Source organism: Tropicibacter oceani (assembly GCF_029958925.1).
Lineage (GTDB): Bacteria > Pseudomonadota > Alphaproteobacteria > Rhodobacterales > Rhodobacteraceae > Pacificoceanicola > Pacificoceanicola oceani.
The window spans coordinates 3,770,955-3,882,940 of sequence record NZ_CP124616.1 but is presented as its reverse complement, the minus strand read 5'-3'; the positions used below and the strand labels follow the sequence as shown (position 1 = coordinate 3,882,940).

Sequence of the window (111,986 nt, the reverse complement as noted above, 5' to 3'; positions counted from 1 at the left end):
GACGGCCCGCAGGTCGGCGATCTGAACCTGTGGCACGCGCAGGACCTGTCCGAACGCTTCTACTCGGGCAAGACCCGCGCCCTGCATGGCACCCACCTGACCACCGGCGAACGCCTGTGGTCGGCCTTTCCGCACCTGCGCCCCATGGCTACCATCGTCGAGGATACGCTGGACTGGTACGGCATCGACAAATTCGGCGGCGCGGTGCACGACGTGATCGGCACGCGCTGCGATCCCTATACCGGCAACCTGCTGCAGGGCACGCAATACCACCACTGCTGCCATTCCAACCTGACCCGCGCGCTGGCGCAGGCGACGGGGCTGCGCGCCGATCAGGCCGAACCGCATGTACACGACGTGCTCAATGTCTTCATGTGCACCGGCTTTACCCGCGACACCGGCCAATATTTCATGAAGGCCAGCCCGGTGCGCCCCGGCGATCACCTGACCTTTTTCGCGGAAATCGACCTGCTCGGCGCGCTCAGCGCCTGCCCGGGTGGTGATTGCAGCAGCGAACACAGTTCGGACAGCGCCGCCTGCCACCCGCTGCGGGTCGACATCCTGACACCGGACCCGGACAGCCTGACCGGCTGGCAAGAGCCCGCGAAAAACGGCTACGACCGCAGCCACGGCCTGTAGGGCGGGGTGTTGCCCGCGCCCCCGTCCGGCGCTAGCCGTGCACGAAATGCACCCGGTCAAACGAGCGCCGCCAATCAGCCACCTCGGACGCCAGCGCCTCGGGGTCGTTGCGGCGCAGCGCCTGCGCGATCAGCGCGCCAAGGCGCGGCATGTCCTGCACGCCCATGCCCCAGCGCACGATCTCGGGCGTGCCGATCCGCAACCCGTTCAAATCGCCCGGCACCTCGGGCAGGGGCAGTCCGATCCCGCAGGTCAGGAACCCGGCCTTGCGCAACCGCTGCGACGCGGCCTGACCGCCACCCAGCGGCGCGGCCTTCAGGGCGAACTGGTGCGACGCGGTAAAGCCCTTTTCGGCCCCGAACACCTCCAGCCCTTCCTGCGCCAGCGCCGCCGCCAGGGCCTGCGCCACCGCGATCATGGCGCGCGCATAATCCGGGCCGAAATCGCGCCAGTCCAGCAGGCTGACAGCCAGCGCCGCCGATTTCGCCGCGTCGAAATTCGCCGTCATGCCGGGAAAGGCGATGGCATCCAGCCGCTCGGCAACCGCCGCGTCATTGGTCACGATCAGCCCCGAGGGCGGGCCGCCAAGGCTTTTGTAGGTGCTCATGGTCATCACATGCGCGCCCGCTGCCAGCGGGTTGTCCCAGACGCGTCCGGCGATCAGCCCGCATTGGTGGGCGGCGTCGAACAGGACCGTCGCGCCGACGCTATCGGCAATCTCGCGGACCCCGGCCACGTCATGGGGCCACAGGTTCAGCGATCCGCCCACGGTGATCACCTTGGGCCGCGCTTCCTGCGCCTGTCGCCACAGCCCGTCCAGATCCAGCGTATAGCCATCCGCATCGACCGGGGCAGGGACGGTTTTCAGCCCGTACAGCCCGGCGCAGCCATCGCCATGATGGGTCACATGCCCGCCGATCGTAGCCGGGGGCGCGATGATGGTGTCGCCCGGACGCGCCAGCGCCATAAAGGCATAAAGGTTCGCCATCGCGCCCGAGCCGACGCGGATTTCCGCATAGCGCGCGCCGAAAACCTCCGCGGCCAGTTCGGCGGCAATCACCTCGACCTCTTCTATGGCTTCCAGCCCGGTTTCGTATTTGTCGCCGGGATAGCCCAGCGATGGCCGCACCCCCATCCCCGAGGCCAGCAGCGCCTCGGCCCGTGGATTCATCACGTTGGTGGCGGGGTTCAGGTTGAAACAGTCCCGTTCGTGGATTTCGCGCGACTGCGAGGCCAGCGCCTCGATCCGCGTGCTCAGCGTTTCGGCGTCCTGTTGCGCCACTTCGCCTGCGATCCTTTGCACCAAGGCTTCCGAGGCTTTTGGCACCCATGCGCGGGGTTTCAGCATGATCCGACTCTCCGTTCAGGTTGGCCTTGTGCCGCCCTTTGCAAACAGAAAAACCCGCCCGGCGCATTTGCGCAAGGCGGGTTTGAGGTCGCGATCCGGCGGGATCAGGAAAAGGCGGCTTCCAGCGCGATTTCCACCATGTCGCCAAAGGACCGCTCGCGCTCGGATGCGGGCAGGGCCTCGTGGGTGATGAGGTGGTCCGACACGGTCAGAACCGCCAGTGCACGCACGCCGTGACGGGCCGCCAGATTATACAGTTCGGCTGCCTCCATTTCGACGCCCAGAATGCCGTGGCGGGTCATCTGTTCGGTCAGGTCGGGGCGTTCGTCATAAAACACATCCGACGAATAAATGCCGCCCACGTGATGGGTCACACCGCGCCCGGCGGCCACATCGGCGGCGGCACGCAAAAGACCATAATCCGCGCAAGGGGCGAAATTCAATTCCTTGAATATCCCGCGCGATGGCGTGGACAGGGACGATGCCGTCATGGCAAGAATGACATCCCGAATGCCGACGCTTTCCTGCATTGCCCCGCAAGAGCCAATTCGGATAAGCGTCTTTGCCCCGTATTGCGTGATCAGCTCATTGGCATAAATCGACAGGCTGGGCATTCCCATGCCCGACCCGTGGATCGTGACCGGATGCCCCTTGTAGGTGCCAGTATAGCCCAGCATCCCGCGCACCCGGTTCACGCATTCAGGATTGTCCAGAAAAGTCTGGGCCGCCCATTCCGCGCGCAGCGGATCCCCGGGCATCAGGACAGTCGGCGCAATCTGCCCCGGCTGAGCCGCGATATGAGGGGTCATGGTCGCGCTCCGATCACAGGGTCAGATCTTCAAGCGACTTGCCGGCGGCCAGGGCGTCGATCACCCAGTTGGGTTTGCGGCCACGTCCTGTCCAGGTCTGGCTGGCATCGGCGGGGTTGGCGTATTTTGGTTCGCCCTTTGACCCCTTGGTGCCGGCGCCAATCACCTCGTCCAGCGAAAATCCGAATTCCTTCGCGGCCTTTTCGGCGGCGCGTTTTGCTTCGGCCTTGCGGCGGGCATCGACCGATTTCAACGCCTTTTGCGCGTCCTTGATCAAAGTCTGCAGCTCTTCTTGGGACAGGCTGTCCAGATCGATATTCATGTTCTTTCTCCTTGGCTTTCCCAGACCATTAAAATCTATTCGTATAAATACATAGTATCGTTTTGTGACAGTCATTCAATTAATCGGGATTAATCCGGGCAATTGACGCTGAATAGCGAAAGGCCGCCCCCATTTAAGAGAGCGGCCAATCGTTAATTCTTGTCTGGGTTGAGGCTGGTTATTCGGCAGCTACGGCCTGCGGATCGGCCAGCGTCACGACATCGCGCATGATCGCGTTCAGCTCGAAATCCTTGGGGGTATAGACCTTGGCCACACCCATCGCCCTCAGCCGCGCCGCGTCCTCGTCGGGGATGATCCCGCCGACCACCACCGGGGTGCCCAGACCGGCCTCGCGCATGCGGGACATGACCTCTTCGACCAGCGGGATATGGCTGCCCGACAGGATCGACAGACCGATCACATGGGCACCATTGCCCGCCGCCTCGACGATCTGTTCGGGCGTCAGGCGGATGCCCTCATAGTCGATGTCCATCCCGCAGTCGCGCGCGCGAAAGGCGATCTGCTCGGCGCCGTTCGAATGCCCGTCCAGCCCCGGCTTGCCCACCAGGAACTTCAACCGGCGGCCAAGGCGGTCAGATACCGCGTCGACCATGGCGCGCAGATCCTCCAGCCCTTCGGTCTTGTTCGACATGGCCTTGGACACACCTGTGGGCGCGCGGTATTCGCCATGCACGGCGCGCATTTCGCCCGCCCATTCGCCTGTGGTCACCCCGGCCTTGGCGCAGGCAATCGACGCCGGCATGACGTTCTGGCCCATTGCGGCCGCCTCGCGCAGCGCCGCCAGCGCGGATTTGACCGCCGCCGCGTCGCGCTCGGCCCGCCATGCATTCAGCCGCCCGATCTGTTCCTGTTCCACCGCCGGGTCGACCACCATGATGCCGCCGTCTTCCCCGACCAGGGGCGAGGCTTCGCCCTCGGTCCAGCGGTTCACGCCGACGACGACCGTTTCGTTGCGCTCGATCCGACCCAGCCGTTCGGCATTCGACTCGACCAACCGGCCCTTCATGTAGTCGATCGCGCCAATTGCGCCGCCCATGGATTCGATGTTTGCCAGTTCCGCCCGCGCGCCGTCTTTCAGCGCCTGCACCTTGCGTTCCACGGCCGGGTTGTTTTCGAACAGGTCGTCATATTCCAACAGGTCGGTTTCATAGGCCAGGATCTGCTGCATCCGCATCGACCACTGCTGATCCCAGGGGCGCGGCAGGCCCAGCGCCTCGTTCCAGGCAGGCAGCTGCACGGCGCGCGCCCGGGCCTTTTTCGACAGCGTCACCGCCAGCATTTCGATCAAAATCCGGTAGACGTTGTTTTCCGGCTGCTGTTCCGTCAGGCCAAGGCTGTTGACCTGCACGCCATAGCGGAACCTGCGGTACTTGGCCTCGTCCACGCCGTAACGCTCCAGCAGGATCTCGTCCCACAGATCGACAAAGGCGCGCATCTTGCACATCTCGGTGACAAAGCGGATGCCCGCGTTCACGAAAAACGAAATCCGCCCGCAAAGCGCCGGGAAATCCTCATCCGCGACGCGCGGTTTCAGCTCGTCCAGAACCGCGATGGCGGTGGCCAGCGCAAAGGACAGTTCCTGTTCCGGCGTCGCGCCCGCCTCTTGCAGGTGATAGGAACACACGTTCATCGGGTTCCATTTCGGCACATGCTGATAACAGTATTCCGCCACGTCGCCGATCATCTTCAGGCTGGGTTTCGGCGGACAGATATAGGTGCCGCGCGACAGGTATTCCTTGATCAGGTCATTTTGCACCGTGCCTTGCAGCTTGGTCACATCCGCGCCCTGTTCCTCGGCCACCGCGATATACAAAGACAGCAGCCAGGGCGCCGTCGCGTTGATCGTCATCGAGGTGTTCATCTGGTCCAGCGGGATATCCTGAAACAGGGTGCGCATGTCGCCCAGATGGCAGACCGGCACGCCGACCTTGCCGACCTCGCCCTTGCTCAGGATGTGATCGCTGTCATAGCCGGTCTGGGTCGGCAGATCGAAAGCGACCGACAGGCCGGTCTGGCCCTTGGCAAGGTTGGCGCGGTACAGCGCATTCGACTTTTCGGCGGTCGAGTGGCCCGCATAGGTGCGGATCAGCCAGGGGCGATCTTTGGTGGTCTCGGTCATCGGGGCCTCCGTCTGGGCGGTTCAATCCGGGCAATCTTGTTGCGTCGGGCGATTGATACGCGAAATAATATGTCGCTGTCAATTCGCCGCGATGCAGCGATCCGGCGCATTATATCGCAGTTGCAGCATCGAGGGGAGTCGCTGCATCGCGGCGCGACATGCGAATTTTGAAATCTGTACCAAAAGCCCCCCGGTTTCGTACCAAACCCCCGCCGCGCGGCGCATTATCCAGGCGCACCGGCCCCGACGCCATGTCATTTCGGGCGAAACGGCGAAAACCGGGGCAGTTTGGTGCGATTCGCGCGGGCTTTGGTACGGATCGACCCTCTTGCCCCGCGTTGCCGGCCCTGCGAGGGTAACTGACAATGACGCATCCCGTGACGCTCCCGCTCTGGCTTTTCGTTCTGATCCTGCTTTTTGCAGCGGTCACTTTCGCGTCCCACTTTCTGTTCCCGTCGGTGCGCTGGTTCTTTCGGCGGCGGATGGAGCGCGCGGTCGCCCGGTTGAACACCCGGCTGCAACGTCCGATCCAGCCGTTCAAGATGCTGCGGCGCTACGATCTGATCCAGCGCCTGTGCTATGATCCGGACGTCACCCAGGCGATTGTCGATTACGCCCGCGACACCGGCGTGCGCGAAGACGTGGCCTTTGAAAAGGCGCGCCGCTATGCGCGCGAAATCGTGCCGTCCTTTTCGGCCTTTGCCTATTTCGGCTGGGGGGTGCGGGCGGCGCGGCTTTTGTCGAATGCGCTGTACCGGGTCAGGCTGGGCCATCACGATCCGCGCGAACTGGCCGGGGTCGATCCTGACGCCACCGTGATCTTCATCATGAACCATCGTTCGAACATGGATTACGTGCTGGTCACGCATCTGGCCGCCGACCGCACGACGCTGTCCTATGCGGTGGGCGAATGGGCGCAGGTCTGGCCCTTGTCGCGGCTGATCCGGTCGTTGGGGGCCTATTTCATCCGGCGCAATTCGCGCGACGGGCTGTATCGCATGGTGCTGCGGCGTTATGTGCAGATGGCCGCCGCGGCCGGGGTCACGCAGGCAATCTTTCCCGAAGGCGGGCTGAGCCTGGACGGTGCCCTGCGCCAGCCCAAGCTGGGCCTGATCAGCTATATCCTCGAAGATCTGGACATGGAGGCGCGGGACGTGGTCTTTGTTCCGGTGGCGCTGAACTATGACCGCGTGCTCGAAGACAACGTTCTGATCGCCAAGCTCAGCTCTGGCGCCGATCGCTTTGGCGCCTCGATCACGCATATCCTGACGGCAGTTTTCAAACAGCTTTGGCTGCGTCTGACCGGGCGGTTTCACCGCTTTGGCTATGCTGCGGTCAGTTTCGGAAAACCCCTGTCGCTGCGCGAGAATTCCGGGATAGCGCGCGACCCCGAGGCCCTGTCGCACACCCTGATGGACCGCGTCGCCGAGATTGTTCCGGTCCTGCCGGTGCCTTTGGTGGCCCATGTCCTGATGCAGGGTCCGGCCAGCAAAGTGGTCTTGGCCGAAAGGTTCGAAGCGGCGCTTGGTACGCTCGCCCCCTCTCATGTGCACCTGCCGCGCAACGATCCTGCCTATGCGCTGGACTTCGGCCTGCGCGCCCTGATGCAGCGCGGCGCAGTGATCGACCAGACCGGCACCTACGTGATCCCGCACGAGACGCGCACCATCGTAACCTTCTACGCCAACTCGATCGCGCACCTGTTTCCGCCCAAAGGCTGAGTTTCTGCACACGCATCGGAAATTCTGCACTCGCTCGGTTATAAAATTTCAAAAAGTCATTTCTTGGAGTTGCATTGTTGCGCGACCCTGCGTATTCATTTCTGCAACGCCGCGAATCTGCGCTGCAATCGCGAAATAGTTAACAACTGGACAAAGACAGGAGGCCACCATGGCTCTGGACACGCAAACGGGGATCGCCCAGTACGACGCGCCGGAAAAAGACCTCTATGAGATCGGCGAAATGCCGCCCCTCGGCTATGTTCCCAAGAAAATGTATGCTTGGAACATCCGCCGCGAGCGTCACGGCGATCCGGACAAATCCTTTCAGGTCGAAGTGGTCGACACCTGGGACGTCGACAGCCACGAGGTGCTGGTCCTGGTGATGGCGGCGGGCGTCAACTATAATGGCGTCTGGGCCGGCAAGGGCGTTCCGATCAGCCCCTTTGACGTGCATGGTCAGGATTACCACATCGCCGGGTCCGATGCCTCGGGCATCGTCTGGAAAGTCGGCGACAAGGTGAAGAACTGGAAAGTGGGCGACGAGGTCGTGATCCACTGCAACCAGGACGACGGCGACGACGAAGAGTGCAACGGCGGCGATCCGATGTTCTCGCCCAGCCAGCGGATCTGGGGCTACGAGACGGGCGACGGCTCCTTTGCCCAGTTCACCCGTGTGCAGGCCCAGCAGCTGATGCCGCGCCCCAAGCACCTGACCTGGGAAGAGGCCGCTTGCTATACCCTGACGCTGGCCACCGCCTACCGGATGCTGTTCGGCCATCACCCGCACGAGCTCAAGCCCGGGCAGAACGTCCTGGTCTGGGGCGCCTCGGGCGGCCTGGGGTCCTATGCGATCCAGCTGGCCAACACGGCGGGCGCCAATGCGATCGGCGTGATTTCGGACGAAAGCAAACGCCAGTTCGTCATGGACCAAGGTGCCAAGGGCGTCATCAACCGCAAGGATTTCAACTGCTGGGGGCAGCTGCCCACGGTGAACACGCCCGAATACAACGAGTGGCTCAAAGAGGCGCGCAAGTTCGGCAAGGCGATCTGGGAGATCACCGGCAAGGGCGTCAGCGTCGACATGGTGTTCGAACACCCGGGCGAAGCGACATTCCCCGTCTCCACGCTGGTGGTGAAGAAAGGCGGGATCGTCGTGATCTGCGCCGGCACCTCGGGGTTCAACTGCACCTTTGACGTGCGCTACATGTGGATGCACCAGAAGCGTCTGCAGGGGTCGCACTTTGCCAACCTCAAGCAGGCTGCCTCGGCTAACCGTCTGATGATCGAGCGGCGCCTTGATCCCTGCATGTCCGAGGTCTTTCCCTGGGAGGACATCCCGGCGGCGCACATGAAGATGATGCGCAACGAGCACAAGCCCGGAAACATGGCGGTTCTGGTTCAGGCCCCCAAGACCGGACTGCGGACCTTTGAGGATGCGCTCGAAGCGCGCAAGTAAGCACCGCCCACAGCCTTTGCAAACGCCCGCGAATCGCCCCCCGGCATCGCGGGCGTTTCGCATTCCGGGGCCCCGTTTTTAGAAACAACGGCTTATTTTTCGCCCCCTCGCAGTTTTTGGGGAGGGGAATTCCGTGAATTTTGGCGTGAATCGGCACGTGCTATAGTTGTTTTAACGCTTCATTAACCACCTGAAAGAGAGACTCAACATGGGACATGATTGGATACTCGACGTTCTGACCGACCTGAAGACATTCGCAGGTGCGAACGGGCTGCCTACGCTCGCCGCACAGCTGGATGACGCGTCGCTTGTGGCGCAGGCCGAGATGGCGTCCCATGTTGAGGGGACGGGAATTGGTGTTTGCGGACGACACACCGCACTTGGAAGGACTGATCGAACGGTTGGAGCGCGCTGAAGGTCTGGATGACCTGCAGGGCGTTATCGAGGTCCTGCGTGATGCGTTCAAGGTTGACCACCTGATTTATCATTGGGTCAACAGTAACGGAGACCAGTATGGTTGCGGCACTTATGATATGGATTGGGTCAACAGGTATGTCGAAAAGGGCTATCTGCGCGTCGATCCCGTCATTGCCGGCTGTTACCAGCGCTTCCATCCCGTGGATTGGAAGCAGCTTGACTGGTCAAGCAAGGCGGCCCGCGCTTTCATGCAAGAGGCCATCACCTACGGCGTAGGAAACCAGGGATATTCGATCCCGATCCGCGGGCCGAATGGGCAGTTCGCCCATTTCACCCTTAGCCACAGTTGCAACGACGAAGAATGGGAGGCGTTCACAACCAGACACCGCCGGGATCTGATCCTGATCGCGCACTCATTCAATCAAAAGGCGCTTGAGTTCGAGCCTGGCCGCAAGCCGGAAAGCTCTCAGCCCCTGTCCCCCCGCGAGATCGAGGCAATGACCCTCCTGGCGACAGGCCATAACCGGGCACAGGCGGCCGACGCCCTGTCCATTTCGGAACATACATTGCGGGTTTACGTGGAAAGCGCGCGCCACAAGCTGGGCGCGATGAACACGACTCATGCGGTGGCACGGGCCCTCAGTAGAGGTTTGATCGTGGTGTAGGCGGGCAGAGCGTAAAGCTCTGCTTAGACCCGCGTGCGATCGGGTTAAGTGTCGTTAACCTGGCTCGATCAGATTTTCCCCATCAACGACTTTCGTTCAGGGGAAAAACACAATGATCCGTTACATCTATGGCGAAGACCTTCACAAGTTCCCGCGTCTGGCACGCACCATGTTCGAAGACCGCGCGGCGCAGTTCAAATCGCGCCACGACTGGGATGTGTCTGTCGACGAGGATGGGCTTGAGCGGGATGAATACGATCACGAAAACCCGCTGTACATCATTTATCAGAACCCCGACGGCACCCATGGCGGGTCGCTGCGGCTGATGCCGACCATGGGACCGACCATGGTGAACGATCACTTCACCCATCTGACGGACGGTGTGACGGTCAAAAGCCCGCTGATCTGGGAATGCACCCGGTTTTGTCTGGCCCGGGGCGCCAAGCCCGGCGTGGCGGCTGCGCTGATGCTGGCCGGTGGCCATGTCATGGAAGAATTCGGCGTCGAGCATTTCGTCGGGGTGATCTTTGCCCACATGGTCCGCGTCTTCCGCCGCATCGGATCGACCCCCGAGGTACTGGGCACCGTCGGCGAAGGCCGCGAGGCGATCAGCGTCGGCATCTGGGAATTCACCCCCGAAACCCAGGCCAAGGTCGCCAAAAGTGCTGGCGTCTCGATCGAGATGTCAAAGCGCTGGTTCGAAATGTCCTTTGGCCATGTCTTCCAGACCCGGGAACTTGCGGCCGCCTGATCCTGACGGCCGCCTTGGGGGGCAATGCCCCCCTTTTGGCTGCCAGGGCCATATCTGGGTCTGGCATGGGGCGAAAGGCGCAGGTAATGTGCCCGGATGAACGCCCCAGCCATCATCTTTTCCGACGATCAGGCCCTTGCCTTTGACAAGGTGTCCGAACTTTTGCGCGACGCCGGTGTCGATCTGCACAACGGTCTTTGCCTGCCCGCCGCCGAAGGGCGCAGCCGCGTCATGGCGCTGATGGGCAAGGCGGGCAGCGGCAAGACGCTGTTGCTGGCCGAACTGGTCAAGGCGCTCGAGGCGGCCGGGGTGGAAACCGTGTCGGGCGACTACGAAGGCAAGCCGCGCAAGGATCGCCGGACGCTGGCCATTCTGGCCCCCACGAACAAGGCCGCCAGCGTGCTGCGCATGCGCGGCGTACCCGCCACGACGATCCACCGCATCATCTATACCCCGGTCTACGATCCCGAATACGAAAAGCTGGCCGAGTGGCTGATGGGCGAGGGCGAGCGCCCCGACCTCGAAGAGCTGACCGACGAAGGTTTTGCCCGGGCGCAGGCCAGCTATGAGCAGCACAAGTCGATCCCTGCGGCACTGGCGGCGGCTGGCCTGCGCGGCAGCGATTTCATCACCGGCTGGAAACGGCGGGAAGAGCCCTTGGACATCGGGCTGGTGGACGAAGCCTCGATGCTCGATGATCGTCAGTTCGATGATCTCAAAGAGATTTTCCCAAACCTCGTGCTGTTCGGCGATCCCGCTCAGCTGGCGCCGGTGAACCAGTCGGGCAAGCTGGTCTTTGACGGGTTGAAGGACGAACAAAAGCTGGAATTGCACCGGGTGCACCGGCAGGCGGCCGACAACCCGATCCTGGATCTGGCCCATGCGCTGGCCGACCCGGCCTTGGGCTTTGAAGACTTTGAGCGCATGATCGAGGCGAAGGCCGCGCAGGATGATCGCGTGGTCTGGGCGCAGCGGGTCGAGGTCGACCTGATGGCGCGCAGCCCCGTGCTGGTCTGGCGCAATGCCACCCGCATCCGGCTGATCAACGCCTTTCGCTCGGTCCATGGCGCGCCAGAGACCGAGCTTTTGCCCGGAGAGCCGTTGATCTGCGACGGTATCGAACTGCCGCTGAAACACCGAAAGAAACGACTGGACCTTGAGGCGCGCGGCCTGATCAAGGGCGCGCAGGTGATCTATCTGGGGCCGGGGCGCAAGCCGGGGTTCTCGCGGTTGCATGTGGTGGGCGCGCCGGAACCGCAGGTTTCGGCCGCGTCGATCGTCAAGGTCGAAAAACCCGACGAGGAAGAACCCTTTATCCCCTATGCCGCGCGCATGGGGGCGACCTTTTTGCATGGGGCGGCGGTGACGATCCACAAGGCGCAGGGCAGCCAGTGGGACGATGTACAGGTCTTTGCGCCCGATCTTTATGCCGCCGCGCGCATGGGCCGGACCGAGGCGGGCCAGCCGCTTTGGAAACGGCTGGCCTATGTGGCGATCACCCGCGCCCAGACGCGGCTGCTGTGGGTGGTGCGCAATCGGTTGTCGCGGCCCACGGACGGGCTGCGCATCGACGATCTGGGGGGCACCCCGGCGCCGCTGACGCTGGAGGCCGAAAGCGAATCCCCCGGCTTTCTGTGATCCCTACACCTTGATGATCGTCTTGCCGGTATTGCCGCCCGTCAGCATCGCGATAAAGGTCTCGGGCGCGTTTTCCAGCCCTTCGGTGATGTCCTCGAGATAGGCGATTTCGCCCTTGGCGACCCTTGGGGTCATGTCTGTCAGGAACGCCGGAAAACCATCCCAATGGTCAAAGATGATGAAACCGTTGACCGACAGACGCTTGGTCAGGATCGTGCGCCAGATCTGCGGCAGCTTGTCCGAACTGCCGCCGCCATACCAGGCGATGGTGCCGCAGACCGGGACGCGCCCGCCGACATTCATCAGCGGCATCACCGCCTCTAGAACCTTGCCGCCGACGTTTTCCCAGTAGATGTCGACGCCGTCCGGGCAGGCCTGTGCCAGCGCTTTGCGCAGCGACCGGGCGTCGTCAAAGGCATGGTGATCTATCGCGGCGTCAAAGCCGAAACTGTCGCGCGCCAGGGTGCATTTCGCGGCGCCGCCGGCGATGGCGACGGTGCGCAGCCCGGCGGCCTTGGCCAATTGCCCGACGGTCGCGCCGACCGGCCCGGTGGCGGCGGCGATCACCAGCGTTTCGCCCGCCTTGGGGCGTCCATAGACCTCGAGCGCTTTCCAGGCGGTAAAGCCGGGCATCCCCAGCACACCCAGCGCGGTTGTGGCCGGCACGCTGTCATCCAGCACCCGCAGTTGATTGCCCGGAAGGACCGCGTGGCTGGCCCAGCCGGTCATGCCGGTGACCATGTCGCCCTCGGCGATGCCCTCGACATCCGAGGCCAGAACCCGGCCAACCCCCTGGCCGATCATGGTTTCCCCCAGCGCCAGCGAGGCGGCATAGCTGCCCGCGTCGTCCATGCGGCCGCGCATGTAGGGGTCCAGCGAATGATGCGTGACCTCGACCAGCACCTGATCGGCCTCGGGTTTTGGCACAGGGCCGGTTTCAAAGGCGAAATCCTCGGGGACGGGCAGCCCGGTGGGGCGGCGGGCAAGGGCGATACGGCGCATCTGGCTGGACATGAAGCTTCCTGACGTCATCTTTTGTGAAACGGGTTGCGCTATGGGCAACAACTTGGCCACTGTAGTGGCACGTCAGCAGACGGCAAGGGGAGGGCCAGATGCAAGGCATGATGATGACTATGCCGCTTTCGATCATCGAGATCTTGCGGTACGGCGCCGAGGCACATCCAGGCGCGGAAATCGTTTCGGTCCGGACCGAGGGCGATCTGCACCGCGAAACCTATGCCGAGGCGTTCCGGCGCACCGCGCAACTGGCGCATGGGCTGGCCGGGATCGGCATCGGGCAGGGGGACCGCGTCGCGACCCTGGCTTGGAACGGCTATCGCCACTTTGAACTTTATTACGCCAGCAGCGGCATGGGGGCGATCTGCCACACGATCAACCCGCGCCTGAGCGCCGAACAGATGCTGTATATCATCGCCCATGCCGAGGATAAGGTGCTCTGCGTCGATCTGACTTTTGTCCCGATGGTCGAGGCGCTGGCCGATCACCTTCCCAAGGGTCTGAAACTGGTGGCCCTGACCGACCGGGCGCATATGCCCGCCAGCCCCCTGGACTGGCTGTGTTACGAAGAGCTGCTGGAAGGCCAGCCCGACAGCCATGACTGGCCGGTCCTGCCCGAAGAAACCGCATCGGGGCTGTGCTATACCTCGGGGACGACGGGCCACCCTAAGGGCGCCTTGTACAGCCACCGCTCGACCGTGTTGCACGCCATGAACCTGGCGATTTCGGTGCCGCGCAGCCTGCACGAAGGCGCGCGCATCCTGCCAGTGGTTCCGATGTTCCACGTCAATTCCTGGGGTCTGCCCTATGCCGCGCCGATTGTCGGCGCCTCGCTGATCATGCCCGGCGGCAAGCTGGACGGCGCGTCGCTGTTCGACCTGATGCAGTCCGAGGCAGTCACCGCCAGCTGGGGTGTTCCGACGGTCTGGCTGGGTCTGCGCGGGGAAATCGACAAGCGCGACGCCATGCCTTCGGCGCTGGACCAGCTGGTGATCGGCGGCAGCGCCGCGCCGCGCGCCATGATCGAGTTCTTTGAAAAGCGCGGCGTCGATGTCTGCCACGCCTGGGGCATGACGGAAATGAGCCCGGTCGGCACCCACGGGCAGCTGTCGCATTCGATGCAGGATCTGCCCTTTGACCAACGCATGGCGATCAAGTCCAAGCAAGGCCGCCGGGTCTTTGGTGTCGATCTCAAGATCGTCGATGATCAGGGCCGGACCCTGCCGCAGGACGGCAAGGCGGTGGGCGAATTGTTCGTGCGCGGCAACACCATCGTGTCGGGTTATTTCAACAACCCCGAAGCCAGCCACGAAGCATTGGACAGCCAGGGCTGGTTCGGCACCGGCGACGTGGCCAGCATCGACCCCGACGGGTTCCTGTACATCCAAGACCGCGCCAAGGACCTGATCAAATCGGGCGGCGAATGGATTTCCTCGATCGACCTGGAAAACATCGCCATGGCCCACCCCAAGGTGGCCAATTGCGCGGTGATCGCCATTGCCCACCCCAAATGGGACGAACGCCCCCTGCTGATCGTCGTGCCCCGCGATCAGGACGATCCCCCCGATCTGTCCGAAATTCACCAGATGATGCTGGAACACGTGGCGAAATGGCAGTTGCCCGATGCGATGGAATGCGTCGAGGACCTGCCTCTGACCGCCACCGGCAAGGTGTCGAAACTGACGCTGCGCCAGCGCTTTGACGGCTACGAGCTGCCCGATGCTGGCTGACGATCTGCGGGGCAAGCCCCCGACCACAACCGATTGGTTCACCCTGGACGCCGCCCGCGTGCAGGCCTTTGCCGATGCCACCGAAGACTGGCAGATGATCCACCTGGATGATGCCCGCGCCGCCGCCGAAACCCCCTTTGGCGGGGCTGTGGCGCATGGGTTTTTGACCCTGTCGATGCTGTCGGCCATGTCCTATCAGGTCGTGGGCACGCTGCCCGGGGTCGCCAGCAGCGTGAACTATGGCTTTGACCGCATCCGCTTTATCAGCCCGGTGCGCGTGGGCAAACGCATTCGCGGCGTGTTCACCGTTGCCTCGGTCGATGAACCCGAAGGCGCGCTGGATGTGCATTGGGACGTGATCATCGAAATCGAAGACCAGGACCGCCCGGCGCTGGCCGCCAACTGGATCACACGCTTTTTTCTGGAGGACTGAATGGACCTTGGCATGACAGAGCGGGTCAAACCGCTGATCGAACAGGTTCGGCGCATGATCGAGGACGAGATCGCCCCGCTGGACGCCGAGTTCCACGCCGAAGTGGGCAAGCATCCGTCAGGCGACCGGTTCAAACACACCGACCGGCAGCTGGAAATCCTGGGTGGCCTCAAGGCCAGGGCGCGCGACCGCGGGCTGTGGAACTTCTGGCTGACCGGCAGCGACCGGGGCTATGGCCTCAGCACCGTGGAATACGCCTATCTCGCCGAGGAAATGGGCAAGGTCCACATCGCCGCCGAAGTGTTCAACTGCAACGCCCCCGACACCGGCAACATGGAGGTGCTGGAACGCTACGGCGAACAGTGGATGAAAGACCGCTGGCTCGCCCCCTTGCTGAACGGCGACATCCGTTCGGCCTATGTGATGACGGAGCCCGACGTCGCCTCCTCTGACGCCGCGCAACTGGCGTTTGAGGCGCGGCGCGACGGCGATGATTTCATCCTGAACGGCGAAAAATGGTGGATCAGCGGGGCGGGGGATCCGCGCTGCGGGCTTTACATCCTGATGGCCTGCACCGATCCGGATGCGGCCAAGCATTCGCGCCACACCATGTTCGTGCTTGACCCCGATCTGGAGGGGATCGAAGTGCTGCGCCCCATGCATGTCTTTGGCCAGGACGACGCACCGCACGGGCACATGCACATCCGGTTCACCAATGTCCGGGTGCCCACCGCCAATATCGTGCTGGGTGAAGGGCGCGGGTTCGAGGTGGCGCAGGGCCGGCTTGGACCGGGGCGCATCCACCACTGCATGCGTGCCATCGGGCAGGCCGAAAAGGCCCTGTCGATGATGTGCCAGCGCGGCCTTGCCCGCGAGGCATTCGGCAAACGGATCAGCGACCTTGGCGCCAATTACGACATCATCGCCAATGCCCGGATGGAGATAGAAATGGCCCGGCTGCTATGCCTGAAAGCGGCCTGGATGATGGACACCGCCGGGGTGCGCGCCGCCCAGCCGTGGATTTCCAAGATCAAGGTGATCGCCCCCCTGATGGCCGGCAAGGTCATCGACGAGGCGATGCAACTGCACGGCGCGGGCGGCATTTCGCAGGATTATGACCTTGCCCATATGTGGACCCACGTGCGCACCCTGCGCTTTGCCGATGGTCCCGACGCGGTGCACCGCCGCCAGGTGGCCCGGGCCGAACTGCGCAAACACGTGAACGAGAAGATCTGATGCAGTCCGCCCAGCTTGAGGCCGTGGCGGACTGGATGGCGCGCCACGTCGCGGGCTTTCAAGGCCCGCTTCGCGCCACGAAATTCGAGGTCGGCCAATCCAACCCGACCTTTCGGCTGGACAGCCCGTCGGGGACTTACGTTCTGCGCCGCAAACCGCCCGGTGTGCTGCTGAAATCGGCCCATGCGGTCGATCGCGAATACCGGGTGCAAAAGGCCTTGGCCGGCAGCGCCGTGCCCGTCGCCCGGATGCATGCGCTCTGCGAGGACGAGGCCGTGACCGGCTCGATGTTCTACATCATGGACCACGTCGAGGGGCGCAGCTTTGTCGATCCGTCCATGCCAGAGGAAACCCCGCAAACCCGCGCCGCCATCATTGCCGAAATGGCGCGCGTCCTCGCGGCGATCCATGACGTCGATCTGGACGCCACCGGCCTGACCGATTTTGGCCCACCGGGCAGCTATTACGAAAGGCAATTCGCCCGCTGGGTAAAACAATACCGGGCCAGCGAAACCGACCCGATCAAGGATATGGAGGCGCTGATCGACTGGCTGGGCGCCAACATGCCTGCTGACGACGGTCAACGCACCCTTGTCCACGGCGATTACCGCATCGACAACATGCTGTTTGCGCCCGGTGGCACCGGATGCCGTGCCGTGCTGGATTGGGAGCTGTCCACCCTTGGCCACCCCTACGCCGATCTCGCCGGGGTCATCATGCAATGGCAATTGCCTCCCGGCAGCGAAGGCCGCGGGCTGGCCGGCATCGACCGCGCCGGCGCGGGCCTGCCTTCGGATTCGGATTTCGTCGCGCAATACTGCGCCCTGCGCGGCCTGCCCGGGATCGACAATTTCGGCTACTACGTCGCCTTCGCCTTCTTCCGAATGGCCGCGATCCTGCAAGGCGTCAAGAAACGCGCCCTTGACGGCAATGCGGCCAACCCGGAAAAAGGCTTGAAACTCGGGGGCTTCGTCCCCCGCTTTGCCGAACTGGGGCTGGAGGCCCGCCACAGCCATGGATGATCGCTTCCGCGAAGCCCCCTACGCCTTTGCCGCCCATATCGGCATGGAAATGCTGGACTGGTCGCAGGGCTATTCCAAATTCCAACTGCCGCTGGTCGATCACACCATGAACCGCCACGGCAACCCGCACGGCGGTATCCACGCCTCGCTGCTCGATACGGTCATGGGCTATGCGGGCTGCTGGACGGGCGATCCGGACCGCCTGCAGATGTGCCTGACGCTCAGCCTGAACGTCCAATACCTGTCGCGCCCGCGCGGCACGCTGTTCCTTGCCGAGGGCCGCCAGACCGGCGGCGGCAAAAGCACCTTCTTCGCCGAGGGCGAGATCCGCGACGAAACCGGCGAACTCATCGCCAAGGGCACAGGCACCTTCCGCTACCGCAAAGGCGCCTGAGCGTCTCTTCTTCTTGGGTCAAATACTCCGGGGGTGTGGGGGCTGGCCCCCACGTACCGCCCTCAAACGCCCTGCGCTGCCGCCCGAATGGCCGCGATGTTCTGGCCGTAAACCTCGGGCTGCGAAACCGACCCGCCCCGGAAAACGGCCGATCCCGCCACCAGCACGTCTGCGCCCGCCGCCGCAACCAGGGGCGCGGTCACCGGATCCACGCCGCCGTCGATCTGGATATGCACCTCGCGGTCGCCGATCATCTGGCGGATCTTGCGAACCTTGGCCGTCATGTCGATGAACTTTTGCCCGCCGAACCCGGGGTTGACCGTCATCACCAGTACCATGTCGGCCATGTCGATCAGATCCGAAACCGCCTCGGCCGGGGTGCCGGGGTTCAGCGCCACGCCCGCCTTCATGCCCGCGCCGCGAATGGCCTGCAGCGTGCGGTGAATATGCGGCCCCGCCTCGATATGGGCGGTCAGCATGTCGGCGCCGGCATCGGCATAGGCGTCGATATAGGCATCGACCGGCGAGATCATAAGGTGCACGTCCATGAAGGTCTTCACATGCGGGCGAAAGGCCTTCACCGCAGGCGGGCCAAAGGTCAGGTTCGGCACGAAATGCCCATCCATGACATCGACATGCACCCAATCGGCGCCCTGTGCCTCGATGGCCTGGATCTCGCGGCCGAAGTCGGCGAAATCGGCGGACAGGATCGACGGGGCGATCTTGATGGAACGGTTGAAAGTCATTGCACGGCCTCCTTGACCACGGGACGCGCCCCGGACCTGATCCGGGGCCTCATGGTGGTGTTGCCCCGGCTTAATAGCCCGCGTCGCGATCGACAAGGTGCAGAAAACCCAGCCCCGCCTCGCCGCGGCGAATATTCTCGGCAATCACACGTGATGCCGACGGCGGCCGGGTTTCCGAGGCGATGTGCGGCGTCACGGTGACCTTGGGATGCGCCCAGAACGGATGGTCTTGCGGCAATGGCTCGACCCGGAAAACATCCAGCGTGGCATGGCCGACATGGCCGTCGTCCAGCGCCTGCAACAGGGCGTCGTCGTCGAGCAGCGGGCCGCGTCCCGGGTTGATCACCACCGCGCCGGGCGCCAGAAGGTTCAGGCTGGATGCGTTCAGGATACTGTCGGTTTGCGGCGTCGCAGGCAGCAACAGCACGACGATCTGCGCCCCGCGCAGCGCCTGTGCCAAACCTTCGTCACCATGCAGGCAGCGCACGTGCGCGACACGCTTTTCGGACCGGCTCCAACCGGTGACCGGAAAACCAAGGCCGCGCAGGGCCCGCGCGCAGGCGCGCCCCAGCGCCCCCATGCCCAGGATCGTCACGGGCCGCTCATGTGACAGCGGCGGCGCGACAGGGTCCCACCGGTGGTCGGGGTTCACGATATGCGCGTCCATGCCCAGATGGTGGCGCAGCACGTGCCCTGTCACCCATTCGACCATGCCCTGGGTCAGGCCCTCTTCGTCGACCATGCGGGCCAGCGGGACCCGCAGGGTCCGGTTGCCCACCACGCCTTCGACCCCGGCCCAAAGGTTCAGAACCGCCTTGAGCTGCGTAAAGGGGGTAAAGTCCTGCACATCCGAATTTGGCGCGTAAACGATGTAATCCACCTGTTCGGGCGGCATCTGTGTCGCCAGGACATAGTCGACCCCGGCCGCATCCAGCGCTTCTTTCAGGGGGGCTTCGTAAAGGTCCCAGCGCGAGGCATGGGCCGAAAAAAGGATATGTGCAGTCATCTATCGGGGCCTGTGGATATGGGCGCTTTGAACCAGGCCAAAGGCGATCATCAGCACCAGCATGGCCGATCCGCCATAACTCACCAATGGTAAAGGGACCCCTACCACCGGCGCCAGACCCATGACCATTGACATGTTCACGGCAAAGAACAGGAAAAAGGTCAGCCCGATGCCCAGCGTCATCAGCGACGAAAACCGGTCCTTGTTCTGGATCGCCGAAAAGATGCAGAACACCACCACCAGCACGTAAAGCGCCAGCAGCGATATGCCGCCGATGAACCCGAATTCCTCGGCAAGGGTGTTGAAGATGAAATCGGTGTGCTTTTCCGGCAGGAAGTTCAGGCGCGATTGCGTGCCCTGCATGAAACCGCGCCCGGTCCAGCCGCCCGATCCCATGGCGATCTTGGCCTGGGTGATGTGATAGCCCGATCCCAGCGGGTCCGAGGACGGGTCAAGAAAGGTGTCGATCCGGCGGAACTGATAGTCCTTGAGCAACTGCCATTCCGTGCCGCGGCTTTCGAAAACGGCCCAGATGCCCGCGACCCCGGCGGCAATGACCGTCGCGAAATAGGCCCAGTGCACACCCGCAAGGAACATCATCAGCCCGCCGCCCACGGCCAGCAAAAGCGCAGTGCCAAGGTCGGGCTGGGTCAGCGTCAGGAAGGTCGGCAAAAGGATGAAGATGATCGGCAGCAGCACCCACAGCGGGCGCGAGGTCTTGTTCAGGGGCAGCCAGTCGTAATAGGCGGCCAGGAACATGACCAGCGTGATCTTCATCAACTCTGAGGGTTGCAGGCGCATGAAGCCAAGGTCGATCCAGCGCTGGGCCCCCATGCCGATGGCGCCGAAGAATTCGACCAGCAGCAACAGGAACAGCGCCAGAAGATAGGCAACCAGCGCGATATTGCGCCAGAACCAGATCGGCACCATGGCGACGAAGAACATCGCCGCAAGCCCCAGCCCATAGCGTTTCATCTGCGGTTCGGCCCATGGCGTGAAGCTGCCCCCGGCAACGGAATACAGCATCAGGAACCCGACGCTGGCCACGGCGGTCAAAAGCACCACCAGCGGCCAGTTCAGGTGCAGGATCTTGCGCCAGCCGGTCGGGACCGTCTTGATGGAATACTCAAGATAGCTCATGCGCGGCTGTTCCGTTCGGCGATGCGGGCCTCGCGTTCGCGGGCCAGCCGTTCCTGCTGGGCCTCGATTTCGGCGCGCAGCCCGGTCGGATAGGCATCCAGCGGCGGATCGCCCCCATAAAGCGCCTGAAGCGTCACGTCGCGGCCAATCGGAGCCGCCGCGGTCGACCCGCCGCCGCCATGTTCGACCACCACCGACACCGCGATGGTCGGGTTCTCGTAGGGGGCGTAGTTGACGAAAAGCGCGTGGTCGCGTTCTTCCCAGGGCGCGTCGTTCTTGACGATCCGGTTCAGCACCTGCGCCGTGCCGGTCTTGCCCGCCATCCGGTATCCTTCGCCGATGATCCGCGACCGATAGGCGGTGCCGCGCCGGTCGTTGGTCACCGCGTACATGCCGCGCCGCACCTGCCGCAGGTGGTTTTCGTTCAGCCCGATGCTGGTGCCGCCGCGATGCGGGGTTTCGATGCCGTTGATGCTTTTGACCAGGCGGGGGGTGACGCTGCGCCCGGTGGCGATGCGCGCGCTCATCACCGCCAGTTGCAGCGGCGAGGTCAGCACAAAGCCCTGACCGATCGAGGCGTTGACGCTGTCGCCGATAACCCAGGCACTGCCGCGTTCGCGCAGTTTCCAGGCCTTGTCGGGCATCAAGCCGGCGGTGACGGCGGACATTTCCAGGTCATGCGCTTCGCCAAGGCCCAGCTTGCGGCCCATGGCGGCGATGTTTTCGATCCCGACCTTAAGGGCCAGGTCGTAGAAATAGACGTCACAGCTTTCGCGCAGGGCGGTTTCCAGGTTCATGTGGCCGTGGCCGCTGCGTTTCCAGCAATGAAAGCGCCGCGATCCGACCTCCATATGGCCGGGGCACCAGACGGTGTCCTCGGTGCCGACGACGCCCGCCTCCATCGCGGCCAGGGCGGTGACCATCTTGAAGGTCGAGCCGGGCGGATAGGCATCCTGCACCGTCTTCGAGGCCAGCGGGCGGTGGTTGTTGTCGCGCAATTCGCTGTAATCGGCGACCGAGATCCCGCGCACGAACTTGTTCGGATCGTAGGACGGCGCCGAGGCGATGGCCAGCAGATCGCCCTTTTCCAGGTCCATCACCACGACGCTGGCAGATTCCTCGCCCAGGCGCGCCTTGACGTATTCCTGCAACCCGCTGTCGACGGTCAGCTGGATGTCGGCGCCTGCCTCGCCCTCGCGGCGGTCGAGTTCGCGCATGACGCGGCCGACGGCGTTGACCTCGACCCGCTTGGCGCCGGCATTGCCGCGCAGCTCTTCCTCGAACTTGGATTCGACACCGACCTTGCCGATCTGGAACCGCGGGATGCGCAGCAGCGGCGGCGGGTCTTCGAACCGCGACAGGTCGCGGTCGGACACCGGGCCGACATAGCCGACCACATGGGCAAAGGTATCGCGCATCGGATAGACGCGGCTGTAGCCTTCTTCGGGGGTGACGCCGGGCAGGGCAGGGGCGTTCACGGCGACGCGGCTGATGTCCTCCCAGCTGACGCGGTCGGCGACGGTGACCGGAAAGAAGGGCGCGGTGCGTTTCATTTCCGCCTGGGCGCGGTTCAAGTCGTCCTCGTCCAGCTCGACCAGCATGGACAGGCGGGCGATCACCGCGTCGACGTCATCGGCATCTTCGCGCACCAAGGTGATGCGATAGGTCGGCTCGTTCTCGGCGATCACCAGCCCGTTGCGGTCAAAGATGCGGCCGCGCGCGGGGGGGATCAGGCGGATGTTGATGCGGTTTTCTTCGGCCAGCAGGCGGAATTCATCGGCCTGGTCGACCTGCATGTGCCGCATCCGCAGGGCCAGCACCCCGGCAAAGGCCAACTGTGTCCCGCCCAGGATCAGCCCGCGTCGGGAAATGCGCAGGGCGCTTTCGGCAGTTTCACGCGGTGTGCGTCTCATGTGCTGCGTCCCATTGGATCGATCTCACCGGGGGCCGACCGCCGCACCCGCAGCACCACATGCGAAATGGCGACGATCACGGGATAGGCAATCACCGTCATGGCGAATTGCATCACTGTCAAGAAAAGCGCTCCACCGGGCACAATCAAGAGGCCAAGCACCGTCCGGTACGCCAATGTGATCGCAAAAAGGATCATGGCGACGGTCAGCCATTCGGCAACAAAGGTCGTGTCGCGCATCCGCCGGTCCCGCCGTTTGAGCCATTCGGACGCCACCAGCACCAGCAGCGCCCAAAGCCCCGGAGGCCGCCCGAACAGCATGTCGGCCAGCAGCATGACCCCGGCGATCAGCAGCGCCGGCACATAGTCGGGCCGGCGCAGCGCCCAGGCAAAGGTCAGCGCGACCAGTAAGTCGGGTCCGGCAAAGTGGCGCGGCGTGGTTTGCAGCGGCAGCAGGTGCATGAACATCACCAGCAGCGCCAGCGCCAGGTAGGCGGCGCGCATGGCCCAGATATGTCCGGGGCCGCGTTCAACCATCGGGCTGGGTATCCGTTTCGGGCGTTGCTGCGGCATCATCCGCAGGATCGCCCGCATCGGGCAAGTCGCGCGGCAGGATCAGCGCGCTGGGGCTGGACACCCGGCGCGCGCCGTGATCGCGCAGCACCCGCAGGAATTCCAGGCGCTCGTAATCCGCCGCCAGCCGGGCGCGCAGGCGGCCGCCCGGGTCCTGCGCGACCTGGCCAACAACCAGTCCGGGCGGAAAGACCTCTCCGTCGCCGCTGGTCACGATGCGATCGCCCGGGCGCACCAGGTCGGGGTTTTCCAGAAAGTCGATGGGCGGCGCGGCGGTGTTGTCGCCGACCACCAGCGCGCGCTGTCCCGATGGCTGGATTTCCACCGGGATGCGGCTGGTCGTATCGGTCAGCAGGATCACGCGGCTGGTCTGCTTGCCGACGCCGGACACCCGGCCCACAAGGCCGATCCCGTCCATGGTGGCCCAGCCATCGACGATGCCGTCGCGGCTGCCGACGTTGATCAGCACCGATTGCCGGAACGGGCTGCCGCTGTCGGCCAGCACGACGCCGGTGATATAGGTCAGGCGCGGGTCCAGCTGCACGTTGTTCAGATCGCGCAGCCGGGCGTTTTCCTGCTCCAGCTGCAGGGCGGCCTCTTTCCAGGCGGTCATCTGGCGCAATTCGCGGCGCAGTTCCTGGTTTTGTTCGTGGATGCGCTGATAGCTTTGGAAATCGCGCAGGATGTTCACCGCGCCGGTCACCGGCGCCATGGCCCAATCCATGTTGGGAACCACGGCATCGACAACGCGCGCGCGAAACCGTTCGACGCGCGGGCTGTCGATTCGCCACAGCAGGAATGTGCCCAGCAGGCACAGCGCCAGGATCGCGAAAAGCAGGCGCTTTAGCGGCGTGGTGAAATCATCGCTGGATCGGTCGTAGGCCACGGAGCCTCCGAGGGATGGAAATGCCAGGAGTGTACTGGCCAAGAGTGTACTGGAACGGCGCACACATGTGCAAATTTCCGTGCGTCAGGGATCAGCTGTCGTAGTCGATCACGTGGCGCAGCTGCTTTTCGAATTCAAGCGCCTTGCCAGTGCCCATGGCCACGCAGTTCAGCGGTTCATCGGCGATCGACACGGCCAGGCCGGTCTGTTCGCGCAGGGCCAGGTCCAGATCGCCCAGCAGCGCGCCGCCGCCGGTCAGCATGACGCCGCGGTCGACGATGTCGGCGGCCAGGTCGGGCGGGGTGCTTTCCAGCGCCGTCATCACCGCTTCGCAGATCTGCTGGACGGGTTCGGACAGGGCCTCGGCCACCTGGGCCTGGCTGATCTCGGTTTCCTTGGGCACGCCGTTCAGCAGATCGCGGCCGCGGATCTGCATGGAGCTGCCGCGCCCGTCGTCGGGCATGCGGGCGGTGCCGATGCTGGTCTTGATCCGTTCGGCGGTGGATTCGCCGACCAAAAGGTTCTGCTGGCGGCGCAGGTAGTTGATGATCGCCTCGTCCATGCGGTCACCGCCCACGCGGACCGAGCGGGCATAGACGATGTCGCCCAGCGACAGCACGGCCACCTCGGTGGTGCCGCCGCCGATGTCGACGACCATGTTGCCGGTGGGATCGGTGATCGGCATCCCCGCGCCGATGGCTGCGGCGATGGGTTCAGAGATCAGGCCCGCCTTGCGCGCACCGGCGGACAGCACGGACTGGCGGATCGCGCGCTTTTCAACCGGGGTCGCGCCGTGCGGGACGCAGACGATGACCTTGGGCTTGGAAAAGGTGCTGCGCTTGTGAACCTTGCGGATGAACGCCTTGATCATCGCCTCGGCGGTGTCAAAGTCGGCGATCACGCCTTCGCGCATCGGGCGGATCGCCTCGATGCTGCCGGGGGTCCGTCCAAGCATCAGCTTGGCGTCCTCGCCCACGGCCAGGATTTTCTTGACGCCATCCTTGACGTGGTAGGCCACCACCGACGGCTCGGACAGGATGACACCGCGCCCTTTCACGTAGACCAGCGTGTTCGCCGTCCCGAGATCGATCGCCATATCCGCCGAAAACGCGCCGAGTAGTTTGTCCAGTCCGAACATCATAGACCTGCCTCAAATTGTAGAAAGGCCCGCGACCCCCCGGGTCCGGACCAGATGCCCTTATAGGACCGCTGGCATTGGGGGAAAAGGGCAAGAATCCCTGAAATCAGCGTGAAACCGCCGCAGCATGACGCTTTGCGCAACAAACAACCTTTGACAGGTCGGGGCAGGGGGAACAGACTTGGCCGCATTCCACAAATCCATTGAGAGAGGGTGACATGCACCGATTTTTCAAGACATTGCTGGCCACGCTTGTGGCCATTCCCGGGGCGGTTTTTGCCGATTCCTGCTGGGATCATAACGGGTCCGTGATGCGGCTGGCCGATGATGGTCCGAACCGCTGGTTCTATTACGAATCCCCCCGGCAGGCGCTGTGGTCGTCCGGGGTGCAGTCGGGGACGCTGTTGTTCAACGGCACCAAGAACGGCGATTGGTACGCCGGGACGGCGCGGGTCTTTTCATCGTCCTGCATGGGCAATCCGCTGGAATACTGGGTCGAAGGGCCGGTCTGGCACAATCCTCTCAGGGTTGTTCTGGAAGGCACGCGCGAGGTCTATTCCGGCTGCCAGCCGACAGGGCGGATGACCACGGACCGGTTGGTGTTCACCTATCTCTACGGTTGCTGAGCCGCGGATTGCGCAACAATCGCGTGGCATGGCGTGGTCCTCGTGCAGGGGGGCGGCGTTGGAATTGCTGAAAAAACGCCCAAAATTGTCGGGGCCTTGCCCTTCTGTTGCCCTGTTTGCCTGTTTCCTTTGGGGCAACAACGGCAATCAGGAGGGCGGCCATGTTTCGTCTTGTCATAGGGGCGGTCAGCGCGATCATCTTTGGGCTGTTTTCACTAGGGGCCACCGATTACATGCGCCAGGCGGTCTATGCCGGGGTCTCGCCCGGTGAATTCGGGCTCAGCGGCTGGACCCAAAGCTTTGTCGAACGCGGCAAGGCGGCGGCGCGGCGCGCGCGGCTCGAGGCGCGGCGCGACGGGCCCTTGCGCGATTATTTCCCCGATGCCCCCGCCGGGTGGGAGCGTGTGGAATGGACCCGCGCGCACGAAGAGTACCTGGACGGCCCCAAACGCGCGGTCAGCCAGACCGAACAGGACATGATGTCCGAGATCGAGGCCATCCCGTCCTACCAGGCGATGAAGGCCCTTGACACGGCGGTGGGCGCGGGGCGCGATCTGGCCCGCTCCAAACGCGCCTGGGTCTATACGCGCGGCGGCGACATGGTCATTCTGTCGGCGCGTTTCGTCGATCCCAAACCCGCCGGCCGATCCGGCATGTTCGCCAGCATTTCCCAAAACGTTGCAAGCGTCGATGGCGGGTCATACCGCGTTGTCAAAGCCTACAGCGGCGTGGCGTTCAGCGAGCGCCAAAGCTGGAGCAACTCGGAGAAAAAGGCGCGCCGGTTGCGCGCCAAAATCGGCGAGGAACTGGAAATCACCGTGCGCAGCAATGCCAGCCTGGCGGCGGTTGGCCGTGTCCTGAAGGGCATCCGCTATGATGATCTGCGCGCCCTGGTCGACGCCCCGACAGGTGACGCCCCGGCGCAACGGCAACAGGAACTCACCGCCGAGTTGAAACGGCAAGAGCAGGCCGCCAAGCGCCGCCACCAAGAGGAACTGCAGCGCATCGAACTCAAGCTGGACCGCATGAAGGGCGGAGCGCGTGCACGCGGCGAACAAGAGGTCTGCCTGACCCAAGACGACAAACGCTATTGCGCCTGGGTCGACTGACGGCGCGCCGCCCTGAATTGACCAGACGATGAAAGTCGCCTTTGCCATTGCGGGTGTGATCGCACTGGGCTTTGGCGCGGCGGCCCGCATACGTGGCCAGCGTGATCAACCGGCTGGACGTTGGCGGCATCGTCGGACTGATGTTTCGCAAATCGTTGATGATCCAGCCGACCCTGCACGATGCACCTGCCGGATGGGATTGCCACGTCTGATCGCAGGTCCCTGACGAATACTGATGTTCCGACGCCCAGAACAAACCGCAGAACACCATTTCCTTTCGGCCGAATCCCGCACCACGCCCTTTGGCGCTGCCGCGCCTCGCCTGCGCGCCGCTTTTCGCGCGCCAAGTCGGTTTTGAACCTGCAAATGTCGGCTGGGTGGTGCGAAAATCGCTGGGTCTTGTAAACGTCACTCAACCATCTGAGTGACCGGAGCGACACGCCCATGAAAACCCAAGTCAAAGCCCTAGTTGTCGGCGGCGGTGCCGTTGGCACGTCGATTGCCTATCACCTTGCGAAAGCGGGCTGGGACGACGTCATGCTGCTGGAACGGGACGAGCTGACATCCGGGTCAACCTGGCACGCGGCGGGGCTGCTGCCGCTGTTCAACATGTCCTTTGCCACGACGCATATCCACAAATACTCGGTCGATTTCTACAAGACGCTCGAGGCGGAAACCGGGCTGAACGCCGGCTTTGCCGTGGTCGGCAACCTGCGCATGGCGCAAACGCAGGAACGCATGGATGAATACATGCTCTACGCCTCGACCGCAGAAACCTGCGGCGTGCCCTACGAATGGCTGACCCCGGATGAAATCAAGGCCCGCTGGCCGCTGATCCGCACCGACGATCTGAAAGGCGCGCTGTACCACAACACCGATGGCTACATTAACCCCGCCGACGTGACGCAGGCGATGGCCAAGGGCGCCCGCCAGCGCGGGGTCGAGATTGTCCGCAAACTGCAGGCCGACGCCTATCACTGGACCGGCACCCATTGGGAGGTGACCTGTTCGAAGATGGTGGAAAAGGGCGGCAACCTTGTGGCGTCGGACGAACAGGTGGTCATCACCGCCGAACACGTGGTCACCGCCAGCGGCAACCACGCGCAGCGCACCGCCCGCCAGTTGGGCATCAAGATCCCGGCGATCCCGGTCGAACACCAGTTCATCGTCATGGATCAGGACCCCGCGCTGGTGAAATACCGCGCCGAGGGTGGCAAGGAACATCCCGTGGTGCGCGACGCAGATGCGCAAAGCTATGTGCGCGAGGAACGCGGTGGCTGGATCCTGGGCGTCTACGAGAAAAACGCCCCGGCGGTCTTTGAATATGGCGTGCCGGACAGCTTCCGCGCCGATCTTTTCCCGCTGGACCTTGAGCGGATCGAAAGCCAGTACATGGCGATGATCCACCGTATTCCGTCCTGCGAAGAAAGCGGCCTCAAGGACGATTTCAACGGTCCGATCTGCTATACCCCCGATGGTAACCCGCTGGTCGGCCCCGCGCCGGGCCTGCGCAACATGTGGCTGGCCGAGGGCTTCAGCTTTGGCATCACTGCCGCAGGCGGCACCGGCTATTATCTGGCCCAGATGATGGTGGACGGCGAGGCCGAGATCGACATGGCCTCGCTTGATCCCAAGCGCTATGGCCAGAACTGGATGACCACCGAATTCGCCGCACGCAAGAACGAAGAGTGCTACGATCACGTCTATATCCTGCACCACCCGGACGAAGAACGCCCGGCCTGCCGACCCCTGCGCACCGCGCCGGTCTATGACCGCCAAAAGGCGCTGGGCGCGCAGTTCGGTTTCGTCAACGGGTGGGAGCGCCCCAATTATTACGGCCCGCTCGATGCGCCCGAGAATTTCGACCACGATTCGCGCAGTTTCCGCCGCGGCGGCTGGTGGCAATACGCCGTGGACGAGGCAAAGGCCGTGCGCGAGGCCGCCGGCCTGATCGACGCCACCGCCTTTACCAAGCACGTGGTCAAGGGCCCCGGCGCGACCCAATTTCTGGATTGGTTCACCTGCAACAAGCTGCCCAGCATCGGCCGGATCAACCTGACCTACGCCCTGACATCCAAGGGCACCACGCGCACCGAATACACCATCGTGCGGCTGGCGCAGGACGAATACTACCTTGTCTCCGCAGGCGCCTGGACAGCCTATGACGCGGATTTCCTGCGCAAGGCGGCGCAGGACAAAGCCCCCGAATTCGGCTATATCGAAATTCAGGACGTCACGACCCAGTGGGGCGTTTTCGCCATCGCCGGTCCGAAATCGCGCGACGTGCTGAACGAACTGGTCAAGGATGCCGATCCCGCAACCGTCCTGTCGAACAAGCGGTTCCCCTGGCTGACCATGCGCAACATCGAATTGGGCATGTGCCCGGTGCGCGCCATCCGCGTCGCCTATACCGGCGAGCTGGGCTGGGAATTGCATCACCCGATCGAAATGCAGAATTACCTCTGGGATCAGCTGCTGAAAGCAGGCGAAAAGCACGGGCTGAAACTGGTCGGCGCACGGGCGCAGAACTGGCTGCGTCAGGAAAAATCCTATCGCGCCTTTGGCAACGAACTGGGCCGCGACGCGACCCCGCTCGAGGCGGACCTGCCGCGCTTTGTCGACCTGTCCAAGGAATTCCATGGCAAGGCCGAGCTGGAGGCCACCGGCATCCGGTCCAAGTGCTGCACCCTGCTGATCGACGGACCCGCCGACGCCGACCCCTGGGGCCGCGAGGCGCTTTATACCCCCGAAGGCACCCGCGTCGGGCGCCTCACCTCGGGCGGCTATTCCGTGGCTTTCGGCAAGTCGATCGGCATGGGGTACGTCAAACCCGAAATGGCCGTCGAAGGAACCAGGCTGAAGGTCAAGATGCTGGACCAGCTCTGGGATGCCACCGTCACCTGCGACAGCCCCTATGACCCCGGGAACGACGTTATCCGCAAGGACGGCTGACAAAGGGCTGCGGGTCAGGCCGGCTCTGGCCCGCAGACTGCACGACAAGCAGCGCCACAGACGGGGCGCTGCCGGATCAACTCAGCGGTGTCCGCCAGACGGACAGGGCCCGCCCTGCCAGGCTGCCGGACAACAGGCCGGCGATGGATCCGTAGCCGGCCGCGAACAGGATGCCGCCCGCCAGGTCCGGCGCGATCCCCTGCGTCATCCCGACAGCGAAATTGACCACGAACAGCGTCAGGATCGTGACCATGGTCACGGCTTCACCGCGCAGGACAACCCGCCTGGCGCTGCGCGACACCGTCCACTTGGGTTGCGCCGCATGGCCCAGCCCCGCACCCACCACCCAGGCCAGTGCCAGCGCCAGAACCGCAGCCCAACCCAATCGCGACGCGGTGTTCAGCGACAAAAGCCCCAGCAGCGGCAGCGCATAGATCACAAGCACCGGGCTGGACCGATCCCCAAGGGCACGCAGGCCCAGAACGATCAGGCCCAAAAGCAGCGGAAAGACCCAAAGCGGGATGGTGGAAAGGATGGACGACATGGCAGGCTCCTGCGGTTGATTTCCCCGCTTCCTGCGCCGCCTTGATCCATTGCAACAGCGGCAATACGCGAAAAACGCCCGGCTTTCGCCAGCCGCCACCATCCGCAATTCGCGCCGCGTCAATGACGGGTGGTTGTCATCCCGGGCAATGCCCATAGGTTATCGGCATCCCGGCCGCTAGCGGCCAACCACACCATAAAGGAGGCCACCATGGGCCTGAACGTCTACCTGTCCGGCGAAATCCACACCGACTGGCGCGAACAGATCATCAAGGGCGCGCAGGGGTTGGACATTACCTTTACCGCTCCGGTCACCGATCACGCCGCCAGCGACGATTGCGGCGTCGCCATCCTGGGCGCGGAACCCAACAAGTACTGGCACGACCACAAGGGCGCGATGATCAACGCCGTCAGAACCCGCAAAGGCCTGCAAGATGCCGACGTGGTCGTCGTGCGCTTTGGCGACAAGTACAAGCAATGGAACGCCGCCTTCGATGCGGGCTATGCCGCCGCGCTGGGCAAATCGCTGATCATCCTGCAACAACCCGATCACGACCACGCCCTCAAAGAGGTCGACGCCGCCGCCCTCGCCGTCACCCGCACGCCGCAGCAGGTCGTCGAAATCCTGCGCTACGTGCTGACGGGCGCGCTCCCGTCCTGATTTCTTTGTGCCGCAAATATCCCGGGGGGTCTGGGGGGCTGGCCCCCCATGTCCCGCCCTGTCAGCCCTCGCGCGGGGGCGTGTTCAGCCCGACCTGCACCGACGGGCGCGCCAGGAACCGCTCCAGGTAGCGGACGCAATTGGGGTGATCGGCCCAGCCCACCACCTCGCGCGCGCCGTAGATCTCCAGCGCCCGTAGCCAGGGCGCCAGCGCGATATCCGCGATCGAATAGTCCCCGGCGATCCAGTCACGCCCCTCCAGTGCCCCTTCGATCACCTTCAGCAGGCGCCGCGCCTCATTGATATAGCGGTCACGCGGGCGGGGATCCTCGATCTGCGTTCCGGCGAATTTGAAAAAATAGCCAAGCTGGCCGAACATCGGACCGACGCCGCCCATCTGGAACATCAGCCATTGCAGGATTTCCAGCCGCCGCGCCGGACTGTCCCCCAACAGCATCCCCGATCTCTCGGCCAGGTAGATCAGGATCGCCCCGCTTTCGAACAGCGCCAGGGGCTGCCCGCCGGGGCCGTTCGGGTCGATGATCGCCGGGATTTTGTTGTTGGGGTTCAGCGACAGGTATTCGGGGCTTTTGACATCCGTATCCGACAGGGTGACGCGATGCGCCTCATAGGGCAGGCCCGTTTCCTCAAGCGCGATGGACGCCTTGACACCATTCGGCGTCGGAAAGGAATAGAGCTGTATCCGGTCCGGGTGCCGGGCGGGCCAGCGCTGCGTCACCGGGAAATCGGCCAGGTCGGTCATCGAAGGCTCCTGTGTTTGGCGGGGAATGCCGGCAATTTATTCCCTCATGCGGGATGCATCTTTTTCGTGCAGTCAGACATCATAAACGTCTATTAGGAACCATGGGGCACGACAAGCGGCCCCTTGGACAGTGGGGAATACAATGCTTCAAGAATTCAAGGCCTTCATCGCCAAGGGCAATGTCATGGACATGGCCGTTGGTATCATCATCGGCGCCGCCTTCACCGCGATCGTGACATCGCTGGTCGGCGACATCATCAACCCGATCATCGCGCTGTTCACCGGCGGCATGGATTTCTCGGGCTGGTTCTATGCGCTGGATGGCAACGACTATGCCTCGATTACCGCCGCCGAAGAAGCCGGCGCACCGATCTTTGCAGTGGGCCGTTTCGTGATGGCCATCATCAACTTTCTGATCATCGCCTTCGTGGTGTTCATGCTGGTCAAGATGGTCAACCGCGTCAAGGACGCCGCCGCCAAGAAAGAAGAAACCGCAGCAGAAGAGGCGCCCGCAGGCCCGACCCAGCTGGACGTGCTTCTGGAAATCCGCGACGCCCTGAAGAAGTAAGCGCCGCAGCAGCATCCAAAGGCCCGCCCCACGTGGCGGGCCTTTTTCGTTGGTTGCGCACCGGGGGTGTCATTGGCTATGACGCAGGCGCGCCCGGAGCCATTCCATGACCCAGACCATCAAACTTGCCATTGGCAGCGTCGCTGTCGCCTTCGTCGTTCTGGCGATCAAGACCGTGGCCTGGCAGATGACCGGATCGGTCGCTCTGATGTCCGACGCGCTGGAAAGCATCGTGAACGTCGCCACCGCGCTGGCGGCGCTTTGGGCGGTGCGTGTCGCGGCAATCCCGGCGGATGAACGGCACCCCTTTGGCCACCACAAGGCCGAGTATTTCAGCGCCGTTCTCGAAGGCGTTCTGATCGTCATCGCCGCCGTGTTCATCCTGCGCGCCGCTTCGGTCGCGCTGTTCAACCCGCCGGTCCTGATGCGGCCCTGGCCGGGCCTTGCGGTGAACCTTCTGGCCTCGGTGATCAATGCCGCCTGGTGCTGGATCCTGTTGCGGCAGGGGCGGCGGCTACGCTCGCCTGCCTTGCTGGCGGACGGGAAGCACCTGTTGTCCGACGTGGTGTCCTCGGTCGGGGTGACGGCGGGGGTCCTGTTGGCCATCGTCACCGGCTGGTTCTGGCTGGACGCGGTTCTGGCCGCGGCGGTGGCGGTGAACATCCTGTGGTCGGGCTGGCAGGTGATCCGTGCCTCGGTCGGCGGGCTTATGGACGAATCCGTGCCGCTGGCCGATCTGGATGAAATGCGAGAGTTGATCGCCGCCAATGCCGACGGCGCGGTCGAGGCGCATGATCTGCGGGCGCGCCACGCCGGCAGCGCGACCTTTGTGGAATTTCACCTTGTCGTCCCCGGAGAGATGAGCGTGGACGCAGCCCATGACATCTGTGACCGGCTCGAGGCGGCCCTGAAGGCCGCCATCAGTCAGTGTACCGTCACCATCCACGTCGAGCCCGAGCACAAGGCAAAGCACTCGGGCATCGTGGTTCTGTAGCGCGGATTACGCGATCACCGATGCCGGGGCGACCACGTCGATCCCCAGCGCCTTGCCCACCGCGTCATAGGTCAGCTGTCCAGCGTGCACGTTCAACCCGTTCAGCAGGTGCGGATCGTCGGCGCAGGCCTTTTTCCAACCCTTGTCCGCCAGCGCCAGCATGAAGGGCATGGTGGCATTGCCAAGCGCGATGGTCGAGGTGCGCGCCACGGCGCCGGGCATGTTGGCGACGCAGTAATGCATGATCCCGTCGACCTCATAGACCGGATCGGCATGGGTGGTGGCGCGCGACGTCTCGAAACAGCCGCCCTGGTCGATGGCCACGTCCACCAGCGCCGCGCCCGGCTTCATCGAGGCGAAATCGGCGCGTTTGACCAGTTTGGGCGCGGCAGCGCCGGGCACCAGAACGGCGCCGATCACCATGTCGGCCTGCGCCAGGTGTTCGGCCAGAAGCCCCGCGCTGGAATAACCGGTGCGGAAGCTGCTGCCAAAGACGTCATCAAGATAGCGCAGGCGGTTGAGCGAGCGGTCCAGAACGGTAACCTCGGCGCCCATCCCGGCGGCGACGCGCGCCGCATGGGTGCCGACAACGCCGCCGCCGATGACCAGAACCCGCGCGGGGCCGACACCGGGCACGCCGCCCATCAGCACGCCGCGCCCGCCATTGGCCTTTTGCAGCGTCCATGCACCGACCTGCGGTGCCAGCCGCCCTGCAACCTCGGACATCGGGGCCAGCAGGGGCAGGCCGCCGCGATCGTCGGTCACGGTTTCATAGGCGATGGCAGTGCAGCCCGAGGCCAGCAGGTCATGGGTCTGCTCGGGGTCGGGGGCAAGATGCAGGTAGGTGAACAGCAACTGACCTTCGCGCAGCATCTTGCGCTCGGCGGGCTGGGGTTCCTTGACCTTGACGATCATGTCGGCGGCGGCAAAGATTTCCTGCGCGGTGCCGATGATGGTCGCGCCGGCGGCCTGGTAATCCTCGTCGGTGAACCCTGCGCCCAGTCCGGCGCCGGTTTCGACGATCACCTGATGGCCATGGCCAACCGCTTCCTGAGCGGCATTCGGGGTCAACCCGACGCGGAATTCCTGGGGTTTGATTTCTTTCGGGCAACCGATCTTCATGGGATCCTCCTGAGCGCTGTCGTCACAGCATGCCGGTTTTCGCTTGCAATTTCCGTGCAGACTTGGTGCGCTGGACAGCAGGTTATCGAAAAATTCTTCGAAGAATGCGGCCAAAATCAGAAGGAATCTGCGGCAATGGAGCTGGACGAGACGGATCGCCGGATACTGCGCGTGCTTCAGCGCGAAGGGCGCATTTCCAACGCCGATCTGTCCGAACGGGTCAACCTGTCGCCTTCGGCCTGTCACCGGCGCGTGCAACGGCTGGAAGCCGAAGGCATCCTGCGCGGCTATGTCGGGCTGCTGGACGCGCGCAAGATGGGGTTCCCGACCACCGTTTTCGTCGAAATCACCCTGCAGGCGCAGGCCGACGATGTGCTGGATGCTTTTGAAAAGGCGGTGGCGCGGGTGCCCGATGTTTTGGAATGCCACCTGATGGCAGGCACCGCCGACTATATCCTGAAGGTCGTCGCCGAAGGCACCGAAGATTTCGCCCGCATCCACCGCCAATACCTGACGCGGCTGCCCGGGGTTGCTCAAATGCAATCTTCTTTTGCGCTTCGAACCGTGTTCAAGACGACGGCCCTGCCGGTCTAGTTAACGACGACTTAGCCATTTTTTGCGAAAGTCTGGCCTCCAGCAGGAGGGCCGGATGGCTTTCAGTATCTACGCGATTGACAATGAATTTGCTGTTGCCACCGGCAGCAACATTGGCACGTCCGTGGGAAAGTCGCGCTTTGACAACCCGCCGAACGGGTCCAAGGATCTGGTGATCACCACGCATGACGGCGACGACGACCCGCGCCTGTTCGAACCCGGCGACGTCTATGACGTGTCCTGGGGCGGCGCTGGCGGCGGCAGCATCATGAATGCGGTCGTGATGCGCAGCGATCCGTCGCCCACCGTCAGTGGCGGGGTCATCGTGTTCAAGGGTACGGACGAAAACGGCGATCCGGCCGAGGTGGTCTGGACGCCGGGTGTGGACCTGGAAAACTGGTACTGGACCAACTACAATCCATCGGCCGAGCCGCAGTTCTACACGGCGGATCAAAACTCCGGCTACAGTCACGAATTCGTCTGTTTCGAAAAGACCGTGCGCCTTCACACGCCGCTGGGACTGCGCCGCGCCGGCAGTCTTGAGGTGGGCGACAAGGTCTGTACCTGGGCGGGGCCTGCGGCCACGGTGCAGTGGATCGGTCGCAGGACGGTCGAGGCCATGGGCAAATCCGCCCCCGTGCGGTTTTCACGCGGGGCGATCGGGAATTTCGCACCGATCAAGCTGTCTCCTCAGCACCGCGTTCTGATCACCAGCCCCAAGGCCGAGGACAAGCATGGCTCTCGCGAGGTGCTGGTGCCGGCCATCGCCCTTGTCGATGAGGCCAAGATCAGGCGGGTGCCACGAAAACAGGTGACTTATGTCCATATCCTGTTGGATCGGCACGATATCCTGATCGCGGCTGGCGCTCCGTGCGAAAGCCTGCTGCCTGGGCGCCGGGTGATGGAGTGCCTGCCGCCGGAGGATCGCGCGGCGGTCCGCAAGATCATCGGCGAAAAGGGCCTGACGCCGTGCCGCCCGGTGCTGAGCGTGCGCGAGGCCATGGAACTGATCTCTGGCCGGGGGCTGCCAAAGCGGGAAGCGGCCTTGATCTGACCCCTCGTGGCGGTCCATCGTGGCCCAGGGCTTTGGGGGATCGCATGGCGGACTGGGATCATATCATCGTGGGCGCGGGCAGCGCCGGTTGCGTTCTGGCCAAACGGCTGAGCGAGGCCGGGCGCCGTGTCCTGCTGCTCGAGGCGGGCGGCAAGGACAATTACCATTGGGTCCATATCCCCATGGGCTATCTGTACTGCATCAACAACCCGCGCACCGACTGGTGTTATCGCACGGCGCATGACCCCGGTCTGAACGGGCGGTCCCTGCTGTATCCGCGTGGCAAGGTGCTGGGCGGATGTTCGTCGATCAACGGCATGCTGTATCTGCGCGGGCAGGCGGCGGATTATGACGGCTGGCGGCAGATGGGGCTGACGGGCTGGGGCTGGGACGACGTGCTGCCCTATTTCAAGCGCTCCGAAGACTATGTCGAAGGCCCGTCCGAGATGCACGGCGCAGGCGGCGAATGGCGGGTCGAAAACCAGCGCCTGCACTGGGACGTGCTGGATGACTGGATGGAGGCCGCCCATGCCGAAGGGCTGCCCAAGGTCACAGATTTCAACACCGGCGACAACGAGGGGGTCGGCTATTTCCGGGTGAACCAGCGGGGCGGCTGGCGGATGAACACGGCCAAGGCCTTTTTGCGGACGGCGACGAACGACCGCCTCAAGGTCGAAACCCGGGCGCAGGCCAAACACCTGATCCTTGACGGCGGACAGGTGGTGGGCGTGGCCTATGACCGGAACGGCCAGCCGCAAGAGGCACGCTGCAGCGGCGAGGTGATCCTGTCGGCGGGGGCGGTGAATTCGCCGCAGATCCTGCAACTGTCCGGGATCGGACCCGCGGCGCAGCTGGCAGAGCTGGGGATTGCCGTTCACAAGGATGCGCCGGGGGTCGGCGCCAACCTGCAGGACCATCTGCAACTGCGCTGTTCGTGGCGGCTGGAGGGGGCGAAGACGCTGAACACCATAGCCAATTCGCTGTGGGGCAAGGCGATGATCGGGCTTGAATACGCGCTCAGGCGGTCCGGGCCGATGTCGATGTCGCCGTCGCAACTGGGTGCCTTTGCCAAATCGCGCGAGGATCTGGCGACGCCGGATCTGGAATACCATGTGCAGCCCCTGTCGCTGGGCGCCTTTGGCGAGCCGTTGCACGATTACCCGGCGATGACCGCCTCGGTCTGCAACCTGCGCCCCGAAAGCCGGGGCACGATCACGCTGGCCTCGGGAGATTATCGCGATGCGCCGGTGATCGCCCCGAATTACCTGTCAACCGAAGGCGACCGGCAGGTGGCGATCGCGGCGATCCGTCAGGCGCGCCGGATCATGGCGCAAGGCCCGATGCGGCGCTACAACCCGCAAGAGGTCAAGCCGGGGCCGTCGTTCGAAAGTGATGCGGATCTGGCAAGGGCGGCGGGTGATATCGGCACGACGATCTTTCACCCGGTCAGCACGGTGCGCATGGGACCCGAGCCCGCGGCGCCGCTGGATGCGCAGTTGCGGTTCAAGGGGCTTGGCGGGCTGCGGGTGGTCGATGCCAGCGTGATGCCGACGATCACCAGCGGCAACACCAATTCCCCGACGATCATGATCGCCGAAAAGGCGGCGGACATGATCCTTGGCCGGGCTCAGGGCTGAATGAAGTTTTCGGCGAAAATCTTGTTCAGCGTCAGGGTTTCGGGTGATCGTCGTATTCGCCCGACAGGATGCGCCGGGCGTCGCCTTCGGGGTCGTCATACTGGTTCGACCGGATGGTAAAGACGAAAAAGGCAAGGCCTGCTCCGCCAAGGACCAGCGAAATCGGGATCAGGTAGGTCAGGATGTTCACGGCATTTACCTCAGGCGCAGGGCGTTCAGGGACACCGTAATCGAACTGGCCGACATCGCCAAGGCGGCGATCAGGGGCGAGCACAGCCCGGCAACGGCCAGCGGAACGGCAATCACGTTGTACCAGCTGGCGATGGTAAAGTTTTCCCGGATGCGGCGCGTGGCGTTTTGCGCGGTGCGCGTGGCTTCGGGGATGGGGGCCAGCGAATTGCCCAGCAGCACGATGTCCGAGGCGACGCGCGCCGCGTCCAGCGCCGAGGCCGGAGAAATCGAGGCATGGGCCGCCGTCAGCGCGGCCGTGTCGTTCAGCCCGTCCCCGACCATCAGCACCTTGGCGCCATCGCGGGTCAGGGCGTCGATCCGGCCGGCCTTGTCCTGGGGCAGGGCTTCTGCCAGCCATTGCGCGATGCCAAGCCGCTTTGCCAGCGCCTCGACCGCGGCGGTGGTGTCGCCGGACATCAGGATCACCGTCTTGCCGGCCTCTTGCAGCCCGCGGACGGCCTCTTCAGCGCCATCGCGCAGGCGGTCGGTAAAGGTAAAGGCCTGCGCCGGGCCATCCCCGACACGCAGCCAGGCCGATGTCATCTCGCCGGCGCTGCCGCCAACCCAGCTTGCGCGGCCCAGGCGGACCATCTGGCCGTTCCAGTCGCCCTGAGCGCCATAGCCTGGCACCTCGGTGATCGCGGTCACCGGGGCGGGCGTGATGCCCGCCGCACGGGCCGCAGCACTCAGCGATTGCGACAAGGGGTGCGACGACCCCATCGCCAGCGCCATGGCGATTTCCAGGTCGCGGCGGGTGAAATCATCGAGGTTGGTCAGTTCCGGCGCGCCGGCGGTCAGGGTGCCGGTCTTGTCAAACACGACGGTATCGACCTGGGCCAGCCGCTCGAGCGCGGTGGCGTCCTTGATCAGCAGGCCGCGTTTGAACAGACGCCCCGAGGCGGCGGTGGTCACCGCCGGCACCGCAAGACCCAGCGCACATGGGCAGGTGATGATCAGCACGGCGGCGGCGATGTTCACCGCGACGCGCAGGTCGCCCGAATACATGTACCAGCCGATGAAGGCCAGGGCCGACAGGATGTGCACCCCCGGCGCATACAGCTTGGCCGCCTTGTCCGCCAGCGAGGTATAGCGCGACCGCCCGCTTTCCGCGACGGCGACCAGATCGGCCATGCGGTGCAACGAGGTGTCGCGGCCCACGGCCGTCGCGCGGATCAGCAGCGGGCCGGTCAGGTTGACCTCGCCTGCGCTGACCTCGCGGCCCGGTTCGGCAAAGATCGGCAGGGTTTCCCCGGTCAGCAGCGACCGGTCCAGTTCGGATGTGCCTTCGGTGATCACGCCGTCGACGGGCATCCGGCTGCCGGGCCGCACGCGCAACAGATCGCCAACCGCCAATTCGGAGACCGACACCTTTTCTTCGCCGTCGTCGGTCAGGCGCCAGGCGCGCGGCACTTCCAGCGCGGCCAGTTCTTCGGCCGCGCTGCGCGCAACCGAGCGGGTCCGGTGGTCCAGGTAACGGCCGGTCAGCAGGAAAAAGGTCAGGGCGATGGCGGCGTCGAAATAGGCATGTTCCCCCGACAGCGATGTTTCCCAAAGCGAGGTGGCAAGCGCCAGCAGGATGGCCAACGAAATCGGCACGTCCATGTTCAGCGCCCCGGCGCGCAGGGCGGTCCAGGCGTTGCGAAAGAAGGGCTGCGCCGAAAAGGCCACGGCCGGCAGCACGATGGCCGCCGAAATCCAGTGGAACAGATCGCGGGTTGCGCCCTCGGCGCCGGACCAGACCGCGATCGACAGCAGCATCACGTTCATCGACGCAAAGCCCGCGACCGCCAGCCGCATCAGCAATTCGCGCCCCGCGCGGTCGGTCTGGGTGGCGGCCAGCGCCGTGGTGTCCAGTTCGTGCGCCTCGTAACCGGCGCCGGTGACCAGCGGGATCACGTCTGCGGCGGTGACATCGGCGTCGGCCTCGATGCTGACGCGTTTCATCGTCAGGTTCACCCGGGCCGATCGCACCCCCGGCGCGGCGTTCAGCGCCCGTTCGACCGCGGCCATGCAGGCGGCGCAGTGGATCGTCGGCAAGGACAGCACGATATGCGCCTTGATCGGTTCCTGCGCGGCGGCCAGCGCCTCGGCTGAGGGGGCGGCAGAGCAGGCGGGGCAAGCCGAAACCGGGCTGCGCAGGGTGGCGGTCATGTCATCAGCCTCCGATCGACATTTCCAGACGCTGTTCGAATTCGGTGCCGTCCAGCGCCGTGGCCTTGAGCCAGACATCCCAGTTTCCGGGGTTCAGCTCGACATAGGCGACATAGGCCTGGCCGTTGTAGGCGAATTCGGGCACGCGGTCTTCGCTGACGTTGGTGGGGCGGCCCACCGTCGCGTCCAGCTTGCCGACCTGGACGGGGCGGCCGTCCTTGTCGGTGATCGACAGGATCAGCCGGTCGTCCTCCAGCTGCGCCTTGATCGACCAACCCAGCGATTCCTGCTGCGCCTTGCGCTGGTTGAAGGTTTGGCTGGCCACGTAGGAATTCTTGACCTCGAGCCCGGGGAAGGTTTTGACCGCGTTGTAGGCCAGCGCCAGGTTGACCCCGATGATCACGGCAAAGGCGCCGCCAAAGATGCCCAGCACATGCCAGCCCGTCAGTTTGCGTTCGCGCGCCATCAGTTGGCCCTTCCGTTGAAGATGGTGTCGTTATGTGCCCGGTCGCCGTTGGTCAGATCCTCGACCCAGAAGCGGAAGGGAATGCGTTCCGATTCAGCGGCTTCGGAGCCCTTGGGCGCGATCACATAGACCTTTTGCAGGAAAGTTTCGTTCGCGGGAACCTGCACGGTTTCATAAGGCGTGCCTTCCAGCTGGACGCGCAAGAATTCATTGCCCGTCACCGAGATGCGGAAGGGCCGCGATTCGCCATGCTTGTTCAGAAGGCGCACGTCATAGGTGTTGCGGATCGACCCGTCGGACAGGGTCACAAAGGTCGGATTGCGCACCGGGGCCACGGTCATCTCGATCTCGGGGCGGATGAACAGGGCAAAGACCAGCCCGATCCCGACCAGCGACCACAGCGTGGTGTACAGGATGACCCGCGGCCGGAAGATGTGTTTCCAGACCGAGCGCGGCGGCTCGCCCGCGCGTTCGCGGGTTTCGTCGGAAAAGGCCAGGTAGTCGATCAGCCCGCGCGGCTTGCCGACCTTGTCCATCATGTCGTCGCAGGCGTCGATGCACAGCGCGCAGGTGATGCAGGCCAGTTGCTGGCCGTCGCGGATGTCGATCCCCACCGGGCAGACGTTCACGCAGGCATTGCAGTCGATGCAATCGCCCAGGCCTTCGCGGGCCTTGCCCTTGCCGCGCGGCTCACCGCGCCATTCGCGGTAGCCCACGGTCAGGGTGTCTTCGTCCATCATGGCGGCCTGGATGCGCGGCCATGGGCAGGCATAGATGCAGATCTGTTCGCGGGCAAAGCCGCCAAAGAAGAAGGTGATCACGCCCATGACGATGATCGTGGTATAGGCGATCGGATGGGCCTGGCCGGTGAACAGATCGACCAGAAGCGTCGGCGCATCGGTGAAATAGAACACCCAGGCGCCGCCGGTGGCGATGCCGATGGCAAACCAGATCGTCCATTTCGTCAGGCGCAGACGGAATTTGCGGAAATCCATCTTTTGCTGGCGATGCAGGCGCAGGCGGGCGTTGCGGTCGCCTTCGATCCAGCGTTCGACCAGGATGAACAGGTCGGTCCAGACGGTCTGCGGGCAGGCATAGCCGCACCACACCCGGCCCAGGGCCGAGGTGAACAGGAACAGGCCAAGCCCCGCCATGACCAGAAGCCCGGCAACAAAGTAGAATTCGTGCGGCCAGATCTCGATCCAGAAAAAGAAGAAGCGGCGCCCGGCAAGATCAAGCAGCACCGCCTGATCCGGCAGTTCCGGACCGCGATCCCAGCGAATCCACGGGGTGATGTAATAGACACCCAGCATGAGCGTCAAAAGCACCCATTTCAGGCTGCGGAATTTGCCCGACACGCGGCGCGGAAAGATCGGTTCGCGCGATTTGTACAGGCTGGGGGCGGGTGTATTGCTGTCGGACACGGGGGAATCGCTCCGTTAAGGAATGAGGTTGCGGCCCTTTTCCCAAGTTGGGGGCGGCGGCTCTTTGATGTGCATCAAATTCTACATCTTCGATTTAGCTTTTTGCCCGCAAAGGTCAGGGGGCTTACGTGTCATCGCCTTGATTTTCCGCGGCTTCCCGCCGAAGCCAGCGGATGAAATCGCGCAGGGCGGGGCGGGTGACGCCGGGTGCGGTGACGATGTGATAGCCGGCATCGCCCGCGTCCTCGAACAGGGCCAGCAGACGTCCGGCCCTGAGGTCCTCGGCCACCGCGATGCGGGTCGCGATGGCGATGCCCTGACCGCTGCGCACCCCGTCGATCATCAGGTTGCCCGGAACATGGGTGACGCTGGCCAGCCTTTGGCCGACAATGCCGCGCGTCTCCAGCCAGCGGCTGGTTTCATTCTGCCCCAGTTCCTGAAGCCAGGGCACGGTCACAAGGTCGCGCGGGGTTTGCGGCAGGCCCGATTGAAACAGCGACGGCGCGCCGACGACCACAAGCGGCGCGCGCATCAGCAACCGGCTGTCCAGCCCTTTCCAGGGGCCGGTGCCATAGCGCAACGCTACATCGACGCCGCCGGGGGCAGGATCGGTCAACCGCGGGTCGGGGTTGATCATCAGTTCGACATCAGGGCACAGCGCCCGGAACCCTGCCAGCCGGGGCATCAGCCAGTTGGCGGCAAAGCTGGGCGTGCAGGCGACGTGCAAGGGGCGCCCGGCGTCGGCGCCGGTCAGGGCCTCGACGGTCTGGATCAGCTGGCCGAAACCGTCCAGCAGGGCGCGCGCCAGGATCTCTCCCTCGGGGGTCAGGGACAGGCTGCGGGCGCTGCGGTCCAGCAACGACAGGCCAAGATGGGTTTCCAGCGCGCGCATCTGTTGGCTGACGGCGGCATGGGTGACATTCAGCGCTGCCCCCGCCTGCGCGACCGAACCGGTCTGGGCATAGGCGGCAAAGGCGCGCAGGGCGCTGAGCGGGGGCAGGGATGACCAGTTCAAAAGTTAGCCCAGCTTACACATCAGATTTTTTCCTGAGTCGCTTTTGATCGACCCTATGCCGATGATGATTGCATGAAATGCTTGCCAAAAAGGATAATAGGATGTTGGGCGTCTTTGCAAAAACTTTCATGACAGCCACGGGCGCGCGGCCGGAAACCCGGTTGCGGCCCGATTTGCCAAAGCTGGGGCTGCGCGAAAAGGACCTGCCGTTTTATCGCGGTCCCCGGGATGGGGGGCACAAGGATGATTGATCCGGGTGTTCTGTTCCGCATTCCGCGCCGCGACCCTGCACAAACCGGGCAAAGGGGCGCAAGGCAGGTCCATGACCTGCCTCATCCGCTGCGATGGTGGTGAGTGAATGGACGCCGGCGCCTCAGGAAACGCGCGAACAGGACGAGGCACCGGCGTCATACCCCCCGACAGGGCGGGGTGTCTTTGGATCAGGGGGAGGGCCCCGACCTTATGGCCCAAGTTTTTTCAGAAACCGGGCCTGCGGGCTTTGACCCAAATCAAGATCGGCACCATCATACGCGGTTTTTTGAATATTATTCTGGATACATCTTTTACGCGATCCTGACCTGGGAGCTTCCCATCGCCCCGGGGTCGCCGCGCAACAAAAAACGGGCCAGGAAAATCCCGGCCCGTTTCGTTTTCAAAGTCGAAGGGACGACTTATTCAGAGGCTTCGCCGCCACCCAGTCCGTGCACATAGGTGGCAACGGCGCGGATCTCGGCCTCGGAGAGGCGTTCGTTCCAGTTGGGCATCACGCCATAGCGGGCGTTGTTCACCGTCTCCATCAGCGAGTCGTAGTCGCCGCCATACAGCCAGATCGCGTCGCTCAGGTTCGGAGCGCCCTGGATGCGGTCGCCCTTTGCGTCGTCGCCATGGCAGGACGCGCAGTTGTCCAGATAGACGGTTTCACCCTCGGCCACGGCTGCGGCATCCTGGGGTTCACCCGACAGGCTCATGACGTAGTTGACGACCTGGTTGATCTGCTCAGGTTCCAGCAGTTCGTCGCGTCCAAAGGCCGGCATTTCCGACTGACGGGCCCAATCCACGTCGATGTCGGGGTTGCGGATGCCGACGGTGATCGTGGTGTGGATGTCCTCGATCGAGCCGCCCCAAAGCCAGTCATCGTCCAGCAGGTTGGGATAACCCTTGGCCCCCGCCGCACCGGACCCGTGGCACTGGGCGCACCAGGTCTTGAACACGGCGCTGCCGGCGTTGATGGCATAGCCGTTCAGCTCGGGGTCGGTTGCGATCTCGGACAGCTCGACCGAGGCCAGCTTTTCGTTGATCGGACCGTTGCGGGCCTCGACGGCAGCGATTTCAGCCGCCACTTCGCCCCGGGTCGAGTACCCCAGAATGCCCGCGGTGGCCGAATTGATGCCCGGCCAGGCAGGGTAGGCGATGGTATAGCCGATGCCCCAGACGATACAGACATAGAAGGTATACAGCCACCACCGCGGAAGGGGTTTGTTGTATTCCTGGATGCCGTCCCAGCTGTGTCCCGTCGTCTCATAATCGAGATCGTCGTTCTTTTTCTTGTCACTCATGTCCCGGCCTCCTTATTCGGCGGGTTTGTCGGCCTGCACGGGGGCAGGTCGATCATCGTGGCGAAAGGGAATGTTCGCGGTGTCCTGGTGGATCGCCTTGGATCCGGGCCGCAAGGCCCAGAAGACGATCCCCATGAAGAAGGCGAACATCGCCAGCAGCGCCCAGCTGTCTGCCAGCTGCCGAAGGAAAGAATACTGTTCCATAATCCCCCCTTTAGCGGCTTGCGTCAGGCGTGAAGGTCGAGAAATCGACCAGCGTGCCCAGCATTTGCAGATAGGCGACCAGCGCATCGAGTTCCGAAACGCCCGGCTGGCTGTCAAAGTTGCGCACGTTGACGTTTTCGCCATAGCGCTCGAACAGGCCATCGGTATCGGCGTCGGGATCTGCCTGCGCGGCGAAATCCGCCTGGCCGGCTTCGACCATCTCGTCCGAATAGGGCACACCGACCAGGGCGTGGGTGGCCATCAGGTCACCGATGTATTTGCCGTCGATCAGCTTGGCTTCGAGAAAGCCATACTTGGGCATGACCGATTCCGGCACGACCGATTGCGGGTCGCGCAGGTGGTCAACGTGCCAGTCATCCGAATACCGGCCGCCGACGCGGGCAAGGTCGGGCCCCGTCCGCTTGGATCCCCACTGGAACGGGTGGTCGTACTGGCTTTCAGCCGCAAGGCTGTAGTGGCCATACCGTTCCACTTCGTCCCGCATCGGGCGGATCATCTGGCTGTGGCAGACATAGCATCCTTCGCGGATGTAGATGTCACGACCAGCCAGTTCCAGCGGCGTGTAGGGGCGCATGCCTTCGACGTCCTCGATGGTGTTGTCGAGGTAGAAGAGCGGCACAATCTGCACCAGGCCCCCGACCGTCACCGCGAGAAAGGCAAAGATTGCCAAAAGCGTGACGTTTTTCTCGAGGACTGCGTGTTTGTCTAGAATTGCCATTGTGTCCGGTCCTCCTTATTCGGCCGGCGTGGCATGGGCCGAGGCGGCGCTGGCTTCGACAGCCGGCGAACGCTTAACGGTCATCCACAGATTGTAGCACATGATCATGGCTCCGCCGAGGAACAGGCCTCCGCCAAGGGCACGCACCACATACATCGGGAACTTGGCGCTCACGGTGTCGGCGAAAGAGTTCACGAGGAAACCGTTGGCATCGACTTCACGCCACATCAGGCCTTCCATGATGCCGGTCACCCACATGGATGCCGCGTAAAGAACGATGCCGATCGTGGCCAGCCAGAAGTGCCAGGACACCAGCGACAGCGAATACAGACGTTCGCGGTTCCACAGTTTCGGCACCAGATAGTACAGCGCGCCAAAGGTGATCATGCCGTTCCAGCCAAGTGCGCCAGAGTGGACGTGACCGATGGTCCAGTCGGTGTAGTGCGACAGCGAGTTGACTGCGCGGATCGACATCATCGGACCTTCGAAGGTGGACATGCCGTAGAAACCGATCGAGATCACCATCATGCGGATCACCGGGTCGGTGCGCAGCTTGTCCCATGCGCCCGAAAGCGTCATCAGACCGTTGATCATGCCGCCCCAGGAGGGCATCCACAGAACGATCGAGAACACCATGCCAAGGGTCGAGGCCCAGTCAGGCAGCGCGGTATAGTGCAGGTGGTGCGGACCGGCCCAGATATAGATGAAGATCAGCGCCCAGAAGTGGATGATCGACAGCTTGTAGCTGAACACGGGGCGTTCGGCCTGCTTGGGAACAAAGTAGTACATCATGCCCAAAAAGCCCGCGGTCAGGAAAAAGCCCACGGCGTTGTGGCCATACCACCACTGCGTCATGGCATCCTGCACACCCGAGAAGACCTGGACCGATTTGGAACCCCAGATCGACACGGGGATCGACAGGTTGTTGAACACGTGCAGCATGGCGACGGTCAGGATGAACGACAGGTAGAACCAGTTGGCCACGTAGATGTGCGGCTCTTTGCGCTTGACGATTGTACCGACGAAGACAGCCAGATAGCACAGCCAGACGATGGTCAGCCAAAGGTCGACGTGCCACTCGGGCTCGGCGTATTCCTTGGACTGGGTCGAGCCCAGCAGATAGCCGGTTGCCGCCAGCACGATGAACAGCTGGTAGCCCCAGAAGACGAACCAGGCAAGGTTGCCGCCCCAAAGGCGGGCAGCACTGGTGCGCTGGACCACGTAGAACGAGGTCGCGATCAGGGCGTTACCGCCAAAGGCAAAAATCACGGCGCTGGTGTGCAGCGGACGCAGGCGCCCGAAGTTGGAGTAGCCCTGAGCCCAATCAAAGTTGAGCACCGGCCAAGCCAGCTGAGAGGCGATGAATGTCCCGACCAGAAAGCCGACGACGCCCCAAAAGGCGGTTGCGATCACGCCGGCGCGCACGACGCCGTCCATGTATTCGTTCGCGACGGGTGTCGCGGGCACGGGTTCATCCGTATGGCGCAGGGTCCACAGGAATAGTCCTGCTGCAACCAGCAGGATGATTATCGCGTGTACCTGGTAAGCCAAGTCGCGCGCGTAGCTGGCTGCGATCATCGCAAAGATCGCCACCAGACCAAGCACGATAAGCTTGATATAGTTCAACATTGTTCGTCCCTTCGTCTTTCCTGCACGATTCGGATTCCCGGCAGGCGGTTTTTAGACTGTGTGCGTTTTGCGCGGTTAGATCAAAGACGACCTTGATCTGCATCAATGGATGCTGCGATGCGGCTTGACGCGTATCAAGGTGCGGCGATCCGCGCGCCGCTAGTCTGGTATCAGAATGCAGCGTCTGACCGAGGAAACGCCATGAGCTATAAGTCTATCCTAACCGTTGTAACCGATCCGGGGCTGGCCGAAAGCACCGTTTCACATGCCGCCGCCGTTGCGATTGGGGCCGATGCGCATCTGGATGTGCTGTGCCTGGGCGTCGATCGCACCCAGACCGGGTATTATTATGCCGGCGCCAACGCCATGGTCCTGCAGGAAACCCTGACCCGCGCCACCAAAGAGGCCGAGGACCTGGCCGCAAAGACACGCGCCATTCTGGGCCGGTTCGATGTACGCTGGGGGGTTGACCACGGGGTTGCGCAACTGGCCGACATCGGTCGCCACGTGGCGGCGCGGGCGCGGTTCTCGGACCTGGTGGTGCTGCCAAAGCCCTATGGCAAGGAGCGTGGGGTGGAGTTGGAACCGGTCATCGAAGGGGCCATGTTCGAAGGGCAGGTGCCCGTGGTGGTGGTGCCCGATGATGTCGAACCTCCGACCCAGCCCAAGCGGGTGGTGATCGGCTGGAACGAAAGCTCGGAGGCGCTGCGGGCAGTGCGGGCTGCGCTGCCGGTGCTGCGCGGCGCGGATGCGGTGCACGTGGTGGTCATCGACCCGCCGCAGCACGGGCCGAACCGGTCGGATCCGGGTGGCCTGCTGTCGCAATACCTGGCCCGTCACGGCGTGAAGGCCGAGATCGACGTTCTGTCCAAGACCATGCCGCGGGTGTCGGACGTGCTGATGCGTCATGTGCGCGACATCGACGCCGACCTGGTGGTGATGGGGGCCTATGGCCATTCGCGGTTCCGCGAGGCGATCTTGGGCGGTGCGACCCGCAACATGCTGGAGCAAGCCAGCGTCACGGTCCTGATGGCCCACTGAAGACGGGACACGGCGGGACGGCGCTCGCTCTTGCAGAGCATCGCCCCGCCCACCGTCCCGTCGGGCCCGGCCTTGGCGGTTTGCGCGCGGGCTTGTGGCATTTCGGCGATCTGCTAGCCTGTCGGAACGCAACAGGAGAGTTCCGATGGCCTATGTTTCCGGTTTTCTTGCCCCGGTGCCCGAGGACAAGAAAGACATCTATATAGACAAGGCAAAGGCCAGCTGGCCGTTGTTCAAGGAATACGGCGCCACCAGCATGGTCGAAACATGGGAAGCAGACGTGCCGGATGGCGAACACACGTCCTTTCCGATGGCGGTCAAACGCGAGCCGGGGGAAAAGATCGTGTTTTCCTGGATCACCTGGCCTGACAAGGCGACCTGCGATGCCTGCTGGGCCTCGATGGAGACCGATCCGCGCTGGCAGGTGATGTTCGACATGCCCTTTGACGGAAAACGCATGGTGTTCGGCGGATTCGATCAGATCGTCAGCCTGTGAACCAATTTGGGCAGCGCCAGGGCGCTGCCCATCCGGTCGCTGTCAGGAAAAGATGCCGCCGTCGGCGTCGTCTCCGGCCTCGTCCAGCAGGCGGGCCATGTCGGGAACGGTGACGTGGCGCTTGCCCTCAAGGTGGATGACGCCATCCTTTTTCAGGGCAGAAATCTGGCGGCTGACGGTTTCCAAAGTCAGGCCAAGGTAGTCCGCCATGGCTTCGCGCGTCAGGGGCAAGTCAAAGACCAACGGCCCTTCGGATCCCTTTACCTTGAGCGTCGCATCGCGCCGCGCGATGATCGACAAGAGCGATGCGATCTTTTCGCGCGCGGTCTTGCGACCCAGCACCAGCATCCATTCGCGTGCCGCATCCAGTTCGTCCAGGGTCATTTCCAGAAGACGCTGGGCGATATGGGGCGTGCGGCCCATCATGTCCTCGAACGGCGTCTTGCGGAAACAGCACATGACCAGATCGGTGGTCGCGACCACGTCATAGGCGGCGGCCTCGCGCCCGGGGCGGCCGACGAAATCAGAGGGCAGCAGCAGACCGACCATCTGGGTGCGGCCGTCCTCCATGGTCTGGGTCAGGGTGGCGATCCCGGACACGACCGAGCCGACGAAATCCATCCGGTCACCGGACCAGATCACCGTCTGGCCGGCCTCGAACTTGCGGTAATACTTGATCTCTTCCAGCCGCTCCAGTTCATCCGTCTCGCAGCGCGCGCAAACGGCCCGATGGCGGATCGGGCAGCTGTCGCACTGTTGGGCGATGGCAAGGCTTTTTTCATTCAGCATCGATTTGCTCGTGTTGATCTGAGTCAAGGTGGTGCTCCTTCGATGCTCATAACTGTACGCGCATGGACACGCGAACACAACTTGCCCGACTGGGCCTTTTCGACGCGAAAGTACCGCGTTACACCTCATATCCGACAGCGCCGCATTTTGCCGGCGATGTGGGGCCGGAAAGCTATGCGCGATGGATCGAGGCTCTTCCCCAAGATGGGGAGATTTCTCTGTATTTGCATGTCCCTTTTTGCCGCAGGTTGTGCTGGTTCTGCGCCTGCCGCACTCAGGGTACATCCACCTTGGCCCCTGTCGAAGCATATGTCGAGACGCTGAAGGCCGAACTGGCCCTGCTGCGCAGGCATTTGCCACGGGGCGTGACGCTGTCGCGGTTGCATTGGGGCGGCGGCACGCCGACGCTTTTGTCGCCGGACATGATGAAATCGCTGATCGACGCGGTGCGCGAAACCGCAGATTTTTCCGAAGGTGCCGAGTTTTCGGTCGAGATTGACCCGAATGAAATCGACGGCGCGCGCCTGGACGTGCTGGCCGCAGGCGGCATGAACCGCGCGTCGATCGGGGTTCAGGATTTTGATCCTGAAATTCAGGAAACCATCGGGCGTCCGCAGGGCTACGAGATCACCCGCAAGGCCGTGGACCTGATTCGCGATCGCGGCGTGGCCAGCCTGAACGCCGATATCCTGTTTGGACTGCCGCACCAATCACAGGCGCGCATCACCGAAACGGTGCAAAAACTGCTGAGCTTCAGCCCGGACCGCGTGGCGCTGTATGGCTATGCGCATGTGCCCTGGATGGCGAAACGCCAGCAGATGATCCCTTCGGATGCGCTGCCGACACCGACAGAACGGCTGGACCTGTTCGAGACGGCGCAGCGGCTGTTCAAATGGGATGGCTACGAGGAAATCGGCATCGACCACTTCGCGCAGCCCTCTGACGGGCTGGCCATCGCCAAGAAGACCGGCAAGCTGCGCCGGAATTTCCAGGGCTACACCGACGACACCGCCGCGGCGCTGATCGGGGTGGGGGCATCGTCGATTTCGCGGTTCCCGCAAGGGTTTGCCCAGAATGCGCCGGCGACCTCGGCGCATACGACGGCAATCCGGGCAGGCAAGTTTTCAACCTCGCGGGGGCATACCTTCAAGGGGCAGGACCTGCTGCGCAGCCGTCTGATCGAGATGGTCATGTGCGATTTCCGCATCGACGCCGAGGAAATCCTGCGCGATTTCGACATCTCGCGCGAGGCGCTGTTCGCCATGATCGAAAAGGCCAGGGCCGAGTTCGACAACCTGCTGGTGGTCACCGAGGAAGGTCTGTTCATTCCGCCTGCGGTGCGTCCCCTGACGCGGATCGTGGCGCGGGCCTTTGATGCCTATGACCTGAGCAAGGCGGGGCACAGTTCGGCCATCTGAACCGGAACGGAGGCTGGCGCTCGCTCTTGCAGAGCGTCGCCCCACCCACCGTCCCGCGGAGAGTCAGACGGCGATGTCGAAGGCCGCCGAAAGCAGCGTTCTGGTATAGTCCGTGCGCGGTCTTTCAAAGACATCCTCGGCGTCGCCGTATTCCACCACGTCGCCTTGTTTCATCACGATGACCTTGTGGCTCATGGCGCGCACGACCTTCAGGTCGTGGCTGATGAACAGATAGGCAAGGTTGTATTTGCGCTGCAGGTTGCGCAGCAGCTCGACGATCTGCACCTGCACCGTCATGTCCAGCGCGCTGGTCGGTTCGTCCAGTACCACCAGGCGCGGCCGCAGCACCATGGCGCGGGCGATGGCGATGCGCTGGCGTTGCCCGCCCGAGAATTCATGCGGGTAGCGATGCATGGTGGCCGGATCAAGCCCGACCTCGCGCATGACGTCGGTCACCGCTTCGCGGAAGGGGCGGCCATCGGGCGATCCGTGCACACCCAGCCCTTCGGCGATGATCTGTTCGCAGGTCATGCGCGGCGACAGGCTGCCAAAGGGGTCCTGAAAGACGATCTGCATTTCCGACCGCAGGCGGCGCAATTCCTTGGTGGACCAGCCGCGCACATCCTGGCCGCGGTAGGTGATGCCACCTTCGGACCCGATCAGGCGCATGATGGCCAGAGCCAGAGTCGTCTTGCCCGATCCGCTTTCGCCGACGATGCCGATGGTTTCCCCGGCCCGTACCGCGATCGAGGCATCATTGACCGCCTTGACTTGGCCGACGGTGCGTTTCAGCAGGCCTTCCTGGATCGGAAACCAGATCTTGAGGTGGTCGGTGCGGGCGATTTCCTCGGCCCCGGCGTCCACGGGATCCGGCAGGCCGGTGCTTTCGGCGGACAGCAGCATTTGCGTGTAGGGGTGCTGGGGGGTGGCGAAAATCTCGCGCGTGGCGCCCTGTTCGACGATTTCCCCATCCTTCATCACACAGACCCGGTCGGCGAATTTGCGCACGATGGTCAGGTCATGGGTGATGAACAGCAGGCTCATGTCCTCGGTCTGTTTGAGGTCGGCCAGCAGTTGCAGGATCTGCGCCTGAATGGTGACGTCCAGCGCCGTGGTCGGCTCGTCCGCGATCAACAGTTCAGGCCCGTTTGCAAGAGCCATGGCGATCATCACGCGCTGGCGCTGACCGCCGGACAGTTGGTGCGGATAGGACGACAGGCGGCTTTCGGGATCACGGATGCCGACCTTGTTCAGCAGTTCGATGATCCGGGCGCGCGCCGCGTCGCCAGTCAGGCCCTGGTGCAGGGCGATGCTTTCGGCCAGCTGCTTTTCCAGCGTGTGCAACGGGTTGAGCGAGGTCATCGGCTCTTGAAAGATGAAGCTGATGTCGTTGCCGCGCACCTTGCGCAGCAGCTTGTCCGAGGCGCCGATCATCTGCTGGCCTTCGTACAGGACCGATCCGCCGACGGTGGCGGAATCGCCCAGCAGCGACACGGTGGACAGCGCCGTGACCGATTTTCCCGATCCGCTTTCGCCCACCAAGGCCACGGTTTCGCCGCGCCCGACGGTAAAGGACACGCCTTTGACCGCCATGTTGGTCTGGCCGTCCTGGCGGAACGACACCGTCAAGTCCTTCACTTCGAGAATATTGCTCATGCGAAGGTTTTCCTTGGGTCAAAGGCGTCGCGCACGCCCTCGAAGATGAAAACAAGCAGCGACAGCATCACGGCAAAGACCGTGAAGGCGGTAAAGGCCAGCCAGGGGGCCTGCAGGTTCTGCTTGGCCTGGAGGGTCAGCTCGCCCAGCGAGGGTGCGGAGGAGGGCAGGCCAAAGCCCAGGAAATCAAGCCCGGCAAGCGTGCTGATCGTGCCGGTGACGATAAAGGGCAGCATGGTCAGGGTGGCGACCATGGCGTTGGGCAGCATGTGGCGGAACATGATTTTCCAGTTGGACACGCCCAACGCCTTGGCGGCGCGGACGTATTCCAGATTGCGCGCGCGCAGGAATTCGGCGCGCACCACACCCACAAGAGCCGTCCAGCCAAACAGGATCGTTAGCACCACCAGCAACCAGAAACTTCGCCCTAGAATGGCGAAGAGGATGATGATGACATAGATCGACGGCGTCGCGCCCCAGATCTCGATCAGGCGTTGAAAGATCAGGTCAAGCCAGCCGCCGAAATAGCCCTGAAGTGCCCCTGCGACGACGCCGATCAGGCTGGCGCAGACGGTGACGATCAGGGTGAACAGGATCGACAGGCGAAAGCCATAGATGACGCGGGCGACCACGTCACGCTTGGTATCATCGGTGCCCAGCCAGTTCTGGCTGTTGGGCGGCAGCGGGGCCGCGCCGGGGCGATCGACAGGGGTGTTGAAACTGTAGGGGATCAGCGGCCAGATCATCCAGCCCTTGTGGAAATCGCCATCCAGGGTTTCGCCCCTGTCCACCGCTTCGATCAGCCCCTCGGGGTCGTCAAAACAATCTTCGATGCCACCGGTCTTGATGAGGCATTTCACCTCGGGGTCGCGATAGGCGGCCTCGGTCTTGAAATCGCCGCCGAATTCCGTTTCGGGGTAAAAGTTGAAGATCGGGGTGTAATAGTCGCCGCGATAGTTCACGAGAAAGGGTTTGTCGTTGGCGATGAACTCGGCGAACAGCGACAAGACAAAGAAGAACAGGAAAATCCACAGCGACCAGAAGGCGCGGCGGTTGCGTTTGAAGTTGCGCCAGCGGCGCTGGTTCAGGGGGGACAGGGCCATGGCTTATCCCTCGCGCTTTTCAAAGTCGATGCGCGGATCGACAAGGACATACATCAGGTCGGACAGGATGTTCACCACCAGCCCGATCATGCCAAAGATGAACAGCGTGCCAAAGATCACCGGGTAGTCGCGCGCCACGGCGGCCTCGAACCCCAGACGGCCCAGACCGTCGAGCGAAAAGATCGTCTCGATGATCAGCGAGCCCGAGAAGAAGACGCCGATGAAGACCGCCGGAAAGCCCGCGATAACGATCAGCATGGCATTGCGAAAGACATGGCCGTACAGCACGCGCCGCTCGCTCAGCCCCTTGGCGCGGGCGGTCATGACATAGTGTTTCTTGATCTCGTCCAGGAACGAATTCTTGGTCAGCAGGGTCAGCGTCGCAAAGGCCGAGATGGTCGAGGCAATGACCGGCAGCGCGATGTGCCAGAAATAATCGCCAATCTTGCCGATCAGGCTGAGCTGGTCGAAGTTGTCCGATGTCAGCCCCCGCAGCGGGAAGATCTGCCAGTAACTGCCGCCCGCGAACAGAACCAGCAACAAGATGGCGAACAGGAACCCGGGGATGGCATAGGCCACGATGATCGCGCCCGACGTCCATGTGTCAAAGCTGCTGCCATCCTTGACCGCCTTGCGAATGCCCAGCGGGATCGAGATGATATAGGCGATCAGCGTCGACCACAGGCCAAGGCTGATCGACACCGGCATCTTTTCGATCACCAGGTCGATCACGCTGATCGAACGGAAATAACTCTCGCCGAAATCGAGGCGCATGTAGTTCCACAGCATGTTCAGAAAGCGTTCCAGCGGCGGCTTGTCAAAGCCGAATTCCTTTTCCAACTGGGCGATGAATTCAGGCGGAAGCCCGCGGCGGCCGACCGAATCCTCGCCCGCTCCGGCGACTTCTCCGCCGCCGCCGGCGATGCCCTGGAACACGTCGCCTTCGCCCTCGATCTGGGCGATGATCTGTTCGATCGGACCGCCGGGCACGAACTGCACCAAGGCAAAGTTGATGATCATGATCCCAAGCAGGGTCGGAATGATCAGCAACAGCCGTCTGAGGATATAGGCGCCCATTGCGGTTTACAGCGCCCCGGCGTCGCGCAGTTTTTGCGCCTTTTGCTCATCCCACCACCAGATCGAGCTTTCGCCCATCGACAGCGGCGGCGGGGTGTCGGTGTAGGGGCGGCCAAAGACGTCGCGATAGGCGATGTTGTGCACGCCCTTGTACCACTGCGGCACCCAGATGTGCATCGACCGCAGCACGCGGTCCAGCGCGCGCACTGCGACATCCAGTTCCTCGCGCGACTGGGCGTCGGCGATGATGCGGATCAGCTTGTCGACGCCTTCGTTTTTCAGGCCCGGCACGTTGACCGACCCGGGCGTGTCGGCACTGGCCGAGCCAAAGATCTGCTGCAATTCATCACCCGGCGTCTGCGACATGGCGAACCGCTGGGTGACCATGTCGTAGTCGAAATTCTTTTCACGCTCCTGCGCCTCGGCGGCGTCCACGCGGTTGGCGCTGGCGTCGATGCCCAGGCGTTTGAGGTTCTCGATATAGGGGTTGATGATGCGATCAAAGCTGGGGCTGTCGTTCAGCACCTCAAGCGTCAGTTTCTGGCCGTCCTTGTAGCGAAAGCCATCGCTGCCCACTTCCCAACCGGCCTCTTCCAGCATCTTGCCCGCCTGGCGCAAGGCGCGGCGGTCTGCCAGGTCGCTGGCCGAGGAGGTGGCCGGCACAAAGGCCGGTTCGGTGAACACCTCTTCGGGGAAGTATTCGCGCAGCGGTTCCAGAAGGGCCAGCTCGGCCTCGGAGGGCATGCCGCTGGCCTGAAGTGTGGGCGAGTTTTCCCAGAAACTGTCAGTGCGTTCATACAGTCCGTAAAACAGGCTTTCGTTCGACCATTCAAAGTTGAAGGCCATACCGATGGCTTCACGCACGCGCGGGTCCTGGAATTTGTCGCGGCGCATGTTGAACCAGAACCCCTGGGTGCCGGCGGGGCGACCATCGGCCAGGTTTTCCTTGATCACATGGCCCGCCGTCAGCGCCGGGAAGTCGTAACCAGTGCCCCATTCCTTGGACGAGTATTCTTCGCGGAACAGGTAGGCACCGCCTTTGAAGGCCTCGAAGGCGGTGGTGTAGTCCGAGAAATACTCGAACTTGATGATGTCAAAGTTGTTGTGGCCGATGTTCACGGGCAGGTCCTTGGCCCAATAGTCATCGCGCCGCTTGTAGGACACCGAGCGGCCGGGATCGACCGCATCCAGCAGGTAGGCGCCCGAGCCAAGCGGCGGCGTCAGGCTGCTTTCGGTGAAGTCGACGGTTTCGTAATAGGCCTTGGACAGGATCGGGATGCCACCGGCCGTCATCAGCAGTTCGCGCAGCGGGCCAGTGGGGTCAAAGGTGAACTTGACCGTGTGATCGTCGATCGCCTCGGCGCCGGTGAAATACTGGAAAGTGGTCTTGTAGCTGGGGCGGCCTTTGTCACGCAGGGTTTCAAAGGAAAACACCACGTCCTGCGCGGTCACCGGGGTGCCATCGCTGAACGTCGCCTCGGGGCGCATGTAAAAGATCACCCATTCGCGGTTTTCCGGGTACTCCATGCTGGCGGCGACAAGCCCGTACATCGCGTCGGGTTCTTCGAGGTTGCCGGTCATCAGCGTGTCATAGAACACCGTCGCCCCCGCCGCCGCGTTGCCCTTGAGGATATAGGGCGTCAGGCTGTCGAAGGTGCCAAAAGCCCAGGTCGAAAATTCGCCGCCCTTGGGGGCATCGGGGTTCACATAGTCGAAATGGGGAAAATCGGCGCCGTATTTCAGATCGCCAAAGGTCGAAACGCCGTGCGCCTTGATGGTGTCCTGGGCCAGCGTCATCGACGCGCCAAAGGCCAGAACCAAGGCGGACAAGGCGCCAATGGCAAAGCTGCGGGCGGGCAGGGCCCGGATGGCCTGGGCGCGGGCATCGGTTCGTTTCATGTGCTCTCCCCTTTGTTTCGTCGGCGGCCATTCATGGCCTGTTAACCAAGTTATTGGTGTTAGACTGGCATTGATCAAGTTGAGATTGCGTAAACGTGACCGATGCGGCGCGCTTCGTGCGCGGCAAGACGGCCGTGTCGGGCGGGGCCATGAAAAAAAGGGCCGCACCCGGACAGGTGCGGCCCTTGATTTTGTCAAGCCATCGGGCGGATCAGCCGCCGAGACTGTCGAGATAGGCAATCAGGTTTGCGCGATCTTCTGCCTTGGGCAGGCCCTTGAAGCTCATCGAGGTGCCGGACGCGGAGCCCTTGGGGTCCGCGAGGAAGGTGCTCAGGTGCTCGGGGGACCAGACATCGCCGATTGCGTTCAGCGCGCCGGAATAGCCAAAGCCCGCGACGCTGCCGATGGCGCGACCCACCACACCGTTCAGGTGGGGACCGGTTGCATCGGTGCCGTCGATCTTGTGGCAGGCGCGGCACTTGCCGAACACCTTTTCGCCCTTGGCCGCATCGGCCGAAGCCATGAGAGTCGCAAAGTCGACTTCCTCGACGGGACCAGTCTCCTCGCCGCCGCCAACTTCGATCACGTAAGCCGCGTGCACTTCGTCGCCATGACCGCCGCCGCCGGTGTGGTACAGCAATTCAGCGCCCCACTTGCCCAGCAGAAAGATCAAAAATGCGCCGCAGACACCGCCCACGATCTTGGTAAGAGTCATCGTATCCAGCATGAGAAGCCCTGTTCGTCTGAAACTTGGTTCGGGCGGGTATCTACGGCTTCCCTTCGCTTATGGCAAGGTATAGAAGCCGCGACCAAACGCCCGATCCCCAATATTTCTCAAGGAATGTCAGCCATGAGCAAGCTTATCGCCTTTCAAGGAGAGCTGGGCGCCTATTCCCACGAGGCCTGCGCCAACGCCCGTCCGGACATGACGCCCTTGCCCTGCAAGACCTTCGAGGACGTGATCGACGCGGTGCGCAGCGACAAGGCCGAACTGGCGATGCTGCCGGTGGAAAACACCACCTACGGGCGCGTGGCCGACATTCACCGACTGTTGCCGGAAAGCGGGCTGCGCATCGTCGACGAGGCCTTTGTGCGGGTGCATATCAGCCTGATGGCCCTTCCAGGCGTGCAGATCGAAGACCTCAAGGTGGTGCGCGCCCATCCGGTGCTGCTGCCGCAGGCGCGCGATTACCTGACCCGCTATGGCATCCGCGGCGAGGCGGCGGCCGACAGCGCCGGCGCGGCGGCTGACATCGCCGCCACGCAGGATCGCACGGCGGGGGCGCTTGCCTCGGATCTGGCGGCGCAAACCAATGGCCTGCACATTCTTGCGCGCCACATCGAGGACCACGCCCACAACACCACGCGCTTTTTGATCATGGGCAAAAAGCCCGATTTCTCGCGCCGGGGCGATCATGGCATGATGACGACCTTTGTCTTTCAGGTCCGCAACATTCCCGCCGCGTTGTACAAGGCGATGGGGGGATTCGCCACCAATGGCGTCAACATGACCAAGCTGGAAAGCTACATGGTCGGCGGGTCCTTTACCGCAACGCAGTTCTACGCCGATATCGAAGGCCACCCCGAAGATCCGGGCGTCAAGCTGGCCCTGGAAGAGCTGGATTACTTTACCTCGATGCTGGACATCCTTGGGGTCTATCCGCGCGACCCGCGCCGGGACTGACCGATCAGATCAACAAGGAGGCCGCGCCTTCGAGGCGCAGCAGCCAAACCTTGGTCTCGATCCCGGTGCCGCCGGAAAACCCGCCCAGCCCCCTGGCCCCCAGAACCCTGTGGCAGGGGATCAGGATCGGCAGGGGGTTGCCTCCGCAGGCCTGCCCGATGGCCTGGGCCGGTACCCCCAGCGCCCTGGACAGATCGCCGTACTGCCTTGTTTCGCCATAAGGAATGGCCAGCATGGCGTCGCAGACGCGGCGCTGGAAATCGCTGGCATCGACCCGCAGCGGCAGATCAAAGACCTGCCGCCTGCCGGCAAGGAAATCCAGTACCTGGTCTTCGGCGCGGCGCAACAGGGGGCTGTCGTCGTCGGCGTCGCCGCCCCATGCCAGACGGGTGAGGGCGCCCTGGTCTTCGGTGACGGTCAGGCGGCCGATCGGGGTATCAAGGCTGCGTTCGGGCAAGGGGGCACCTTTTGTCCTGTGACCAGGGTCCAAGCCTAACTGCCCCGCCCCCCACCGCAAGGCATTTCCCTTCGCCTGACAATCGCGCTAAAGGCTGGATCAGCAAAACAGGGGGCTTCGATGGAGCAGGAAGAACTGGCGCGGATCGGTGCCTCGGCGCCGCGGCGCATGATCGGGGTTGGCGCGCTTTTGGGGTTGGGGGGCTTGCTGCTCTATGTCGGGTTGGCAACGCCGATGGACAGCGTCCTTTGGCAGGCGGTGCTGGTGCTGTTCGGGCTGTTCGCGCTGTGGGCCAGCCAGATGATGTGGAAGGCCACCGGCATCCAGCTGATCCTGACCGAAGAGGGGCTGTTCGAAGACACCGGCACGGTGCTGGCCCTGATGGACGAGGTCGCCAAGGTCGATCGGTCGCCCTTTGCGATGAAGCCGTCGAACGGCTTCCTTCTGATCCTCAAGGAACCGCGGCCGCGCGCCTGGCGTCCGGGCCTTTGGTGGCGCATCGGTCGGCGGGTCGCGGTTGGGGGCGTCACCTCGGGCGGGCACACAAAGCCGATGGCCGATATCATGACCCTGCGTCTGGCGCAGCGCGAAGGCAAGGTCTGACCCCGACCGCCGCAGGGGGCAATCGGGGTCATGGTCCTGTCAGACCCGGCAAGGGCGCGCGGGATATCAGCAGCTGGTCGCGTTCTCGGCGTTGTTGTTGCAAAGCGATCCGCCCGGCGCGTCCTGGTCACCATTGCCCCAGCCGTTGTTACCGTTCAGTCCGGCGATCACCATCTGGGGGGCATAGCGCGGGCGGGTGAAACTGTAGGCGGTGATGGTAAAGGGGTTCAGGCCCACTTTGAAGACCGGGTTATGGTCATCCCAGTTTTCGACGATGATCAGCTGATCGCCGTCCATCGCGCTGGGCAGGCGGTTCTGATAGCCCCCCATATCGCCGTTGTTCAGCGCGGTCTGGCCGCCGCGCGTGTCGGACCAGAGAAACTCCCAATCGGCCTTCTTGGCGTTGTATTCCACCAGGGTCAGGCGCAGCGCGGTGCCGGTGGCCTCGGCCTGGGTCAGCAGTCTGAGCAGTTCATAGGCGCTGTCGACATAGGTGTCGTCGATCTCGTTGGTTTCACGCGACAGCATGTCCGAGATCACGAAGTTCGCTTTCTGGTTCACGGATTGCTGGCGGAAGGCGTCGAAATAGACCCAGCAGGCCGCGAAAAGCCACAGCAGCACAGGCATCACGATGATCGCTTCCAGCGTCACGTATCCTTCCTGGTCGCGGCGAAAGCGCGCGATGGTCGAGGACAGGAGACGGGTCGGTTTTACAAGTGACATGGATCCGTTCCTTTACAGGGGTTCGTGAACAAAGGCGGTGGCGGCGACGATGGCGGTATAACCGGCGTCGTCCTTGGCCAGGCTGGAACTGAGCGTGCCCGCCGGGGTGATCGGCTGGTACTTGTAGCAGGCGCGCAAAAGCATCATCGCCTGTTCGCCGCCACGGTAGAACCCGCGCACCGGGTTCACCTCCTGGCTGACATCGACGCAGTCGGCATGGGTGGGCGGTGCGCTCCAGGACCGCATGTCCAGCGACACCATCTCGAGGCGCAGCATGTCTTCGCAGCCGGGCAGGATGGCGGCGCCCTGGCAGATCCGGGACTTGAGCGCGTCATGCGACACGTCCGAGGCCACGTCCAGGCGCAGATCGCGCACAGCGTCGTCCAGTGCCCGTTCCAGCGCCGTCTGGCGGACCGTCACGGTGCCCAGTTCGACCGCCGACAGGATCAGACCAAGGAAAACCGGGGTCCACAGGGCAAAGGGAACCACCATCGAGCCCGCTTCATCCCTGGCAAAGCCGCGCAGGGCCTTCTTTACAAAACACATCATTGGATCAACCTCAGGGTTTGGAGGGTACGCGCGATCTGGCTGAAGGTGCTGTCCAGGTCGCTGCCTTGCACGTCAAAGTAATGGGCCGGGGACGAGGCGCAGTCGCGCATGGCGGCCAGACCGCGGGACGGGGCTTCGACGCCGATGGCATAGATCACCACGCCTTCGCTCTTGGCCGCCGAGCAGACGGAGGACAGGTTGCTGTCTGCCTGGTCGTCGTTCTGGATCACTTCGTAAGCGTAATAGGCATCAAGGTACTGCTGGTAGGTGATCTTGCCCTTGGAATAGGCGAACCAGTAGTATTCGTTGCCGACCGCAGCAGTCTTGAGGCGGGCGTGCAGTTCGATATTTTCCATCTGGCGCGGTCCGCCGCCCCGGGTGAAATGATACAGGTTCTGCGCCGCACAGGTCAGGAACGAAGCGTTGCAGTTGGCGTTGGCCAAGGCATTCGCGTTCGGGATGGCATTGCCGACAGTCGAGGCAACCGTGTTCGTCACGTTGTACAGCGGGTCGTTCAGCGTCCAGCTGTAGGGCGTCGACTTGAAGGCGCCCGAGGGGTTGGAGTTTTTCAGGTGCGTCCACAGGTACAGGTCGTTGCTGTCGCCCGCGCGGTCGATCAGCTTGATCGAATAGCGGTCGTCCGACATATCGGCAGTGCCATGGTCGTCAACCCAGACGTTCGACATGCCGTATTTGCGGGCGTCCTTGAGATCGTACTGCGAAGTGTTCTGCCCATCGGTCATCACCACGATGAACTTGAGCGTTTCGCTGTCCGTATAGGCGGCAGGGCGTGGGGTCGGCAGGGTGTCCATCGCGCCAGAGCTGACCATCGAGTCGATGATCGGGCGGGCGCTGGGGTCCAGCAGGGACGCGCCCCACTTTACGCCAAGGTCGATCGCGGTGTTGCCGTTGGCCGTAAGCGCATCGATCTGCGCCTTGAGGAACTCGGGGTCCGAACTGTGCGGAACGATCCGGGAGGTGTCACCGGTCGGGCACCAGGGCGAACTGTTCGTGATGCCGCCGGAATAGGGGTCAAAGTGGCCGATCTGCGTCAGCTGGTCGATCGTGTTGACCGCCGGCGTGCCGTAATCCGAGGCCGAGAAAGTCGCGCAGTAGGAAAACGGGTGTGCGTCTTCAAGGTTGAAATAGCTGGCCAGGTCTTCGCCCATGTTCACGGTCGCGTTGTAGGGTACAAGCGAAATCGAGATCAGCGTATCCGTGGCATCCGCCGGAATCAGGGTGTCGACAAAGGATTTCGCAGCCGTCTTGAGCTGTTCGATCTTGGTTCCGCTCATCGAGCCGGAAACGTCCAGCACCAGCGAGATTTCGATGTTCCCGATACCGTTCAAAGCGGTCGCGGCGCCGTCTGCCTGCAGGGTATCGACCCCAATCAGCCCCATCAGGTTCGACGGCATGGTGACATGCCCGGTGGCCTTCACTTCGCGGCGGCCGGTGCCTTCGGTCACCTCGACCGATTGCAGGGCATCCGCCATCCCCATGGCGGAAAAGTATTCCTGCACGGTCGTGGTCGGGTCCATTTCGTTGTCGACGTTGGCGGCGGCCAGCACGGCGCGGTCCAGGGTGTTCTGCACCTTGTTGCGCTTCAGCTCGGCGTGGATCATGTCGATCCCGATGCCGCCAAAGACCATCATCACCAGGGCGCCCGCAACAGCGAAGTACGACATGCTTCCGGACTCGTCCGCCCAGAAACGACCCAGCCAGCCGCCCGAAGCGGATGCGGTTGCGGGGGCGGGCAGCTTTGCCCCCTCTTTCAGCGCGTTCAAAACCATTTTCATTCCGTTACCTTCCCCCCAGGAAAATACTGGGTGTAAGCCACTGGGCACACATTTCGATGCTCAGTTTATGCTCGGAAAACAGGGCCAAAATTGGGCCATTTGATCTGCAATTTCCCTTATTTTTAAGGAGTTTCGTGAACAGTCAGGGCTGAGCTGCCGCTCTGTTTCGCCATCGGGGACAAACGGCGCAAAGATGGCAAAGATGTGCCCGTTCGATTGAGGGAATCGGGCGAAACAGAGGTTGGCTTTCCTTCAAGGCCCGTTACCTTGCCTGAAACGACAGTCGCGCTACCCCTTGCAAGACAGGGACACAGCATCGCACAGGGGGAGGGCAAGACCATGAACGGAGCGCCATCGAACGAGCCAAGTTTCCGTCAGTCCGTCGATCTTATGTACAACCGCGCCGTGGCGCTGATGGACCTGCCGCCGGGCCTCGAGGAAAAGATCAGGGTCTGCAATGCCACCTACACGGTGCGCTTTGGGGTGCGGCTGCGCGGCGGCATCCAGACCTTTGTCGGCTACCGCTCGGTGCATTCCGAACACATGGAACCGGTCAAGGGCGGCATCCGCTATGCCCTGTCCGTCAACCAGGACGAGGTCGAGGCGCTGGCGGCGCTGATGACATACAAATGCGCCCTGGTCGAAGCGCCCTTTGGCGGATCCAAGGGCGGGCTATGTGTCGACCCGCGCCAATACGACGAACACGAGATGGAGCAGATCACCCGCCGCTTTGCCTATGAGCTGATCAAGCGCGACCTGATCCACCCGTCGCAGAACGTCCCGGCCCCTGACATGGGCACGGGAGAACGCGAGATGGCCTGGATCGCGGATCAATACACCCGGATGAACACCACTGATATCAACGCGCGCGCGTGCGTGACGGGAAAACCGCTGAATGCGGGGGGCATCGCCGGCCGGGTCGAGGCGACGGGCCGGGGCGTGCAATACGCCCTGCGCGAATTCTTTCGCCATGACGATGACAAGGCCGCCGCCGGGCTGACAGGCACGCTGGACGGCAAGCGGATCATCGTGCAGGGGCTGGGCAACGTCGGCTATCACGCCGCCAAGTTCCTGAGCGAGCAGGACGGCGCCAGGATCACCGCCATCATCGAACACGATGGCGCGCTGTGCAACGACCGGGGCCTTAACGTCGAGGCAGTGCGCGACTGGATCGTCAGGACCGGCGGCGTGACGGGCTATCCGGACGCCGCCTATGTCGCCGACGGTGCCGCGCTGCTTCAGGCCGAGTGCGATATCCTGATCCCCGCCGCGCTTGAGGGGGTCATCAACCTGACCAACGCGCATGACATCAAGGCGCCACTGATCATCGAGGCCGCGAACGGGCCGATCACCGCCGGGGCCGACGATATCCTTCGCGCCAAGGGCACGGTGATCATCCCTGACATGTACGCCAATGCCGGCGGCGTCACCGTGTCCTACTTTGAATGGGTCAAGAACCTGTCGCACATCCGCTTTGGCCGGATGCAGCGCCGACAGGAGGAGTCGCGCCACCAGCTGGTCATCGACGAGTTGGAGCGCCTGTCGGCCGACACCGGGATCGGCTGGACGCTGTCGCCCGACTTCAAGCAAAAGTACCTGCGCGGCGCCGACGAGCTTGAGTTGGTCCGCTCGGGGCTGGATGACACGATGCGCATTGCCTACCAGGCCATGCGCGCGGTCTGGCACGGGCGGGACGACGTGACTGACCTGCGCACCGCGGCCTTTATCGTGGCCATCGACCGCGTCGCGGCCAGCTATCGGGCCAAGGGGCTGTAACGGCCCCGGGTCCGGGCAATCGCGCGCCGGGGGCCTGTCCTTTGGCGGCAATATGGCGGGCCTGTTTCAAATGCCGCGCGAAGTTGGATGAAATCGTCGACGAAGTTCACTTTCTCGCCGCAATCCCGCTCGGGTCTGACACCGAATTCCTAACTAGTCTTGATCAAGACGAGGCATCCTTCGTGCCGCGCACAAGAACAAGGGGAGTTACGGCCATGGGCGACACAGCCAGGTCTGACCCGCGCTTCTTGGGGGCAGAAGACGGTAACATCACCATTTTCCGGGATGTCCCGTGGGGGCCTACCCACGGGTTCGCCGAGGTATCGGTCTGTTCCGCCATGCGGCAAGCTGCCCGACCGGGGCGTCCGGGTCGGGGCTGCCTTGACCGCCGATACCCGGCGTGGCGACAATTCTGGGTTGATCAGGGAAACGGCTTTGAACGGCTTTGGACGCCCCTATTCCAATGGGTAGGGGCCCCTATTCTTGGGGTCGCCACAATTACCGCAGCGTCAAGCCGCAAAGGGGTCAAAAGGGTTAAAATGAACCAAACCCGGCCCATTCCTGCCCCATTCCTGACGGATTCAAGGTTCATTAACCAACTCAACCCCGCAGAAAGTGCCGGGGATGACTGCAAGGAATGCATGGCATGAAACACTCAATGAACATCATCGACGCCTTCGTCACCGACGAAGAAGGCAACGTAACGATTTTCTCGGTCTTCATGGTGGTGCTGGTTCTCATCATCACCGGGGCTTCGGTGGACATCATGCGTTTCGAAGCCACTCGGACCAAAATGCAAAGCTCCATGGACCGGGCGGTTCTGGCGGCGGCAGATTTGGATCAGAAACAGGACCCTGTCTTTGTGGTCAACGACTACATGAACAAGACGGGTCTGGAAGGCGTGGTCGCAAACGTGACCGTCGAAGAAGCCGCAAACTCTCGGACCGTCACCGCGTCGGGTACCGGCGTGCTGAACACAATCTTTTTGCACATGTCCGGATTTGACACGCTTACGGCTCCGGCAATCAGCGCAGCCGAGGAAAAGATCTCGAACGTGGAAATCTCGATGGTTCTCGATATTTCCGGCTCGATGCGCTGGAACGACCGGATGACCAAGATGAAACCGGCGGCCCAGGCCTTTGTGAACAAGGTCATGTCCGACGACACCAATGGTGTAACCACGCTCAGCGTCGTGCCCTATGCCGGCCATGTGAACCCCGGCAGCATCCTGTTCGACTACTTCCGTGGCAAGCGCCCGAAGATCAAGCACGAGAACAACGGCTGGGGCAACGGCGACCAGGACGCGCCCGGCAATTCGCTGTGCAACAACAACGCCGAAAACGCCGACGAAGGCGCGGCCGATCCGAGCTGTGGCGGCGGCGCGACCGCAACCTCGTCCGGCGGTTATTTCGACCCGTGGACTCAGGCGATCGACGATATGGTGTTCTACTTCGACACCGATGGTGACGGGATCTACGATATCGCCCACATGATCGCGAATTTTCCCGAAAACGCACCGCGCGATGCAGACATGTTCTTCCGCGGGGCTGTGGCCTATCTCTTTAGCCAGGACGGAAAGCTGACGCACGCCGATCAGTTCCTGGGTGCCTCTGTCAAAGGTGGCCAGCAGAAGGCAAACCCGACGCGGTATTTCCAGGTCAAGGGTGATCAGAACGGTGCGGAAAGCGATCTTGGCCCGACAAAGCACAAGGGCAAGCTTCCCGGCAGCACCTATTCGTACAACCAGGTGAACTTCGAGTACTGGGAGCAGTTCTACGAATCGCCGAACCCGCCTGTTTCAGAGACCACGGGCGAAGAACCCGTAGCGGACGGCGCGGACACGCAGCAGAACATCAACATGCCGGGTTCCTGCATCGAAATCTACGATGACGAATTCGCCACGACCGAGATGCCGAAGTCCGACGACTATGTTCCGCACTTCATGTACTGGGAGATCGACCGCGAAACGATGGACTGGGGCTGGTGCCCGAGCGAAAATGAAGCGGTGCAGTATTACTCCTCGGACCGTCAGCGCCTGGTGGACTTCATTGGTGGCATGCGTATGCATGACGGCACCGGTATCCAGTACGGTTTGAAATACGGCCTGGCACTGCTCGACCCGAACAACCGTGACGAAATGGGCTATCTGATCGAGGCCGGTCTCGTGGACCCCAGCTTTGCAGGCCGCCCGATCGACTGGAATGACCCGGAGACCGAGAAATACGTGGTCATCATGACCGACGGTCAGACCACCGATCAGTTCCGCCCGACCGATCCGCGTGCCGCGATCAACGGTGAGGTTGAACTGCAGAAGCAAAGTTCGGGCAAGTCCTACACCATGTCGAACACGCAAACCAATGTCAGCGACCTGATGCAACAGTGCAATCTGGCGAAGGAACGCGGTGTGACCGTATTCACCATCGCCTTCGAAACCAGCAATGCGGCGGCGGCAGACATGCTGGCCTGTGCTTCCTCGCCCAGCCACCATTTCCACGTCCAGGGCGATGAAATCGCAGATGCCTTTGACGCGGTTGCCCGCCAGATCAATAACCTGAGGCTGATCCAATGATGATGAACCGTCTAACAAGCTTTGCCCGACGCTTCCGCAAGGACGAGGACGGCAACGCCACTGTGGAATTCGCAGTCTACTTCACGGTCTTTTTCCTGCTGCTCGCAGCCGCCGTCGAGGTCGCCTACATGAACCTTCGTCATGCCATGCTGGAACGTGGTGTGGACCTGGCGACCCGGGAAATCCGGCTGAGCACGGGCGACATCCCCAGCTATACCGATGTGCGGGCGATGATCTGTGAAAAGGCCGCGATCCTGGACGACTGCGAGGCGAACCTGCGTCTTGAGATGGTTCAGGTCCAGCCGCGCGACTTTTCAGCGGCACCGGTCGATGCCGATTGCCAGAACGCTGCACAGGATCCGCACCCGGTACGCAACTTTGTGCCCGGCCGGGACAATGACCTGATGCTGATGCGCGCCTGCCTGAAGTACAAGCCGATGCTGCCGACCACGTCACTTGGCAAGAAACTCAACAAGGACGACGAAGGCTACGCCCAGATGGTCGTGACTTCCGCATTCGTCCAAGAACCGAGGTAAGACCATGTTCAAGCAGCTTCTTTCCCGCCTGAATGACTTTCGCCGCGATCAATCCGGCAACGTCACAATCGAAGCCGTGATCTGGTTGCCCCTGATCATGACCGTGCTTGCCGCCACCTTTTCGCTGCACGATGCGTTCCGCTACAAAAGCCTGAACGTCAAGGCGGCCTACACGATCTCTGACGCCCTGTCGCGTGAAACCGATCCGATCGACGGCGACTATCTTGATGGCATGGTGGATTTGTTGGCATTCCTGACACGTTCGAACGGACCCTATTCGTTGCGTGTGACGCTGGTGCGGTACAGCGATAGCGGCGGCTATGAGGTCGAGTGGTCCCAGGTTCGCGGGGGGTTCGAGGCAATGGCCTCCAGCACACTGGGCGGAATGACCGACAGCCTGCCGAGCATGCTGAACAACGAACGGATCATCGTCGTCGAGACGCAGACAGAGTACCAACCTCCATTCGAAGTGCCGGGTCTGAACACGGCCAGCCTGTTCTACAACTATGGGTTCACCCGCCCGCGTTTCGCCCCCAAGATCGTCTGGAGCGATGCCTGACCTACCGGCTGTCGCTGCTGGACCGGAGATTGTCGAAAACGACGGGGGCAGGGCAAGCAACGCATTGATACTTCTGGACAGGGCTGGCACGCTGGCCCTGTTTTCCATTGGAGGTGGCGATGCGCTTCTCGGGTCTGCGGGTTCTGAAAGAAGGGTTGACCGGCAACAAGGGCTGGTCCCCGCACTGGCGCGATCCGGCCCCAAAGGCCGAATATGACATCGTCATCATTGGTGGCGGCGGTCACGGGCTGGCCACGGCCTTTTACCTGGCCAAGGAACATGGGCTGACCAATGTCGCGGTGCTGGAAAAGGGCTATCTGGGCGGCGGCAACGTCGGGCGCAACACCACCATCGTGCGCGCCAACTACGGGCTGCCCGGAAACTCGGAGTTCTATTCCCATTCGCTCAAGCTGTGGGAGGGGATGGAAGACGAGCTGAACTACAACGTCATGCATTCGCAGCGCGGGATCATCAACCTGTTCCATTCCGACGGTGCACGCGACGCGGCGGCGCGGCGCGGCAATGCCATGGTCAACCAGGGCGACGACGCCATCCTGCTGGACCGGGACGGCGTGCGCAAACTGCTGCCCTACCTTGACCATGACAACATCCGGTTTCCGATCTACGGCGGGCTGTACCATCCGCGCGGCGGCACGGCGCGGCATGATGCGGTGGCCTGGGGCTATGCGCGCGGCGCCGATCAGCGCGGCGTCGATCTGATCCAGAACTGCGAAGTCACCGGCATCGACATCGAAGGCGGGCGCGTCACCGGGGTGCAGACCTCGCGCGGGGCGATCCGGGCCAAGAAGGTCGGGATCGTGGTCGCCGGACGCTCTGGCCTTGTGGCGGGGATGGCGGGAATGCGGCTGCCGATCGAAAGCCACGTCCTTCAGGCCTTTGTCACCGAGGGGCTGAAACCGGTGATCGACCACGTGGTGACATTCGGAATGGGGCATTTCTATATCAGCCAGTCCGACAAGGGCGGGTTGGTCTTTGGCGGCGATCTGGATTTCTATGCCTCCTATGCCGCGCGTGGCAACCTGCCGATGCAGGAGCACGTGATGGAGGCGGCGATGACCTTGATGCCGATCATCGGCAAGGCGCGGCTGCTGCGCAGCTGGGGCGGGATCATGGATATGTCGCCCGATGGTTCACCCATCATCGACAAGACGGGGATTGAGGGGCTCTATCTCAATTGCGGCTGGTGTTACGGCGGGTTCAAGGCGGTGCCGGGGTCGGGCTTCAGCTTTGCGCATCTGATCGCGCAGGACCGCCATCACGCCCCTGCGGCGCGGTTCCGGCTGGACCGGTTCGAAACCGGGCGCGGGCTGATGGACGAAGAGGGCACCGGCGCGCAGCATAACCTGCACTAGCGCGAGGGGAGGGGGTGGATTTGAGTGTTTTTGCCAAGAAGAAGGTGCTGGCGCTCTGCGTGCTGATCGACGGCGGCGCACAGGCGGGCGAGGTTCTGCCGGGCTGTTACGAGCGCGCCTATACGGCCGAGCACCTGGCGTCGCAGCCGGCGCAGGTGGTGCGGGAAATCCGGCTTTGGGTGGGGGATTGGACCACCGAGGTGGCCCGCGCGGGCAAGTTGGAGGTGATCGCCGCGAACCAGGGCCGGGCGCGCGCCAGTGACCAGCATGGCCGGGTGCTGACCCAGACCCTGTATTGTGGCAATGAGGCGGGCGAGGCCACGTGCCTGGCCGAATGCGACGGCGGATCGCTTGAGGTGCGCAAGCAGGACAGCGCGGGCATGACCTTTCGCACGCGCTATCTGATGGTGGGCGAGGTTGGCGGCTGCGGCGGATCGTTGGATCTGGCCGAGGTGCCGGGGCAATGGGTCAGCTACAAGCTGTTCCGCGTGCCTGATGCCCGCTGCGACGGAATGTGAGGAAGACATGAGGATACCCTGTCCGATCTGCGGCACGCGTGACCGGCGCGAATTCTATTACCAGGGCGCGGCAAGCCTGCTGGACCGGCCTGCGCCGGGTGCCGGGGGCGAGGTTTGGCACGCCTACCTGCACCTGCGCGACAACCCGGCGGGGCGGACAAGGGATCTGTGGTATCACGAGGCGGGCTGCGGCGCTTGGCTGGTGGTCGAGCGCGATACCCTGACCCACGAGATTTTCGGCGCCGCATTGGTGGAGACAAGCGATGCGGATTGATGGCAAGGGCCGGATCGACCGGAGCCGCCCGATCGGGTTTCGCTTTGACGGGCGCGGCTATCAGGGCTTTGCGGGCGACACATTGGCCTCGGCCCTGCTGGGTGAGGGGGTGCGGCTGGTCGGGCGCAGTTTCAAGTATCATCGCCCGCGCGGGGTTTTGACTGCCGGGTCAGAAGAGCCCAACGCGCTGGTCACCGTGCGCAGCGGCGCGCGGGCCGAGCCGAACACGCGCGCCACGATGCAAGAGCTGTTCGAGGGGCTTGAGGCGCGCAGCCAGAACCGCTGGCCTTCGCTGGCGCTGGACCTGATGGCGGTGAACGATCTGGCGTCGCCTTTTCTTGGCGCGGGGTTCTATTACAAGACATTCATGTGGCCCAAGGCCTTTTGGGAAAAGCTGTACGAGCCGGTCATTCGCCGCGCGGCGGGGCTTGGCGCGTTGTCCGGCAAACCGGTCGAGGATCGCTATGACCGGGCCTTTGCCTTTTGCGACGTGCTGGTGATCGGCGGCGGGCCTGCGGGCTTGATGGCGGCGCTGGCGGCGGGACGCGCCGGGGCGGATGTGATCCTGTGTGACGAAGGCCCGCAACTGGGCGGCCGTTTGTTGAACGAGGTCGAAGAGGTGGACGGCAAGCCCGCGCATCTTTGGGCCGCGGATGTGGCGGCCGAGCTGGCGGGCATGGACAATGTGCGCGTGATGACCCGCACGGCCGTGACCGGGGCTTTTGATCAGGGGACCTATGGGGCACTGCAAAAGGTGTCGCACCATCTGGCCGATGCCGGGGATCGCCCCCTGGAAACCTTTTGGCGGATCGCGGCAAAGCGCGCGGTGCTGTGCGCCGGGGCGCTGGAGCGGCACGTGGCCTTTCGCGATAACGACCGCCCCGGGATCATGATGGCGGGCGCCATGCGCGGCTATCTCAATCGCTATGGCGTGGTGGCGGGCAAAACCGTGGCGGTCTTTGGCAACAACGACGACGCCCACCGCACCGCGCGCGATCTGGCAGGGGCCGGGATGCATGTGGTGGCGCTGATCGACAGCCGCCATGACGCGCAGAACCTTGCCGGGGACGTGCCGTTCTACCCCGGCGCGCAGGTGACGCGGGGCCTGGGGCGGCAGGGTCTGGAAGGGATCGCGCTGCGCCTGCCGGATGGGCGCGAGGAACGCCTTGCGGTGCAGGCGTTGGGCGTGTCGGGGGGCTGGAACCCTTCGGTGCATCTGACCTGCCATCTGAACGGACGGCCAGTCTGGAACGATGACCTGCTGGCCTTTGTGCCGCGCGACGGGGCGGTTCCGGGGATGAGCGTCGCGGGCGCGGCGCGCGGTGCGTTTTCCACCGCCGCCTGCCTGCACGAGGGCGCCGAGGCCGGGCTGGAGGCCGCCCGGGCGCTGGGCCGCAAGGGCGCGTTGCCCAACGTGCCGCAGGCCGAGGATACACCTTACCGGCCCGGGCGGCTTTGGGCGGTTGCGGGCAAGGGCCGCGCCTGGCTGGATTTCCAGAACGACGTGACCGTGAAGGACGTCAAACAGGCCGCGCAGGAAAACTTCCGCTCGGTCGAGCATATGAAACGCTACACCACGCAGGGCATGGCGACCGATCAGGGCAAAAGCTCGAACGTTTTGGCGCTGGCGGTGCTGGCCGATGCCACCGGGCGCGGCATTCCCGAAACCGGCACGACCACCTTTCGTCCGCCATACACGCCTGTCGCCATCGCGGCGCTGGGCGCGGGGGCGCAGGGCAAGGGATTTGCGCCGCAACGGTTCACCACCTCGCACAAGGCCACGGTCGAACGCGGCGCGCCGATGATCGAGGCGGGGCTGTGGTACAGGCCCAGCTATTTCCCGCGCCCCGGCGAAACGACCTGGCGGCAAAGCTGTGACCGCGAGGTGCGCATGGTGCGCGAGGCGGTGGGGATTTGCGATGTCTCGACCCTGGGCAAGATCGAGCTGTTCGGGGCGGATGTCGGTGCGTTTCTGGATTTCGTCTATACCAACGTGTTCAGCACGCTGAAGGTGGGCAAGGTGCGTTATGGGCTGATGCTGCGCGAGGACGGCCATGTGATGGACGATGGCACCTGCGCGCGGCTGGGCGACAATCACTGGGTGATGACCACGACCACCGCCGCCGCCGGGCTGGTGATGCGGCACCTGGACTGGGTGAAGCAGGCGTTTTGCGCCGGGATGGATGTGCGCTTTACCTCGGCGACCGAGCAATGGGCGCAATTCGCCGTGGCCGGGCCAAAGTCGCGCGATTTGCTGAACGGGCTGCTGGATGCCCCGATCGACAACGACCGCTGTCCCTACATGGCCTGCGGCGCGGTGTCGGTTATGGGGGTCGGGGCGCGGCTGTTCCGCATCTCGTTCTCGGGCGAACACGCCTATGAGATCGCGGTGCCGGCGCGCTATGGCGACAGTCTTTTCCGCGAGCTTGTGGCGCGGGCCGAGGCGATGGGCGGCGGGGCCTATGGGATGGAGGCGCTGAACGTGCTGCGGATCGAAAAGGGCCATATCACCCATTCGGAAATCCACGGGCGCACCACTGCCTTTGATATCGGGTTTCAACGGATGCTGAGCGACAAGAAGGACTTTGTCGGCAAGGCATTGGCGGCGCGTCCGGGGCTGGTGGATGAAACCCGCGAACAGCTGATCGGCCTGCGCCCCGTTGGCGCGGTCAAGCAGATCCCGGCGGGGGCGCATCTGTTCGAAGCGGATGCCGCGCCAGTGCGCGAGAACGATCTTGGCTATGTCACCAGCACCGGCTTTTCCCCCACACTGAACGAGGTGCGGGCGCTGGCGTTCCTGCGCGGCGGACGGGCGCGGTATGGCGACAGGGTCAAGCTGGTCGATCACCTGCGGGGCGTCGAGACGCTGTGCGAGGTGAGCGACCCCGTGGCATTCGATCAGGAAGGAGGGCGGCTTCGTGGCTGAACTGATGGCACTCAGCCCCTGTGCCGGGCTGCTTCCGGTGACGCATGGGGACTGGACCTTGTCCGAGGTCGAGGCCGGGCATCTGACCTGGCTTTCACCCTTCAAGGGACAAGCGGCGGCGCTGGGCGCGGCCCTGCAAAAGGCGCATGGTCTGGACTGGCCTGCGGTTGGACAGGTCAGCACCGGCAAGGATGCCTGTTGTTTCTGGTCGGGCAGGGATCAGGCGATGCTGATGGGCCCCGCGCCCGACAAGGGGTTGCGCGATCACGCGGCGGTCAGCGACCAGTCGGACGGCTGGGCGGTGCTGCGCCTGACCGGCGCACAGGGGGCCGAGGTGTTGGCGCGACTGATGCCGGTTGACCTGCGCCCTGTCGCCTTTCCGGTGGGCAGCGCCCTGCGCACGCAATGCCAGCATGTCAACGTGATGGTGCTGCGCGAAAGCGCCGAGGCGATCGTTGTTCTGGGGTTTCGCTCCATGTCGCAGACTCTGGTGCACGAGATCGCAGAAGCGATGGTTTCGGTTGCCGCGCAGGGGCAGGCGGATTAGATAACCCGCGACCAAGCTGGGAGAGTTCCGATGCGTTTGCCGTTGATGTTTGCCTGTGCCGCGATGCTTGCCGCGCCGGTCCATGCGCAAGAGGCGACCGCCGATTGCGATGCGCAGATGGTGGTCGTGATGAAGGCCGTGGATGCCCGCCGCGCCGGCGACAGCGCCGATGCCGCCCGTGACAAGCTGCGCGCGGAGTATGACCAGACCGCCGCCGATATGCTGATCGAATTCGTCTATGGCGTGCCCGAAGCGCAGATCGACGAGATTGAACCCGCCTACCGCGCCCAATGCGAGGCGATGTGAGCCAGCGGTGATCTGAAGGAGCGCCTTGCGGCGCGCTTTCCTGTCTCGTCCGGCGGCCTTTGGCCTTGTCCTCGGGCTGGCGCGCGGGGCGGATGTTGCGCGATTTAGTCGTGGACAAGTTTTGGCGGCCTCTGGACTTAGGCGCGCGGGCGTCCAATATAGACCCCCATGAGCTTGCCCCCCGGATTCCTAGATGAGCTGCGCACCCGCACCAGCATGGCCCAAGTGGCCGGGCGCAAGGTGCTGTGGGACAACCGCAAGTCCAATCAGGGCAAGGGTGACATGTGGGGGCCTTGCCCCTTTCATCACGAAAAAACCGCGTCTTTTCATGTGGATGACCGCAAGGGGTATTACTATTGCTTTGGCTGTCAGGCCAAGGGCGACGCGATTTCCTTTGTCCGCGAAACCGAGAATGTCAGCTTTATGGAAGCCATTGAAATCCTTGCCCAAGAGGCAGGGATGGAGGTGCCCAAGCAGGACCCGCGCGCGCAGGAAAAATCGGATCGCCGGACCTTGCTGGCCGAAGTCATGGAGCAGGCGGTGCAGTTCTTTCGCCTGCAGCTGCGGCGCGGCGTGGCCGAAGAGGCGCGCGCCTATCTGGCCCGGCGGGGCCTGGATGAGGGCGCGCTGGAGCGTTTCGAGATCGGTTTTGCCCCCGCCGGGTGGGAAAACCTGCGCGAACACCTGAAGGGCAAGGGCGTTCCGATTGACCTGATGCTGGGCGCCGGGCTGGTCAAGGCCTCGGACAAGGGGCGCGAACCTTATGACGTGTTCCGCGACCGGATCATGTTCCCGATCCGCGACGGGCGGGGGCGGGCGATTGCCTTTGGCGGGCGGGCGATGGACCCCAATGACAACGCCAAGTATCTGAATTCGCCCGAAACCGAGCTGTTCGACAAGTCGCGCAACCTTTACAACCTGCGCCCCGCGCGCGAGTCCAGCGGCAAGGGTCAGCCTCTTGTCGTTGCCGAAGGGTACATGGACGTGATCGCGCTGAGCGAGGCGGGGTTCACCGCCTCGGTCGCGCCTTTGGGGACGGCGGTCACCGAGCCCCAGCTGCAGCTGATGTGGCGCATCAGCGACGAGCCGATCATTGCGCTGGATGGTGACAAGGCGGGCCTGCGCGCCGCCTACCGGGTGATCGACCTGGCGCTTCCGCTGCTGGAGGCGGGCAAGGGCCTGCGCTTTGCGGTGATGCCCGAAGGCAAGGATCCGGACGATCTGTTGCGCGCCGAAGGGCCGGACGCGGTGCGGCAGGTTCTTGAGGCGGCGATGCCCATGGTGCAACTGCTGTGGCGGCAGGAAACCGAGGGCAAGGTCTTTGACAGCCCTGAACGCAAGGCGGCGCTGGACAAGCTGCTGCGCGCCCGCATCGCCAAGATCCAGGACCCGTCCCTGCGCCATCACTATGGGCAGGAAATCAAGGAACTGCGGTTCGAGCTGTTCCGCCCCAAGCGCGGCGGAACGGGGCCCAGGACCCCGTGGCAAAAACGCGACTGGAAGGCCCCGCCGCCGCCTTCGGAGGGGGCCAAGACCTCTTTGTTGGTGGCCGGGGGCGAGGGTGCCGAAACGATGCTGCGCGAAGCGGTGGTTCTGGGCGCCATCCTGTCGGCCCCCGAGGTCGCGGCGGAATTCGAATCCGAACTGGAGGCGATGCCCTGCAGCGACGGGCAGATCAGCATTCTGCGCGATGTCATCCTGCGCAGCATCGGCGCAGAGGACCGGATGCGCCTGAATGCCGAAGAGGCAATCGGCGCGCAGGCTCTTGAAAGCCTTCTGTCCGCGCGCCATCTGCAAGTCGTGCCCTGCATCCGTCGTCCGGGTGATGCCGATCTGTCGCGCATGACCGTGGCCGAGGAACTGGCCAAGCTGGAGGCGCAGCAAGGTTGGCAAACCGAGCTGTCGGAAGCCGAGGAAGACCTTGAGGACCTGGCGGACGAGGCGCTGACATGGCGTCTGGGTCAGGCCGCACAGGCACGGGCTCAGGCCGGTCGGATGAACGAGGAAGACGATGCTGAATTCGACATCGGGCCCAACGGCGCCCATGTGGACAAATCCGAACGCAGCGCGTTTGATTCGCTGTTGTCACAGATTCGATTTGATAAGGCGAAGCGCTAGCTTTGCAGAAGAAACGGTAAGGAAAACGGGGTAAACGGGACAGCGAATCACTCGTACGTTCTGATGATTCGTGTTAACGAATCACTTTGCGACCCGAATCCCCGATGAGGAGAGCCTGATGGCCGCCAAGGACAATGACGACGCCAAGCCCCAGGATCAGGACGATGACGTAAGTCTCGACATGAGCCAGGCCGCGGTCAAGAAGATGATCGCCGAGGCCCGTGAGCGCGGCTATATCACCTATGATCAGCTCAATTCGGTGCTGCCGCCCGATCAGGTCAGCTCGGACCAGATCGAGGACGTGATGTCGATGCTGTCCGAAATGGGCATCCAGGTCACCGAAGACGACGAAGAGGGCGACGACGACGACAAGGGCTCGACCGATCTGGTCGAAACCAAGAAGGCGGGCGAAGTCACCCTTGCCGGCAGCGGCAATGAAAAACTGGATCGTACCGACGATCCGGTGCGCATGTACCTGCGCGAAATGGGCAGCGTCGAGTTGCTGTCCCGCGAGGGCGAAATCGCGATCGCCAAGCGCATCGAGGCCGGCCGCAACACCATGATCCTGGGGCTGTGCGAAAGCCCGCTGACCTTTCAGGCCATCACCATCTGGCGCGAGGAACTTCTGAACGAAGACATCCTGCTGCGCGATGTGATCGACCTTGAAACCACCTTTTCCGGCCAGATGGGCGAGGATGGCGAGGTCGAAGAACCGGTCGTCGACACCTCGGGCGTCGAAGTGACCAAGGAAAAGTCCGACGGCCCGGAACTGGACGCCGACGGCAACCCGATTTCCCAGGACGATGACGACGACGAAGACGAGCAGGCGAACATGTCGCTTGCCGCGATGGAAACCGCGCTGAAACCGCGGGTTCTGGAAACGCTGGACCGCATCGCCCAGGATTACGAAGAACTGGCCGAAATGCAGGACAGCCGGATTTCGGCGACCCTGAACGAAGACGACAGCTTTAGCGCGGTCGACGAGGAACGCTATCAAAAGCTGCGCGGCGAGATCGTCGAGCTGGTGAACGAACTGCACCTGCACAACAACCGGATCGAGGCGCTGATCGACCAGCTGTACGGCATCAACCGCCGGATCATGCAGATCGACAGCTCGATGGTGAAGCTGGCGGATCAGGCGCGTATCAACCGCCGCGAATTCGTCGAGGAATACCGCGGTCACGAGTTGGACCCGAACTGGCTGGAGCGGATGGGCGACAAGTCCGGGCGCGGCTGGCAGATGTTCATCGAACGCAGCAGCGACAAGGTCGAAGAGCTGCGCGCCGACATGGCGCAGGTCGGCCAGTATGTCGGTCTCGACATCTCTGAATTCCGCCGCATCGTGAACCAGGTCCAGAAGGGCGAAAAAGAAGCCCGTCAGGCGAAAAAGGAAATGGTTGAGGCGAACCTGCGCCTGGTCATCTCGATCGCCAAGAAATACACCAACCGCGGTCTGCAGTTCCTTGACCTGATCCAGGAAGGCAACATCGGCCTGATGAAGGCGGTGGACAAGTTCGAATACCGCCGCGGGTACAAGTTCAGCACCTACGCGACATGGTGGATCCGTCAGGCGATCACCCGGTCCATCGCGGATCAGGCGCGCACCATCCGTATTCCGGTGCACATGATCGAAACGATCAACAAGCTGGTGCGCACCGGCCGCCAGATGCTGCACGAGATCGGCCGCGAACCGACCCCAGAAGAGCTGGCAGAAAAGCTGCAGATGCCTTTGGAAAAGGTTCGCAAGGTGATGAAGATCGCCAAGGAACCGATTTCGCTGGAAACGCCCATCGGCGACGAAGAGGACAGCCAGCTTGGCGATTTCATCGAGGACAAGAACGCGGTTCTGCCCCTCGACAGCGCCATACAGGAAAACCTCAAGGAAACCACGACGCGGGTTCTGTCTTCGCTGACCCCGCGCGAGGAACGTGTTTTGCGGATGCGCTTTGGCATCGGCATGAACACCGACCACACCCTGGAAGAGGTCGGCCAGCAGTTCAGCGTTACCCGCGAACGCATCCGCCAGATCGAGGCCAAGGCCCTGCGCAAGCTCAAGCATCCGTCGCGCTCGCGCAAGCTGCGCAGCTTCCTCGATCAGTAAGGGGCGACGACGGTGTCCTGGCTTTCACGCATTTTCAAAACCGGCGGGCAAAGCCCGTCGGCTTTGGTCGTCGAGGAATACGAAGGGTTTCGCATCACCCCGCAGCCCATGCCGGTTGACGGTCAGTTCCGGATTTCGGCGCTGATCGAAAAGGACGTAGCGGGGGACACCAAATCCCATCACCTGATCCGCGCCGATCTTTTGCGCGACCTGTCCGAGGCGCAAAGCGCATCGATCAACAAGGCCAAGCAGTTGATAGACCAGCAGGGTCTGCGCCTGTTCGACTGATGGCGGGGCTGCGCCGTGTGATGGCGGCGTTGCCGCTTTGGGCGCTGGTGCTGGCCTGCGCGACGCTGGGTCTGGCACCGATGTCGCCCGAACCGCATGTCTGGGAAAAGCTGAAAATGCTGGCCGCCGGTGCGCTGACGCAGCCCATCGACATGGTCGATCTGGCGCTGCACGGGCTGCCATGGGTCCTGTTGGTGCTCAAGCTGTTCAGCATGTTGACCAAACGCGCCTAGGCGCGCCGGGGTCATCGGGGCAAAACCCCTTGAATATCTTCATTTTTCTCAAAAACTGATGGTTCTTTGCGGGCCATCTGCACGGTTTCTAGGGAACAATGCGGCATCTTCCGGGTTATCGACTCAGGAGGGTGAGACCCATGAAGAAGACTGCTGCCTATACCACTGCACTGCTTTTCATCGCCGCGGGCGCGCTGGCCGCGACCGAAGCGCTGACCACGGCCCAGCCCGAGGTCATCAAGATCGAAGTGGACGCCGCCGACCTGGACCGCTGCCGCGAAACGCTGGCGCAGGTGGCGCAGATGCCGGTTGTCACCGATGACGGATCGTCCGCCTGGTTCAGCAATGCAGACGACCTGCCCCAGGTCGCCTGCGTGCTCAGGGATGCCTAGTTCAGGTGCTCCTTGAAAAAGGCGATCGTCCGCTCCCATGCCAATTCGGCCGTTGCCTCATCATACCTAGGCGTTGAATCGTTGTGAAAGCCGTGGTTCACGCCCGGATAGATATGCGCCGTGTAGGTCTTGCCGTGTTCTTTCAGCGCGGCCTCGTAGGCGGGCCAGCCTTCGTTGATGCGTTCGTCCAGTTCGGCGTATTGCAGCAATAGAGGCGCCTGAATGCGCGGCACATCCGAAGCCGAGGCCTGCCGCCCGTAAAACGGCACCGAGGCACCGAGCTCCGGATAGGCCACCGCCATGGCGTTGCAGACACCGCCGCCATAGCAAAAGCCGACGCAGCCCACCTTGCCGGTGGTGTCGCCATGCGCGGCCATGAACTCATAGGCCGCAAAGAAATCGTTCATCAGCTTTTCGCCGTCAACGGTCTGCTGCAATTCGCGTCCTTCGGCGTCGTTGCCCGGGTAACCCCCGACAGATGACAACCCGTCCGGCGCCAGCGCGATGAACCCGGCCTTTGCCACGCGCCGCGCGACGTCCTCGATATAGGGGTTCAGCCCACGGTTTTCGTGCACCACCACGACGGCCGGCACAGGCCCCGTGACATTGGCGGGTTTGACCAGATAGCCGCGCACCTCGCCGTGGCCATTGGGCGACGGGTAGGTGATATATTCCGCCACGATATCGGGATCGTTGAAGCTGACCTGCTCGGCCAGGGCATAGTTCGGGGACAACATGTTCAAAAGGGCGGCGGCGGTCACGGTGCCCACGGCAAACTTGCCCGCGCGGTCCAGGAATTCGCGCTTGGTGATTTTGCCGTGCGCATAAAAGTCATAAAGGTCCAGCAGTTCCTGATCGAAATCCGCCGCCGTCATGCGGCGTTGTGGGGATTGGTCATTCATGGTCGCGGTCTCCCTGTATGGGCGTTGAAACGATGCCCGGTGCGTGGCACGAAGGTTAGACCGATTGTGACGCAAGGGAAGTCCGCATGATGCAAAGGTCCTTCACGATTTCGACACGGGGTCCGGGCCTGTACGAATTCACCGATCAGGTGGCGGACTGGGTGCGCGGCAGCGGGCTTTTGACGCTTTTCATCCGCCATACCTCGGCCAGCCTGGTCATCCAGGAAAACGCCGACCCCGAGGTCAGGACCGATCTGGCCAGCTTTTTCCACCGCCTTGTGCCGCCGACGACCGATCCGTCAATGGGCTACCTGACCCACACCTACGAAGGGCCGGACGACATGCCGGCTCATATCAAGGCCGCGCTGCTGCCGGTGTCGCTCACGATCCCGGTCAGTGAGGGGCGGCTGATGCTGGGGACGTGGCAGGGCATCTATGTCTTTGAACACCGCAACGCCGCGCATGATCGCCAGGTCGTGGCACACCTGGCCTAGGGGCGGGAATCCCTACTTGCTGCGGCGGGCGGGTTTGCTAGGCTTTGGGCATTGCTGAAAAAAAGGATACTTGGGTGGCCATGCGGCGCATATCGTCCCGGACCGTGTTTATGCTGACAGGGCTGGCCCTGGTCGGCGCCCTTGGGATCGGTGTGCCCGAATACCTGTCCGGACGGGTGCAATCGGGCGGAGAAGCCTGCCTTGGCCCCGGCGAGGACGGCCATTTCTGCCGCTTTGTCGGCGGCCCGATCCAGATCGGCGGCACGCCGGTTTTCGTGGAAAAGTTCAAGCACGCCTTTCTGCCGACGACAGCCCAGATCGATTTCGTCGATGGATTTGGCCGCACCTGGACGGCCCCGGTGCAGACCTTGACCGATGGCGCGTCGATCCCTGCGGTGTTCGAACCGCTGATGGGTGACCGCCAAAGCCGCGAGTATCTGGAGGCGGCGGCGCTGCATGACGCCTATTGCGGGGTGGGCAACGAGGCGCTGGAAACCTATCAGACCAAGCCTTGGGAGGACGTGCACCGCATGTTCTACGAGGCGCTTCTGGTCGCGGGCACGCCCCCCGCCAAGGCCAAGATCATCTTTGCCGCGGTCTACCTGGGCGGCCCGCGCTGGAACGACCCGGACCGCACGCTGGAAGGTGTCGAAGAAAGCGCGCTGCTGCGCGAAATGGAATGGTGCCTGAAGTGGATCGAGGAAACCGACCCCAGCGCCGATGAAATCGTCGATTGGATGAAAGCGCGCGAAATGGCCCTGAAGGCCGGCGACAGCGCCAAGCCCGATTATCTGACCCGAAGGGGGATCTAGGATGGTTCGATGCTTTGAACTGTGGTGGCCGCGCCGCGTCACGGCGCCCGCGACGATTGCGGCCCTGATGCTGACGGCGGGGATGGCTTTTGCCGAATGCTCGGCGGCGGACCTGTTCCTGTCATGCCGGATCGCGCAGAACGGCAAGCTGCTTGAGGTCTGCGTCGAAGGCGACGCGGTGGTCTATCGCTACGGGCCCGCAGGGGGGGCGCCGGAACTGACCCTGCGCGAGGCCGCGGCAACGCTGGGCTATACCCCTTGGCCGGGAATTGGCCGCACGATCTGGGAAGAAGTGCGCTTTTTCAACGGGGACTACGAATACCGGGTCAACGGCGCCATCGACAAGATGCTGGCCGTCGAAGACAGCCCCGAGGCAAAATCCGGCGGCGTCGAGGTCTATCGCGGAGCGCAGCGTGCCGCCGCGCTGGACTGCGCCCCGGCAACCGTCCGGTTCGACTGGACCGCAGCCATCGGTGACGCAAAACGCGCCGCCGGGCTGGACTGGGACCCCGGCGCGCAGGCCTGGTTGCCAGCGAACTGAGTCTGATTGGACACGCCAGGCTGTCACGATCTTGCGGGTCAAATTCACCCCTACCCAAAACTTTGGGACTGACCTATAGTGGCTGTGGATAAGTGGGGAAAAACCCCGCAATCAGGCATATAGAGCAGAAAAAAAGACGAGGGGGACGGCCAATGCGCTGCCCGTTTTGCGGAAACATCGACACCCAGGTTAAAGATTCCCGGCCGGCCGAAGACCACGTAGCCATTCGCCGCCGCCGTTTTTGCCCCGCATGTGGCGGGCGCTTTACCACCTACGAACGCGTGCAACTGCGCGATCTTGTGGTCATCAAATCCAACGGGCGACGCGAAGATTTCGACCGGGACAAGCTGGAACGCTCGATCCGGATCGCCTTGCAGAAACGGCCTTTGGACCCCGAACGCATCGACCAGATGATCTCGGGCATTGTCCGGCGACTGGAAAGCATGGGCGAAACCGATATCTCGTCGCATCAGATCGGCGAGATCGTGATGGAGACGCTTGCCCGGATCGACACCGTTGCCTATGTGCGTTTCGCCAGTGTTTACAAGAACTTCCAGGCGGCAGACGACTTTGACAAGTTCGTTTCTGAACTGCGCCCCGAAGTTCCGGAACCCCCGGCCGAAAAGTGACCGGGGCAGACGCCCTTCATATGGCCCATGCTCTTGGCCTGGGTCGGCGCGGGATGGGCAAATGCTGGCCCAACCCGGCGGTTGGCTGCGTTCTGGTGCAGGGCGGGCGCGTCGTCGGGCGCGGCTGGACCCAGCCGGGCGGGCGGCCCCATGCCGAAACGCAGGCTCTTGACATGGCGGGCGATCTTGCGCGCGGCGCGACCGCCTATGTCACGCTGGAACCCTGCGCCCACCATGGCAAGACACCGCCCTGCGCCGATGCACTGATCGCTGCGGGTGTGGCGCGTGTCGTCGCGCCCTTGCCGGATAGCGATCCGCGGGTTTCGGGACAGGGGTTCGACCGCCTGCGCAAGGCCGGGATCGCGGTGACGACGGGGGTTCTGGCCGACCGTGCGGCGCTGGATCACGCGGGCTTTTTCCTGCGGGTCGAACAGGGGCGCCCCTGGCTGACGCTGAAACTCGCGATGAGCCTGGATGGCCGGATCGCCACCGCCACCGGCGAAAGCCAATGGATCACCGGGCCGCAGGCGCGTCTTGCGGTGCATGGGCTGCGCAACAGCCACGATGCGGTCATGGTGGGCGGCGGCACGGCGCGCGCCGATGATCCGTCGCTGACGGTGCGCGGTTTTGGAAATGTGCCGCAACCAGCGCGCGTGGTGGTGTCGCGGTTCCTGGACCTGCCCTTGCTGGGCACGCTGGCGCGCACGGCCCGGGACACGCCGGTCTGGCTGTGCCACGGGCCCGATGCCAGCGCAGAGCTACAAAAGACATGGGACGGGCTGGGCGCCCGGTTGATCCCCTGCGCACTTCGCGCCGGGCGTGTTGATCCGGCGTCGCTGATGGCGGCGCTGGGGCAGGCGGGGCTGACCCGGGTGTTCTGCGAAGGCGGCGGCCAGCTGGCCGCATCGCTGCTGGCGGCAGACCTGGTGGACGAGCTCCAGGTCTTTTCTGCTGGTGTCGCGATTGGCGCCGAGGGTTTGCCGGGGCTGGGGGCGCTGGGTGTGGAAAAACTGGCGCTTGCACCGCATTTTGCGCTTGTGGATGTCTCGGTGGAGGGGGGCGATGTCCGCCACGTTTGGCGCCGCGCTGCGGCAACGGGATAATTGACCAAAGGTCAACCGGTTAGACGCCGCTGCTGATCCTGTCCCAAGGCTGCGATGCTGCGGTGGATAACTTTTAAAACAGCGCCAGATCAGGGGTTTGCCCGAAAGTCTTAACAAACCCTTAAAGCAGGCGGCGCCAAGCCCCTTTATTTCCGCCAAAGATGCGCCTTGCTGGCAAACAGCCCCTGCAGCTTGGACAGGCTTTTGTTCAGCGGGCCGGGCCGGGGCAGATCGCCGCTTTCCAGCCGATCGACGATCACTTCGACCGGGCAGGGCAGGCCGCTGCGCGGGTCCAGATAGCGCGGATAGTCGATCAGCGTGGCGTGGACCAGCGCCTCGAGCCCGGGGCGCGGCCCGGTCAGGCGGCGCGGGGGCACCGGCCCCAAATCCTGCGTCAGCCCCCATCCGGCATAGAAAGGCGCGCCAAGCGTGGTGACACGGCAGCCGCGCAGCAGCGCCTCGAACCCGGTGAGCGAGGTCATCGTCCAGACTTCGTCGACCTGGTCCAGCAGCGGGGCGATCGGCGCCTGTGACAGGGTCATGTCGGCCCAGGTTTCGGGGGTGTCGACCTGCCCCATGCGCAATCCGGCCTCGACGTCCGGGTGGGGTTTCCACAACAGGGTCGCATCGGGGTTGGCCTCGCGCACGCGGCGCAGCAGTTCAGCGTTTGTCCGCACCTCCGGGCTGCCGCGCAGGATCGAGGCATCGTCCTCGACCTGGCCGGGCACAAGGATGCGGCGCCCTGTTGGCAATGTGGGCAATTCTCCGGACAGGTTGTATTTGGACAAGCCAGCGCCGGTCAAACGCGCGATCAGACGCTGCGTACGTTCGATCTGGTCGGGGCGTATATCCACAGCCCTGGCCTGAACAAGCTGTTCCAGCCGCGACGGGCGGGCCGGGTCGTAGTAGATGCCCAGATCGTCCAGCACCAGCGACAGGGGCGGTGTCAGCTGCGCCCCCAACCCGCGTGATCGTAAAAAGCCATCTTCGACGCGTGCGGCATCGTCGTCGCGGGCCTTTCCGGCCCAGACCATGCGCCTGCGCCCCTCGGTCGTGGCGAGGGCGCGGGATTTGTCCACATCATCTTCGAAGTGTACCCTGCGCTGCTGCCCAAAGAATTTCTGCAAATGCGGTCTTTTCCACAGGCGCATGCCTTCGGCCACCCAACCGGCGCGGTCCTCGCGCCAGGCGCGGGCCTGCGTTTCGAGCGCGGCAAGCGCCTCTTCGAAGGGGCACAGACGGTCGTGGTGCGGATCGTACCAGCGCGGATAAAGGATCATCGCGGCGGCAAACAGCTGGGCGCGGGTCAGGTTGCGCTGGCGGCGGGCAATCGGCGTTTCATCCTGCGTCAGGCCCCATCCGGCGTAGAAGGGGCTGCCAAAGACGCGCGGTTTGTGTCCGGCCAGGATCGCCTCGAACCCCATCTGGGACGACACGGTATAGACCGCGGTGGCCCCATCCAGCAGCTGCCAGGGCGAGGCGGCGCTGTCGCACAGGGTGATGTCGCCGCCGGCGTCCTGATCGCGAAAATGCCCCGGGCGATGGCCTGCGGCGGTTTCGGGATGGGTTTTCAACAGGATGCGGGCGCCGGGGTTTTCCTCGCGCGCGACGAACAGCATTTCCAGGAACCGGTTGCGATCTGCATCCGAGGCCCGCACCGAGGCATCGCCCTGCGTCTGGTCGATCACCAGGACATAGCCGGGGTCCGGCAGGTCCAGATCCAGCCGCGTGGCGCTGTATTTGGACAGATGCGCCGCCCGCATCCGGGCCATGCCGGCACGCGCGCGGTTCAGCAGGGCACTGTCATCCAGGGGATGGGTTTTCAGCAGGGTTTCAAGGTCGGACGGGCTGCGCCCGTCGAAATGCACACCGCTGTGATCGACCAAAAGGCCAAGGGGCGGCTCGCCCTCGCGCCCGGGGAGGAGCGAGCGCAGAAAGGCATCCTCGATCCGGACCAGCGGCGCGCCATGGCGCCTGGCCACCGCCTCGCCGCGATGGGCATAGGGCGACTGCCCCCAGACGCCGACCAGGTCGCCCTTTGCCGGGCGTCCCAGCGACAGTCGATAGCCGGACAGGGTCAGGATGCGCCGCAACCGGCGCTGGGTCACGAACCCGCCGTTGTAAACGTAAAGACGCCGGGGAGCATGCCCCCCGGCGTGTTGCGGTCCATCCGGTCCGGAAGGCAAGGGCGTCAGCCCCCGCTCACCGCGGTGGCGGCGGTGGTCACGGTGGTGACGGCGCCAAGCGTGCCGGTCAGGGCGGCAATGGTCTTGTTCCACTGGGTAAAGGGCGCTTCGGTCACGTACAGGGTGTCCTGATCGCGGATGACGAAGTCGCGCGCCATGAACATGCCGTTGGGCTGGGTCAGGTCCAGCACATAGACCAGACGCTGGGCGCCGATCAGATCGGTGCGGCCCAGCACCTGGTTGGCAATCTCGGCCGGTTCGTTGCGGAAGACAAAGACGCCGGTCGGATCTGCCGAGGTGGACAGCAGCCCGCCGACCTGGGCGATCGCCTCGACCGCGCTCAGCGTCTGGCTTTCGAAAGGCACGCGGGCCTGGGCGCCGGTGGCCCCCAGTGCGGTAAAGGCGCGGGTGTCTTCTTCGACCAGGATGCGGTCACCGCCGCGCAGGGCGATGTCGAATTCCGGGTGCTTGTACAGGTCCTGGAACCAGATGGTTTCGGTCTTGTTGCCGCGCAGCACCTTGATCTGGGCGATCTCGGGCTGGATCGTGATCCCGCCGGCGCGCGCCAGCATGGTCGACAGCGTCCGGGTGGGGCGTTCGATGGCATAGACGCCCTGACCGCCGACCGACCCGATAAGGCTGACGGTCGATCCGTCACCGGCCACGCGGCGCACCTGGACCTGCGGGTCCGGGGTCTGGTCTTCAAGCTTGGAGGTGATGATCTGGCGCACCCGTTCCGGCGTGTTGCCAGCCGCCTTGATGCGGCCTGCGTAGGGCACAAAGATAAAGCCGGCGCCGTCCACCTGAACCTCTTCGAGGATGGTGGAATTGGTCGCCTCACCCGCCAGCAGCCCGTCGTCGACGTTTTCCCAGACGGTCAGGCCCAGGGTATCGCCGGGGCGGATGGTGTCCGACCCCAAGGTTTCGGCGTTCTTGAAGGCCTCGGAAAAGCCAAGGGCCGGGACAACGGCCGTGGTGCGTGTCACCCGGTCATTGACAGCCACGATGAAGGCGTCGCCTTCCTGCTGGACCGAACCCGAAAAGATTTCGCGTTTGTTGGGGCCCACGCGGGGCAAGCCGCAGGATGCCAATACGGACACTGCAGCCAGTAGGGCGATAGATTTCGCCCACCGGGAAGGGGAGTGTTTCACTGCTCGGTCTCCTCGACCTTATGTTCTGCCTCGGGTATTTTTTTGTTTAAGCTACCGACATTTCATAAGAAACGCTAGTCCCCGGGGCAGTCCGGCCTAGTGCACGACGCGCAACTGTTGCCTCGGGGCCGCGGTTCCGCGGCGCAGGGCATCATAGGGATCGTCCGGCGCAAGCATCATGTCGACCACCTGGCGCAGCAATTGGCGGCGCCCGCGGGCGGAATAGAACCCGCCCGGAAGTTGTGATGTTTCAAGCAGATAGCGCCGATAGTCCTTGTAGGCATGCATGTTCGGACGCGACGGGGCGCCAAAGAATTCGGCCAGGGGCTGGGACGAGACGAACTCGGGCTTGGAATAGACCGCATCGCCAAAGACCTTCAGCGGAATGCCGCGCCAAAGCACCTGCTGCGCGGCGGTGGAATTGACCGTAACAGCGGTGCGCGCATCGTTCAGCAGCTGCGCCAGCTTGCCGCCACGCACGTAATGGACACGGTCCGCCACGCCCTTGGCGCGGGCCAGATCGCGGATCACGCGGCGCACGTTGACGCGGCCATCCTCAAGCGGATGCGCCTTGAACACCAGGTGGTGATGGCCCGGCGCGCCCTCGGCAAAGCCGGCGATCACCAGGTCGAGAAACTCGGATATGGTGGAAAAGGGCGAATGTTTCTGGAACGAGCTGTCGTGCTCCAGTTGCAGCAGCGCCAGGTGATAGGGAAAACCGCCCAGCCGGATGCGCGTCGTGGCAGCGACCCGGTCGGCCCATGTCAGGGGCATCAAAAGCAGGCGTTTGAGGTAAAGCATGAATTCCTGCACGACGCTCAGCGACCGGTGCGGCCGGAAGTTGCGGTAATCGCCGTTCCGGAACATCACGAACCAATGATACAGCGCGCCGTAAAAGATGTGGTGGCGCATGTCGCCCCAATGCGCCGGGGGCAGGGGGGCCTCCATGTCGGACATTTCCAGCGCGCGCTTCATCTGCTCGATGCTCATGCTCATCAGGCGCGAATGCCCGTTGGATCCGCCGCGTTCATAGGTCACCCAATAGGGCCGCATGTAGCCTTCTTCAAAGACATGCACGGTCAGCCCGCGGGCCTTCGCCTCCTCCACCGCCTGGGCGTGGATCGGGCGGACATCGCCGTACAGCACGATATCCGTCACGTTCTTTTCCGCCAGCAGCGCGACAAAGGTGTCGCGCCAGCTGTCCTGCGTGCCGCGAAAGGGGATGTAGCTGCGCGGGTGGAACCAGAACGCCCGGTCACCCGCATTGAACCCGACGCGCCAGACCTCGGCCCCGGTCTTGCGCAGCATGGCGCCAAGACGGTTGAAGAAGGGGCCGTGCGGTCCCTGCAGGAACAGGAAGACCCGTTTCTGGCCGGTTGCGTTGCTCATGGTGGCGTTCTATGTCCTTGTCCTGAAGTCTTTCTTAACAACACATCCCGGCGAAATTAAGGCCCGCTTGGCACATCCCGGAAGGAGCAACCATGTTCACAGGCATCGTAACCGATATGGGCGAGATCCGCGAGCTTGAGCAACGCGGAGACCTGAGGGCGCGGATCGGCACGCGGTACGACACCGCCGGGATCGACATCGGCGCCTCGATCGCCTGTGACGGGGTCTGCCTGACGGTCGTCGCCCTCGGAGAGGATTGGTTTGACGTGGAAATCAGCGCCGAAACCGTGTCCAAGACCAACCTCGACGCCTGGACCGCTGGCCGGCGGGTCAATCTGGAACGCGCGCTCAAGGTGGGCGATGAACTGGGCGGCCATATCGTGTCCGGACACGTCGACGGCGTCGCCGAGGTGGTGGCGATCCGCGACGAAGGCGACAGCACCCGCGTCACCCTGCGCGCCCCCGATCACCTGGCCCGCTTCATCGCGCCCAAGGGCTCGGTTGCCCTGAACGGCACATCGCTGACCGTGAACGAGGTCGCAGGCTGCGAGTTCGGCATCAACTTCATCCCCCACACCAAGGCGGTCACGACCTGGGGCTCGGTGGCGGTCGGCGACCGCGTCAATCTCGAAATCGACACGCTGGCGCGCTACGTGGCGCGGCTTCAGGATTTCTCCTGATCGGCGTTTCTTTGTGCCAAAAATATCCCGGAGAGCGCGAGAGGCTGGCCTCTCGCTCCGGTCCTGTCCGCCAATCCCTGCGGTGAACCCGGGGGCGCCTACTCGGCAGGCTGGAACCCCATGATCAGCTGACGCAGGCCCAGGGCCGCCCCGGCAAAGATCGCGGCAAAGGTGACGGGGGCGGAAAAGGCCAGCAGGGAAAAGGCGCTCAGCCCCTGGCCGATCGAACATCCCAGTGCAATCACGGCCCCCGCGCCCATCAGGGCGGCGCCAACGATCTGGCGGCGCAATTCACGCGGGTCTTCGCAGGCTTCCCAGCGGAAATGCCCCTTGATCAGCGATCCGGCAAAGGCCCCGGTCCAGACCCCGGCCACCGATCCGACCGCAAAGGACAAGGGCCGCGCCGACCCGGTCATGAACCATAGGATCGTTTCGCCCAGGGGGGCGGCAAAGCTGTGCGACACGACGGGCAGATCCTCGAAACCGGTGCGGGCCACCCAGGCGGTGCCGGCCCAGCCGATGATCACGCCCAGGCCCACGACCGCAGACCAAAACACCTGTCCAGGTTTCTTCCACAGCTTGCGAGAGGCCGCCGAGACGCCCAGCAACACCAGCCCCAGCGCCATGCCGATGGCATTGGCCGAAAGCCCGGTGGCCGCGCCAAGGAAGTGCGCGATGCCGGGGATTGGCTCGCCCGGGGTGACGGCCGATTGCGGAAAGGCCATGTCGCGCAGCGGCGCCAGCGGGCCGGACAGGACCACATAGGTCGACACGCCCATGACCAGCACGATCACGAAACTGCGCAGATCGCCTCCGCCCAGCCGTGCCACCGCGCCATAGCCGCAGTTGCCCGACAGGGCCATGCCATAGCCGAACAGCAGCCCGCCCAGGATCGAGGCCAGGGGCATCCATCGGATCGACAGGTAATAGGTGGTTTCGGCCGCCAGCTGACCGCTGGCCATCAGACCGAAGCTGCCCAGGATCGCAATGCCAAGGGCAACGCCCCACATGCGGATGCGCGTGGTCGATCCGCCATACAGCGCGTCCTCGATGGCGCCCAGCGTGCAGAACCGCCCCAGCCGCGCCGCCAGCCCCAGGCAAAGGCCACCCAGCAGCCCGAACAGGGCCACCAGGTGATGTTCCGTCAGCAGTTCAATCATGGCAGGCTCCCCCCTGACCGGACCGGTGCATTGCGCCCAAGTATGGGCAGGCCTGTCTTGTCCCGCAAGGGGGTGCCGGGATCAGGCCTGTTCTTCGTCGTCGTCGCGGCAGAACAGGTTATAGACGCATTCCAGAACCTTGCGCGGACGATGATCGGCCAGGCGGTAGTAGATCGCCTTGCCATCGCGGCGCGGGATCACAAGCCCTTCAAGCCGCAGGCGCGACAATTGCTGGCTGACGGCGGCCTGGCGGGCCGACAGCAGTTCTTCGAGTTCGGTCACGGATTTTTCGCCGGTCACAAGATGGCACAGGATCATCAACCGTCCTTCGTGGCTGATCGCCTTCAGGAAAGCCGAGGCCGTCGTGGCCTTGTCGACGATCTCGTCGAGTTCTTGTTCGGTCAGATCATCGCGCAGAACAGGAAGTGCATGCCCCATCAGTCCGTAATCCTCAATTCGTCACCGGCTCGAAGTCGGTATTGTCTTCCAGCAGTTTTGCATAGACCGGCCAGAAGAAGTCCTCACCGACATACCCTTCCATGCGGGCAATTTCCACTCCGTCGTCAATCAGAATGAAAGTCGGTGTAAAGTTGACACGCCGCGCATAGGTGATCCCGTCGGGCGGACCCATGTGCAGATCGGCGCGCAGCAGCGGTGCAAAGCGGCCTTCGGCGGTCTTGGGGTAGGCGGGCGCAATCTGGTCGTCCCAGGCCGCGCAATAGGCGCAGCCGGGCTGTTCGACCATGATCAGCCGGATCTCTCCGGCGGCGGCCGAGGTGGCGATCAGGCTGCCCGCAAGGGCCCCGACCTGCAGGATCAATTTGAGCACCATTGTACACCGAATGTCTATTGACTGACGTACTACGTAATATGAATATGTGAATTGATCAAGGAAAGGCGCTGACGTGCTTGATATTTCTTTTGCCGGCGCCGCGCTGGCCGGGTTGCTGAGTTTCTTTACGCCCTGCATCCTGCCGATGGTGCCCTTTTACCTGTGCTACATGGCCGGCATTTCAATGTCCGAGCTGCGCGATGATGCCGGGATCACCCCCGGGGCGCAGAAACGGCTGATCGTTTCGGCGCTGTTCTTTGCCGCCGGGGTGACCACGATCTTTGTCCTTTTGGGCATGGGGGCCACGGCGATCGGACAGGCCTTTGCCGACTGGAAACAGCCGCTGTCCTACGTGGCGGCGGCGGTGCTGTTCATCTTTGGCCTGCATTTCCTGGGCATCATCCGGATTGGCCTGCTGTACCGAGAGGCCCGTGTCGAAAGCAAGGCCGAGCCGACCACGGTTCTTGGCGCCTATGTCATGGGGCTGGCCTTTGGCTTTGGCTGGACGCCCTGCGTCGGCCCGGCGCTGGCCTCGATCCTGATGATCGCCAGCGGCATGGGCGACGTGGTGCGCGGCGGGCTTTTGCTGTTCGTCTATGGTGTCGGAATGACCGCGCCCTTTGTCATCGCGGCGCTGTTCTCGGGGCCTTTCCTGAAATGGACCGCCCGCCACAGAAGCAAGTTGCAGTATGTTGAGAAGGTCATGGGGGCGATGCTGATTCTGTTTGCGATCCTGATCGCGACGAACAGTGTCAACATCATCGCCCAGTGGATGATTGAGACGTTCCCCAGCTGGACTTCGCTGAGTTAAACGGGAGAGGATCAAATGAAACATTGGATTGGTGCCGGCATCGCGCTGTTGATGGCCCTGCCGGCCTTTGCCGAAATCGGCGACGACGGGCTGCACAAGCAACCCTGGATGCGCGACACCTTCAAGGATCTGCGCGAAGACCTGGCCGAGGCCAACGCCGAGGGCAAGCGTCTGGTGCTGTTCGTCGAACAGCGCGGCTGCATCTACTGCAAGCAGATGCACGAAGAGGTGTTCATCGACCCGACAGTCAGCGACTACATCGACGAAAACTACTTTGTCGTTCAGCTGAACCTGCACGGCGATATCGAGGTGGTCGATTTCGACGGAGAATCGCTGGCCGAAAAGGACCTGGCGCGCAAATGGCGGGTGATGTTCACACCCAACATCGTTTTTATGCCCGAAGAGGTCCCCGAGGGGGTCGCCGGCATCGAAGCGGCCGTCGCGGTCATGCCCGGCGCCTTTGGCAAAGGCACCACGCTGGACATGTTCACCTGGGTGCAGGAAAAGCGCTATGACCTTGATAACGGAGAAGATTTTCAGCGCTATCACGCAAGGCGCATCCAGGAAAGAAGCAATGGGTCAACGGACTGAGGCGCGACCTTTCGGAGCAATAATTCACTTCTGTGAATTTGTTGTTGCGTAACGCCTGTCCGGTAGCCTACGGTATACATCAGCCAAAAACGAGGCGAAGCCCGCAAGGGTCTCGCGAGGCCTAGGGAGGGAAAATGAGGCTTACAGCAATCACCGCAGCGGCAACGCTGATCGCAGGTATGGCTTTCGCTGAAAACGTCGCGCCCAGCGACGTGCAGTTTGCCGAATATGGTGAAGTCGAAGCATCGCTGACAGGCATGCCCGGCAACGCCGAGAATGGTGCAGTGATCATGGGTGACAAGGGGCAGGGCAACTGCGTTTCCTGTCATGCGGTTTCTGCCTTGGCGGATATTCCGTTCCAAGGCGAAGTTGGCCCGACGCTTGATGGTATCGGTGATGTCCGATCCGAGGCGGAGCTGCGCGGCATCTTGATCAATGCAAAGAAAACGTTCGAGGGCTCTGTCATGCCGGCCTTCTACAAGACCGATGGTTTCATCCGCCCGGGTGACGCCTATACCGGCAAGGCCGCGCCTGCGGATCTGCCGCCGCTTTTGTCGGCGCAGGACATCGAAGATGTGGTCGCTTTCCTCATGACGCTCAAGGACAGCTGATTAACCAAGGTTCCAAGGAGAAAGACGATGGAATTTACTCGTCGCGAAACGCTGGCACTGGGTGCCGGTGCAGCGCTGATGACCGTCCTTCCGTTCCGTGCAAACGCAGCGGTGGATGATGTCATCAATGAATTTACCGGTGGCGCAGCGGTTGCCGACAGCGGGGTCGATCTGACCGCGCCGGAAATCGCCGAGAACGGCAACACCGTTCCCGTGGCCGTCTCGGCCGAGGGCGCTTCGGCGATTCTGCTTCTGGCTGCCGGCAACCCGACCCCGGGTGTGGCCAAGTTCACCTTTGGCCCGCTGGCCGGTTCGCATTCGGCTTCGACCCGTATCCGCCTTGCCGGGACCCAGGACGTCATCGCCATCGCACAGCTGGCTGACGGCACCTTTGCCCGCGCTTCCAAGACCGTGAAGGTCACCATTGGCGGCTGCGGCGGCTAATTCACAGGAGATCTGAACAATGGCATCCGATGTCAAACCCCGCGTAAAAGTCCCGAAAAGCGCCGCAGCTGGTGAGGTCATCACCATCAAGTCGCTGATCTCGCACAAGATGGAATCCGGGCAGCGTAAAGACGGCGACGGCAATCTCATTCCGCGCTCGATCATCAATCGCTTTACCTGCGATTTCAACGGCCAGAACGTGATCGACATCACGCTCGAGCCGGCCATCTCGACCAACCCGTACTTCGAATTCGAAGCACAGGTTCCCGAAGCAGGTGAGTTCAAGTTCACCTGGTACGACGACGATGGTGATGTCTACGAAGACAGCAAACCGATCGCGATTGGCTAAAGGCTGAACCCTGCCCCGCCGCAACGGTGGGGCAGGGCGCCCAAAGGGAGGGAATAAAATATGAAATTCAAGGCACTGACGGCAATTGCCGCACTGCTTGCCGCCCCCATGGTCATGGCGGGCGGTGCCGATGACGACACGCTTGTCATCAACGGCGATCTGGAAATCGTGACCAAGGCGGCGGCGCCCGAGCACGCGGAAAACCTGTCCGAAGTCATTTCGGGCTGGCATTTCCGCGACGACGACACGCAGGCCATGGAAATGGACGACTTTGACAATCCGGGCATGATCTTTGTCGATCAGGCGCGCGATGTCTGGGCGACCGCAGAAGGCTCCGAAGGCAAATCCTGCGCGGATTGCCACGGCGCCCCCGAAGAGATGGCCGGCGTAAAGCCCGTCTATCCCAAGTACAACGAGGCAGCTGGCGAAGTCCGCACCCTGCAGATGCAGGTGAACGACTGCCGCACCACCCGCATGGGGGCCGAGGCATGGAAATACGACAGCGGTGACGCGATCAACATGGAAGCGCTTCTTGCCTCTGTGTCGCGTGGCATGCCCGTGAACGTGGCCATCGACGGCCCCGCCGCGGACACCTGGGCCCAGGGTAAGGAAATCTACTATACCCGTTACGGCCAGCTGGAACTGTCCTGCGCCAACTGCCACGAGCAGAACTACGGCAACTACATCCGCGCCGACCACCTGTCGCAGGGTCAGATCAACGGTTTCCCGGCCTACCGTCTGAAGAACGCGAAACTGAACGGTATCCATGACCGCTTCAAGGGCTGCGTGCGCGACACCCGCGCCGAAACCTTCAGCCCCGGTTCCGCGGAATTCATCGCGCTGGAACTGTATGTCGCGTCGCGCGGCAACGGTCTGTCGGTCGAAGGTCCGTCGGTTCGTAACTAAACCTCACCGGGACCCCGCGTCAGGCGACTGGCGCGGGGTTTCTTGTAAATAACTTATTCACACATGCGCATGTGTGTCGCGAGTGAGCAAAGAAAGACCCTCCCCATGATCTCAAGACGCGATTTCCTGCAGGTGTCCATGGCGGCCTCGGCGATGGTCGGGGCCTCTGGCTTTGGCAACTGGGCCCGTCTGGCGGCCCAGCAGTCCCTGACCCAGGACCAGCTTCTGCAATTCGACACCTTCGGCAACGTGAGCCTCATTCACGTCACCGACATCCATGCGCAGCTCAAGCCGATTTATTTCCGCGAACCGTCGATCAACATCGGCGTCGGCGGCAACAAGGGCGCTGTGCCCCACGTGACCGGCGCGGATTTCCGCAAGCTGTATGGCATCGACGACGGCAGCCCGTCGCATTACGCGCTGTCCTCGGGCGATTTTGAATCGCTGGCCCGCGCCTATGGCAAGGTCGGTGGCCTGGACCGTGTCGCCACGGTGATCAACTCGATCCGCGCGGCGCGCCCCGATGCGCTGCTGCTGGACGGCGGCGACACCTGGCACGGCTCGATGACCTGCTACAAGACCGAAGGCCAGGACATGGTCAACGTCATGAATGCGCTGAAGCCCGATGCGATGACCTTCCACTGGGAATTCACGCTGGGCAGCGCGCGGGTTCAGGAAATCGTCGAAAACCTGCCCTATGCGGCGCTGGGTCAGAACATCTTTGACGCCGAGTGGGACGAACCTTCGGAACTGTTCCCGCCCTACAAGTTCTTTGAGCGTGGCGGCGTCAAGATCGCTGTTATCGGTCAGGCCTTCCCTTATATGCCCATCGCCAACCCGCGCTGGATGTTCCCGGAATACTCGTTCGGGATCCGCGACGAAAACATGCAGGCCATGGTTGACGAAGTGCGCGCGCAGGGCGCCGAACTGGTGGTTTGCCTGTCGCACAACGGCTTTGACGTGGACAAGCAGATGGCCAGCAAGGTCACCGGCATCGACGTCATCCTGACCGGCCACACCCATGACGCGCTGCCCGAACCGGTGCTGGTGGGTGACACGATCCTGATCGCCTCTGGCTCGAACGGCAAATTCGTGTCGCGCGTCGATCTGGACGTGCGCGATGGCCGCATGATGGGCTTCCGTCACAAGCTGATCCCGATCTTCTCGGACGTGATCGAACCCGACGCCGAGGTCTCCGCAATCATTGACGAACAGCGCGCGCCCTTCAAGGCCGAGCTTGAAGAGGTGATCGGCCAGACCGACAGCCTGCTGTATCGCCGCGGCAACTTCAACGGCAGCTGGGATGACCTGATCTGCGACGCCCTGATGAGCGAGCGCGAGGCCGACATCGCCATGTCGCCCGGTGTGCGCTGGGGGCCGTCGCTGATCCCCGGTGACAACATCACCCGCGAAGATATCTGGAACGTCACCTCGATGACCTACGGCGAGGCGTATCGTTCCGAAATGACTGGCGAATTCATCAAGGTGATCCTTGAGGACGTCGCCGACAACATCTTCAACCCCGATCCCTATTACCAGCAGGGCGGGGACATGGTGCGCATCGGTGGCATGGCCTATCGCTGCGACGTGTCCAAGCCGCAGGGCGAACGGATTTCCGACATGACCTTGCTCAAGACCGGCGAGGCGATCGATCCGTCGAAAAACTATGTCGTCGCCGGCTGGGCCTCGGTCAACGAAGGCACCGAGGGGCCGCAGATCTGGGACGTGGTGGAAAGCCACATTCGCAAGCTGGGAACCGTCACCCTGGAACCCAACAATTCGGTCGAGGTGGTGGGCATCTAAGCGCCCACCTGCTTGAGAGGAGAAAAACCAATGACCACAGAGAACAAGGGTCCGTCGCGTCGCAAGTTCCTGACCAGCGCGGCCGCGCTGGGGGCAGGGACGGTGGCGGCCACAGCCGCACGGGCCGCAGGCCCCGATCCGCTGATCACCGAGGTGCAGGAATGGGCCAGCGGCCTGGGGGATGGCGTTGACGCCACGCCCTATGGCCTGCCGATCCAGTACGAAGGCGACGTGATCCGCCGCAACGTGGAATGGCTGACCGCCGACACGATTTCGTCGATCAACTTCACGCCGATCCACGCGCTGGACGGCACGATCACCCCGCAGGGCTGCGCGTTCGAACGCCACCACTCGGGCGCGATCGAGCTGAAGAAAGAGGATTATCGCCTGATGATCAATGGCTTGGTCGACAAGCCGCTGGTCTTCTCTTACGAGGATCTGGAGCGTTTCCCGCGCGAAAACCACGTGTATTTCTGCGAATGCGCGGCCAACACGGGCATGGAATGGGCGGGCGCGCAGCTGAACGGCGCGCAGTTCACCCACGGCATGATCCACAACATGGAATACACCGGCGTACCGCTGCGCACGATCCTGGCCGAGGCCGGCCTGGATGCCGCGGGCGATTTCAAGGACAAGTGGGTCTATGTCGAAGGCGCCGATGCCTCGTCGAACGGCCGCTCGATCCCGATGGAAAAGGCGATGGACGACGTGCTGGTGGCTTTCAAGGCCAACGGCGAAGCGCTCCGCAAGGAACACGGCTATCCTGTCCGCCTTGTCGTTCCCGGTTGGGAAGGCAACATGTGGGTCAAGTGGCTGCGCCGCGTCGAAGTCACCGATCAGGCCGTCGAGTCGCGCGAAGAAACGTCGAAATACACCGACACGCTGGCCGATGGCACATCGCGCAAGTGGACCTGGGTCATGGACGCCAAATCGGTCGTCACCTCGCCCAGCCCGCAGGCGCCGATCAAGCACGGCCATGGCCCGCTGGTCATCACCGGCATGGCCTGGACCGGCCACGGCAAGATCACCCGCGTCGACGTATCGAAAGACGGCGGCAAGACCTGGGAAACCGCCCGCCTTGCCAACGAAGGCGAGGACAAGGCCCTGACCCGTTTCTACCTGGACACCACCTGGAACGGCGAAGAAATGCTGCTTCAGTCGCGTGCGATGGACGAAACCGGGTACGTCCAGCCGACCAAGGCCCAGCTGCGCGAAGTGCGCGGGCTGAACTCGATCTACCACAACAACTGTATCCAGACCTGGCACGTTAAGGCCAATGGGGAGGCAGAAAATGTCGAAGTCTCTTAAACTCTTTGGCGGAACCGCGCTTGGCCTTCTGGTCATGGGCACCGCCGCCTACAACTTTGCCGACCGCAACGTGGTGCCGATCCCGAAGGATCTGCCGACGCTGGCGGCGCTTCCGGCACCGATCCCGGAGCCCGAGGCCCCGGTTCAGGCCGCTGCCGCAGCGCCTGCCGCCGAGGCAGCTGTCGAAACCGCCGAAGCCGCAGCCGAACCCGCTGCCGCCGAGGGGCTTTTGATTTCCGCCGCCCACGCGGACGAGGCCAGCACCGGCATGCGCTTTGGTCTGGGCCGCGAAGCCATGCCCGAAGAGGTCGCCGCCTGGAACCTTGACGTCAGCCCCGATGGCACCGGCCTGCCCGAAGGGTCCGGCAATGCCGCCGATGGCGAGCCGATCTTTGAGGAAAACTGCGCGGTCTGCCACGGATCCTTTGCCGAAGGCGTCGACAACTGGCCCAAGCTGGCTGGCGGAAACGGCACGCTTGCGCGCGAAGATCCTCTGAAAACCGTGGGGTCCTACTGGCCTTACCTGTCGACGGTCTGGGACTACGTCAACCGGTCCATGCCCTTTGGCAATGCGCAAAGCCTGTCGAGTGACGAGGTCTATGCCATCGTCGCCTATATCCTGTATTCGAACGACATGATCGAGGACGATTTCGAGCTGTCGAAAGAGACATGGGCCGAGGTCGAGATGCTGAACGCCGATGGTTTCATCATCGACGACCGCGCCGAGAGCGAATACGCGATCTGGAGCGGCGAGCCTTGCATGGAAAACTGCAAGGACGAGGTCAAGATCACCATGCGCGCCACGGTTCTGGACGTGACCCCGGACGAAGCGGGCAGTGACGAGGCCGCTGCCGAAGCGCCCGCCGAGGAAACCCAGGTTGCCGCGGCACCGGCAGAAGAGGCGGCGCCTGCCGCCGAAGAACCCGTAGCCGAGGAAACCGCCGCCGAAGCACCGGCCGCAGAGGCCCCGGCTGAAACCGCCGTTGCCGCACTGGACGCCGATCTGGTGGCCAAGGGCGAAAACGTCTTCAAGAAGTGCAAGGCTTGCCACCAGGTCGGTGACGGCGCCAAGCACCGCACCGGTCCGGAACTGAACGGCATCTACGGGCGCGCCATCGGCGGGGCCGAGGGCTTCAAGTATTCCAAGACCATGGCCGAAATGGGCGGTGTCTGGAACGAAGAGACCCTGCATGCCTTCCTCGCCGACCCGCGCGGCTATGTGAAGGGCACCAAGATGTCCTTTGCCGGCCTCAAGTCGGACGAGGATCTGGATGCGATCACTGAATTCCTGAAATCCGTATCGCAGTGATCCGATGAAGACACGCATCTTTGCCATACTTCTTGCGCTGGCCCCTCCGGGGGCCACGCTTGCCCAGGAGGATGCTCAGCTGATCGGCGATGCCGAGCGCGGCGAGCAGCTTTTTCGTCAGTGTAGCGGATGCCATCAGATAGGGCCCGGCGCGGAAAACCGCGCTGGGCCTCATCTTAATGGGATCTTCGGACGCCGCGCTGGCAGCATCGAGGGCTTTGACTATTCCAAAGGGTTGGAACGGGCCTTTCAGGACAACATGGTCTGGAACATCCAGCGCCTGAACCTGTACCTGGAAAACCCGCGTTCGCTGGTGTCGGGCACCCGCATGGCCTTTCGCGGATTGAAAAAGCAGCAGGACCGGGACGACGTTCTGGCCTATCTGCGCAGCTATACCGCCAGCCCGCAGGACATCCCGGAATCGGCCCCGACCGCGCGCAAACGCGAGGTCGACCTGCCGCCCGAGGTGTTGGAGATCGTCGGCGATCGCGACTATGGCGAATATCTGGCCTCGGAATGTGTGACCTGTCACCAGACCTCGGGCATGGACGAGGGCATCCCCTCGATCACCCGCTGGTATCCCGAGGACTTTGTCATCGCCATGCATGCGTATAAGCAGAAAATGCGGCCGCATCCGGTGATGCAGATGATGGCCGGACGGCTCAGCGATGAGGAGATCGCCGCGCTGGCCGCGTATTTCGCGGATCTGGAGGAATAGAAGGCATAAGAACGCCCGCCCCCGCCTGGCGGGGGCAGGCGACAACAAGCAAGTCCATCAGGAGGAGACTGGACATGACATTGAACAGACGCAATTTTCTGGGAACGGGCGCCTTTGCGGCGGCAACTTTGGCCGCGCCCATGGTGCGCGCCGCCAGCCACGGCAAACCCAAGGTCGTCGTCGTCGGCGGCGGTGCGGGCGGGGCCACCGCCGCGCGCTATATCGCCAAGGACAGCAACGGCGAGATCGACGTCACGCTGATCGAACCGACGCGGATGTATTACACCTGCTTTTTCTCGAACCTTTACATCGGCGGGTTCCGCGAATTGTCCAGCATCGGCCATTCCTATGGCAAGCTGGCCTCGGAATACGGGATCAATGTGGTGCATGACTGGGCCATCGGGGTCGACCGCGACGCCAAGACCGTGTCGCTGGCCGGCGGCGCCAAGGTGCCCTATGACCGCCTGATCCTGAGCCCCGGCATTGATTTCGTCGACGGCGCCGTGCCCGGCTGGGACCTGAGCACGCAGACCAAAATGCCCCACGCCTACAAGGCCGGCACCCAGTCCGAACTGCTGAAAGACCAGATCATGGCCATGCCCGAGGGCGGCACCTATGTCATGGTCGCCCCGCCCAACCCCTATCGCTGCCCCCCGGGCCCTTACGAACGGGTTTCGATGGTGGCGCATGTGCTGAAGGAAACGAACCCCACGGCCAAGATCCTGATCGCTGACCCCAAGGACAAATTCTCGAAACAGGCGCTGTTCGAAGAAGGCTGGCAAAAGCATTACGGCGGCATGATCGAACGGCTGGGCCCGGATTTCGGCGGCGGCAATGTTTCGGTGAATGCCGATACGATGGAGGTCAACATCGACGGCGAGATCGTCAAGGCCGACGTCTGCAACGTCATTCCGGCGCAAAAGGCCGGGGCGATCTGCGATGCGGCGGCCCTGACCGAAGGCAACTGGGCGCCGGTGGATGGTCACAACATGCAAAGCCGCATGGACGAGAACATCTATATCCTTGGCGATTCCAGCAATCAGGGCGACATGCCGAAATCCGGCTATTCGGCCAATTCGCAGGCCAAGGTTGCGGCGATGGCAGTGCGCGGATCGCTGACCGGCAGCCGCGTTTTCCCGGCAAAGTATTCCAACACCTGCTGGTCGCTGATCGCCACAGATGACGGGGTCAAGGTGGGCGCGTCCTATGAGCCGACCGATGAAAAGATCGCCAGCGTGTCCAGCTTTGTCAGCCAAACCGGCGAAGACGCCGACATGCGCAAACGCACCTACGAGGAAAGCATCGGCTGGTATGCGGGTATCACCTCGGACATGTTCGGCTGATTTCAGCCAAGTGTGACGAATGGTCGGGGGCGGTCCATCGGGCCGCCCCTTGACCTTGGCGCGCGGGCAAGCGCCAATTGACACATGCCCCACGACCACCATCATCACCACATCGACCCCGAAACCGGCGACCGCCGGATGGCCGCCGCCGTCGCGGTGAACTTGGCGTTGACCGTGGCGCAGGTCATTGGCGGGATCGTGTCCGGCAGTCTGGCGATGATTGCCGATGCGCTGCACAACTTCAGCGATGCCATCAGCCTGATCATTGCCTTCTGGGCGCGCAGGATCGCCCGGCGCCCCGCGGATGCGGCGATGACCTTTGGCTATGGCCGGGCCGAGGTGGTGGCCGCGCTGGTCAACCTGACAACCCTGATCGTGATCGGCCTGTACCTGGTCTACGAAGCGGTGATGCGCCTTCTCGCGCCGGAACCCGTGGCCGGGTGGCTGGTGGTGATCATCGCGGGGCTTGCGCTGCTGATCGACCTTGTGACCGCCGCCCTGACCTATTCCATGGCCAAGGACAGCGTGAACATCCGCGCCGCCTTTCTGCACAACCTGGCCGATGCGGCGGGGTCGGTCGCGGTGATGGTCGCGGGCACCCTGATCCTGCTGTTCGGCTGGACCTGGGTGGACCCGGCGGCGACCCTGCTGATTGCCGGATATATCCTGTGGATGGCCTTTTCCGAGATCGGCGGCGTGGTGCGCATCCTGATGCTGGGCAGCCCGACCACCCTGACGCCCGAGGCGGTGATCGCCACGGTCGAGGCCGTGCCAGGCGTGCAGGACATGCACCACGCGCACCTGTGGCAGATGGACGAACACCGCAGCAGTCTCGAGGCGCATCTGGTGATCGAACCCGGGTCCTGGGGACAGGCGGACGCGATCAAGCAGGCGGTCAAGACGGCCCTGTCGCAGGCGCACGACCTGCGCCATGTCACGCTGGAGCTGGAATGCGCGTCCCATGTCTGCAAGCAACCGCAAAAGATCGGCCACGCGGGATGATCCGGGGGCGGGCACCGGTCTGGCACAATCTCGATTAGAACATGGAATTTTTCAGCGCCCCTTGCGGGTACCGGGGGGCGGCACTAAGACTCTGTAAACTCCTAAGGCTTAGGCATCAAACACGACACTAGCAGGCAGGTACGCGATGAAAGATCCGATTGACGTTTACATGAACACCCTGGTGCCGATGGTGGTCGAACAGACCAGCCGCGGCGAACGGGCCTACGATATCTTCTCGCGGCTGCTGAAGGAGCGTATCATTTTCCTGAACGGCCCGGTGCACGACGGCATGTCGTCGCTGGTGGTTGCGCAGCTTCTGCACCTTGAGGCGGAAAACCCGTCCAAGGAAATCTCGATGTACATCAACAGCCCCGGCGGCGTGGTGACCTCGGGCCTGTCGATCTATGACACCATGCAGTACATCAAGCCCAAGGTTTCGACACTGGTGATCGGACAGGCGGCCTCGATGGGGTCGCTGCTGTTGACCGCTGGCGAAACCGGCATGCGCTTTTCCCTGCCCAACAGCCGGATCATGGTGCACCAGCCTTCGGGCGGCTATCAGGGCCAGGCGACGGACATCATGATCCACGCCGAGGAAACCCTGAAACTGAAGAAGCGGTTGAACGAGATCTACGTCAAGCACACCGGCCAGACGCTGAAAGCCGTCGAAGCCGCGCTTGAGCGTGACAACTTCATGGATGCCGAGACCGCCAAGAAATGGGGCCTGATCGACGAAATCGTCACCTCTCGCGAGACCGGTGACGACGCAGCAGGCAAGTAACGCAAGGGTCCCGCCCCGACCCGGGCGGGACAAATTTTCGGATTGCCCGCCCCGATAGGCTGCCCTAAGCTGATGGGCACGGGGCGGTCGGTACGAAAAAACGGCCTGTTTACCGATCCGAAAGCGGGTCGGGATTGGCCAGGAAAGGTGCAAAATGGCGACGAATTCAGGCGGTGACAGCAAGAACACCCTCTACTGCAGCTTCTGCGGCAAAAGCCAGCATGAGGTTCGCAAACTCATCGCCGGGCCGACCGTGTTCATCTGTGATGAATGTGTCGAGCTCTGCATGGACATCATCCGAGAAGAGACGAAGGGCGCAGGCCTGAAATCCGCCGAAGGCGTGCCCACCCCGCGCGAAATCTGCGATGTGCTGGACGACTACGTGATCGGGCAGGCCAAGGCCAAGCGCGTTCTTTCGGTCGCGGTGCACAACCATTACAAGCGTCTGAACCACGCCCAGAAATCCAGCGACATCGAACTTTCGAAATCGAACATCCTGCTGATCGGCCCCACCGGCTGCGGCAAGACCCTGCTGGCCCAGACCCTGGCGCGCATCCTGGATGTGCCCTTTACCATGGCCGACGCCACCACCCTGACCGAGGCGGGCTATGTCGGCGAGGACGTGGAAAACATCATCCTCAAGCTGCTTCAGGCCAGCGAATACAATGTCGAACGCGCGCAGCGCGGCATCGTCTACATCGACGAGGTCGACAAGATCACGCGCAAGTCCGAAAATCCCTCGATCACCCGCGACGTGTCGGGCGAGGGCGTGCAGCAGGCTTTGCTCAAGCTGATGGAAGGCACCGTTGCCTCGGTGCCGCCGCAGGGTGGCCGCAAGCATCCGCAGCAGGAATTCCTGCAGGTGGACACCACCAACATCCTGTTCATCTGCGGCGGCGCCTTTGCCGGCCTGGACCGGATCATCAAGCAGCGCGGCAAGGGCTCGGCCATGGGCTTTGGCGCCGATGTGCGCGACGACAGCGAAATGGGAATCGGCGAGACGTTCAAATCGCTCGAACCCGAGGACCTGCTGAAATTCGGCCTGATCCCGGAATTCGTCGGCCGTCTGCCGGTTGTCGCAACGCTTGAAGACCTGGACGAAGATGCGCTGATCACCATCCTGACCCAGCCCAAGAACGCCCTTGTCAAACAGTACCAGCGCCTGTTCGAGATGGAGGACACCGAACTGTCCTTTACCGACGACGCGCTGTCGGCGATCGCGAAAAAGGCGATCGAACGCAAGACCGGCGCCCGCGGGCTGCGCTCGATCCTCGAAGGGATCCTTCTGGACACCATGTTCGAACTGCCGGGCATGGACGAGGTGACCGAGGTTGTCGTCAACGAAGAGGCGGTCGTTTCCGACGCCAAACCGTTGATGATCTACGCCGATCAGAAAAAGGAAGAAGCCTCGGCCAGCTGAGGTTTTGCAACATCACGATATCAGGGCGGGGTTTTGACCCCGCCTTTTTCTTGGGAAAACAGACAGATGACGATCAAACGCATTCACACCGGCAGCCCCTTTGAGGCCAAGATCGGCTATTGCCGCGCCGTGGTCGCCGGGGGTTTTGTGCATGTGGCCGGCACCGTCGGTGAGGGCGCCACGGTTCAGGACCAGTGCCGCGCGGCCCTGGCCACCATTGCCAAGGCGCTGGCCGAGGCAGGCTCGGGGTTTGCCGATACCGTGCGGGTCAACTACTACCTTCCGCAGGCCTCCGATTTCGAAGCCTGCTGGCCGATCCTGTCGGAAACCTTCGGCGAAAATCCCCCGGCGGCGACGATGATCGAATGCAACCTGATCGACCCGAAATTCCGGATCGAGATCGAATTGACCGCCCTGGACAGGGGCTGACGCGAATTTTCGCGGAAAAATCTGCTTGGCGTCCAGTGTTGCGCGTGCTGCGGCAGCGCGGCCACTGGACCTTGGCAATGGTTTTCGCCATACAGGGCCTACGAAAGACAGGAGTCGTCCATGGGCATTCTCAACACACTTCTCCGCGCCGTGACCTGGTGGAACGGGCAAACCCTGAACACGCAGATCTATACCTGGCGCAACGGCAAAAAAGTGGGCGAGGATGAGCAGGGCAACACCTTCTATCAGACCGCCGATGGCAAACGCCGCTGGGTGATCTACAACGGCGAAGCCGAAGCAACTCGCGTGTCGCCCGATTGGCACGGCTGGCTGCACCACACCTTTGACGACCTGCCCAGCGAAAAGCCGCTGGCGCACAAGCCTTGGGAAAAGCCGCACCTGGAAAACCTGACCGGCACCGCGCTGGCCTATGCACCTGCCGGGTCCCTGCGCCGCGCCAACCCCGCGGATCGCAGCGATTACGAGGCCTGGAGCCCGGAATGAGCCACTCGACCACCGAAGTGATCGTAGGCGGCGGCGTATTGGCCGCCGCTTTGGCATTCGGTCTTTATGCCGTGCAAAGCACCGGGTTCGAACTGGGCAGCTCGGGCTATGACCTGCGGGCCTCGTTCCGGTCGCTCGAAGGGGTCAGCGTCGGCACCGACGTCCGTCTTGCCGGCGTCAAGGTTGGCACCGTCACCGCGATCGACCTGAACCGCGAAACCTTTCGCGCCGATACGGTCGTGACCATCGTAGATGGCATCGAACTGCCCGACGACAGCGCGATCATCGTCGCCTCCGAGGGGCTTTTGGGCGGCAATTTCATCGAAATCAGCCCGGGCGGATCGCCCTTCAACTACGCCGAAGGCGACGAAATCCTGGACACCCAGGGCGCCGTCAGCCTGCTGTCCTTGCTGCTGAAATACGTCAGCGGCGGGAGCAGCGAGGAATGAAACGGCTGGCCGTCGTCATGGCCATGGTCGCGGCGTTTTGCGCCCCGGCCAGCGCCCAGGAATCGGTCAATCCGGGCACCGGCGCGGTTCTGCGCGTGCTGGACAAGCTGAACGCGCAGGTGTTTGACGTCACCTTGGCCAACGGGCAAAGCGCCGCCAAAGGGTTGATCGAGATTTCCCTGAACGAATGCCGCTTTCCGGTCGGCAACCCGTCGGGCGATGCCTATGCCTTTCTGACAATCCGCGAGGCAGGCGTGGCCCAACCGGTGTTTCGCGGCTGGATGGTTGCCTCGTCCCCGGCGCTCAATCCGCTGGATCACCCGCGCTACGATGTCTGGGTGATGCGCTGCACCACCTCCTGACCGCTGCCCGCAAGAGGCTGTGACAGGATGTCGGCGTCGCAGCGCAGCGCCTCGGCCAGGTGCGCGTGATAGGCGCTGCGCGCAATTTCCTGCCCCCCAAGCGAGGCCAGATGCGGCGTTATGAACTGCGTGTCGAACAGGGTGAACCCGGTGCGGCGCAGCAGGTCCACCAGCCAGGCCAGCGCGATCTTTGACGCATCCGTCGCGCGCGAAAACATCGATTCCCCGCAAAAGGCGCCGCCCACCGTGACGCCATAGACACCGCCCACCAGCGCACCGTCCATCCAGACCTCGATCGAATGGGCTTTGCCCAACTCGTGCAGTTGGGAATAAAGATCGCGGATTTCGGCGTTGATCCAGGTTTCGGGGCGGTCGGCGCAACCGTCCAGAACCGCCAGGAAATCGTGGTTCAAGCTCATCTGGTAATCATCACGGCGCAGCCGCCGCGCCAATGACCGCGAGATGTGGAAACCGTCCAACGGCAGAATGCCCCGCTTGCGCGGGTCGACCCAGAAAATCTCGGGGTCGTTTTGGTGCTCGGCCATCGGAAAGATGCCCGAGCGATAGGCATGCAGCAGAAGATCGGTCGTGACGCGGTCTTCGTCGGTCATCGCCCTAGCGGTCAAGGCCCCCGGCTTCGAGCCATTTCTCAAGCCAGTGGATGTTGTACTCGCCGGTATGGATGTCCTTTTCGCGCAGCAAGGCGTGGAACAGCGGCACGGTGGTGTCGATGCCGTCCACGATCAATTCGCCCAAAGCGCGATTCAGACGCGCCAGCGCCTCGGGCCGGTCGCGGCCATGCACGATCAGCTTGGCAATCAGGCTGTCGTAGTAGGGCGGGATCGAATAGCCGTCATAAAGCGCGCTGTCCATCCGCACACCCAGCCCGCCGGGCGCGTGAAAGGCGGTGATCCTGCCCGGGCAGGGCGAAAATTTTGGCAGCTTTTCGGCGTTGATCCGTACCTCGATGGCGTGACCATTGATCTGCAGATCGTCCTGCGTGAACGACAGTTTCTGCCCCGAGGCAACGCGGATCTGTTCGCGCACCAGGTCCTGACCAAAGATCGCCTCGGTCACCGGGTGTTCCACCTGCAGGCGGGTGTTCATTTCGATGAAATAGAACTCGCCGTCTTCGTACAGGAACTCGATGGTGCCCGCGCCGGAATAGCCCATCTTGGCAATGGCATTGGCACAGATGTCGCCGATCCGCTTGCGTTCTTCGGGGCTGATCGAGGGGCCGGGCGCCTCTTCGAACACTTTCTGGTGGCGCCGCTGAAGCGAACAGTCGCGTTCGCCCAGATGCACGCCGCCGCCCTGACCATCGCCAAAGACCTGAATCTCGATATGGCGCGGTTTTTGCAGGTATTTTTCGATATAGACTTCGTCGTTGCCAAAGGCAGCCTTGGCTTCGGAGCGGGCGGTCTGAAAGGCCCGTTCCATGCCTGCTTCGTCCTTGGCAACCTGCATTCCGCGGCCACCGCCGCCAGCTGTGGCCTTGATGATGACGGGATAGCCGAAATCGCGGCCGATCTGCTTGGCCTCGTCCAGCGTCGCGACACCGCCCGCCGATCCGGGCACAACCGGGATACCCAGCGCCTTGGCGGTTTCCTTGGCGGTGATCTTGTCGCCCATGGTGCGGATGTGTTCCGCCGAGGGGCCGATGAAGGTCAGGCCGTGATCCTCGACCACCTGCACAAAGCGGGCGTTTTCGGAAAGAAAGCCATAGCCGGGGTGGATCGCCTGCGCGCCGGTGACTTCGCAGGCGGAAATCAGCGCCGGAAAGGACAGATAGCTGTCGACGCTGGGGGCGGGGCCGATGCAGATCGATTCATCGGCCATGCGCACATGCATGGCGTCGGCGTCGGCGGTGGAATGCACGGCGACGCTGGTGATGCCCATCTCGCGGCAGGCGCGGATGACACGCAGGGCGATTTCACCCCGGTTGGCGATCAGGATTTTGTCAAACATCTCGCGCGCCCCTTATTCGAGGATCACAAGAGGGGCGCCGTATTCGACGGGCGCGCCGTCCTCCACAAGGATACGCTTGACCGTCCCGGCGCGCGGCGCGGGAATGTGGTTCATGGTCTTCATCGCCTCGACGATCAGCAGGGTGTCACCCTCTTTGACCTGGGCACCCACGGTGATGAACGCGGGCGAGCCGGGCTCGGCCTGCATGTAAACGGTGCCGACCATGGGCGATGTCACCGCGCCGGGATGGGCTGCGGGATCTTCGGGCATGTCGGCGGCGGGCGCTGCGGCGGCTGCGCTGGCAGGGCCGGCCACGGCGGCCGGGGCGGCGGCATAGTGCACCGGTGCGGCGATGGGGGCCTGGTGCTGCATCTTGCTAACGCGCACGTTCAGGCTGTCGTCTTCGCCATATTCCCGTTTGACCTGCAGTTCCGTCAGATCGTTGTCACGCAGTACCTCGGCCAATGCCTTGATAAAGGCCACATCCGCGTCATGGTTCTTGTTGCTCATGCGATCCTCGCCCTAATGCTTTGGGCCCGATTGGCATGCGCTAACGGCCCCGATCAGGCGCTTATATGCCATGCGTGACCCGGTGAAAAGCGGCGCTGAGCGGGAAATCAAGGCGGGAATTGCCGAATAGCGGCCAAGCGGCTTAAATTCCGGGCAAAGCAGGCACAAAGGAGCAGGGCATGAATATCGCAGAGTGGCTGGCACGGCGGGCGCAATTGACACCGGATCAGCCGGCGCTGTTTGCAGGTAAATCGCAGGTCATGGACTATGGCGGCTTTCACCGTGCGGCGCTGCATCTGGCCGGTGGGCTGGTCGGGCAGGGCGTGCAGCCCGGCGACCGGATCGCCCTGTTCATGAAGAACACCCCCGACTACCTCGTGGCGGAATATGCCGCCTGGTACGCGGGCGCGGCAGTCGTTCCGATCAACGCCAAGCTGCACCCCAAAGAGGCCGCCTGGATCATCGCGAACGCAGGGGCGCGCCTGGCCTTTGCCACCCCTGACCTGGCCGAGGGGTTGGCAGGCGTCAGCGACGCGCGGGTGATCCCCACGGGCGGGGCGGATTGGCTGGCGCTGTCTGGGGCCCAGCCGCTGCTGGCGCCGATCGCCCGCGCGCCGGACGATCTGGCCTGGCTGTTCTATACCTCGGGCACGACGGGGCGGCCCAAGGGCGTGGTGATGACCCACCGCATGCTGATGACCATGAGCCTGTGCTACCAGACCGATTGCGACCTGGTCACCGCCAAGGACGCGGCAGTCTATGCCGCGCCGCTGTCGCATGGCGCGGGCATCTACAACATGATGCATGTGCAGGCCGGAGCGCGTCATGTCTTTCCGCTGTCTGGCAGTTTTGACGAAGGCGAAGTGCTGGATCTGGCGTCGCATTTCGGCAATGTGCACATGTTCATGGCGCCGACCATGGTCCAGCGCCTGACCCGCGCGGCCAAGGCGACCGGCCATCGCGGCGCGGGGCTGCGCACCATCATCTATGCGGGCGGGCCGATGTATAACGCCGACATCATCGAGGCCGTCGACTGGTTCGGCCCGGTCTTTGCGCAGATCTACGGTCAGGGCGAATGCCCGATGGGGATCACCGCCCTGTCGCGCCATGACGTGACCGACCGCAGCCACCCACGCTGGCGCGAAAGGCTTGGCTCGGTCGGGCGGGCGCAATCGGCGGTCGAGGTGCGCATCGCCAACGAGGCGGGCCAGACCCTGCCGCCCGGCGAGGTCGGCGAAATCATGGTGCGCGGGGACATGGTCATGCCAGGCTATTGGCAAAACCCCGAGGCGACGGCCAAAACGCTTGTGGACGGCTGGCTGCTGACCGGCGACATGGGGGCCATGGACGCCGATGGCTATGTGACGATGAAGGACCGCTCAAAGGACATGATCATTTCCGGCGGCACAAACATCTATCCGCGCGAAGTCGAAGAAGTCCTGCAAGACCACCCCGCGGTGATCGAGGTCGCCGTGGTCGGTCGCCCGCACCCCGAATGGGGCGAAGAAGTGGTCGCCTTCGTGGTCAGTGACGGGCCGCTGGACCCCGCTGCGCTGGATGCCTTTTGCCTGGATCACATCGCCCGGTTCAAGCGGCCCAAGGATTACATCGCGATCGAGGCCCTGCCGAAGAACAACTATGGCAAGGTGCTCAAGACCGCGCTTCGCGAGAAATTCGCGGCTTGCTCGTAACCCTCCCTTGCGGGTTTCAGGGCGTCGCCTTCCGGGCTGGACTGCGGCTCGGGATCCTTTTCCGACGCGGCGCTGCCGATCGCAGGCAGATCGTCGGGCGCGGGGTCGGACGGAGCGCGCGCCTGATCGGGCGCGGCCGCATCGGCGGGCTCTTCAGCCTCCGGGCTGTCTTCGGCCTGCTCGCTGGCCTGCTCATCCAGCATCTGCGAGATCTTGATCTGCATGATCGACGGCGGCGCCAGGTGTTTGTTCGGGTCCGGTTCACCATTGGCAGCGCGCCAGAACTGCGCCGGCGGCTGCCCGTCCGACATGGCCGCATCGGGATTGCGCGACTGGCTTAGCGGTTGCACCCGCTGGTGTGGCGGGGTCGGTTTCTGAACGCCCGGCAGCCCAAGGGGATGTCCCGTGGCAAGGGGCGCGGTCCATAAGGTCGGGCCTGCAAGATGCATTTGACTGCTCCGTCCGGAAGGCCCCCACCCGAAGGACATTAACACATGTTAGGCAATATTGCAGCGGCACCTCTCGAATTGAAGAGAGTTTGGAGTGCCGTGGTTAACCCTCTGCAAACCGTCGCGCGGCCCGTCGGCGAATACTTGCCCGCAGATCGGCAGGATCCAGCCCCACTGAGGCGCGCGTTCTTGCGGTTGCCTTATCTTAAACATATTGATCGTGGAATATGAATTGGAGGCGCGCCAACCTTTTGAAAGCATGAGGCTAAACAATGAAAAAAGCGAAGTTTCAAAACGCAAAGCAGACAGGCAAGGCAGGCTTTGACACCCTGGACGACACCCTCAAGACCGCAGCAGATACTGGCGACGGATCAGGCGCCGACGCCACGCAGGGTGCGGCCACCATCAGCGACGCGGCCGCGGCCGAACTGGTCTACATGATCGAAGAGGAAAAGCTGGCCGGCGACATCTACGAAGCCTTCTACGAGCTTTACGGGCTGGAAGTCTTCAACAGGATCGCGCAGTCCGAAGATCGCCATTTCGCCACGCTGGTCGCCCAGGCCGAGGCGCTGGGCATCGAGGTGGACAGCTTTGTTTTCGAACCGGCCGGAGAATTCGAGAACCCCGAATTGCAAGAGATGTATGACGATCTGCTGGCCGCCGGATCGCAGTCGCTGCAGGACGCTCTCGAAGTCGGCAAGGCCATCGAGGAAAAGGACATGGAAGACATCGCCGAGGCAGCAGAAGCCGTCGAAGGCACGGCGCTGGCGACGGTCTATGACAACCTGCTGACCGGGTCGTCCTATCACCTGGCGGCCTTTGACAACCTTTTGTGAATGAATGAAAAGCAGCCGCCGGGGGTGCCGGCGGCTGTTGATCGTTTCGGCATGGCCGCAGGCTATCAGCCCCGGTTCATGCGGTTTTCGATGAGGTCATCGACGACGCTGGGGTCAGCCAGGGTGCTGGTGTCGCCCAGGGCGCCGTAGTCGTTTTCGGCGATCTTGCGCAGGATGCGGCGCATGATCTTGCCCGAGCGGGTTTTCGGCAGGCCGGGGGCCCACTGGATCAGGTCCGGCGAGGCGATCGGGCCGATTTCCGTGCGCACCCAGGTCCGCAGCTCCTTGCGCAGATCGTCCGAAGGCTCGACCCCGTTCATCAAGGTGACATAGCAGTAAATGCCCTGGCCCTTGATCTCGTGCGGGTAGCCGACGACCGCCGCTTCGGCGACCTTTTCATGCGCCACCAGGGCCGATTCGACCTCGGCGGTGCCCATGCGGTGGCCCGACACGTTGATCACGTCATCGACGCGGCCCGTGATCCAGTAATCGCCGTCCGCATCGCGGCGGCAACCATCGCCCGAGAAGT

At 63.3% G+C, this 111,986-nt stretch carries 112 protein-coding genes (2 of these 112 cut by a window edge); 67 read left to right on the top strand and 45 right to left on the bottom strand.

Annotated features, from left to right (window positions below; genetic code table 11):
• Window positions 1-639 carry the 3' portion of an urea carboxylase-associated family protein gene (locus QF118_RS18615; protein WP_282300534.1) on the top strand. 207 nt of this gene lie to the left of the window's left edge, so the window shows 639 of its 846 coding nt (coding positions 208-846); the start codon falls outside the window, past its left edge; it ends in the stop codon at window positions 637-639.
• 31 nt (window positions 640-670) lie between these two features.
• On the opposite strand, the gene QF118_RS18610 is transcribed toward QF118_RS18615, so the two are convergent.
• The 4 genes from QF118_RS18610 to QF118_RS18595 form a co-directional block, all read right to left on the bottom strand.
• On the bottom strand, window positions 671-1,987 hold the full coding sequence (locus QF118_RS18610) for a serine hydroxymethyltransferase (protein ID WP_282300533.1): 1,317 nt from the start codon (window positions 1,985-1,987) through the stop codon (window positions 671-673).
• Window positions 1,988-2,091: 104 nt separating this feature from the next.
• Window positions 2,092-2,796, bottom strand: coding sequence for a purine-nucleoside phosphorylase (gene deoD / locus QF118_RS18605; RefSeq protein WP_282300532.1), 705 nt, complete (start codon window positions 2,794-2,796; stop codon window positions 2,092-2,094).
• 13 nt (window positions 2,797-2,809) lie between these two features.
• Entirely contained in the window at window positions 2,810-3,118 is a 309-nt protein-coding gene (locus tag QF118_RS18600) for an H-NS histone family protein (protein WP_282300531.1), read from the bottom strand.
• A gap of 178 nt (window positions 3,119-3,296) precedes the next feature.
• Window positions 3,297-5,258 (bottom strand): protein meaA, encoded by a 1,962-nt coding sequence (locus tag QF118_RS18595; protein WP_282300530.1) that lies wholly within the window; start codon window positions 5,256-5,258, stop codon window positions 3,297-3,299.
• Window positions 5,259-5,623: 365 nt separating this feature from the next.
• Here QF118_RS18595 and QF118_RS18590 point away from each other — a divergent pair, with 365 nt between their 5' ends.
• The 5 genes from QF118_RS18590 (at window position 5,624) to QF118_RS18570 (ending at window position 11,906) form a co-directional block, all read left to right on the top strand.
• A complete protein-coding gene (locus QF118_RS18590; protein ID WP_282300529.1) occupies window positions 5,624-6,979 on the top strand; it encodes a 1-acyl-sn-glycerol-3-phosphate acyltransferase in 1,356 nt (451 codons plus the stop codon).
• A gap of 169 nt (window positions 6,980-7,148) precedes the next feature.
• A complete protein-coding gene (gene ccrA, locus QF118_RS18585) occupies window positions 7,149-8,435 on the top strand; it encodes a crotonyl-CoA carboxylase/reductase (protein ID WP_282300528.1) in 1,287 nt (428 codons plus the stop codon).
• Window positions 8,436-8,770: 335 nt separating this feature from the next.
• Window positions 8,771-9,517: a helix-turn-helix transcriptional regulator gene (locus QF118_RS18580; protein ID WP_282300527.1), complete on the top strand. Its 747-nt coding sequence runs from the start codon at window positions 8,771-8,773 to the stop codon at window positions 9,515-9,517.
• Between the two features lie 112 nt (window positions 9,518-9,629).
• Complete coding sequence (locus QF118_RS18575; protein WP_282300526.1) at window positions 9,630-10,268, top strand: acyl-homoserine-lactone synthase; 639 nt, start codon at window positions 9,630-9,632, stop codon at window positions 10,266-10,268.
• Between the two features lie 96 nt (window positions 10,269-10,364).
• On the top strand, window positions 10,365-11,906 hold the full coding sequence (locus QF118_RS18570) for an ATP-dependent DNA helicase (RefSeq protein ID WP_282300525.1): 1,542 nt from the start codon (window positions 10,365-10,367) through the stop codon (window positions 11,904-11,906).
• Window positions 11,907-11,909: 3 nt separating this feature from the next.
• On the opposite strand, the gene QF118_RS18565 is transcribed toward QF118_RS18570, so the two are convergent.
• Window positions 11,910-12,920, bottom strand: coding sequence for an NADP-dependent oxidoreductase (locus QF118_RS18565; protein WP_282300524.1), 1,011 nt, complete (start codon window positions 12,918-12,920; stop codon window positions 11,910-11,912).
• Between the two features lie 98 nt (window positions 12,921-13,018).
• Here QF118_RS18565 and QF118_RS18560 point away from each other — a divergent pair, with 98 nt between their 5' ends.
• Genes QF118_RS18560 through QF118_RS18540 form a run of 5 tightly spaced genes read left to right on the top strand, consistent with a single transcriptional unit; the run spans window position 13,019 to window position 17,738 of the window.
• Window positions 13,019-14,653: a long-chain-fatty-acid--CoA ligase gene (locus QF118_RS18560; RefSeq protein ID WP_282300523.1), complete on the top strand. Its 1,635-nt coding sequence runs from the start codon at window positions 13,019-13,021 to the stop codon at window positions 14,651-14,653.
• Window positions 14,643-15,086 carry a MaoC family dehydratase gene (locus QF118_RS18555; protein ID WP_282300522.1) on the top strand — a complete coding sequence of 148 codons (444 nt, stop codon included), beginning with the start codon at window positions 14,643-14,645 and terminating at the stop codon, window positions 15,084-15,086. The genes QF118_RS18560 and QF118_RS18555 overlap by 11 nt, the downstream gene beginning before the upstream one ends.
• Window positions 15,087-16,322, top strand: a complete 1,236-nt coding sequence (locus QF118_RS18550; RefSeq protein ID WP_282300521.1) for an acyl-CoA dehydrogenase family protein — start codon at window positions 15,087-15,089, stop codon at window positions 16,320-16,322.
• Complete coding sequence (locus QF118_RS18545) at window positions 16,322-17,344, top strand: phosphotransferase family protein (RefSeq protein ID WP_282300520.1); 1,023 nt, start codon at window positions 16,322-16,324, stop codon at window positions 17,342-17,344. Before QF118_RS18550 ends, QF118_RS18545 begins: the two co-directional genes overlap by 1 nt.
• Entirely contained in the window at window positions 17,337-17,738 is a 402-nt protein-coding gene (locus tag QF118_RS18540) for a PaaI family thioesterase (RefSeq protein ID WP_282300519.1), read from the top strand. Before QF118_RS18545 ends, QF118_RS18540 begins: the two co-directional genes overlap by 8 nt.
• A 62-nt stretch (window positions 17,739-17,800) precedes the next feature.
• On the opposite strand, the gene rpe is transcribed toward QF118_RS18540, so the two are convergent.
• The 7 genes from rpe to QF118_RS18505 form a co-directional block, all read right to left on the bottom strand.
• Window positions 17,801-18,484: a ribulose-phosphate 3-epimerase gene (rpe, locus tag QF118_RS18535; protein ID WP_282300518.1), complete on the bottom strand. Its 684-nt coding sequence runs from the start codon at window positions 18,482-18,484 to the stop codon at window positions 17,801-17,803.
• Window positions 18,485-18,554: 70 nt separating this feature from the next.
• Window positions 18,555-19,490: a 2-hydroxyacid dehydrogenase gene (locus QF118_RS18530; protein ID WP_282300517.1), complete on the bottom strand. Its 936-nt coding sequence runs from the start codon at window positions 19,488-19,490 to the stop codon at window positions 18,555-18,557.
• Complete coding sequence (rodA, locus tag QF118_RS18525) at window positions 19,491-20,630, bottom strand: rod shape-determining protein RodA (RefSeq protein WP_282300516.1); 1,140 nt, start codon at window positions 20,628-20,630, stop codon at window positions 19,491-19,493.
• Window positions 20,627-22,543, bottom strand: a complete 1,917-nt coding sequence (gene mrdA, locus QF118_RS18520) for a penicillin-binding protein 2 (RefSeq protein ID WP_282300515.1) — start codon at window positions 22,541-22,543, stop codon at window positions 20,627-20,629. Before mrdA ends, rodA begins: the two co-directional genes overlap by 4 nt.
• The gene (locus tag QF118_RS18515; RefSeq protein ID WP_282300514.1) at window positions 22,540-23,079 is read right to left on the bottom strand and encodes a rod shape-determining protein MreD; all 540 of its coding nucleotides are present in this window, start codon (window positions 23,077-23,079) and stop codon (window positions 22,540-22,542) included. The genes mrdA and QF118_RS18515 overlap by 4 nt, the downstream gene beginning before the upstream one ends.
• Window positions 23,072-24,001 carry a rod shape-determining protein MreC gene (gene mreC, locus QF118_RS18510; RefSeq protein WP_282300513.1) on the bottom strand — a complete coding sequence of 310 codons (930 nt, stop codon included), beginning with the start codon at window positions 23,999-24,001 and terminating at the stop codon, window positions 23,072-23,074. Before mreC ends, QF118_RS18515 begins: the two co-directional genes overlap by 8 nt.
• 91 nt (window positions 24,002-24,092) lie before the next feature.
• The gene (locus QF118_RS18505) at window positions 24,093-25,139 is read right to left on the bottom strand and encodes a rod shape-determining protein (protein WP_282302512.1); all 1,047 of its coding nucleotides are present in this window, start codon (window positions 25,137-25,139) and stop codon (window positions 24,093-24,095) included.
• Between the two features lie 218 nt (window positions 25,140-25,357).
• Here QF118_RS18505 and QF118_RS18500 point away from each other — a divergent pair, with 218 nt between their 5' ends.
• From QF118_RS18500 to QF118_RS18490, 3 genes are all read left to right on the top strand, one after another.
• Window positions 25,358-25,765, top strand: coding sequence for a hypothetical protein (locus QF118_RS18500; protein WP_282300512.1), 408 nt, complete (start codon window positions 25,358-25,360; stop codon window positions 25,763-25,765).
• A gap of 161 nt (window positions 25,766-25,926) precedes the next feature.
• Complete coding sequence (locus QF118_RS18495; protein ID WP_282300511.1) at window positions 25,927-26,874, top strand: hypothetical protein; 948 nt, start codon at window positions 25,927-25,929, stop codon at window positions 26,872-26,874.
• Between the two features lie 444 nt (window positions 26,875-27,318).
• Window positions 27,319-29,826: a GcvT family protein gene (locus QF118_RS18490; RefSeq protein ID WP_282300510.1), complete on the top strand. Its 2,508-nt coding sequence runs from the start codon at window positions 27,319-27,321 to the stop codon at window positions 29,824-29,826.
• Window positions 29,827-29,902: 76 nt separating this feature from the next.
• Here the strand turns inward: QF118_RS18490 and QF118_RS18485 are convergent, their stop codons facing one another.
• Window positions 29,903-30,370 (bottom strand): hypothetical protein, encoded by a 468-nt coding sequence (locus QF118_RS18485; RefSeq protein ID WP_282300509.1) that lies wholly within the window; start codon window positions 30,368-30,370, stop codon window positions 29,903-29,905.
• A 210-nt stretch (window positions 30,371-30,580) separates the two neighbouring features.
• Between QF118_RS18485 and QF118_RS18480 the strand changes: the two genes are divergently transcribed.
• Window positions 30,581-31,030 carry a YtoQ family protein gene (locus QF118_RS18480; RefSeq protein ID WP_282300508.1) on the top strand — a complete coding sequence of 150 codons (450 nt, stop codon included), beginning with the start codon at window positions 30,581-30,583 and terminating at the stop codon, window positions 31,028-31,030.
• Between the two features lie 61 nt (window positions 31,031-31,091).
• Here the strand turns inward: QF118_RS18480 and QF118_RS18475 are convergent, their stop codons facing one another.
• Window positions 31,092-31,793 (bottom strand): glutathione S-transferase family protein, encoded by a 702-nt coding sequence (locus QF118_RS18475; RefSeq protein ID WP_282300507.1) that lies wholly within the window; start codon window positions 31,791-31,793, stop codon window positions 31,092-31,094.
• Between the two features lie 142 nt (window positions 31,794-31,935).
• Here QF118_RS18475 and mscL point away from each other — a divergent pair, with 142 nt between their 5' ends.
• Both mscL and QF118_RS18465 read left to right on the top strand, forming a co-directional pair.
• On the top strand, window positions 31,936-32,361 hold the full coding sequence (gene mscL / locus QF118_RS18470; protein WP_282300506.1) for a large conductance mechanosensitive channel protein MscL: 426 nt from the start codon (window positions 31,936-31,938) through the stop codon (window positions 32,359-32,361).
• Between the two features lie 106 nt (window positions 32,362-32,467).
• Window positions 32,468-33,355 carry a cation diffusion facilitator family transporter gene (locus QF118_RS18465; RefSeq protein ID WP_282300505.1) on the top strand — a complete coding sequence of 296 codons (888 nt, stop codon included), beginning with the start codon at window positions 32,468-32,470 and terminating at the stop codon, window positions 33,353-33,355.
• A gap of 6 nt (window positions 33,356-33,361) precedes the next feature.
• Here the strand turns inward: QF118_RS18465 and ald are convergent, their stop codons facing one another.
• A complete protein-coding gene (gene ald / locus QF118_RS18460; protein ID WP_282300504.1) occupies window positions 33,362-34,477 on the bottom strand; it encodes an alanine dehydrogenase in 1,116 nt (371 codons plus the stop codon).
• A gap of 135 nt (window positions 34,478-34,612) precedes the next feature.
• Here ald and QF118_RS18455 point away from each other — a divergent pair, with 135 nt between their 5' ends.
• From QF118_RS18455 to QF118_RS18445, 3 genes are read left to right on the top strand one after another with little or no spacing between them, the layout of a single operon-like run.
• Window positions 34,613-35,071 carry an Lrp/AsnC family transcriptional regulator gene (locus QF118_RS18455; RefSeq protein ID WP_282300503.1) on the top strand — a complete coding sequence of 153 codons (459 nt, stop codon included), beginning with the start codon at window positions 34,613-34,615 and terminating at the stop codon, window positions 35,069-35,071.
• A 55-nt stretch (window positions 35,072-35,126) separates the two neighbouring features.
• Window positions 35,127-36,125 carry a Hint domain-containing protein gene (locus QF118_RS18450; protein WP_282300502.1) on the top strand — a complete coding sequence of 333 codons (999 nt, stop codon included), beginning with the start codon at window positions 35,127-35,129 and terminating at the stop codon, window positions 36,123-36,125.
• A 44-nt stretch (window positions 36,126-36,169) separates the two neighbouring features.
• The gene (locus QF118_RS18445) at window positions 36,170-37,762 is read left to right on the top strand and encodes a GMC family oxidoreductase (protein WP_282300501.1); all 1,593 of its coding nucleotides are present in this window, start codon (window positions 36,170-36,172) and stop codon (window positions 37,760-37,762) included.
• Window positions 37,763-37,793: 31 nt separating this feature from the next.
• On the opposite strand, the gene ccoS is transcribed toward QF118_RS18445, so the two are convergent.
• The 5 genes from ccoS to QF118_RS18420 all read right to left on the bottom strand — a co-directional run bounded on the left by ccoS (window position 37,794) and on the right by QF118_RS18420 (window position 43,049).
• Window positions 37,794-37,952 carry a cbb3-type cytochrome oxidase assembly protein CcoS gene (gene ccoS, locus QF118_RS18440; protein WP_282300500.1) on the bottom strand — a complete coding sequence of 53 codons (159 nt, stop codon included), beginning with the start codon at window positions 37,950-37,952 and terminating at the stop codon, window positions 37,794-37,796.
• A gap of 5 nt (window positions 37,953-37,957) precedes the next feature.
• The gene (locus QF118_RS18435) at window positions 37,958-40,144 is read right to left on the bottom strand and encodes a heavy metal translocating P-type ATPase (protein ID WP_282300499.1); all 2,187 of its coding nucleotides are present in this window, start codon (window positions 40,142-40,144) and stop codon (window positions 37,958-37,960) included.
• Window positions 40,145-40,148: 4 nt separating this feature from the next.
• Window positions 40,149-40,610, bottom strand: a complete 462-nt coding sequence (locus QF118_RS18430) for a FixH family protein (protein WP_282300498.1) — start codon at window positions 40,608-40,610, stop codon at window positions 40,149-40,151.
• A complete protein-coding gene (ccoG, locus tag QF118_RS18425; RefSeq protein ID WP_282300497.1) occupies window positions 40,610-42,034 on the bottom strand; it encodes a cytochrome c oxidase accessory protein CcoG in 1,425 nt (474 codons plus the stop codon). The genes QF118_RS18430 and ccoG overlap by 1 nt, the downstream gene beginning before the upstream one ends.
• Before the next feature lie 124 nt (window positions 42,035-42,158).
• Window positions 42,159-43,049: a LysR family transcriptional regulator gene (locus tag QF118_RS18420; protein WP_282300496.1), complete on the bottom strand. Its 891-nt coding sequence runs from the start codon at window positions 43,047-43,049 to the stop codon at window positions 42,159-42,161.
• Between the two features lie 128 nt (window positions 43,050-43,177).
• Between QF118_RS18420 and QF118_RS18415 the strand changes: the two genes are divergently transcribed.
• Complete coding sequence (locus tag QF118_RS18415; RefSeq protein WP_282300495.1) at window positions 43,178-43,300, top strand: hypothetical protein; 123 nt, start codon at window positions 43,178-43,180, stop codon at window positions 43,298-43,300.
• A 420-nt stretch (window positions 43,301-43,720) separates the two neighbouring features.
• On the opposite strand, the gene ccoP is transcribed toward QF118_RS18415, so the two are convergent.
• Genes ccoP through ccoN form a run of 4 tightly spaced genes read right to left on the bottom strand, consistent with a single transcriptional unit; the run spans window position 43,721 to window position 47,177 of the window.
• Window positions 43,721-44,605: a cytochrome-c oxidase, cbb3-type subunit III gene (gene ccoP, locus QF118_RS18410; protein WP_282300494.1), complete on the bottom strand. Its 885-nt coding sequence runs from the start codon at window positions 44,603-44,605 to the stop codon at window positions 43,721-43,723.
• Between the two features lie 12 nt (window positions 44,606-44,617).
• Window positions 44,618-44,809 (bottom strand): cbb3-type cytochrome oxidase subunit 3, encoded by a 192-nt coding sequence (locus QF118_RS18405; protein ID WP_282300493.1) that lies wholly within the window; start codon window positions 44,807-44,809, stop codon window positions 44,618-44,620.
• 10 nt (window positions 44,810-44,819) lie between these two features.
• Complete coding sequence (gene ccoO, locus QF118_RS18400) at window positions 44,820-45,548, bottom strand: cytochrome-c oxidase, cbb3-type subunit II (RefSeq protein WP_282300492.1); 729 nt, start codon at window positions 45,546-45,548, stop codon at window positions 44,820-44,822.
• A gap of 15 nt (window positions 45,549-45,563) precedes the next feature.
• Window positions 45,564-47,177, bottom strand: a complete 1,614-nt coding sequence (ccoN, locus tag QF118_RS18395) for a cytochrome-c oxidase, cbb3-type subunit I (protein WP_282300491.1) — start codon at window positions 47,175-47,177, stop codon at window positions 45,564-45,566.
• Window positions 47,178-47,378: 201 nt separating this feature from the next.
• On the opposite strand from ccoN, the gene QF118_RS18390 reads away from it, so the two are divergent.
• Together QF118_RS18390 and QF118_RS18385 are read left to right on the top strand one after the other, a co-directional pair.
• Window positions 47,379-48,218, top strand: a complete 840-nt coding sequence (locus QF118_RS18390) for a universal stress protein (RefSeq protein WP_282300490.1) — start codon at window positions 47,379-47,381, stop codon at window positions 48,216-48,218.
• Between the two features lie 145 nt (window positions 48,219-48,363).
• Window positions 48,364-48,714: a DUF1428 domain-containing protein gene (locus tag QF118_RS18385; protein ID WP_282300489.1), complete on the top strand. Its 351-nt coding sequence runs from the start codon at window positions 48,364-48,366 to the stop codon at window positions 48,712-48,714.
• 42 nt (window positions 48,715-48,756) lie between these two features.
• On the opposite strand, the gene fnrL is transcribed toward QF118_RS18385, so the two are convergent.
• Complete coding sequence (fnrL, locus tag QF118_RS18380; protein ID WP_282302511.1) at window positions 48,757-49,503, bottom strand: transcriptional regulator FnrL; 747 nt, start codon at window positions 49,501-49,503, stop codon at window positions 48,757-48,759.
• Window positions 49,504-49,565: 62 nt separating this feature from the next.
• Between fnrL and hemN the strand changes: the two genes are divergently transcribed.
• Window positions 49,566-50,921, top strand: coding sequence for an oxygen-independent coproporphyrinogen III oxidase (gene hemN, locus QF118_RS18375; RefSeq protein WP_282300488.1), 1,356 nt, complete (start codon window positions 49,566-49,568; stop codon window positions 50,919-50,921).
• Window positions 50,922-50,984: 63 nt separating this feature from the next.
• Here hemN and QF118_RS18370 read toward each other — a convergent pair whose 3' ends face one another.
• From QF118_RS18370 to QF118_RS18350, 5 genes are all read right to left on the bottom strand, one after another.
• Window positions 50,985-52,577 (bottom strand): ABC transporter ATP-binding protein, encoded by a 1,593-nt coding sequence (locus QF118_RS18370; RefSeq protein ID WP_282300487.1) that lies wholly within the window; start codon window positions 52,575-52,577, stop codon window positions 50,985-50,987.
• Window positions 52,574-53,680 (bottom strand): ABC transporter permease, encoded by a 1,107-nt coding sequence (locus QF118_RS18365; protein ID WP_282300486.1) that lies wholly within the window; start codon window positions 53,678-53,680, stop codon window positions 52,574-52,576. The genes QF118_RS18370 and QF118_RS18365 overlap by 4 nt, the downstream gene beginning before the upstream one ends.
• A gap of 3 nt (window positions 53,681-53,683) precedes the next feature.
• Complete coding sequence (locus QF118_RS18360; RefSeq protein WP_282300485.1) at window positions 53,684-54,757, bottom strand: microcin C ABC transporter permease YejB; 1,074 nt, start codon at window positions 54,755-54,757, stop codon at window positions 53,684-53,686.
• 6 nt (window positions 54,758-54,763) lie between these two features.
• Entirely contained in the window at window positions 54,764-56,656 is a 1,893-nt protein-coding gene (locus QF118_RS18355; protein ID WP_282300484.1) for an extracellular solute-binding protein, read from the bottom strand.
• Between the two features lie 211 nt (window positions 56,657-56,867).
• Window positions 56,868-57,383, bottom strand: a complete 516-nt coding sequence (locus tag QF118_RS18350) for a c-type cytochrome (RefSeq protein ID WP_282300483.1) — start codon at window positions 57,381-57,383, stop codon at window positions 56,868-56,870.
• 123 nt (window positions 57,384-57,506) lie between these two features.
• Between QF118_RS18350 and QF118_RS18345 the strand changes: the two genes are divergently transcribed.
• A complete protein-coding gene (locus tag QF118_RS18345; protein WP_282300482.1) occupies window positions 57,507-58,340 on the top strand; it encodes a prephenate dehydratase in 834 nt (277 codons plus the stop codon).
• A 4-nt stretch (window positions 58,341-58,344) separates the two neighbouring features.
• Here the strand turns inward: QF118_RS18345 and QF118_RS18340 are convergent, their stop codons facing one another.
• Window positions 58,345-58,797 carry a methylated-DNA--[protein]-cysteine S-methyltransferase gene (locus QF118_RS18340; protein WP_282300481.1) on the bottom strand — a complete coding sequence of 151 codons (453 nt, stop codon included), beginning with the start codon at window positions 58,795-58,797 and terminating at the stop codon, window positions 58,345-58,347.
• A gap of 120 nt (window positions 58,798-58,917) precedes the next feature.
• Here QF118_RS18340 and QF118_RS18335 point away from each other — a divergent pair, with 120 nt between their 5' ends.
• Complete coding sequence (locus QF118_RS18335; protein WP_282300480.1) at window positions 58,918-59,400, top strand: hypothetical protein; 483 nt, start codon at window positions 58,918-58,920, stop codon at window positions 59,398-59,400.
• A 66-nt stretch (window positions 59,401-59,466) separates the two neighbouring features.
• Here QF118_RS18335 and QF118_RS18330 read toward each other — a convergent pair whose 3' ends face one another.
• Entirely contained in the window at window positions 59,467-60,123 is a 657-nt protein-coding gene (locus tag QF118_RS18330; protein WP_282300479.1) for a TadE/TadG family type IV pilus assembly protein, read from the bottom strand.
• Window positions 60,124-60,135: 12 nt separating this feature from the next.
• On the bottom strand, window positions 60,136-60,672 hold the full coding sequence (locus QF118_RS18325; protein ID WP_282300478.1) for a TadE/TadG family type IV pilus assembly protein: 537 nt from the start codon (window positions 60,670-60,672) through the stop codon (window positions 60,136-60,138).
• A gap of 2,135 nt (window positions 60,673-62,807) precedes the next feature.
• On the opposite strand from QF118_RS18325, the gene QF118_RS18315 reads away from it, so the two are divergent.
• The 15 genes from QF118_RS18315 to QF118_RS18245 all read left to right on the top strand — a co-directional run bounded on the left by QF118_RS18315 (window position 62,808) and on the right by QF118_RS18245 (window position 78,984).
• Window positions 62,808-64,244, top strand: a complete 1,437-nt coding sequence (locus QF118_RS18315) for a Glu/Leu/Phe/Val family dehydrogenase (RefSeq protein ID WP_282300476.1) — start codon at window positions 62,808-62,810, stop codon at window positions 64,242-64,244.
• A gap of 658 nt (window positions 64,245-64,902) precedes the next feature.
• Window positions 64,903-66,813, top strand: coding sequence for a Tad domain-containing protein (locus QF118_RS18310; RefSeq protein WP_282300475.1), 1,911 nt, complete (start codon window positions 64,903-64,905; stop codon window positions 66,811-66,813).
• Window positions 66,810-67,349, top strand: a complete 540-nt coding sequence (locus tag QF118_RS18305) for a TadE/TadG family type IV pilus assembly protein (RefSeq protein WP_282300474.1) — start codon at window positions 66,810-66,812, stop codon at window positions 67,347-67,349. The genes QF118_RS18310 and QF118_RS18305 overlap by 4 nt, the downstream gene beginning before the upstream one ends.
• A gap of 4 nt (window positions 67,350-67,353) precedes the next feature.
• Complete coding sequence (locus QF118_RS18300; protein ID WP_282300473.1) at window positions 67,354-67,908, top strand: TadE/TadG family type IV pilus assembly protein; 555 nt, start codon at window positions 67,354-67,356, stop codon at window positions 67,906-67,908.
• A gap of 119 nt (window positions 67,909-68,027) precedes the next feature.
• A complete protein-coding gene (locus QF118_RS18295; RefSeq protein WP_282300472.1) occupies window positions 68,028-69,281 on the top strand; it encodes a sarcosine oxidase subunit beta family protein in 1,254 nt (417 codons plus the stop codon).
• A 20-nt stretch (window positions 69,282-69,301) separates the two neighbouring features.
• Window positions 69,302-69,799 carry a hypothetical protein gene (locus QF118_RS18290; protein ID WP_282300471.1) on the top strand — a complete coding sequence of 166 codons (498 nt, stop codon included), beginning with the start codon at window positions 69,302-69,304 and terminating at the stop codon, window positions 69,797-69,799.
• Between the two features lie 7 nt (window positions 69,800-69,806).
• The gene (locus QF118_RS18285) at window positions 69,807-70,073 is read left to right on the top strand and encodes a sarcosine oxidase subunit delta (RefSeq protein WP_282300470.1); all 267 of its coding nucleotides are present in this window, start codon (window positions 69,807-69,809) and stop codon (window positions 70,071-70,073) included.
• Window positions 70,063-72,999 carry a sarcosine oxidase subunit alpha family protein gene (locus tag QF118_RS18280; protein WP_282300469.1) on the top strand — a complete coding sequence of 979 codons (2,937 nt, stop codon included), beginning with the start codon at window positions 70,063-70,065 and terminating at the stop codon, window positions 72,997-72,999. The genes QF118_RS18285 and QF118_RS18280 overlap by 11 nt, the downstream gene beginning before the upstream one ends.
• Window positions 72,992-73,546 carry a sarcosine oxidase subunit gamma gene (locus tag QF118_RS18275; protein WP_282300468.1) on the top strand — a complete coding sequence of 185 codons (555 nt, stop codon included), beginning with the start codon at window positions 72,992-72,994 and terminating at the stop codon, window positions 73,544-73,546. Before QF118_RS18280 ends, QF118_RS18275 begins: the two co-directional genes overlap by 8 nt.
• Before the next feature lie 30 nt (window positions 73,547-73,576).
• On the top strand, window positions 73,577-73,852 hold the full coding sequence (locus QF118_RS18270; protein WP_282300467.1) for a hypothetical protein: 276 nt from the start codon (window positions 73,577-73,579) through the stop codon (window positions 73,850-73,852).
• Between the two features lie 168 nt (window positions 73,853-74,020).
• On the top strand, window positions 74,021-75,970 hold the full coding sequence (gene dnaG / locus QF118_RS18265; RefSeq protein ID WP_282300466.1) for a DNA primase: 1,950 nt from the start codon (window positions 74,021-74,023) through the stop codon (window positions 75,968-75,970).
• 118 nt (window positions 75,971-76,088) lie between these two features.
• On the top strand, window positions 76,089-78,071 hold the full coding sequence (rpoD, locus tag QF118_RS18260) for an RNA polymerase sigma factor RpoD (RefSeq protein ID WP_282300465.1): 1,983 nt from the start codon (window positions 76,089-76,091) through the stop codon (window positions 78,069-78,071).
• Window positions 78,072-78,083: 12 nt separating this feature from the next.
• Window positions 78,084-78,359, top strand: coding sequence for an HlyU family transcriptional regulator (locus tag QF118_RS18255; protein ID WP_282300464.1), 276 nt, complete (start codon window positions 78,084-78,086; stop codon window positions 78,357-78,359).
• On the top strand, window positions 78,359-78,592 hold the full coding sequence (locus tag QF118_RS18250) for an RND transporter (protein ID WP_282300463.1): 234 nt from the start codon (window positions 78,359-78,361) through the stop codon (window positions 78,590-78,592). Before QF118_RS18255 ends, QF118_RS18250 begins: the two co-directional genes overlap by 1 nt.
• A 140-nt stretch (window positions 78,593-78,732) precedes the next feature.
• On the top strand, window positions 78,733-78,984 hold the full coding sequence (locus QF118_RS18245) for a hypothetical protein (protein ID WP_282300462.1): 252 nt from the start codon (window positions 78,733-78,735) through the stop codon (window positions 78,982-78,984).
• Here the strand turns inward: QF118_RS18245 and yghX are convergent.
• Entirely contained in the window at window positions 78,981-79,886 is a 906-nt protein-coding gene (gene yghX / locus QF118_RS18240) for a YghX family hydrolase (protein ID WP_282300461.1), read from the bottom strand. The genes QF118_RS18245 and yghX overlap by 4 nt on opposite strands.
• A gap of 89 nt (window positions 79,887-79,975) precedes the next feature.
• Between yghX and QF118_RS18235 the strand changes: the two genes are divergently transcribed.
• The 5 genes from QF118_RS18235 to ribD all read left to right on the top strand — a co-directional run bounded on the left by QF118_RS18235 (window position 79,976) and on the right by ribD (window position 83,465).
• The gene (locus QF118_RS18235; protein WP_282302510.1) at window positions 79,976-80,380 is read left to right on the top strand and encodes a secondary thiamine-phosphate synthase enzyme YjbQ; all 405 of its coding nucleotides are present in this window, start codon (window positions 79,976-79,978) and stop codon (window positions 80,378-80,380) included.
• 80 nt (window positions 80,381-80,460) lie between these two features.
• Window positions 80,461-81,192: a DUF1353 domain-containing protein gene (locus tag QF118_RS18230; protein ID WP_282300460.1), complete on the top strand. Its 732-nt coding sequence runs from the start codon at window positions 80,461-80,463 to the stop codon at window positions 81,190-81,192.
• 1 nt (window position 81,193) lies between these two features.
• Window positions 81,194-81,733: a hypothetical protein gene (locus tag QF118_RS18225; RefSeq protein WP_282300459.1), complete on the top strand. Its 540-nt coding sequence runs from the start codon at window positions 81,194-81,196 to the stop codon at window positions 81,731-81,733.
• A 152-nt stretch (window positions 81,734-81,885) separates the two neighbouring features.
• Complete coding sequence (nrdR, locus tag QF118_RS18220; RefSeq protein ID WP_282300458.1) at window positions 81,886-82,362, top strand: transcriptional regulator NrdR; 477 nt, start codon at window positions 81,886-81,888, stop codon at window positions 82,360-82,362.
• Window positions 82,363-82,382: 20 nt separating this feature from the next.
• Window positions 82,383-83,465 (top strand): bifunctional diaminohydroxyphosphoribosylaminopyrimidine deaminase/5-amino-6-(5-phosphoribosylamino)uracil reductase RibD, encoded by a 1,083-nt coding sequence (gene ribD / locus QF118_RS18215; RefSeq protein ID WP_282300457.1) that lies wholly within the window; start codon window positions 82,383-82,385, stop codon window positions 83,463-83,465.
• A gap of 146 nt (window positions 83,466-83,611) precedes the next feature.
• Here ribD and QF118_RS18210 read toward each other — a convergent pair whose 3' ends face one another.
• From QF118_RS18210 to QF118_RS18200, 3 genes are all read right to left on the bottom strand, one after another.
• Window positions 83,612-85,651, bottom strand: coding sequence for a capsule polysaccharide biogenesis protein (locus tag QF118_RS18210; RefSeq protein ID WP_449441506.1), 2,040 nt, complete (start codon window positions 85,649-85,651; stop codon window positions 83,612-83,614).
• 5 nt (window positions 85,652-85,656) lie between these two features.
• Window positions 85,657-86,802 carry a polysaccharide biosynthesis/export family protein gene (locus tag QF118_RS18205; protein ID WP_282300455.1) on the bottom strand — a complete coding sequence of 382 codons (1,146 nt, stop codon included), beginning with the start codon at window positions 86,800-86,802 and terminating at the stop codon, window positions 85,657-85,659.
• Window positions 86,803-86,898: 96 nt separating this feature from the next.
• The gene (locus QF118_RS18200) at window positions 86,899-88,191 is read right to left on the bottom strand and encodes a capsule polysaccharide biogenesis protein (RefSeq protein ID WP_282300454.1); all 1,293 of its coding nucleotides are present in this window, start codon (window positions 88,189-88,191) and stop codon (window positions 86,899-86,901) included.
• 92 nt (window positions 88,192-88,283) lie between these two features.
• Between QF118_RS18200 and QF118_RS18195 the strand changes: the two genes are divergently transcribed.
• Entirely contained in the window at window positions 88,284-88,871 is a 588-nt protein-coding gene (locus tag QF118_RS18195) for a riboflavin synthase (protein ID WP_282300453.1), read from the top strand.
• A gap of 98 nt (window positions 88,872-88,969) precedes the next feature.
• Here the strand turns inward: QF118_RS18195 and QF118_RS18190 are convergent, their stop codons facing one another.
• From QF118_RS18190 to QF118_RS18180, 3 genes are all read right to left on the bottom strand, one after another.
• Window positions 88,970-90,031, bottom strand: a complete 1,062-nt coding sequence (locus tag QF118_RS18190; protein ID WP_282300452.1) for a YeeE/YedE family protein — start codon at window positions 90,029-90,031, stop codon at window positions 88,970-88,972.
• Between the two features lie 81 nt (window positions 90,032-90,112).
• Window positions 90,113-90,469, bottom strand: a complete 357-nt coding sequence (locus QF118_RS18185) for an ArsR/SmtB family transcription factor (protein ID WP_282300451.1) — start codon at window positions 90,467-90,469, stop codon at window positions 90,113-90,115.
• 13 nt (window positions 90,470-90,482) lie between these two features.
• Window positions 90,483-90,863: a thioredoxin fold domain-containing protein gene (locus tag QF118_RS18180; RefSeq protein WP_282300450.1), complete on the bottom strand. Its 381-nt coding sequence runs from the start codon at window positions 90,861-90,863 to the stop codon at window positions 90,483-90,485.
• 73 nt (window positions 90,864-90,936) lie between these two features.
• Between QF118_RS18180 and QF118_RS18175 the strand changes: the two genes are divergently transcribed.
• The 18 genes from QF118_RS18175 (at window position 90,937) to QF118_RS18090 (ending at window position 106,003) form a co-directional block, all read left to right on the top strand.
• Window positions 90,937-91,674, top strand: a complete 738-nt coding sequence (locus QF118_RS18175; RefSeq protein ID WP_282300449.1) for a cytochrome c biogenesis CcdA family protein — start codon at window positions 90,937-90,939, stop codon at window positions 91,672-91,674.
• Window positions 91,675-91,689: 15 nt separating this feature from the next.
• Entirely contained in the window at window positions 91,690-92,265 is a 576-nt protein-coding gene (locus tag QF118_RS18170) for a thioredoxin family protein (protein WP_282300448.1), read from the top strand.
• Between the two features lie 134 nt (window positions 92,266-92,399).
• Window positions 92,400-92,876: a sulfur oxidation c-type cytochrome SoxX gene (gene soxX / locus QF118_RS18165; protein WP_282300447.1), complete on the top strand. Its 477-nt coding sequence runs from the start codon at window positions 92,400-92,402 to the stop codon at window positions 92,874-92,876.
• Between the two features lie 27 nt (window positions 92,877-92,903).
• Window positions 92,904-93,320, top strand: coding sequence for a thiosulfate oxidation carrier protein SoxY (gene soxY, locus QF118_RS18160; protein ID WP_282300446.1), 417 nt, complete (start codon window positions 92,904-92,906; stop codon window positions 93,318-93,320).
• Window positions 93,321-93,339: 19 nt separating this feature from the next.
• Window positions 93,340-93,669 (top strand): thiosulfate oxidation carrier complex protein SoxZ, encoded by a 330-nt coding sequence (gene soxZ / locus QF118_RS18155; protein ID WP_282300445.1) that lies wholly within the window; start codon window positions 93,340-93,342, stop codon window positions 93,667-93,669.
• Window positions 93,670-93,729: 60 nt separating this feature from the next.
• The gene (gene soxA / locus QF118_RS18150) at window positions 93,730-94,575 is read left to right on the top strand and encodes a sulfur oxidation c-type cytochrome SoxA (RefSeq protein WP_282300444.1); all 846 of its coding nucleotides are present in this window, start codon (window positions 93,730-93,732) and stop codon (window positions 94,573-94,575) included.
• A 105-nt stretch (window positions 94,576-94,680) separates the two neighbouring features.
• Entirely contained in the window at window positions 94,681-96,378 is a 1,698-nt protein-coding gene (gene soxB, locus QF118_RS18145; protein WP_282300443.1) for a thiosulfohydrolase SoxB, read from the top strand.
• A 30-nt stretch (window positions 96,379-96,408) separates the two neighbouring features.
• Entirely contained in the window at window positions 96,409-97,686 is a 1,278-nt protein-coding gene (gene soxC, locus QF118_RS18140) for a sulfite dehydrogenase (protein WP_282300442.1), read from the top strand.
• On the top strand, window positions 97,670-98,995 hold the full coding sequence (locus QF118_RS18135) for a c-type cytochrome (protein ID WP_282300441.1): 1,326 nt from the start codon (window positions 97,670-97,672) through the stop codon (window positions 98,993-98,995). Before soxC ends, QF118_RS18135 begins: the two co-directional genes overlap by 17 nt.
• A gap of 4 nt (window positions 98,996-98,999) precedes the next feature.
• Window positions 99,000-99,713: a c-type cytochrome gene (locus tag QF118_RS18130; protein WP_282300440.1), complete on the top strand. Its 714-nt coding sequence runs from the start codon at window positions 99,000-99,002 to the stop codon at window positions 99,711-99,713.
• A gap of 74 nt (window positions 99,714-99,787) precedes the next feature.
• On the top strand, window positions 99,788-101,056 hold the full coding sequence (locus QF118_RS18125; RefSeq protein WP_282300439.1) for an NAD(P)/FAD-dependent oxidoreductase: 1,269 nt from the start codon (window positions 99,788-99,790) through the stop codon (window positions 101,054-101,056).
• Between the two features lie 84 nt (window positions 101,057-101,140).
• Window positions 101,141-102,058 (top strand): cation diffusion facilitator family transporter, encoded by a 918-nt coding sequence (locus tag QF118_RS18120; protein WP_282300438.1) that lies wholly within the window; start codon window positions 101,141-101,143, stop codon window positions 102,056-102,058.
• A 145-nt stretch (window positions 102,059-102,203) separates the two neighbouring features.
• A complete protein-coding gene (locus QF118_RS18115; protein ID WP_282300437.1) occupies window positions 102,204-102,839 on the top strand; it encodes an ATP-dependent Clp protease proteolytic subunit in 636 nt (211 codons plus the stop codon).
• A gap of 154 nt (window positions 102,840-102,993) precedes the next feature.
• On the top strand, window positions 102,994-104,259 hold the full coding sequence (gene clpX, locus QF118_RS18110) for an ATP-dependent Clp protease ATP-binding subunit ClpX (protein WP_282300436.1): 1,266 nt from the start codon (window positions 102,994-102,996) through the stop codon (window positions 104,257-104,259).
• Between the two features lie 66 nt (window positions 104,260-104,325).
• Window positions 104,326-104,688 carry a RidA family protein gene (locus QF118_RS18105; protein ID WP_282300435.1) on the top strand — a complete coding sequence of 121 codons (363 nt, stop codon included), beginning with the start codon at window positions 104,326-104,328 and terminating at the stop codon, window positions 104,686-104,688.
• A 120-nt stretch (window positions 104,689-104,808) separates the two neighbouring features.
• Complete coding sequence (locus QF118_RS18100) at window positions 104,809-105,192, top strand: NADH:ubiquinone oxidoreductase subunit NDUFA12 (RefSeq protein WP_282300434.1); 384 nt, start codon at window positions 104,809-104,811, stop codon at window positions 105,190-105,192.
• Window positions 105,189-105,641, top strand: coding sequence for an outer membrane lipid asymmetry maintenance protein MlaD (gene mlaD, locus QF118_RS18095; RefSeq protein WP_282300433.1), 453 nt, complete (start codon window positions 105,189-105,191; stop codon window positions 105,639-105,641). The genes QF118_RS18100 and mlaD overlap by 4 nt, the downstream gene beginning before the upstream one ends.
• On the top strand, window positions 105,638-106,003 hold the full coding sequence (locus QF118_RS18090; RefSeq protein ID WP_282300432.1) for a DUF2155 domain-containing protein: 366 nt from the start codon (window positions 105,638-105,640) through the stop codon (window positions 106,001-106,003). Before mlaD ends, QF118_RS18090 begins: the two co-directional genes overlap by 4 nt.
• On the opposite strand, the gene aat is transcribed toward QF118_RS18090, so the two are convergent.
• From aat to accB, 3 genes are read right to left on the bottom strand one after another with little or no spacing between them, the layout of a single operon-like run.
• Window positions 105,967-106,614 carry a leucyl/phenylalanyl-tRNA--protein transferase gene (gene aat / locus QF118_RS18085; RefSeq protein WP_282300431.1) on the bottom strand — a complete coding sequence of 216 codons (648 nt, stop codon included), beginning with the start codon at window positions 106,612-106,614 and terminating at the stop codon, window positions 105,967-105,969. The genes QF118_RS18090 and aat overlap by 37 nt on opposite strands.
• A gap of 4 nt (window positions 106,615-106,618) precedes the next feature.
• On the bottom strand, window positions 106,619-107,971 hold the full coding sequence (accC, locus tag QF118_RS18080) for an acetyl-CoA carboxylase biotin carboxylase subunit (protein WP_282300430.1): 1,353 nt from the start codon (window positions 107,969-107,971) through the stop codon (window positions 106,619-106,621).
• Window positions 107,972-107,983: 12 nt separating this feature from the next.
• The gene (gene accB, locus QF118_RS18075) at window positions 107,984-108,481 is read right to left on the bottom strand and encodes an acetyl-CoA carboxylase biotin carboxyl carrier protein (RefSeq protein WP_282300429.1); all 498 of its coding nucleotides are present in this window, start codon (window positions 108,479-108,481) and stop codon (window positions 107,984-107,986) included.
• A gap of 179 nt (window positions 108,482-108,660) precedes the next feature.
• On the opposite strand from accB, the gene QF118_RS18070 reads away from it, so the two are divergent.
• Window positions 108,661-110,172, top strand: a complete 1,512-nt coding sequence (locus QF118_RS18070) for a class I adenylate-forming enzyme family protein (RefSeq protein ID WP_282300428.1) — start codon at window positions 108,661-108,663, stop codon at window positions 110,170-110,172.
• Here the strand turns inward: QF118_RS18070 and QF118_RS18065 are convergent.
• On the bottom strand, window positions 110,118-110,483 hold the full coding sequence (locus tag QF118_RS18065; RefSeq protein ID WP_282300427.1) for a hypothetical protein: 366 nt from the start codon (window positions 110,481-110,483) through the stop codon (window positions 110,118-110,120). The two genes, QF118_RS18070 and QF118_RS18065, sit on opposite strands and share 55 nt — an antisense overlap.
• 410 nt (window positions 110,484-110,893) lie before the next feature.
• Here QF118_RS18065 and QF118_RS18060 point away from each other — a divergent pair, with 410 nt between their 5' ends.
• Window positions 110,894-111,457 carry a DUF2202 domain-containing protein gene (locus QF118_RS18060; protein WP_282300426.1) on the top strand — a complete coding sequence of 188 codons (564 nt, stop codon included), beginning with the start codon at window positions 110,894-110,896 and terminating at the stop codon, window positions 111,455-111,457.
• Window positions 111,458-111,522: 65 nt separating this feature from the next.
• Here QF118_RS18060 and acs read toward each other — a convergent pair whose 3' ends face one another.
• Window positions 111,523-111,986 carry the final stretch of an acetate--CoA ligase gene (gene acs, locus QF118_RS18055; protein WP_282300425.1) on the bottom strand. The gene runs 1,483 nt beyond the window's last position, so the window shows 464 of its 1,947 coding nt (coding positions 1,484-1,947); the start codon falls outside the window, past its right edge; the stop codon is at window positions 111,523-111,525.

Coding starts and splice junctions, on each gene's coding strand:
- QF118_RS18610 (WP_282300533.1), bottom strand. CDS start 1,987: ATGCTGAAACCCCGCGCATGGGTGCCAAAAGCCTCGGAAGCCTTGGTG.
- deoD (WP_282300532.1), bottom strand. CDS start 2,796: ATGACCCCTCATATCGCGGCTCAGCCGGGGCAGATTGCGCCGACTGTC.
- QF118_RS18600 (WP_282300531.1), bottom strand. CDS start 3,118: ATGAATATCGATCTGGACAGCCTGTCCCAAGAAGAGCTGCAGACTTTG.
- QF118_RS18595 (WP_282300530.1), bottom strand. CDS start 5,258: ATGACCGAGACCACCAAAGATCGCCCCTGGCTGATCCGCACCTATGCG.
- QF118_RS18590 (WP_282300529.1), top strand. CDS start 5,624: ATGACGCATCCCGTGACGCTCCCGCTCTGGCTTTTCGTTCTGATCCTG.
- ccrA (WP_282300528.1), top strand. CDS start 7,149: ATGGCTCTGGACACGCAAACGGGGATCGCCCAGTACGACGCGCCGGAA.
- QF118_RS18580 (WP_282300527.1), top strand. CDS start 8,771: ATGTTGAGGGGACGGGAATTGGTGTTTGCGGACGACACACCGCACTTG.
- QF118_RS18575 (WP_282300526.1), top strand. CDS start 9,630: ATGATCCGTTACATCTATGGCGAAGACCTTCACAAGTTCCCGCGTCTG.
- QF118_RS18570 (WP_282300525.1), top strand. CDS start 10,365: ATGAACGCCCCAGCCATCATCTTTTCCGACGATCAGGCCCTTGCCTTT.
- QF118_RS18565 (WP_282300524.1), bottom strand. CDS start 12,920: ATGTCCAGCCAGATGCGCCGTATCGCCCTTGCCCGCCGCCCCACCGGG.
- QF118_RS18560 (WP_282300523.1), top strand. CDS start 13,019: ATGCAAGGCATGATGATGACTATGCCGCTTTCGATCATCGAGATCTTG.
- QF118_RS18555 (WP_282300522.1), top strand. CDS start 14,643: ATGCTGGCTGACGATCTGCGGGGCAAGCCCCCGACCACAACCGATTGG.
- QF118_RS18550 (WP_282300521.1), top strand. CDS start 15,087: ATGGACCTTGGCATGACAGAGCGGGTCAAACCGCTGATCGAACAGGTT.
- QF118_RS18545 (WP_282300520.1), top strand. CDS start 16,322: ATGCAGTCCGCCCAGCTTGAGGCCGTGGCGGACTGGATGGCGCGCCAC.
- QF118_RS18540 (WP_282300519.1), top strand. CDS start 17,337: ATGGATGATCGCTTCCGCGAAGCCCCCTACGCCTTTGCCGCCCATATC.
- rpe (WP_282300518.1), bottom strand. CDS start 18,484: ATGACTTTCAACCGTTCCATCAAGATCGCCCCGTCGATCCTGTCCGCC.
- QF118_RS18530 (WP_282300517.1), bottom strand. CDS start 19,490: ATGACTGCACATATCCTTTTTTCGGCCCATGCCTCGCGCTGGGACCTT.
- rodA (WP_282300516.1), bottom strand. CDS start 20,630: ATGAGCTATCTTGAGTATTCCATCAAGACGGTCCCGACCGGCTGGCGC.
- mrdA (WP_282300515.1), bottom strand. CDS start 22,543: ATGAGACGCACACCGCGTGAAACTGCCGAAAGCGCCCTGCGCATTTCC.
- QF118_RS18515 (WP_282300514.1), bottom strand. CDS start 23,079: ATGGTTGAACGCGGCCCCGGACATATCTGGGCCATGCGCGCCGCCTAC.
- QF118_RS18505 (WP_282302512.1), bottom strand. CDS start 25,139: ATGTTCGGACTGGACAAACTACTCGGCGCGTTTTCGGCGGATATGGCG.
- QF118_RS18500 (WP_282300512.1), top strand. CDS start 25,358: ATGCACCGATTTTTCAAGACATTGCTGGCCACGCTTGTGGCCATTCCC.
- QF118_RS18495 (WP_282300511.1), top strand. CDS start 25,927: ATGTTTCGTCTTGTCATAGGGGCGGTCAGCGCGATCATCTTTGGGCTG.
- QF118_RS18490 (WP_282300510.1), top strand. CDS start 27,319: ATGAAAACCCAAGTCAAAGCCCTAGTTGTCGGCGGCGGTGCCGTTGGC.
- QF118_RS18485 (WP_282300509.1), bottom strand. CDS start 30,370: ATGTCGTCCATCCTTTCCACCATCCCGCTTTGGGTCTTTCCGCTGCTT.
- QF118_RS18480 (WP_282300508.1), top strand. CDS start 30,581: ATGGGCCTGAACGTCTACCTGTCCGGCGAAATCCACACCGACTGGCGC.
- QF118_RS18475 (WP_282300507.1), bottom strand. CDS start 31,793: ATGACCGACCTGGCCGATTTCCCGGTGACGCAGCGCTGGCCCGCCCGG.
- mscL (WP_282300506.1), top strand. CDS start 31,936: ATGCTTCAAGAATTCAAGGCCTTCATCGCCAAGGGCAATGTCATGGAC.
- QF118_RS18465 (WP_282300505.1), top strand. CDS start 32,468: ATGACCCAGACCATCAAACTTGCCATTGGCAGCGTCGCTGTCGCCTTC.
- ald (WP_282300504.1), bottom strand. CDS start 34,477: ATGAAGATCGGTTGCCCGAAAGAAATCAAACCCCAGGAATTCCGCGTC.
- QF118_RS18455 (WP_282300503.1), top strand. CDS start 34,613: ATGGAGCTGGACGAGACGGATCGCCGGATACTGCGCGTGCTTCAGCGC.
- QF118_RS18450 (WP_282300502.1), top strand. CDS start 35,127: ATGGCTTTCAGTATCTACGCGATTGACAATGAATTTGCTGTTGCCACC.
- QF118_RS18445 (WP_282300501.1), top strand. CDS start 36,170: ATGGCGGACTGGGATCATATCATCGTGGGCGCGGGCAGCGCCGGTTGC.
- QF118_RS18435 (WP_282300499.1), bottom strand. CDS start 40,144: ATGACCGCCACCCTGCGCAGCCCGGTTTCGGCTTGCCCCGCCTGCTCT.
- QF118_RS18430 (WP_282300498.1), bottom strand. CDS start 40,610: ATGGCGCGCGAACGCAAACTGACGGGCTGGCATGTGCTGGGCATCTTT.
- QF118_RS18415 (WP_282300495.1), top strand. CDS start 43,178: ATGACAGCCACGGGCGCGCGGCCGGAAACCCGGTTGCGGCCCGATTTG.
- ccoP (WP_282300494.1), bottom strand. CDS start 44,605: ATGAGTGACAAGAAAAAGAACGACGATCTCGATTATGAGACGACGGGA.
- QF118_RS18405 (WP_282300493.1), bottom strand. CDS start 44,809: ATGGAACAGTATTCTTTCCTTCGGCAGCTGGCAGACAGCTGGGCGCTG.
- ccoO (WP_282300492.1), bottom strand. CDS start 45,548: ATGGCAATTCTAGACAAACACGCAGTCCTCGAGAAAAACGTCACGCTT.
- ccoN (WP_282300491.1), bottom strand. CDS start 47,177: ATGTTGAACTATATCAAGCTTATCGTGCTTGGTCTGGTGGCGATCTTT.
- QF118_RS18390 (WP_282300490.1), top strand. CDS start 47,379: ATGAGCTATAAGTCTATCCTAACCGTTGTAACCGATCCGGGGCTGGCC.
- QF118_RS18385 (WP_282300489.1), top strand. CDS start 48,364: ATGGCCTATGTTTCCGGTTTTCTTGCCCCGGTGCCCGAGGACAAGAAA.
- fnrL (WP_282302511.1), bottom strand. CDS start 49,503: ATGCTGAATGAAAAAAGCCTTGCCATCGCCCAACAGTGCGACAGCTGC.
- hemN (WP_282300488.1), top strand. CDS start 49,566: ATGGACACGCGAACACAACTTGCCCGACTGGGCCTTTTCGACGCGAAA.
- QF118_RS18370 (WP_282300487.1), bottom strand. CDS start 52,577: ATGAGCAATATTCTCGAAGTGAAGGACTTGACGGTGTCGTTCCGCCAG.
- QF118_RS18365 (WP_282300486.1), bottom strand. CDS start 53,680: ATGGCCCTGTCCCCCCTGAACCAGCGCCGCTGGCGCAACTTCAAACGC.
- QF118_RS18360 (WP_282300485.1), bottom strand. CDS start 54,757: ATGGGCGCCTATATCCTCAGACGGCTGTTGCTGATCATTCCGACCCTG.
- QF118_RS18355 (WP_282300484.1), bottom strand. CDS start 56,656: ATGAAACGAACCGATGCCCGCGCCCAGGCCATCCGGGCCCTGCCCGCC.
- QF118_RS18350 (WP_282300483.1), bottom strand. CDS start 57,383: ATGCTGGATACGATGACTCTTACCAAGATCGTGGGCGGTGTCTGCGGC.
- QF118_RS18345 (WP_282300482.1), top strand. CDS start 57,507: ATGAGCAAGCTTATCGCCTTTCAAGGAGAGCTGGGCGCCTATTCCCAC.
- QF118_RS18335 (WP_282300480.1), top strand. CDS start 58,918: ATGGAGCAGGAAGAACTGGCGCGGATCGGTGCCTCGGCGCCGCGGCGC.
- QF118_RS18330 (WP_282300479.1), bottom strand. CDS start 60,123: ATGTCACTTGTAAAACCGACCCGTCTCCTGTCCTCGACCATCGCGCGC.
- QF118_RS18325 (WP_282300478.1), bottom strand. CDS start 60,672: ATGATGTGTTTTGTAAAGAAGGCCCTGCGCGGCTTTGCCAGGGATGAA.
- QF118_RS18315 (WP_282300476.1), top strand. CDS start 62,808: ATGAACGGAGCGCCATCGAACGAGCCAAGTTTCCGTCAGTCCGTCGAT.
- QF118_RS18310 (WP_282300475.1), top strand. CDS start 64,903: ATGAACATCATCGACGCCTTCGTCACCGACGAAGAAGGCAACGTAACG.
- QF118_RS18305 (WP_282300474.1), top strand. CDS start 66,810: ATGATGATGAACCGTCTAACAAGCTTTGCCCGACGCTTCCGCAAGGAC.
- QF118_RS18300 (WP_282300473.1), top strand. CDS start 67,354: ATGTTCAAGCAGCTTCTTTCCCGCCTGAATGACTTTCGCCGCGATCAA.
- QF118_RS18295 (WP_282300472.1), top strand. CDS start 68,028: ATGCGCTTCTCGGGTCTGCGGGTTCTGAAAGAAGGGTTGACCGGCAAC.
- QF118_RS18285 (WP_282300470.1), top strand. CDS start 69,807: ATGAGGATACCCTGTCCGATCTGCGGCACGCGTGACCGGCGCGAATTC.
- QF118_RS18280 (WP_282300469.1), top strand. CDS start 70,063: ATGCGGATTGATGGCAAGGGCCGGATCGACCGGAGCCGCCCGATCGGG.
- QF118_RS18270 (WP_282300467.1), top strand. CDS start 73,577: ATGCGTTTGCCGTTGATGTTTGCCTGTGCCGCGATGCTTGCCGCGCCG.
- dnaG (WP_282300466.1), top strand. CDS start 74,021: ATGAGCTTGCCCCCCGGATTCCTAGATGAGCTGCGCACCCGCACCAGC.
- rpoD (WP_282300465.1), top strand. CDS start 76,089: ATGGCCGCCAAGGACAATGACGACGCCAAGCCCCAGGATCAGGACGAT.
- QF118_RS18250 (WP_282300463.1), top strand. CDS start 78,359: ATGGCGGGGCTGCGCCGTGTGATGGCGGCGTTGCCGCTTTGGGCGCTG.
- QF118_RS18245 (WP_282300462.1), top strand. CDS start 78,733: ATGAAGAAGACTGCTGCCTATACCACTGCACTGCTTTTCATCGCCGCG.
- yghX (WP_282300461.1), bottom strand. CDS start 79,886: ATGAATGACCAATCCCCACAACGCCGCATGACGGCGGCGGATTTCGAT.
- QF118_RS18235 (WP_282302510.1), top strand. CDS start 79,976: ATGCAAAGGTCCTTCACGATTTCGACACGGGGTCCGGGCCTGTACGAA.
- QF118_RS18230 (WP_282300460.1), top strand. CDS start 80,461: ATGCGGCGCATATCGTCCCGGACCGTGTTTATGCTGACAGGGCTGGCC.
- QF118_RS18225 (WP_282300459.1), top strand. CDS start 81,194: ATGGTTCGATGCTTTGAACTGTGGTGGCCGCGCCGCGTCACGGCGCCC.
- nrdR (WP_282300458.1), top strand. CDS start 81,886: ATGCGCTGCCCGTTTTGCGGAAACATCGACACCCAGGTTAAAGATTCC.
- ribD (WP_282300457.1), top strand. CDS start 82,383: ATGGCCCATGCTCTTGGCCTGGGTCGGCGCGGGATGGGCAAATGCTGG.
- QF118_RS18200 (WP_282300454.1), bottom strand. CDS start 88,191: ATGAGCAACGCAACCGGCCAGAAACGGGTCTTCCTGTTCCTGCAGGGA.
- QF118_RS18195 (WP_282300453.1), top strand. CDS start 88,284: ATGTTCACAGGCATCGTAACCGATATGGGCGAGATCCGCGAGCTTGAG.
- QF118_RS18190 (WP_282300452.1), bottom strand. CDS start 90,031: ATGATTGAACTGCTGACGGAACATCACCTGGTGGCCCTGTTCGGGCTG.
- QF118_RS18185 (WP_282300451.1), bottom strand. CDS start 90,469: ATGGGGCATGCACTTCCTGTTCTGCGCGATGATCTGACCGAACAAGAA.
- QF118_RS18180 (WP_282300450.1), bottom strand. CDS start 90,863: ATGGTGCTCAAATTGATCCTGCAGGTCGGGGCCCTTGCGGGCAGCCTG.
- QF118_RS18170 (WP_282300448.1), top strand. CDS start 91,690: ATGAAACATTGGATTGGTGCCGGCATCGCGCTGTTGATGGCCCTGCCG.
- soxX (WP_282300447.1), top strand. CDS start 92,400: ATGAGGCTTACAGCAATCACCGCAGCGGCAACGCTGATCGCAGGTATG.
- soxY (WP_282300446.1), top strand. CDS start 92,904: ATGGAATTTACTCGTCGCGAAACGCTGGCACTGGGTGCCGGTGCAGCG.
- soxZ (WP_282300445.1), top strand. CDS start 93,340: ATGGCATCCGATGTCAAACCCCGCGTAAAAGTCCCGAAAAGCGCCGCA.
- soxA (WP_282300444.1), top strand. CDS start 93,730: ATGAAATTCAAGGCACTGACGGCAATTGCCGCACTGCTTGCCGCCCCC.
- soxB (WP_282300443.1), top strand. CDS start 94,681: ATGATCTCAAGACGCGATTTCCTGCAGGTGTCCATGGCGGCCTCGGCG.
- soxC (WP_282300442.1), top strand. CDS start 96,409: ATGACCACAGAGAACAAGGGTCCGTCGCGTCGCAAGTTCCTGACCAGC.
- QF118_RS18135 (WP_282300441.1), top strand. CDS start 97,670: ATGTCGAAGTCTCTTAAACTCTTTGGCGGAACCGCGCTTGGCCTTCTG.
- QF118_RS18130 (WP_282300440.1), top strand. CDS start 99,000: ATGAAGACACGCATCTTTGCCATACTTCTTGCGCTGGCCCCTCCGGGG.
- QF118_RS18125 (WP_282300439.1), top strand. CDS start 99,788: ATGACATTGAACAGACGCAATTTTCTGGGAACGGGCGCCTTTGCGGCG.
- QF118_RS18120 (WP_282300438.1), top strand. CDS start 101,141: ATGCCCCACGACCACCATCATCACCACATCGACCCCGAAACCGGCGAC.
- QF118_RS18115 (WP_282300437.1), top strand. CDS start 102,204: ATGAAAGATCCGATTGACGTTTACATGAACACCCTGGTGCCGATGGTG.
- clpX (WP_282300436.1), top strand. CDS start 102,994: ATGGCGACGAATTCAGGCGGTGACAGCAAGAACACCCTCTACTGCAGC.
- QF118_RS18105 (WP_282300435.1), top strand. CDS start 104,326: ATGACGATCAAACGCATTCACACCGGCAGCCCCTTTGAGGCCAAGATC.
- QF118_RS18100 (WP_282300434.1), top strand. CDS start 104,809: ATGGGCATTCTCAACACACTTCTCCGCGCCGTGACCTGGTGGAACGGG.
- mlaD (WP_282300433.1), top strand. CDS start 105,189: ATGAGCCACTCGACCACCGAAGTGATCGTAGGCGGCGGCGTATTGGCC.
- QF118_RS18090 (WP_282300432.1), top strand. CDS start 105,638: ATGAAACGGCTGGCCGTCGTCATGGCCATGGTCGCGGCGTTTTGCGCC.
- aat (WP_282300431.1), bottom strand. CDS start 106,614: ATGACCGACGAAGACCGCGTCACGACCGATCTTCTGCTGCATGCCTAT.
- accC (WP_282300430.1), bottom strand. CDS start 107,971: ATGTTTGACAAAATCCTGATCGCCAACCGGGGTGAAATCGCCCTGCGT.
- accB (WP_282300429.1), bottom strand. CDS start 108,481: ATGAGCAACAAGAACCATGACGCGGATGTGGCCTTTATCAAGGCATTG.
- QF118_RS18070 (WP_282300428.1), top strand. CDS start 108,661: ATGAATATCGCAGAGTGGCTGGCACGGCGGGCGCAATTGACACCGGAT.
- QF118_RS18065 (WP_282300427.1), bottom strand. CDS start 110,483: ATGTCGGACGGGCAGCCGCCGGCGCAGTTCTGGCGCGCTGCCAATGGT.
- QF118_RS18060 (WP_282300426.1), top strand. CDS start 110,894: ATGAAAAAAGCGAAGTTTCAAAACGCAAAGCAGACAGGCAAGGCAGGC.